General features: G+C 55.3%; 114 protein-coding genes, 2 tRNA genes, 1 other RNA gene and 1 pseudogene (1 of these 118 only partly in view). 63 read left to right on the forward strand and 55 right to left on the reverse strand.

Features of this window, described 5'->3' with window-relative positions:
* Together HII27_RS10040 and HII27_RS10045 are read left to right on the forward strand one after the other, a co-directional pair.
* On the forward strand, window positions 1–93 hold a 93-nt coding region (locus tag HII27_RS10040; RefSeq protein ID WP_185667779.1), incomplete at its 5' end, for a sodium ion-translocating decarboxylase subunit beta.
* A gap of 55 nt (window positions 94–148) precedes the next feature.
* Window positions 149–862, forward strand: a complete 714-nt coding sequence (locus HII27_RS10045) for a hypothetical protein (protein ID WP_185667780.1) — start codon at window positions 149–151, stop codon at window positions 860–862.
* 74 nt (window positions 863–936) lie between these two features.
* Here HII27_RS10045 and degS read toward each other — a convergent pair whose 3' ends face one another.
* The 3 genes from degS to zapG form a co-directional block, all read right to left on the reverse strand.
* Window positions 937–2,004: an outer membrane-stress sensor serine endopeptidase DegS gene (gene degS, locus HII27_RS10050; RefSeq protein WP_185667781.1), complete on the reverse strand. Its 1,068-nt coding sequence runs from the start codon at window positions 2,002–2,004 to the stop codon at window positions 937–939.
* Between the two features lie 91 nt (window positions 2,005–2,095).
* Window positions 2,096–3,472, reverse strand: coding sequence for a serine endoprotease DegQ (gene degQ, locus HII27_RS10055; RefSeq protein WP_185667782.1), 1,377 nt, complete (start codon window positions 3,470–3,472; stop codon window positions 2,096–2,098).
* A gap of 138 nt (window positions 3,473–3,610) precedes the next feature.
* Window positions 3,611–4,009, reverse strand: a complete 399-nt coding sequence (gene zapG, locus HII27_RS10060) for a Z-ring associated protein ZapG (RefSeq protein ID WP_035891191.1) — start codon at window positions 4,007–4,009, stop codon at window positions 3,611–3,613.
* Window positions 4,010–4,207: 198 nt separating this feature from the next.
* Between zapG and zapE the strand changes: the two genes are divergently transcribed.
* The 5 genes from zapE (at window position 4,208) to sspB (ending at window position 7,908) form a co-directional block, all read left to right on the forward strand.
* Entirely contained in the window at window positions 4,208–5,338 is a 1,131-nt protein-coding gene (gene zapE, locus HII27_RS10065; protein WP_185667783.1) for a cell division protein ZapE, read from the forward strand.
* Window positions 5,339–5,628: 290 nt separating this feature from the next.
* Window positions 5,629–6,057, forward strand: a complete 429-nt coding sequence (rplM, locus tag HII27_RS10070) for a 50S ribosomal protein L13 (protein ID WP_185667784.1) — start codon at window positions 5,629–5,631, stop codon at window positions 6,055–6,057.
* A gap of 15 nt (window positions 6,058–6,072) precedes the next feature.
* Window positions 6,073–6,465, forward strand: coding sequence for a 30S ribosomal protein S9 (gene rpsI, locus HII27_RS10075; RefSeq protein WP_000829818.1), 393 nt, complete (start codon window positions 6,073–6,075; stop codon window positions 6,463–6,465).
* Between the two features lie 299 nt (window positions 6,466–6,764).
* On the forward strand, window positions 6,765–7,403 hold the full coding sequence (gene sspA, locus HII27_RS10080) for a stringent starvation protein SspA (RefSeq protein ID WP_185667785.1): 639 nt from the start codon (window positions 6,765–6,767) through the stop codon (window positions 7,401–7,403).
* A 4-nt stretch (window positions 7,404–7,407) separates the two neighbouring features.
* Entirely contained in the window at window positions 7,408–7,908 is a 501-nt protein-coding gene (gene sspB / locus HII27_RS10085; protein ID WP_185667786.1) for a ClpXP protease specificity-enhancing factor, read from the forward strand.
* 266 nt (window positions 7,909–8,174) lie between these two features.
* On the opposite strand, the gene gltD is transcribed toward sspB, so the two are convergent.
* A complete protein-coding gene (gltD, locus tag HII27_RS10090; protein WP_185667787.1) occupies window positions 8,175–9,593 on the reverse strand; it encodes a glutamate synthase subunit GltD in 1,419 nt (472 codons plus the stop codon).
* Between the two features lie 9 nt (window positions 9,594–9,602).
* Window positions 9,603–14,063, reverse strand: coding sequence for a glutamate synthase large subunit (gene gltB / locus HII27_RS10095; RefSeq protein ID WP_185667788.1), 4,461 nt, complete (start codon window positions 14,061–14,063; stop codon window positions 9,603–9,605).
* A gap of 685 nt (window positions 14,064–14,748) precedes the next feature.
* Here gltB and HII27_RS10100 point away from each other — a divergent pair.
* The 3 genes from HII27_RS10100 to mtgA all read left to right on the forward strand — a co-directional run bounded on the left by HII27_RS10100 (window position 14,749) and on the right by mtgA (window position 19,121).
* Window positions 14,749–15,672, forward strand: coding sequence for a TIGR01212 family radical SAM protein (locus tag HII27_RS10100; RefSeq protein ID WP_185667789.1), 924 nt, complete (start codon window positions 14,749–14,751; stop codon window positions 15,670–15,672).
* Window positions 15,673–15,835: 163 nt separating this feature from the next.
* Window positions 15,836–18,175: an aerobic respiration two-component sensor histidine kinase ArcB gene (arcB, locus tag HII27_RS10105; protein ID WP_185667790.1), complete on the forward strand. Its 2,340-nt coding sequence runs from the start codon at window positions 15,836–15,838 to the stop codon at window positions 18,173–18,175.
* A gap of 226 nt (window positions 18,176–18,401) precedes the next feature.
* Window positions 18,402–19,121, forward strand: coding sequence for a monofunctional biosynthetic peptidoglycan transglycosylase (mtgA, locus tag HII27_RS10110; RefSeq protein WP_185667937.1), 720 nt, complete (start codon window positions 18,402–18,404; stop codon window positions 19,119–19,121).
* A gap of 63 nt (window positions 19,122–19,184) precedes the next feature.
* Here mtgA and npr read toward each other — a convergent pair whose 3' ends face one another.
* Genes npr through HII27_RS10165 form a run of 11 tightly spaced genes read right to left on the reverse strand, consistent with a single transcriptional unit; the run spans window position 19,185 to window position 27,059 of the window.
* Window positions 19,185–19,457 (reverse strand): PTS phosphocarrier protein NPr, encoded by a 273-nt coding sequence (gene npr, locus HII27_RS10115; protein ID WP_185667791.1) that lies wholly within the window; start codon window positions 19,455–19,457, stop codon window positions 19,185–19,187.
* Window positions 19,454–20,308: an RNase adapter RapZ gene (rapZ, locus tag HII27_RS10120; RefSeq protein WP_035891172.1), complete on the reverse strand. Its 855-nt coding sequence runs from the start codon at window positions 20,306–20,308 to the stop codon at window positions 19,454–19,456. Before rapZ ends, npr begins: the two co-directional genes overlap by 4 nt.
* A gap of 33 nt (window positions 20,309–20,341) precedes the next feature.
* Complete coding sequence (gene ptsN, locus HII27_RS10125) at window positions 20,342–20,830, reverse strand: PTS IIA-like nitrogen regulatory protein PtsN (RefSeq protein WP_185667792.1); 489 nt, start codon at window positions 20,828–20,830, stop codon at window positions 20,342–20,344.
* Between the two features lie 55 nt (window positions 20,831–20,885).
* Window positions 20,886–21,173 (reverse strand): ribosome hibernation promoting factor, encoded by a 288-nt coding sequence (hpf, locus tag HII27_RS10130; protein WP_185667793.1) that lies wholly within the window; start codon window positions 21,171–21,173, stop codon window positions 20,886–20,888.
* A 22-nt stretch (window positions 21,174–21,195) separates the two neighbouring features.
* Window positions 21,196–22,629: an RNA polymerase factor sigma-54 gene (gene rpoN / locus HII27_RS10135; RefSeq protein ID WP_185667794.1), complete on the reverse strand. Its 1,434-nt coding sequence runs from the start codon at window positions 22,627–22,629 to the stop codon at window positions 21,196–21,198.
* A gap of 45 nt (window positions 22,630–22,674) precedes the next feature.
* Window positions 22,675–23,400: an LPS export ABC transporter ATP-binding protein gene (lptB, locus tag HII27_RS10140; protein WP_035891167.1), complete on the reverse strand. Its 726-nt coding sequence runs from the start codon at window positions 23,398–23,400 to the stop codon at window positions 22,675–22,677.
* A gap of 6 nt (window positions 23,401–23,406) precedes the next feature.
* Window positions 23,407–23,961, reverse strand: a complete 555-nt coding sequence (gene lptA, locus HII27_RS10145) for a lipopolysaccharide ABC transporter substrate-binding protein LptA (RefSeq protein WP_185667795.1) — start codon at window positions 23,959–23,961, stop codon at window positions 23,407–23,409.
* Complete coding sequence (gene lptC, locus HII27_RS10150; RefSeq protein ID WP_185667796.1) at window positions 23,930–24,505, reverse strand: LPS export ABC transporter periplasmic protein LptC; 576 nt, start codon at window positions 24,503–24,505, stop codon at window positions 23,930–23,932. The genes lptA and lptC overlap by 32 nt, the downstream gene beginning before the upstream one ends.
* The gene (kdsC, locus tag HII27_RS10155; RefSeq protein ID WP_185667797.1) at window positions 24,502–25,068 is read right to left on the reverse strand and encodes a 3-deoxy-manno-octulosonate-8-phosphatase KdsC; all 567 of its coding nucleotides are present in this window, start codon (window positions 25,066–25,068) and stop codon (window positions 24,502–24,504) included. Before kdsC ends, lptC begins: the two co-directional genes overlap by 4 nt.
* Before the next feature lie 15 nt (window positions 25,069–25,083).
* Complete coding sequence (gene kdsD / locus HII27_RS10160; protein ID WP_317983845.1) at window positions 25,084–26,070, reverse strand: arabinose-5-phosphate isomerase KdsD; 987 nt, start codon at window positions 26,068–26,070, stop codon at window positions 25,084–25,086.
* Window positions 26,071–26,084: 14 nt separating this feature from the next.
* Window positions 26,085–27,059, reverse strand: a complete 975-nt coding sequence (locus HII27_RS10165) for a calcium/sodium antiporter (protein ID WP_185667798.1) — start codon at window positions 27,057–27,059, stop codon at window positions 26,085–26,087.
* Between the two features lie 188 nt (window positions 27,060–27,247).
* Between HII27_RS10165 and mlaF the strand changes: the two genes are divergently transcribed.
* The 7 genes from mlaF (at window position 27,248) to murA (ending at window position 32,071) form a co-directional block, all read left to right on the forward strand.
* Window positions 27,248–28,060 (forward strand): phospholipid ABC transporter ATP-binding protein MlaF, encoded by an 813-nt coding sequence (gene mlaF / locus HII27_RS10170; RefSeq protein WP_185667799.1) that lies wholly within the window; start codon window positions 27,248–27,250, stop codon window positions 28,058–28,060.
* Window positions 28,061–28,067: 7 nt separating this feature from the next.
* A complete protein-coding gene (mlaE, locus tag HII27_RS10175; protein WP_185667800.1) occupies window positions 28,068–28,850 on the forward strand; it encodes a lipid asymmetry maintenance ABC transporter permease subunit MlaE in 783 nt (260 codons plus the stop codon).
* Between the two features lie 4 nt (window positions 28,851–28,854).
* Window positions 28,855–29,409, forward strand: a complete 555-nt coding sequence (gene mlaD, locus HII27_RS10180) for an outer membrane lipid asymmetry maintenance protein MlaD (RefSeq protein ID WP_185667801.1) — start codon at window positions 28,855–28,857, stop codon at window positions 29,407–29,409.
* A gap of 18 nt (window positions 29,410–29,427) precedes the next feature.
* On the forward strand, window positions 29,428–30,063 hold the full coding sequence (mlaC, locus tag HII27_RS10185; protein WP_185667802.1) for a phospholipid-binding protein MlaC: 636 nt from the start codon (window positions 29,428–29,430) through the stop codon (window positions 30,061–30,063).
* Complete coding sequence (gene mlaB, locus HII27_RS10190) at window positions 30,063–30,353, forward strand: lipid asymmetry maintenance protein MlaB (protein WP_185667803.1); 291 nt, start codon at window positions 30,063–30,065, stop codon at window positions 30,351–30,353. The genes mlaC and mlaB overlap by 1 nt, the downstream gene beginning before the upstream one ends.
* 138 nt (window positions 30,354–30,491) lie before the next feature.
* Window positions 30,492–30,746 (forward strand): BolA family iron metabolism protein IbaG, encoded by a 255-nt coding sequence (ibaG, locus tag HII27_RS10195; protein WP_035891140.1) that lies wholly within the window; start codon window positions 30,492–30,494, stop codon window positions 30,744–30,746.
* Window positions 30,747–30,811: 65 nt separating this feature from the next.
* Window positions 30,812–32,071, forward strand: a complete 1,260-nt coding sequence (murA, locus tag HII27_RS10200) for a UDP-N-acetylglucosamine 1-carboxyvinyltransferase (RefSeq protein WP_185667804.1) — start codon at window positions 30,812–30,814, stop codon at window positions 32,069–32,071.
* A 56-nt stretch (window positions 32,072–32,127) separates the two neighbouring features.
* On the opposite strand, the gene sfsB is transcribed toward murA, so the two are convergent.
* Window positions 32,128–32,403, reverse strand: coding sequence for a DNA-binding transcriptional regulator SfsB (gene sfsB, locus HII27_RS10205; RefSeq protein ID WP_185667805.1), 276 nt, complete (start codon window positions 32,401–32,403; stop codon window positions 32,128–32,130).
* A 192-nt stretch (window positions 32,404–32,595) separates the two neighbouring features.
* Window positions 32,596–33,567 carry an octaprenyl diphosphate synthase gene (ispB, locus tag HII27_RS10210; RefSeq protein WP_185667806.1) on the reverse strand — a complete coding sequence of 324 codons (972 nt, stop codon included), beginning with the start codon at window positions 33,565–33,567 and terminating at the stop codon, window positions 32,596–32,598.
* Between the two features lie 256 nt (window positions 33,568–33,823).
* Between ispB and rplU the strand changes: the two genes are divergently transcribed.
* From rplU to cgtA, 4 genes are all read left to right on the forward strand, one after another.
* Entirely contained in the window at window positions 33,824–34,135 is a 312-nt protein-coding gene (gene rplU / locus HII27_RS10215; protein WP_003025032.1) for a 50S ribosomal protein L21, read from the forward strand.
* Between the two features lie 19 nt (window positions 34,136–34,154).
* Window positions 34,155–34,412 carry a 50S ribosomal protein L27 gene (gene rpmA / locus HII27_RS10220; protein ID WP_035891128.1) on the forward strand — a complete coding sequence of 86 codons (258 nt, stop codon included), beginning with the start codon at window positions 34,155–34,157 and terminating at the stop codon, window positions 34,410–34,412.
* 113 nt (window positions 34,413–34,525) lie between these two features.
* A complete protein-coding gene (locus HII27_RS10225; RefSeq protein ID WP_185667807.1) occupies window positions 34,526–35,491 on the forward strand; it encodes a DMT family transporter in 966 nt (321 codons plus the stop codon).
* 15 nt (window positions 35,492–35,506) lie between these two features.
* A complete protein-coding gene (gene cgtA, locus HII27_RS10230; RefSeq protein WP_185667808.1) occupies window positions 35,507–36,682 on the forward strand; it encodes an Obg family GTPase CgtA in 1,176 nt (391 codons plus the stop codon).
* Window positions 36,683–36,806: 124 nt separating this feature from the next.
* Here cgtA and dacB read toward each other — a convergent pair.
* A pseudogene (dacB, locus tag HII27_RS10235) lies at window positions 36,807–38,239 on the reverse strand (serine-type D-Ala-D-Ala carboxypeptidase).
* A gap of 246 nt (window positions 38,240–38,485) precedes the next feature.
* On the opposite strand from dacB, the gene greA reads away from it, so the two are divergent.
* Window positions 38,486–38,962 carry a transcription elongation factor GreA gene (gene greA / locus HII27_RS10240; protein ID WP_185667809.1) on the forward strand — a complete coding sequence of 159 codons (477 nt, stop codon included), beginning with the start codon at window positions 38,486–38,488 and terminating at the stop codon, window positions 38,960–38,962.
* A gap of 154 nt (window positions 38,963–39,116) precedes the next feature.
* Here the strand turns inward: greA and yhbY are convergent, their stop codons facing one another.
* Window positions 39,117–39,410, reverse strand: coding sequence for a ribosome assembly RNA-binding protein YhbY (gene yhbY, locus HII27_RS10245; protein WP_185667939.1), 294 nt, complete (start codon window positions 39,408–39,410; stop codon window positions 39,117–39,119).
* 126 nt (window positions 39,411–39,536) lie between these two features.
* Between yhbY and rlmE the strand changes: the two genes are divergently transcribed.
* The 6 genes from rlmE to HII27_RS10275 all read left to right on the forward strand — a co-directional run bounded on the left by rlmE (window position 39,537) and on the right by HII27_RS10275 (window position 45,130).
* A complete protein-coding gene (gene rlmE, locus HII27_RS10250) occupies window positions 39,537–40,163 on the forward strand; it encodes a 23S rRNA (uridine(2552)-2'-O)-methyltransferase RlmE (protein WP_035891117.1) in 627 nt (208 codons plus the stop codon).
* Between the two features lie 103 nt (window positions 40,164–40,266).
* Entirely contained in the window at window positions 40,267–42,198 is a 1,932-nt protein-coding gene (gene ftsH / locus HII27_RS10255) for an ATP-dependent zinc metalloprotease FtsH (RefSeq protein WP_185667810.1), read from the forward strand.
* 95 nt (window positions 42,199–42,293) lie between these two features.
* On the forward strand, window positions 42,294–43,142 hold the full coding sequence (gene folP, locus HII27_RS10260; RefSeq protein WP_185667811.1) for a dihydropteroate synthase: 849 nt from the start codon (window positions 42,294–42,296) through the stop codon (window positions 43,140–43,142).
* A complete protein-coding gene (gene glmM / locus HII27_RS10265) occupies window positions 43,135–44,472 on the forward strand; it encodes a phosphoglucosamine mutase (RefSeq protein ID WP_185667812.1) in 1,338 nt (445 codons plus the stop codon). Before folP ends, glmM begins: the two co-directional genes overlap by 8 nt.
* 225 nt (window positions 44,473–44,697) lie before the next feature.
* Window positions 44,698–45,030: a preprotein translocase subunit SecG gene (gene secG / locus HII27_RS10270; RefSeq protein WP_185667813.1), complete on the forward strand. Its 333-nt coding sequence runs from the start codon at window positions 44,698–44,700 to the stop codon at window positions 45,028–45,030.
* A gap of 13 nt (window positions 45,031–45,043) precedes the next feature.
* Window positions 45,044–45,130: transfer RNA gene (locus HII27_RS10275), tRNA-Leu, on the forward strand.
* A gap of 107 nt (window positions 45,131–45,237) precedes the next feature.
* On the opposite strand, the gene HII27_RS10280 is transcribed toward HII27_RS10275, so the two are convergent.
* Complete coding sequence (locus HII27_RS10280) at window positions 45,238–45,774, reverse strand: carboxymuconolactone decarboxylase family protein (RefSeq protein WP_185667814.1); 537 nt, start codon at window positions 45,772–45,774, stop codon at window positions 45,238–45,240.
* A 116-nt stretch (window positions 45,775–45,890) separates the two neighbouring features.
* On the opposite strand from HII27_RS10280, the gene HII27_RS10285 reads away from it, so the two are divergent.
* Window positions 45,891–46,796: an AraC family transcriptional regulator gene (locus HII27_RS10285; RefSeq protein WP_185667815.1), complete on the forward strand. Its 906-nt coding sequence runs from the start codon at window positions 45,891–45,893 to the stop codon at window positions 46,794–46,796.
* Between the two features lie 118 nt (window positions 46,797–46,914).
* Here the strand turns inward: HII27_RS10285 and argG are convergent, their stop codons facing one another.
* Window positions 46,915–48,258: an argininosuccinate synthase gene (gene argG / locus HII27_RS10290; protein ID WP_185667816.1), complete on the reverse strand. Its 1,344-nt coding sequence runs from the start codon at window positions 48,256–48,258 to the stop codon at window positions 46,915–46,917.
* 334 nt (window positions 48,259–48,592) lie between these two features.
* Between argG and HII27_RS10295 the strand changes: the two genes are divergently transcribed.
* From HII27_RS10295 to mtr, 12 genes are all read left to right on the forward strand, one after another.
* A tRNA-Met gene (locus HII27_RS10295) sits at window positions 48,593–48,669 on the forward strand.
* A 208-nt stretch (window positions 48,670–48,877) separates the two neighbouring features.
* Window positions 48,878–49,330: a ribosome maturation factor RimP gene (gene rimP, locus HII27_RS10300; RefSeq protein ID WP_185667817.1), complete on the forward strand. Its 453-nt coding sequence runs from the start codon at window positions 48,878–48,880 to the stop codon at window positions 49,328–49,330.
* A 28-nt stretch (window positions 49,331–49,358) separates the two neighbouring features.
* Complete coding sequence (gene nusA, locus HII27_RS10305) at window positions 49,359–50,846, forward strand: transcription termination factor NusA (protein WP_185667818.1); 1,488 nt, start codon at window positions 49,359–49,361, stop codon at window positions 50,844–50,846.
* A 24-nt stretch (window positions 50,847–50,870) separates the two neighbouring features.
* Window positions 50,871–53,561, forward strand: a complete 2,691-nt coding sequence (gene infB / locus HII27_RS10310; protein WP_185667819.1) for a translation initiation factor IF-2 — start codon at window positions 50,871–50,873, stop codon at window positions 53,559–53,561.
* A gap of 101 nt (window positions 53,562–53,662) precedes the next feature.
* Window positions 53,663–54,067 (forward strand): 30S ribosome-binding factor RbfA, encoded by a 405-nt coding sequence (gene rbfA, locus HII27_RS10315; RefSeq protein WP_185667820.1) that lies wholly within the window; start codon window positions 53,663–53,665, stop codon window positions 54,065–54,067.
* Entirely contained in the window at window positions 54,067–55,011 is a 945-nt protein-coding gene (gene truB / locus HII27_RS10320) for a tRNA pseudouridine(55) synthase TruB (protein ID WP_185667821.1), read from the forward strand. The genes rbfA and truB overlap by 1 nt, the downstream gene beginning before the upstream one ends.
* A 152-nt stretch (window positions 55,012–55,163) precedes the next feature.
* Window positions 55,164–55,433, forward strand: a complete 270-nt coding sequence (gene rpsO, locus HII27_RS10325) for a 30S ribosomal protein S15 (protein WP_035891092.1) — start codon at window positions 55,164–55,166, stop codon at window positions 55,431–55,433.
* A 357-nt stretch (window positions 55,434–55,790) separates the two neighbouring features.
* Window positions 55,791–57,926 (forward strand): polyribonucleotide nucleotidyltransferase, encoded by a 2,136-nt coding sequence (pnp, locus tag HII27_RS10330; protein WP_185667822.1) that lies wholly within the window; start codon window positions 55,791–55,793, stop codon window positions 57,924–57,926.
* 110 nt (window positions 57,927–58,036) lie between these two features.
* Window positions 58,037–58,921 carry a lipoprotein NlpI gene (gene nlpI, locus HII27_RS10335; protein ID WP_185667823.1) on the forward strand — a complete coding sequence of 295 codons (885 nt, stop codon included), beginning with the start codon at window positions 58,037–58,039 and terminating at the stop codon, window positions 58,919–58,921.
* A 105-nt stretch (window positions 58,922–59,026) separates the two neighbouring features.
* Complete coding sequence (gene yrbN / locus HII27_RS10340; RefSeq protein ID WP_100249910.1) at window positions 59,027–59,107, forward strand: protein YrbN; 81 nt, start codon at window positions 59,027–59,029, stop codon at window positions 59,105–59,107.
* Window positions 59,100–61,070: a DEAD/DEAH family ATP-dependent RNA helicase gene (locus tag HII27_RS10345; RefSeq protein ID WP_185667824.1), complete on the forward strand. Its 1,971-nt coding sequence runs from the start codon at window positions 59,100–59,102 to the stop codon at window positions 61,068–61,070. The genes yrbN and HII27_RS10345 overlap by 8 nt, the downstream gene beginning before the upstream one ends.
* A 145-nt stretch (window positions 61,071–61,215) precedes the next feature.
* A complete protein-coding gene (mtr, locus tag HII27_RS10350) occupies window positions 61,216–62,460 on the forward strand; it encodes a tryptophan permease (protein WP_185667825.1) in 1,245 nt (414 codons plus the stop codon).
* A 90-nt stretch (window positions 62,461–62,550) separates the two neighbouring features.
* Here the strand turns inward: mtr and HII27_RS10355 are convergent, their stop codons facing one another.
* The 3 genes from HII27_RS10355 to ubiU all read right to left on the reverse strand — a co-directional run bounded on the left by HII27_RS10355 (window position 62,551) and on the right by ubiU (window position 65,575).
* Window positions 62,551–63,558, reverse strand: coding sequence for a luciferase-like monooxygenase (locus HII27_RS10355; protein ID WP_185667826.1), 1,008 nt, complete (start codon window positions 63,556–63,558; stop codon window positions 62,551–62,553).
* A 134-nt stretch (window positions 63,559–63,692) separates the two neighbouring features.
* Entirely contained in the window at window positions 63,693–64,571 is an 879-nt protein-coding gene (locus HII27_RS10360; RefSeq protein WP_185667827.1) for a U32 family peptidase, read from the reverse strand.
* Window positions 64,572–64,579: 8 nt separating this feature from the next.
* A complete protein-coding gene (ubiU, locus tag HII27_RS10365) occupies window positions 64,580–65,575 on the reverse strand; it encodes a ubiquinone anaerobic biosynthesis protein UbiU (RefSeq protein ID WP_185667828.1) in 996 nt (331 codons plus the stop codon).
* A gap of 219 nt (window positions 65,576–65,794) precedes the next feature.
* Between ubiU and ubiT the strand changes: the two genes are divergently transcribed.
* Both ubiT and HII27_RS10375 read left to right on the forward strand, forming a co-directional pair.
* The gene (ubiT, locus tag HII27_RS10370) at window positions 65,795–66,319 is read left to right on the forward strand and encodes a ubiquinone anaerobic biosynthesis accessory factor UbiT (RefSeq protein WP_185667829.1); all 525 of its coding nucleotides are present in this window, start codon (window positions 65,795–65,797) and stop codon (window positions 66,317–66,319) included.
* On the forward strand, window positions 66,313–66,816 hold the full coding sequence (locus tag HII27_RS10375) for a GNAT family N-acetyltransferase (protein ID WP_185667830.1): 504 nt from the start codon (window positions 66,313–66,315) through the stop codon (window positions 66,814–66,816). Before ubiT ends, HII27_RS10375 begins: the two co-directional genes overlap by 7 nt.
* Here the strand turns inward: HII27_RS10375 and HII27_RS27130 are convergent.
* Window positions 66,803–67,087 (reverse strand): GIY-YIG nuclease family protein, encoded by a 285-nt coding sequence (locus HII27_RS27130; RefSeq protein ID WP_317983846.1) that lies wholly within the window; start codon window positions 67,085–67,087, stop codon window positions 66,803–66,805. The two genes, HII27_RS10375 and HII27_RS27130, sit on opposite strands and share 14 nt — an antisense overlap.
* 54 nt (window positions 67,088–67,141) lie before the next feature.
* Between HII27_RS27130 and HII27_RS10385 the strand changes: the two genes are divergently transcribed.
* Window positions 67,142–67,567, forward strand: a complete 426-nt coding sequence (locus tag HII27_RS10385; protein WP_185667832.1) for a YhbP family protein — start codon at window positions 67,142–67,144, stop codon at window positions 67,565–67,567.
* Here the strand turns inward: HII27_RS10385 and HII27_RS10390 are convergent.
* The gene (locus tag HII27_RS10390) at window positions 67,564–69,009 is read right to left on the reverse strand and encodes a Cu(+)/Ag(+) sensor histidine kinase (protein WP_185667833.1); all 1,446 of its coding nucleotides are present in this window, start codon (window positions 69,007–69,009) and stop codon (window positions 67,564–67,566) included. The genes HII27_RS10385 and HII27_RS10390 overlap by 4 nt on opposite strands.
* Window positions 68,999–69,682, reverse strand: coding sequence for a copper/silver response regulator transcription factor (locus HII27_RS10395; protein WP_185667834.1), 684 nt, complete (start codon window positions 69,680–69,682; stop codon window positions 68,999–69,001). The genes HII27_RS10390 and HII27_RS10395 overlap by 11 nt, the downstream gene beginning before the upstream one ends.
* A 191-nt stretch (window positions 69,683–69,873) precedes the next feature.
* On the opposite strand from HII27_RS10395, the gene HII27_RS10400 reads away from it, so the two are divergent.
* Together HII27_RS10400 and HII27_RS10405 are read left to right on the forward strand one after the other, a co-directional pair.
* Window positions 69,874–70,185, forward strand: a complete 312-nt coding sequence (locus HII27_RS10400) for a type II toxin-antitoxin system HigB family toxin (protein ID WP_185667835.1) — start codon at window positions 69,874–69,876, stop codon at window positions 70,183–70,185.
* Window positions 70,182–70,598 (forward strand): helix-turn-helix domain-containing protein, encoded by a 417-nt coding sequence (locus HII27_RS10405; RefSeq protein WP_185667836.1) that lies wholly within the window; start codon window positions 70,182–70,184, stop codon window positions 70,596–70,598. The genes HII27_RS10400 and HII27_RS10405 overlap by 4 nt, the downstream gene beginning before the upstream one ends.
* A gap of 95 nt (window positions 70,599–70,693) precedes the next feature.
* On the opposite strand, the gene HII27_RS10410 is transcribed toward HII27_RS10405, so the two are convergent.
* Window positions 70,694–71,980 (reverse strand): ABC transporter substrate-binding protein, encoded by a 1,287-nt coding sequence (locus tag HII27_RS10410; RefSeq protein ID WP_185667837.1) that lies wholly within the window; start codon window positions 71,978–71,980, stop codon window positions 70,694–70,696.
* A 510-nt stretch (window positions 71,981–72,490) separates the two neighbouring features.
* Between HII27_RS10410 and HII27_RS10415 the strand changes: the two genes are divergently transcribed.
* Genes HII27_RS10415 through HII27_RS10435 form a run of 5 tightly spaced genes read left to right on the forward strand, consistent with a single transcriptional unit; the run spans window position 72,491 to window position 79,320 of the window.
* The gene (locus HII27_RS10415; RefSeq protein WP_185667838.1) at window positions 72,491–73,876 is read left to right on the forward strand and encodes a Cu(I)/Ag(I) efflux RND transporter outer membrane protein; all 1,386 of its coding nucleotides are present in this window, start codon (window positions 72,491–72,493) and stop codon (window positions 73,874–73,876) included.
* Between the two features lie 24 nt (window positions 73,877–73,900).
* Window positions 73,901–74,245 carry a copper-binding protein gene (locus HII27_RS10420; protein WP_185667839.1) on the forward strand — a complete coding sequence of 115 codons (345 nt, stop codon included), beginning with the start codon at window positions 73,901–73,903 and terminating at the stop codon, window positions 74,243–74,245.
* Complete coding sequence (locus HII27_RS10425; RefSeq protein ID WP_185667840.1) at window positions 74,245–75,480, forward strand: efflux RND transporter periplasmic adaptor subunit; 1,236 nt, start codon at window positions 74,245–74,247, stop codon at window positions 75,478–75,480. Before HII27_RS10420 ends, HII27_RS10425 begins: the two co-directional genes overlap by 1 nt.
* A gap of 10 nt (window positions 75,481–75,490) precedes the next feature.
* On the forward strand, window positions 75,491–78,634 hold the full coding sequence (locus HII27_RS10430; protein WP_185667841.1) for a CusA/CzcA family heavy metal efflux RND transporter: 3,144 nt from the start codon (window positions 75,491–75,493) through the stop codon (window positions 78,632–78,634).
* Window positions 78,635–78,681: 47 nt separating this feature from the next.
* Window positions 78,682–79,320, forward strand: a complete 639-nt coding sequence (locus HII27_RS10435) for an NAD(P)H-binding protein (protein WP_185667842.1) — start codon at window positions 78,682–78,684, stop codon at window positions 79,318–79,320.
* 24 nt (window positions 79,321–79,344) lie between these two features.
* Here HII27_RS10435 and dolP read toward each other — a convergent pair whose 3' ends face one another.
* Genes dolP through HII27_RS10455 form a run of 4 tightly spaced genes read right to left on the reverse strand, consistent with a single transcriptional unit; the run spans window position 79,345 to window position 82,965 of the window.
* A complete protein-coding gene (gene dolP, locus HII27_RS10440; protein ID WP_185667843.1) occupies window positions 79,345–79,920 on the reverse strand; it encodes a division/outer membrane stress-associated lipid-binding lipoprotein in 576 nt (191 codons plus the stop codon).
* A gap of 9 nt (window positions 79,921–79,929) precedes the next feature.
* Entirely contained in the window at window positions 79,930–80,520 is a 591-nt protein-coding gene (gene diaA / locus HII27_RS10445; RefSeq protein WP_035891056.1) for a DnaA initiator-associating protein DiaA, read from the reverse strand.
* Window positions 80,521–80,536: 16 nt separating this feature from the next.
* Window positions 80,537–80,926, reverse strand: a complete 390-nt coding sequence (locus HII27_RS10450) for a YraN family protein (RefSeq protein WP_185667844.1) — start codon at window positions 80,924–80,926, stop codon at window positions 80,537–80,539.
* The gene (locus tag HII27_RS10455) at window positions 80,884–82,965 is read right to left on the reverse strand and encodes a penicillin-binding protein activator (protein ID WP_185667845.1); all 2,082 of its coding nucleotides are present in this window, start codon (window positions 82,963–82,965) and stop codon (window positions 80,884–80,886) included. The genes HII27_RS10450 and HII27_RS10455 overlap by 43 nt, the downstream gene beginning before the upstream one ends.
* Before the next feature lie 62 nt (window positions 82,966–83,027).
* On the opposite strand from HII27_RS10455, the gene rsmI reads away from it, so the two are divergent.
* A complete protein-coding gene (gene rsmI / locus HII27_RS10460) occupies window positions 83,028–83,891 on the forward strand; it encodes a 16S rRNA (cytidine(1402)-2'-O)-methyltransferase (RefSeq protein ID WP_035891050.1) in 864 nt (287 codons plus the stop codon).
* 82 nt (window positions 83,892–83,973) lie between these two features.
* Here the strand turns inward: rsmI and kbaY are convergent, their stop codons facing one another.
* Window positions 83,974–84,852 (reverse strand): tagatose-bisphosphate aldolase subunit KbaY, encoded by an 879-nt coding sequence (kbaY, locus tag HII27_RS10465; protein WP_185667846.1) that lies wholly within the window; start codon window positions 84,850–84,852, stop codon window positions 83,974–83,976.
* Window positions 84,853–84,864: 12 nt separating this feature from the next.
* Window positions 84,865–86,019, reverse strand: a complete 1,155-nt coding sequence (locus HII27_RS10470; RefSeq protein ID WP_185667847.1) for an SIS domain-containing protein — start codon at window positions 86,017–86,019, stop codon at window positions 84,865–84,867.
* An 18-nt stretch (window positions 86,020–86,037) separates the two neighbouring features.
* Between HII27_RS10470 and HII27_RS10475 the strand changes: the two genes are divergently transcribed.
* On the forward strand, window positions 86,038–86,331 hold the full coding sequence (locus tag HII27_RS10475; RefSeq protein ID WP_185667848.1) for a hypothetical protein: 294 nt from the start codon (window positions 86,038–86,040) through the stop codon (window positions 86,329–86,331).
* On the opposite strand, the gene nagA is transcribed toward HII27_RS10475, so the two are convergent.
* From nagA to kbaZ, 6 genes are read right to left on the reverse strand one after another with little or no spacing between them, the layout of a single operon-like run.
* Window positions 86,320–87,453, reverse strand: a complete 1,134-nt coding sequence (gene nagA, locus HII27_RS10480) for an N-acetylglucosamine-6-phosphate deacetylase (RefSeq protein ID WP_185667849.1) — start codon at window positions 87,451–87,453, stop codon at window positions 86,320–86,322. The genes HII27_RS10475 and nagA overlap by 12 nt on opposite strands.
* Window positions 87,450–87,884, reverse strand: a complete 435-nt coding sequence (gene agaF / locus HII27_RS10485; protein WP_185667850.1) for a PTS galactosamine/N-acetylgalactosamine transporter subunit IIA — start codon at window positions 87,882–87,884, stop codon at window positions 87,450–87,452. The genes nagA and agaF overlap by 4 nt, the downstream gene beginning before the upstream one ends.
* A gap of 15 nt (window positions 87,885–87,899) precedes the next feature.
* Complete coding sequence (gene agaE / locus HII27_RS10490; protein WP_185667851.1) at window positions 87,900–88,778, reverse strand: PTS N-acetylgalactosamine transporter subunit IID; 879 nt, start codon at window positions 88,776–88,778, stop codon at window positions 87,900–87,902.
* Window positions 88,768–89,547 (reverse strand): PTS N-acetylgalactosamine transporter subunit IIC, encoded by a 780-nt coding sequence (agaW, locus tag HII27_RS10495; RefSeq protein WP_185667852.1) that lies wholly within the window; start codon window positions 89,545–89,547, stop codon window positions 88,768–88,770. The genes agaE and agaW overlap by 11 nt, the downstream gene beginning before the upstream one ends.
* Before the next feature lie 10 nt (window positions 89,548–89,557).
* Window positions 89,558–90,031, reverse strand: a complete 474-nt coding sequence (gene agaV, locus HII27_RS10500) for a PTS N-acetylgalactosamine transporter subunit IIB (RefSeq protein WP_185667853.1) — start codon at window positions 90,029–90,031, stop codon at window positions 89,558–89,560.
* Window positions 90,032–90,050: 19 nt separating this feature from the next.
* Entirely contained in the window at window positions 90,051–91,346 is a 1,296-nt protein-coding gene (gene kbaZ, locus HII27_RS10505; RefSeq protein ID WP_185667854.1) for a tagatose-bisphosphate aldolase subunit KbaZ, read from the reverse strand.
* Window positions 91,347–91,596: 250 nt separating this feature from the next.
* Here kbaZ and HII27_RS10510 point away from each other — a divergent pair, with 250 nt between their 5' ends.
* Window positions 91,597–92,412, forward strand: a complete 816-nt coding sequence (locus tag HII27_RS10510) for a DeoR family transcriptional regulator (RefSeq protein ID WP_185667855.1) — start codon at window positions 91,597–91,599, stop codon at window positions 92,410–92,412.
* A 61-nt stretch (window positions 92,413–92,473) separates the two neighbouring features.
* Here the strand turns inward: HII27_RS10510 and garD are convergent, their stop codons facing one another.
* Window positions 92,474–94,045, reverse strand: coding sequence for a galactarate dehydratase (garD, locus tag HII27_RS10515; RefSeq protein ID WP_185667856.1), 1,572 nt, complete (start codon window positions 94,043–94,045; stop codon window positions 92,474–92,476).
* Window positions 94,046–94,458: 413 nt separating this feature from the next.
* Here garD and HII27_RS10520 point away from each other — a divergent pair, with 413 nt between their 5' ends.
* The 7 genes from HII27_RS10520 to HII27_RS10550 all read left to right on the forward strand — a co-directional run bounded on the left by HII27_RS10520 (window position 94,459) and on the right by HII27_RS10550 (window position 102,367).
* Window positions 94,459–95,799 (forward strand): MFS transporter, encoded by a 1,341-nt coding sequence (locus tag HII27_RS10520; RefSeq protein ID WP_185667857.1) that lies wholly within the window; start codon window positions 94,459–94,461, stop codon window positions 95,797–95,799.
* 26 nt (window positions 95,800–95,825) lie between these two features.
* Window positions 95,826–96,596, forward strand: coding sequence for a 2-dehydro-3-deoxyglucarate aldolase (gene garL, locus HII27_RS10525; protein ID WP_185667858.1), 771 nt, complete (start codon window positions 95,826–95,828; stop codon window positions 96,594–96,596).
* 30 nt (window positions 96,597–96,626) lie between these two features.
* Window positions 96,627–97,517: a 2-hydroxy-3-oxopropionate reductase gene (gene garR / locus HII27_RS10530; RefSeq protein ID WP_185667859.1), complete on the forward strand. Its 891-nt coding sequence runs from the start codon at window positions 96,627–96,629 to the stop codon at window positions 97,515–97,517.
* A gap of 95 nt (window positions 97,518–97,612) precedes the next feature.
* Complete coding sequence (garK, locus tag HII27_RS10535; RefSeq protein ID WP_185667860.1) at window positions 97,613–98,758, forward strand: glycerate 2-kinase; 1,146 nt, start codon at window positions 97,613–97,615, stop codon at window positions 98,756–98,758.
* Between the two features lie 32 nt (window positions 98,759–98,790).
* Window positions 98,791–99,171, forward strand: an RNA gene (rnpB, locus tag HII27_RS10540) — RNase P RNA component class A.
* Window positions 99,172–99,717: 546 nt separating this feature from the next.
* Window positions 99,718–101,043 (forward strand): SLC5/6 family protein, encoded by a 1,326-nt coding sequence (locus HII27_RS10545; protein ID WP_185667861.1) that lies wholly within the window; start codon window positions 99,718–99,720, stop codon window positions 101,041–101,043.
* A gap of 19 nt (window positions 101,044–101,062) precedes the next feature.
* On the forward strand, window positions 101,063–102,367 hold the full coding sequence (locus tag HII27_RS10550; RefSeq protein ID WP_185667862.1) for an L-cysteine desulfidase family protein: 1,305 nt from the start codon (window positions 101,063–101,065) through the stop codon (window positions 102,365–102,367).
* Window positions 102,368–102,400: 33 nt separating this feature from the next.
* On the opposite strand, the gene HII27_RS10555 is transcribed toward HII27_RS10550, so the two are convergent.
* Together HII27_RS10555 and HII27_RS10560 are read right to left on the reverse strand one after the other, a co-directional pair.
* Window positions 102,401–102,562 carry a hypothetical protein gene (locus HII27_RS10555; RefSeq protein WP_185667863.1) on the reverse strand — a complete coding sequence of 54 codons (162 nt, stop codon included), beginning with the start codon at window positions 102,560–102,562 and terminating at the stop codon, window positions 102,401–102,403.
* A 26-nt stretch (window positions 102,563–102,588) separates the two neighbouring features.
* Window positions 102,589–103,290, reverse strand: coding sequence for a pirin family protein (locus HII27_RS10560; protein WP_185667864.1), 702 nt, complete (start codon window positions 103,288–103,290; stop codon window positions 102,589–102,591).
* Window positions 103,291–103,394: 104 nt separating this feature from the next.
* Between HII27_RS10560 and HII27_RS10565 the strand changes: the two genes are divergently transcribed.
* The gene (locus tag HII27_RS10565) at window positions 103,395–104,291 is read left to right on the forward strand and encodes a LysR family transcriptional regulator (RefSeq protein ID WP_185667865.1); all 897 of its coding nucleotides are present in this window, start codon (window positions 103,395–103,397) and stop codon (window positions 104,289–104,291) included.
* A 75-nt stretch (window positions 104,292–104,366) separates the two neighbouring features.
* Here the strand turns inward: HII27_RS10565 and HII27_RS10570 are convergent, their stop codons facing one another.
* The 11 genes from HII27_RS10570 to HII27_RS10620 all read right to left on the reverse strand — a co-directional run bounded on the left by HII27_RS10570 (window position 104,367) and on the right by HII27_RS10620 (window position 111,602).
* Complete coding sequence (locus HII27_RS10570; protein ID WP_185667866.1) at window positions 104,367–104,732, reverse strand: DUF805 domain-containing protein; 366 nt, start codon at window positions 104,730–104,732, stop codon at window positions 104,367–104,369.
* Between the two features lie 129 nt (window positions 104,733–104,861).
* Complete coding sequence (locus HII27_RS10575; protein WP_185667867.1) at window positions 104,862–105,848, reverse strand: glutathione S-transferase family protein; 987 nt, start codon at window positions 105,846–105,848, stop codon at window positions 104,862–104,864.
* A 70-nt stretch (window positions 105,849–105,918) separates the two neighbouring features.
* Window positions 105,919–106,311 (reverse strand): DoxX family protein, encoded by a 393-nt coding sequence (locus HII27_RS10580; protein ID WP_064542109.1) that lies wholly within the window; start codon window positions 106,309–106,311, stop codon window positions 105,919–105,921.
* A 193-nt stretch (window positions 106,312–106,504) separates the two neighbouring features.
* Window positions 106,505–106,795 (reverse strand): YqjK-like family protein, encoded by a 291-nt coding sequence (locus HII27_RS10585; RefSeq protein WP_185667868.1) that lies wholly within the window; start codon window positions 106,793–106,795, stop codon window positions 106,505–106,507.
* Window positions 106,792–107,190, reverse strand: coding sequence for a phage holin family protein (locus HII27_RS10590; protein ID WP_185667869.1), 399 nt, complete (start codon window positions 107,188–107,190; stop codon window positions 106,792–106,794). The genes HII27_RS10585 and HII27_RS10590 overlap by 4 nt, the downstream gene beginning before the upstream one ends.
* 2 nt (window positions 107,191–107,192) lie before the next feature.
* Entirely contained in the window at window positions 107,193–107,498 is a 306-nt protein-coding gene (locus HII27_RS10595; RefSeq protein ID WP_185667870.1) for a DUF883 family protein, read from the reverse strand.
* Window positions 107,499–107,524: 26 nt separating this feature from the next.
* On the reverse strand, window positions 107,525–107,893 hold the full coding sequence (locus tag HII27_RS10600) for a DUF1090 domain-containing protein (protein ID WP_185667871.1): 369 nt from the start codon (window positions 107,891–107,893) through the stop codon (window positions 107,525–107,527).
* Window positions 107,894–108,040: 147 nt separating this feature from the next.
* Complete coding sequence (gene mzrA, locus HII27_RS10605) at window positions 108,041–108,421, reverse strand: EnvZ/OmpR regulon moderator MzrA (RefSeq protein WP_185667872.1); 381 nt, start codon at window positions 108,419–108,421, stop codon at window positions 108,041–108,043.
* A 2-nt stretch (window positions 108,422–108,423) separates the two neighbouring features.
* Window positions 108,424–109,086, reverse strand: a complete 663-nt coding sequence (gene yqjA, locus HII27_RS10610; RefSeq protein WP_185667873.1) for a DedA family general envelope maintenance protein YqjA — start codon at window positions 109,084–109,086, stop codon at window positions 108,424–108,426.
* A 305-nt stretch (window positions 109,087–109,391) separates the two neighbouring features.
* Window positions 109,392–110,168, reverse strand: a complete 777-nt coding sequence (gene exuR, locus HII27_RS10615) for a transcriptional regulator ExuR (RefSeq protein WP_185667874.1) — start codon at window positions 110,166–110,168, stop codon at window positions 109,392–109,394.
* A 129-nt stretch (window positions 110,169–110,297) separates the two neighbouring features.
* Window positions 110,298–111,602: an MFS transporter gene (locus HII27_RS10620; RefSeq protein ID WP_185667875.1), complete on the reverse strand. Its 1,305-nt coding sequence runs from the start codon at window positions 111,600–111,602 to the stop codon at window positions 110,298–110,300.
* A gap of 475 nt (window positions 111,603–112,077) precedes the next feature.
* On the opposite strand from HII27_RS10620, the gene uxaC reads away from it, so the two are divergent.
* Window positions 112,078–112,419, forward strand: partial view of a glucuronate isomerase gene (uxaC, locus tag HII27_RS10625; RefSeq protein ID WP_185667876.1) — the 5' end (the start) only. 1,071 nt of this gene lie beyond the right edge of the window; the window shows 342 of its 1,413 coding nt (coding positions 1–342); its start codon is at window positions 112,078–112,080; the stop codon falls past the right edge of the window.

Raw genomic sequence — 112,419 nt, forward strand, 5'->3', positions numbered from 1 at the left:
CTGCTGATGCACGCCATGGGGCCGAACGTGGCCGGGGTGATTGGCTCGGCGATAGCCGCAGGCGTGATGCTGAAGTACGTGATGGCGATGTAATTCGTCATTCTCAGGAGCGGGGTTTCTCGCTCCTGCAAACAATGAGGGATCGATAATGAGTGAGATGATTGCCGTTCGTCAGGCTATGTCAGTACCGTCAAAAGAGACCGTCATGCGCTACGTCGCAGAAGCCCTCGGTCATATCACCACGCTGGAACCATCATTACATTTGCTGCCCTGGGCAGGTGACAACCACCCTGACAGCCCGGCGCTGTTCGCGCAATGCTATGACGCCGGGCTTCGCGCGGCAAACCAGCGCACCCCGCTGACCAGGGACGCTATTCCGCAGGCGCTGAGGCAGTCGGAAGTCGTGTGGGTGCAAGGGATTGGACTATTATGCCTGGCCGCGGGTTATATGTGTGCGCACAAGCAGCCGCTGACGCATAACCGCTTGTGCGACCTGGTTAAGACATTCGCAGTGGAATTTCCCCATTGGGATGATGAACCGCTAAGTGGATTTGCCACGGTGCGCGGCATCGCTTTGCCTGTTTTCCGGCGTCTGCAGCGCGATGGTCATACCCCGCACGTCATCCTGCTACAGACGTTGCTGCATCTGGTGGCCTGGCGCAGCGGTTCGCCGTACGCCAGACAGCAAGCTCAGCGGCTGCTTTGGCTGGGCGGTGTGCTGGGGGAGGAAGGCGAGTTGAATCTGATGGTGCTGGATAAGGAATTGCGGGAATATCCGGTAGAAGAGGAACGTCTACCTGCACTGCTGATCTTCACGGATTTTCTGGCGCATTTCCCGGCGGGGCCGATTTTTGTTGATTAAGTGTCGTGGCGCTAGCGCCGAAACCGGGTGTTCCCCGGAGTCGGTGCTTTGCGCCTCGTCCGGGCTACAACCTATTAGTTCGACGCCGGATATTCCTGAATCGTCACCTGCATTGTCAGCTTTTTATCTTCACGCATTACCACTACTGGGATCACTGAACCTGGGCGGATCTCCGCGACCTGGTCCATGGTTTCCAGCGCGGAAACCGCCGGTTTACCGTTCACTGAGATAATCACGTCGTTGTTCTGAATGCCTGCCTGCGCGGCCGGGCCGTCCGGGGCGATTTCGTTAACCACAATCCCCTGAATCTGATCGATAGCGCCGCCCTGCGCGCGCAGCGGCGCAATTTCACGACCGCTAATGCCGATAAAGCCGCGGATCACGCGACCGTCACGGATGAGCTTATCCATAATTTTGGTCGCCAGCTGGAATGGGATCGCGAAGCTCAGCCCTTCTGGTGTCTCGCCGTCGTTGCTCTTATCGAAAGAGAGGGTGTTGATACCCATCAGTTCGCCCAGCGAGTTCACCAGCGCGCCGCCGGAGTTACCGTGGTTGATGGAGGCATCGGTTTGCAGGAAGTTCTGTCGGCCGCTTGGGTTCAGGCCGATACGACCGGTGGCGCTGATAATCCCCTGGGTGATGGTCTGACCGAGGTTATACGGGTTGCCGATAGCCAGCACCACGTCGCCGATGTGCGGTACGCGGGTGGGATTAATCGGAATCACCGGCAGGCCGCCGGTGGCGTTAATTTTGAGTACCGCGAGGTCGGTCAGGCTATCGGAGCCAACGAGCAGCGCTTCAAACACCCGGCCGTCCTGCAGGGCGACGATAATCTGGTCCGCATCGTTGATCACATGCTTGTTGGTAATGATGTACCCGCGCTGATCCATAATCACGCCGGAGCCGAGCGTTTTAATCTCCAGCTGGCTGTGGGTGCTGCTGTTCAGGCTGCGGTTATAGACGTTAACTACCGCAGGCGCGGCGCGGCGCACCGCCTGATTATAGCTGGCAGGGGTTTCGTCCGTGCTGCTAAAGCGCTGAGTGGCTAACGGATTCCACTGGCGCAAAGAGGGAACGGTCACAATCAATATGCCGCCAACCAGTAAACCTAGTGCGACGGAACGTAAGAGCTTTAGAAGCATGATACAAGCATCATCGTTGATGAGAAAACTGGGCGAAGCATACCACGAGTTTACCGGACATACATTGCATGCTATGTCCGGTTTCCGAGGATTAGCGCATAAGCAGGTAGATGCTCTCGTTACCGCGCATAACGTTGAGTGCAATCACCGCGGGTTTGGTTTCCAGCACCTTACGCAGCTCGGCAATCGATTCAGTCTGCTGGCGGTTCATGCCGATAATGACATCATCTTTATGCAAACCTACCTGAGCGGCCGGACTGCCTTTCTCGACGTTGGAAATCACTACCCCTTTGGTGCCGCTTTTCGCCTGACCATCGCTCAGGGTTGCCCCTTCCAGCGCTGGGATAATTAGCTGTGCGCTGGCGGTGGATGAGGTGCTCTTATCCAGCGTGACTTCAACTTCCAGTGGTTTGCCGTCGCGCAACAGGCCCAGCTTCACTTTCGAACCTGGTTCGGTCGTGGCAATGCGGGAACGCAGTTCGGCGAAGCTATTCAGCGGTTTACCGTTCAGGCTGGTGATCACGTCACCGGACTTAATCCCGGCTTTGGCTGAGCCTGAGTTTGGCAGCACTTCGCTGACGAAAGCGCCACGCTGCACGTCAAGATTAAACGCTTTCGCGATGTCGGCGGTCATTTCCATCCCGCGGATGCCGAGCAGGCCGCGTTTGATTTCACCAAACTGAATCAGCTGCTGCGCCAGGGTTTGCGCCATATTGCTCGGGATGGCAAAGCCGATGCCGATGCTGCCGCCGCCGGGAGCCAGAATGGCGGTGTTGATGCCAATCAGCTCGCCGTTGAGGTTGAGCAGCGCACCGCCGGAGTTACCGCGGTTAATGGCGGCATCGGTTTGAATAAAGTTTTCCAGCCCTTCAAGATTCAGGCCGCTGCGGCCCAGCGCCGAGACAATCCCGGAGGTTACGGTCTGACCGAGACCAAACGGGTTACCGACCGCGACGGCGAAATCGCCCACGCGCAGCTTGTCGGAGTCGGCGATGGCGATTTGCGTCAGGTGGCTGGCTTTCTGGATTTGCAGCAGGGCGATGTCGCTTTGATCGTCGCTGCCGATAAGCTTGGCTTCAAATTCGCGGCCATCGTTAAGCTGGACGCTGATCTTCTGGGCGTCGCTCACCACATGGTTGTTGGTCAGCACATAGCCTTTGATGGCATCGATGATGACCCCGGAGCCCAGCCCTTCAAACTGCTGTGTGGGTTCATTTGCCGGGTTACTGCCGTCATCGCCAAAGAATTTCTTCAGCTCATCCGGAACCTGCTGATTCACCGGCGCGGTGCCCTCTACCTTCACGCTCACCACGGCGGGCAGCACTTTCTCCAGCATCGGCGCGAGGCTCGGCAGAGTACCCTGGCCTGGAACCTGCGTCGGCAGCGAGGCCAGTACCGGAGCCGGTACGGCGAGTGATAACCCGATGCTTAACGCCAGTGCACTTAACAGTAAAGTCGATTTCTTCATTGATGCTGGCCCTCATGACCCTGTATGCAAGGACAATACTTCCCGAAAAGACTGATGTTATTGAAGTAAATATAGTCGGCGTGAGCAGAAGAGGACGGGCGCAAATGATGCGCCCGTGAAATATTTATGGAATGCAGATTAATCGCGTTTTGCGCTTCCGCGCAGCAGGCCGGATGCGCCATCAGAATAGTCGCGCGGCATCTGAACCGGCGCCTGGTCGTTACCCGCTTCGGATTCGGCCAGACGGTTACGGAACGGGTTGGCGTCTGGAGACATGCCCGGCAGCAGGTTGCTGGAGCTTTTCGCCATGTGCTGATAAATCTGGCGGTAGTCGTCTGCCATGTTATCAAGCAGTTCCGCGCTGCGGGCAAAATGGCTGACCAGCTCTTCGCGATACTCTTCCAGCTCGGCTTTGTTTTTCTCCAGCTCGTACTGCAGCGCCTGCTGCTGACGTAATTTGCTATTACCAAAACGCATGGCCACGGCACCGATGATGATACCGACAACTAACCCAATTAGCGCGTATTCCCAGGTCATGAACATCTCCCGTTGTTTTATAGTTCCATAGGGTATTGGCAGCTTCGGCAGCTCCATGCCAGCGCCCGATAGTGCCACTATAACCGCTAATCCCGTAGAAGTGGAATCCTGACGCATCATCGCGTAGTGTAGAACGGACTTTTTTTAGTCAATCGTGAAGTAAGACATACCGGTTTTCAAAGGAATAACAATTAGATCATGCAAAGCCAGTCCCCCACATCGCGCTATCTTCAGGCTCTTGAAGAGGGCAGTCATCAACCCGATGACGTTCAGCGTGAGGCGGTTAACCGCCTCGACACTATTTACCAGGAACTGCAAAACAAAACGCCCGCACCTGCGCCTGCCTCCGGCGGTGGCCTGCGCGCGCGCTTTGGCAAGCTGCTGGGTAAGAAAGAAGCCGACACCCCGCCTGCGGTGCGCGGCCTTTATATGTGGGGCGGCGTAGGGCGCGGCAAGACCTGGCTGATGGATATGTTCTATCAGAGCCTGCCGGGCACGCGTAAACAGCGTCTGCACTTCCACCGCTTTATGCTGCGGGTGCACGAAGAGTTGGGCGAATTGCAAGGGCACAGCGACCCGCTGGAAATCGTCGCCGAACGGTTTAAAGCGGAAACTGACGTGCTGTGCTTCGATGAGTTTTTTGTTTCCGATATCACCGATGCCATGCTGCTTGGCGGCCTGATGAAGGCGCTGTTTGCCCGCGGTATTACGCTGGTGGCAACCTCCAACATTCCGCCGGATGAGCTCTACCGCAACGGCCTGCAGCGTGCGCGCTTCCTGCCGGCAATTGAGGCGATTAAAGAACACTGCGACATTATGAACGTTGACGCGGGCATCGACTATCGTCTGCGAACGTTAACGCAGGCGCACCTGTGGCTATCACCGCTGAATGCCGATACGCGCCAGCAGATGAACAAACTGTGGCTGGCGCTGGCGGGTACCGCGCAGCAGAACCAGACGACGCTGGAGATTAACCACCGTCAGTTGCCGACGCTGGGCGTTGAGAACCAGACGCTGGCGGTGTCGTTCACCACGCTGTGCGTCGATGCGCGCAGCCAGCACGACTATATCGCGCTCTCACGCCTGTTCCACACCGTGATGCTCTACGACGTGCCGGTGATGACGCCGCTGCTGGAGAGCGAGGCCCGCCGCTTTATCGCGCTGGTGGATGAGTTCTATGAACGCCACGTGAAACTGGTGGTCAGCGCCGAGGTGGAGCTTTACAACATCTATCAGGGCGAGCGCTTGAAGTTTGAGTTCCAGCGCTGCCTGTCGCGTTTACAGGAGATGCAGAGCGAAGAGTACTTGAAGCGCCCGCACATGCCATAAATGCTACCCTCTCCCCGTGGGAGAGGGGCTGGGGGTGAGGGCATCAGGCCGCATATCCCCAAACCCCGAAAAACCCGCGTCAAATCTCATAAAGGGGTCGATCTTTGACCCCGACTTCTCTATAATCTTGCGACCCCACGTTACAAGAGAGTTTTTTTCCCAAAACTTTCTCTGCGCCGGCATAGGCTATTCGAAGGGGTAGGTTTGCTGGACAATGTCGTGTGAACCTCAACTGACAAAACGTTTGGGTGTTCACCAACGTGTAACTAATTTATTTGGGTAAGCTTTTAATGAAAACTTTTACAGCTAAACCAGAAACCGTAAAACGCGACTGGTATGTTGTTGACGCGACCGGTAAAACTCTGGGCCGTCTGGCTTCCGAACTGGCTCTGCGCCTGCGCGGTAAGCACAAAGCGGAATACACTCCGCACGTAGATACTGGTGATTACATCATCGTTCTGAACGCTGATAAAGTTGCTGTAACCGGCAACAAGCGTACTGACAAAGTGTACTATCGTCACACTGGCTACGTCGGTGGTCTTAAAGAAGCGACCTTTGAAGAGATGATTGCTCGCCATCCTGAGCGTGTGATTGAAATCGCGGTTAAAGGCATGCTGCCAAAAGGCCCGCTGGGTCGTGCAATGTTCCGTAAACTGAAAGTTTACGCGGGTAACGAGCACAACCACGCGGCACAGCAACCGCAAGTTCTTGACATCTAATCGGGATTATAGGCAATGGCTGAAAATCAATACTACGGCACTGGTCGCCGCAAAAGTTCCGCAGCTCGCGTTTTCATCAAACCGGGCAACGGCAAAATCGTTATCAACCAACGTTCTCTGGAACAGTACTTCGGTCGTGAAACTGCCCGCATGGTAGTTCGTCAGCCGCTGGAACTGGTCGACATGGTTGAGAAACTGGATCTGTACATCACTGTTAAAGGTGGTGGTATCTCTGGTCAGGCTGGTGCGATCCGTCACGGTATCACCCGCGCTCTGATGGAGTACGATGAGTCCCTGCGTTCCGAACTGCGTAAAGCTGGCTTCGTTACTCGTGATGCTCGTCAGGTTGAACGTAAGAAAGTCGGCCTGCGTAAAGCACGTCGTCGTCCTCAGTTCTCCAAGCGTTAATTTGTTTCTGCTTCGGCAGACAACAATTGGCGAAAAAAACCCGCTCCGGCGGGTTTTTTTATGCCCGCAATTCGATGGCCGCTGGGCTCTTTTTCCGCTTTTCCGGAATCCCCTCACCACAAGCCGTTCAAAATCTGGTAGACTATCATCCAATTTTCTGCCCAAATGCGCGCGATTGTTCATTTTTTGTTTAATTCGTGAACGAGAATGTTGTTCAGCGTGCAGATAGGGCTAATCATCTGGCTAGCCGCCGTTGTGGCTGGTAGCAGTAAAAATTCTGAATATACCTGGAGGTTTTCATGGCTGTCGCTGCCAACAAACGTTCGGTAATGACGCTGTTTTCTGGTCCTACTGACATCTATAGCCATCAGGTCCGCATCGTGCTGGCTGAGAAAGGCGTCAGCTTCGAGATAGAGCACGTGGAAAAGGACAATCCACCGCAGGATCTGATTGACCTCAACCCGAATCAAAGCGTACCGACACTGGTGGATCGTGAACTGACTCTGTGGGAGTCACGCATCATTATGGAATACCTGGATGAGCGTTTCCCTCATCCGCCGCTGATGCCTGTTTACCCGGTCGCACGTGGTGAAAGCCGCCTGTACATGCACCGTATCGAGAAAGACTGGTACTCACTGATGAACACGGTGATGAACGGCTCCGCTGCTCAGGCAGACGCTGCGCGTAAACAGCTGCGTGAAGAGCTGCTGGCCATTGCGCCGGTCTTTACCCAGAAGCCGTTCTTCCTGAGCGATGAGTTCAGCATCGTCGATTGCTACCTGGCTCCACTGCTGTGGCGTCTGCCGGTGATGGGCATCGAGCTTGTTGGTGCGGGTGCGAAAGAGCTGAAAGGCTATATGACTCGTGTCTTCGAACGTGACTCTTTCCTCGCGTCCTTAACGGAAGCCGAGCGCGAAATGCGCCTTGGCCGGGGTTAATTGAATGGAAGTATCACAGCTTTCCCCACGCCGTCCGTATCTGCTGCGTGCGTTCTACGAGTGGCTGCTGGATAACCAGCTGACGCCACATCTGGTGGTCGATGTCATGATGCCAGGCGTGAACGTACCAATGGAATACGCGCGTGATGGGCAGATCGTGTTGAACATCGCGCCGCGCGCGGTGGGCAACCTTGAGCTGGCCAACGATGAAGTGCGCTTTAACGCGCGCTTTGGCGGCGTACCGCGTCAGGTTAACGTGCCGCTGGCCGCCGTGCTGGCTATCTATGCCCGTGAGAACGGCGCCGGAACCATGTTTGAACCTGAAACTGCATACGATGAAAATGCAGAAAGCTTCAATGATGATGAAGACGTGGATAACGGTGGAAGCGAAACGGTGATGTCAGTGATTGATGGCGATAAGCCCGATATCAGCGATGACAACGACCCGGATGATACGCCGCCACCGCCTCGCGGTGGGCGCCCAGCGCTCCGCGTAGTGAAGTAAGATGAAAACAGGCCCTTTGGGGCCTGTTTTGTTATGTAGGTTTTATTGGGTACTGTTAGCGCATATAGGCTCTCCCGGAAGGGGATATTCCAGCGAGCGTTATAGAGGTATGAATTGTTAAGATTCACCAGACAGCGTCTGCTGAATGTCATGGTGCTGGAAGTTTTGCGAACTGCTTTCAAAGAATGCGTAGACAAGTATTTAGCAGGGAAATACAGGCTCCCCATCCATAAGCGTAACGCTTTGGTAGGGGAGCCGGAACGGTTTTACACTTCCAGGTAGTTCATAATCCCGTCAGCCGCTTTACGACCTTCGGCAATCGCCGTGACCACCAGATCCGAGCCGCGCACGATGTCACCACCGGCGAAGATTTTCGGGTTGCTGGTCTGGAAGGCGTTATCAATACCTTCAGGCGCAATGACGCGGCCCTGCGAGTCCAGCTCAACGCTGTGCTTCGCCAGCCATTCCATGCTGTGCGGACGGAAGCCAAACGCCATCACCACGGCATCGGCTGGCACCACGTGCTCGGAACCGGCGACGATCTCCGCGCGACGGCGGCCTTTCGCATCCGGCTGGCCCATCTCGGTACGCGCCATTTTCACGCCGCAGACCTTGCCGTTGGCATTCACTTCCACGCCCAGCGGCTGGACGTTGAACTGGAATTCCACGCCTTCTTCACGCGCGTTTTTCACTTCGCGTTTGGAGCCAGGCATGTTCTCTTCGTCACGACGGTAGGCACAGGTTACGTGCGTTGCGCCCTGACGAATGGAGGTGCGTACGCAGTCCATCGCGGTGTCACCACCACCGAGTACCACCACGCGCTTGCCTTCCATGCTGACGTACGGCTCTTCGGCGGTTTCGCCGAAGCCCATAATCTGCTTGGTGTTGGCAATCAGGAACGGCAGGGCATCGAATACGCCGGAAGCATCTTCGTTCTCCAGGCCGCCGCGCATGGACTGATAGGTGCCCACGCCGAGGAAGACGGCATCGTAATCCTTCAGCAGGTCATCCAGTTGGACGTCGCGGCCCACTTCAACGTTGAGTTTGAACTCAATCCCCATGCCGGTGAAGATCTCACGGCGGCGGGTCATCACCTCTTTTTCCAGCTTGAAGGCCGGGATACCGAAGGTCAGCAGACCACCGATTTCAGGGTGACGGTCAAAGACCACGGCTTTCACACCGTTACGGGTCAGCACATCAGCACACGCCAGGCCCGCCGGGCCAGCGCCGATGATAGCGACTTTCTTGTCGGTCTGCTTCACACCGGTCATATCCGGACGCCAGCCCATCTCGAACGCTTTATCGTTGATATAGCGTTCGATGTTGCCGATGGTGACCGCGCCAAACTCGTCGTTCAGCGTACAGGAACCTTCGCACAGACGGTCCTGTGGGCAAACGCGCCCGCAGACTTCTGGCAGGGTGTTGGTCTGGTGTGATAGCTCGGCGGCTTCAAAAATACGCCCCTCGTTGGCCAGCTTCAGCCAGTTAGGGATGTAGTTATGTACCGGACATTTCCACTCGCAGTAAGGGTTACCGCAGGACAGGCAGCGGTCTGCCTGTGCTTTGGCCTGGCCTTCGGAAAACGGCTCGTAGATCTCAATAAACTCGATCTTGCGGATCTTCAGCGGTTTCTTTGGCGGATCAACGCGCTGCAGGTCGATAAATTGATAAACGTTCTGACTCATGATGACCTCTTACTGCGCCTGCACACGCAGCTCAGCTGCGCTACGACTACGGTGACCCAACAGGGCTTTCACATCACTGGACTTCGGCTTAACCAGCGCGAACTTCGCGGAGTAAGTCTCCCAGTGCGCCAGGATCTCTTCGCCGCGGGAAGAACCGGTCAGCTGCACGTGCTCGGTAATCAGACCGCGCAGATGCTCTTCGTGAATCGCCAGCGTGTCGACATCCAGCACTTCCACCAGTTCCGGGTTCACGCGCTTGCGGAAATCACCGTCTTCATCCAGTACGTAGGCGAAGCCGCCCGTCATACCGGCACCGAAGTTAACGCCCGTTTTGCCCAGCACGCAGACAATACCGCCGGTCATATATTCACAACCGTTGTCACCGATACCTTCTACGACGGTAATCGCCCCGGAGTTACGCACACCGAAACGTTCACCGGCGCGGCCAGCAGCGTACAGACGACCACCGGTCGCGCCGTACAGACAGGTGTTGCCGATGATGCTCGCTTCATGGCTGCGGAAGGATGAACCGACCGGAGGACGAATCGCCAGCAGACCGCCCGCCATGCCTTTACCGACGTAGTCGTTAGCATCGCCGGTCAGGTACAGCTCAACGCCGCCTGCGTTCCACACGCCGAAGCTCTGGCCCGCGGTACCGCTGAAGTGCGCTTTAATCGGGTCTGCCGCCAGACCCTGGTCGCCGTGGGTCTGGGCAATATAGCCAGACAGCGATGCGCCAACGGAACGGTCGGTGTTGCGGATATCAAACCAGAAGGTTTTGCTCTGGCGCTCATCCACAAACGGTTTTGCCTGCTGCAGCAACTGCGCGTTCAGCACGCCGTTATCAAACGGCGGGTTGTTCTCGGTGCAGTACAGCGCTTTGCCAGGATGTGGCTCAGCGGTTTCCAGCAGACGAGACAGCTCCAGCTTCTGCTGCTTGGCGGTGAAGCCATCCAGCTCTTTAAGCAGGTCGGTGCGGCCAATCAGGTCAACGAGGCGGGTTACGCCCAGTTCAGCCATCAGCTCGCGCACTTCACGGGCGATAAATTCAAAGTAGTTGGTCACTTTGAACGGCAGGCCGTGATAGTGGTTCTTACGCAGTTTCTCATCCTGAGTTGCTACGCCGGTTGCGCAGTTGTTCAGGTGGCAAATACGCAGATATTTACAGCCCAGCGCGACCATTGGCCCGGTACCGAAGCCGAAGCTTTCAGCGCCGAGGATGGCCGCTTTAATGATATCGACGCCCGTTTTCAGGCCGCCGTCCACCTGCAGACGAATCTTGTGACGCAGGCCGTTAGCGACCAACGCCTGCTGCGTTTCGACCAGACCCAGTTCCCACGGGCAGCCTGCGTACTTCACGGAGGAGAGCGGGCTTGCACCGGTACCGCCGTCGTAGCCGGCGATGGTGATAAGGTCGGCATAGGCTTTTGCCACGCCGGTTGCGATGGTGCCCACGCCCGGTTCGGAAACCAGTTTCACGGAGATCATCGCTTTCGGGTTGACCTGTTTCAGGTCGAAAATCAGCTGCGCCAGATCCTCGATAGAGTAAATATCGTGGTGTGGCGGTGGCGAAATCAGCGTCACGCCCGGTACGGAGTAGCGCAGTTTGGCGATGTACGGGGTGACTTTATCACCCGGCAGCTGGCCGCCTTCACCTGGCTTCGCGCCCTGGGCAACTTTAATCTGAATCACGTCAGCGTTAACCAGGTACGCTGGCGTCACGCCAAAGCGACCGGAGGCCACCTGCTTGATGCGTGACACTTTGTTGGTGCCGTAACGCGCCGGGTCTTCGCCGCCTTCGCCGGAGTTCGAGTTGCCGCCGATGCTGTTCATTGCTTCAGCCAGCGCTTCGTGTGCTTCCGGGCTCAGTGCGCCGATAGACATCGCCGCGGTATCGAAACGCTTGAACAGGTCGCTTGCAGGCTCAACGTCGGCCAGGTTGACGGTTTCGCCGTTCGGGCTAATCGCCAGCAGGTCGCGCAGCGTTGCTGCAGGGCGGTTGTTGACCAGCTCTGCATATTCTTTGTAATCGCTATATTCGCCGCTCTGTACCGCCTGTTGCAGGGTGCGTACCACGTCCGGGTTGTAGGCGTGGTATTCGCCACCGTGGACGTACTTCAGCAGACCACCCTGTTCCAGCGGTTTACGCGCCAGCCAGGCACGCTTCGACAGGTTCAGCAAATCTTGCTGGAAGTCATCGAACGACGCGCCGCCAATGCGGCTCACCACGCCCTGGAAGCAGTTATCGACCACATCATCGTGCAGGCCAACTGCTTCAAACAGCTTGGAGCAACGGTAAGACGCGATGGTCGAGATGCCCATTTTGGACATGATCTTGTACAGGCCTTTGTTGATGCCGTTACGGTAGTTCAGCATCACCGTGCGGTAGTCTTTCTCGATAGCATGGGTATCGATGAGACGGCCCAGGGTTTCATACGCCAGGTACGGGTAGATAGCCGTGGCGCCAAAGCCGAGCAGCACCGCAAAGTGGTGCGGGTCACGGGCGCTCGCGGTTTCGACGATGATGTTGGCATCGCAGCGCAGGCTCTTATCAACCAGACGGGTCTGGATAGCGCCCACTGCCATCGGTGCCGGTACCGGCAGACGATTTTTAGCGATATTACGGTCAGAGAGCACCAGCAGTACGGTACCGTTACGGACCATCTGTTCGGCTTTATCGCACAGCGCTTTCACCGTCTCTTCGAGGTTGGTTTCCGTCACATCGAAGGTGATATCCAGCGTGTCGGCGCGGTAGTGCTCCTCTTTCATCGTGGTGAGCTGATTGAAATCGGAGTACAGCAGAATCGGTGATTTGAAGCTCAGGCGGTGCGCCTGGCCTTCCGCTTCGCAGAAGACGTTCATCTCGCGACCGATGCTGGTCGCCAGCGACATCACGTGTGCTTCACGCAGCGGGTCGATTGGCGGGTTAGTCACCTGCGCAAACTGCTGGCGGAAGTAGTCGTAAATGATACGCGGCTGGCTGGAGAGCACGGCGAACGGGGTATCGTCACCCATTGAGCCGACCGCTTCCTGGCCGTTTTCACCGAGTACGCGGATAACGGAATCCAGCTCTTCGGCGCTGTAGTTAAACTGTTTCTGGTAGCTGGCGAGGGTATCGTCGTCCAGCTCGCGGCTGCCAACGCGGTCGTCCGCCAGATCTTCGAACGGCACCAGGCGGCGAACGTTCTTCTCCATCCACTCTTTGTACGGGTGGCGGCTTTTCAGATCGTTGTCGGTTTCGGCCGAGTGCAGAATGCGGCCGCTGCGGGTGTCGATAACCATCAGCTCGCCCGGGCCTACGCGGCCTTTTTCAACCACTTCGTCAGGCTGGTAATCCCAGATACCGACTTCAGAGGCGCAGGTGATGAGCTTGTCTTTGGTGATGACGTAGCGCGCGGGACGCAGACCGTTACGGTCGAGGTTACAGGCGGCGTAGCGACCGTCAGACATGACGATACCTGCCGGGCCGTCCCACGGCTCCATGTGCATGGAGTTAAAGTCGAAGAACGAACGCAGATCCGGGTCCATATCCGGGTTGTTCTGCCAGGCCAGTGGCACCAGCAGACGCATGGCACGGATGATGTCCATCCCGCCCGCCAGCAGCAGCTCAAGCATGTTATCCATGGAGCTGGAGTCGGAGCCAGTTTCGTTAACAAACGGCGCAGCGTCGTGCAGATCCGGGATCAGCGGGGTCTGGAACTTATAGGTACGTGCGCGCGCCCACTGGCGGTTACCGGTGATGGTGTTGATTTCGCCGTTGTGCGCCAGATAGCGGAACGGCTGAGCCAGCGGCCAGCGTGGCACGGTGTTAGTGGAGAAGCGCTGGTGGAACAGGCAGATGGCTGATTCCAGGCGCAGGTCTGCGAGGTCCAGGTAGAAGCGCGGCAAATCCGCCGGCATACACAGACCTTTATAGATGTTGACCAGGTTCGACAGGCTACAAACGTAGAAGTCTTTATCTTCCTGGAGGCGTTTTTCGATACGGCGACGCGCGATAAACAGGCGGCGCTCCATATCGCGTGGACGCCAGCCCGCAGGGGCGTTAACAAAAATTTGTTCGATGCGAGGCAGAGAGGAGAGGGCGATCTCACCCAGCACGCCTTCATTGGTTGGCACATCCCGCCAGCCGACGATAGACAGGGTTTCACGCTGCAGTTCTTCTTCTACAACACGGCGAGATGCCGCAGCCCGTTCAGGATCCTTATTCAGGAACAGCATCCCAACGGCATAGTTTTTCGCTAAACGCCAGCCGCGCTCTTCGGCGACGATGCGAAAGAAACGGTCAGGTTTTTGCAGCAGCAGGCCACAACCGTCACCGGTTTTACCGTCGGCGAGAATTGCGCCACGGTGCTGCATTCGGGCCAGTGCGTGTATCGCGGTACGCACTACCTTGTGGCTAGGTTCGCCTTCTATGTGGGCGATCAGGCCGAAACCACAGTTATCCCTCTCAAGGGATTTATCGTACAACATATCAGTGAACCTCCCCAGGCTCTACGGGACGCCCCCTTAATCGATTGCGCGCAAGGCACAGCAAGAGCATGGCGACGGGGTATGGCATTCATCTGCCTAACCTCGCATTCGCCCTCTTTTATCCTTTTCGCGTAGGTCGCACAAGTTTGAGGACTTGCTTAAGAGGGAATCTCAATTACTGCATAAATATGATGAGCAGACTGCTCATCCAGAAAGCTTCCAGCGGATTCCCAACTTATCGGGAATCGATACATAGGTCAAATGGCAATCTTATTTATACAGAAATGTGCTATAGAGCAATTAACATAATGATATATAAGGAAAATATGTCATTTTTGGCTGACGTTAAGCGTGCTGAATGGGATTAGCTAGTGTGATCTGTCTCACTATCTGAAAGCGCTGTTTTAATCGTCATGCACTGTTTATATCACGATAAGTAGCATTTAATGCTGGCATGGAGTGTGGGGGTATAGGATCACTCTGTTTTTCAACGACAGATAGATTATTGCAAATCAGGCGCTGAACATAAGTAAAAATAATCTATATGGCTGTGAATGAAATTGCAGTTATTTTGATTGGTTATGCAATGAGGTAAAAGGTCTACATGACGATTGATCCAGGTCATCGCCGATCGAGACTAAAAATGGCAGGCTTGGCCCCTTTCTTCAGGCCGGTCTATCAGATTATGCAGTTACAAAAATTAGTCAATATGTTTGGTGGGGATCTTACGCGTCGTTATGGCGAAAAGGTTCATAAACTGACGCTGCATGGTGGATTTAGCTGTCCCAACCGCGATGGCACCATCGGTCGCGGCGGCTGCACGTTCTGCAACGTAGCTTCGTTCGCCGATGAAGAGCAGCAGCATAAGTCGATTGCCGAGCAGTTGGCGCATCAGGCGAATCTGGTGAATCGCGCAAAACGCTATCTGGCCTACTTTCAGGCCTATACCAGCACCTTTGCCGAAGTGCAGGTGCTGCGCTCGATGTACCAGCAGGCTATTAGTCAGGCAAATATCGTCGGGCTGTGCGTCGGTACGCGCCCGGACTGCGTGCCGGAGGCGGTGCTTGACCTGTTGAGTGAATACCACGAGCAGGGTTATGAAGTGTGGCTGGAGCTTGGCCTGCAAACGGCACACGATAAAACGCTGCACCGTATTAACCGCGGTCATGATTTTGCCTGCTATCAGAACACCACCCGTCTGGCGCGCGAACGCGGCCTGAAGGTGTGCAGCCATCTGATTGTCGGCCTGCCGGGCGAAGGGCAGCGCGAATGTCTGGAGACGCTTGAGCAGGTCGTCGAGACGGGCGTTGATGGCATTAAGCTGCATCCGCTACATATTGTCACCGGCAGCATCATGGCGAAAGCCTGGGAAGCCGGGCGTCTGAACGGGATTGAGCTGGATGACTATACGGTCACCGCGGGCGAGATGATTCGCCATACGCCGCCGGAGGTGATTTATCACCGCATTTCCGCCAGCGCACGTCGCCCGACGCTGCTGGCCCCGCTGTGGTGTGAGAACCGCTGGACCGGGATGGTGGAGCTGGATAAATACCTGAACGAGCACGGCGTGCAGGGGTCAGCCTTGGGCCGGCCGTGGGTGCAGCCATAGCGCTGCGGCAGCCTACAACAGCCGTGTCGCCCGGCCAAGCGCAGCGCCGCCGGGAAGGCTCCCTAGCCCAATTAGCAGATAATCCCCGCATTTTTCGCACAACCTACCGCGCTACGCTCAGAATTGGGTATGATTGAACGACGTTGTCGTTAAGGAATCCCTTATGAAGCAAATCCGTATGCTGGCGCAGTATTACGTCGACCTGATGATGAAGCTGGGTCTGGTACGTTTCTCATTACTGTTGGCGCTGGCGCTGGTGGTACTGGCCATTGTGGTGCAGATGGCGGTGACCATGGTGCTGCACGGCCAGGTTGAAAGCATTGATGTTATTCGTTCTATCTTCTTCGGTTTGCTGATTACCCCCTGGGCGGTTTACTTCCTGTCGGTGGTGGTGGAACAGCTGGAAGAGTCACGACAGCGTCTCTCCCGGCTGGTGGAAAAGCTTGAAGAGATGCGCGAACGCGATCTCAAGCTGAACGTCCAGCTCAAAGACAATATTTCTCAACTGAATCAGGAAATTAGCGACCGTGAAAAAGCGGAGGCCGAGCGTCTTGCTACGCTCGAGCAGCTGCGTATTGAGGTGCAGGAACGTGAAGAGACGCAGATTCGCCTTGAACAGCAGTCCTCTTTCCTGCGCTCCTTCCTGGATGCCTCTCCCGATTTGGTCTTCTATCGCAATGAAGATAAAGAGTTTTCTGGCTGTAACCGGGCGATGGAACTGCTGACCGGCAAAAGCGAGAAGCAGCTGATTCACCTGCACCCGGAAGAGGTTTATGCCCCTGAGGCGGCGGCGAAAGTTATTGAAACCGATGAGAAAGTGTTCCGTCACAACGTTTCACTCACCTATGAACAGTGGCTCGACTATCCTGACGGTCGCAAAGCCTGCTTTGAGATTCGTAAAGTGCCGTACTACGACCGCGTCGGTAAACGTCATGGCCTGATGGGCTTTGGTCGCGATATTACCGAGCGTAAGCGCTATCAGGACGCGCTCGAGCGCGCCAGCCGCGACAAGACCACCTTTATCTCCACCATCAGCCACGAGCTGCGTACGCCGCTGAACGGCATCGTCGGCTTAAGCCGCATCCTGCTCGACACCAACCTGACCACCGAGCAGGAAAAATACCTGAAAACCATCCATGTCTCGGCGGTCACGCTGGGCAATATCTTCAACGATATTATCGACATGGACAAAATGGAGCGCCGGAAGGTCCAGCTGGATAACCAGCCGGTCGATTTCACCGGTTTCCTGGCTGACCTGGAAAACCTCTCCGGCCTGCAGGCGCAGCAAAAAGGGCTGCGCTTCGTGATGGAGCCAACGCTGCCGCTGCCGCATAAGGTGATTACCGACGGCACCCGACTGCGCCAGATTCTGTGGAACCTTATCAGCAACGCCGTGAAGTTTACCCAGCAGGGGAGCGTGACGGTGCGCGTGCGCTATGATGCTGGCGACATGCTCCGCTTTGAAGTTGAAGACTCTGGTATCGGCATCCCGCAGGAAGAGCAGGATAAAATCTTCGCCATGTATTATCAGGTGAAAGATAGCCAGGGGGGCAAACCTGCTACTGGCACCGGTATCGGTCTGGCGGTCTCTCGCCGCCTGGCGAAAAGCATGGGCGGTGATATTGAAGTCTCAAGCCTGGCAGGGCATGGCGCCACCTTCACCCTGACGGTACATGCGCCCGCGGTGGCGGAAGAGGTTGAAGACGCGTTTGAGGACGATGAGCTGCCGCTGCCGGCGCTGCATGTCTTGCTGGTGGAAGACATTGAGCTGAATGTCATTGTTGCCCGCTCGGTGCTTGAGAAGTTGGGTAATAGCGTCGACGTGGCGATGACCGGTAAGGATGCGCTGGAAATGTTCACCCCCGGTGAATATGACCTGGTGCTGCTGGATATCCAGCTGCCGGACATGACCGGGCTGGATATTTCCCGCGAGCTGACGCGTAAATACCACGCTGACGATTTACCACCGCTGGTCGCGCTGACGGCGAACGTGCTGAAAGATAAAAAAGAGTATCTGGAAGCCGGGATGGACGATGTGCTGAGTAAACCGCTCTCGGTACCGGCCCTGACGGCGATGATCAAGAAGTTCTGGGACACCGTTGAAGACGAAGAGGAGAGTACCGTGACGCCTGTAGAAAGCAGTAAATCGCAGCAGCTACTGGATATTCCAATGCTGGAGCAGTACATCGATCTGGTTGGGCCGAAGCTGATTACCGACGGTCTGGCGGTCTTCGAGAAGATGATGCCGGGCTATCTGGCGGTGCTGGAGTCGAACCTGACCGCGCGCGACCAGAAAGGCATCGTCGAGGAAGGTCATAAGATCAAAGGTGCAGCTGGCTCCGTTGGTTTACGTCACCTGCAGCAACTGGGGCAGCAGATCCAGTCGCCGGATTTACCTGCCTGGTGGGATAACGTGGGTGAATGGGTTGAAGAGATGAAGTCCGAGTGGCAGCAGGACGTTGCGGTGCTGAAAGCGTGGGTAGCGAGCGCTGATAAAAAATGACCCCGGCTTGACCGGGGTGCGCGAATACTGCGCCAACACCAGGGAACTGGTGGCTGCGTCAGCTGATTAGCTCTATTTTTTTGTTTTTGACACAACCTGAAATACGATTGCACGCTCAATAAGATAGCAAAACTTAAAATGTTTGTTACGTGAATCAGTAAAATGTGTGAAGCATAACGACTTAATCAGAAATATTAATCGGCGTCAGAGAGTTAGCGTGAAGAAGATGGCTTTGAGGAAGGTAGCGGGGCTAAAACAACTGTTCTGGCGACTGTTGCTGCTGCTGGCGCTTTTCTGGGGCGGTGGTATTGCCGCATTCAGTTTTCTGCCGGTTCCATTCTCCGCAGTGATGATTGAGCGTCAAATTGGCGCCTGGATGACGGGCGACTTTGGCTACGTGGCGCACTCTGATTGGGTTAGCATGGACGCTATCTCGCCGTTTATGGGGCTGGCGGTGATCGCCGCTGAGGATCAGAAATTCCCGGATCATTGGGGTTTTGACGTCTCGGCGATTGAGAAAGCGCTAGCGCATAACGAGCGTAATGAAAACCGGATTCGCGGCGCCTCTACGTTGTCGCAGCAGACGGCGAAGAACCTGTTCCTGTGGGATGGGCGCAGTTGGGTACGTAAAGGGCTGGAGGCCGGTCTGACGCTGGGCATGGAGACGGTCTGGAGTAAGAAGCGTATTCTGACCGTCTATCTGAACATTGCCGAATTCGGCGACGGTATTTTTGGTGTGGAGGCCGCATCTCAGCGCTATTTCCATAAGCCCGCGAGCAAGCTGACGATGGCGGAAGCCGCGCTGCTGGCCGCGGTGCTGCCTAACCCGATTCGTTTTAAAGCCAATGCGCCGTCAGGGTATGTACGTAGTCGTCAGGCGTGGATTTTACGCCAGATGCGTCAGCTGGGTGGGGAAGGGTTTATGCGGGAGAATAAGCTGTATTAACCGGGGGCCACGGCGTCGCTGCGCTCGGCCGGGCAACATTAAACCGGTATCCCGGGCGACGGACTAGTCTTCGTCGAATCCGGCGTTAAACAGCGCAATCACCGCGGCCAGCGCCTCTTCTTCCTGCGGCCCGGTGGCCTCGACCTCAATCTGACGGCCTTTGGCCGAGTCAAGCATCAGCAGCGCAATCACGCTATTCGCTTCCGCTTCGGTTCCTTCATCGTTACGCAGCAGAACCTCTGCGTCGAAATTTTGCATCAGCTCAAACAACTTCATCGCCGGGCGGGCGTGCATGCCCAGCTTGTTGGTTATCTCAACGGTCTGCTTTACGGTCATGATTTGCGTTTTTCCAGCGTCCGGTGACGAGACTGCACGTTCTTGCCGCGCGAGCGGAAGTAGTCAGCCAGCTGTTCGGCAACGTAGACCGAACGGTGTTTACCGCCGGTACAACCAATCGCCACGGTCAGATAGCTACGGTTATTGGTTTCCAGCATAGGTAACCATAGCTCAAGATAGCTGCGGGTCTGGTAGATAAAGTTGTGAACTTCCGTGTGCCTGTCAAGGAACGCAGCCACCGGTTTGTCCAGGCCGGTCATCGGACGCAGCTTAGGATCCCAGTGCGGGTTCGGCAGGAAACGGACGTCGAAGACGTAGTCGGCATCAATCGGAATACCGTGCTTGAAGCCGAAAGATTCGAACACCATCGTTAACTCGCGCTCGCGTTTGCCCAGCAGGCGAGTACGCAGCATCTCCGCCAGTTCGTGAACCGACATCTCGGAGGTATCGACGATAAGGTCGGCGCGGGAGCGCAGCGGTTCCAGCAGATTGCTCTCTTCATCAATGGCGCTTTCCAGCGACAGATTCTTACTGGAGAGAGGGTGCAGGCGGCGAGTGTCGCTGTAGCGGCGAATCAGGGTGTTACGATCGGCATCAAGGAACAGCAGCTGCGGAGAGAAGTTATCCGGCAGGTTTTCCATGGCCCGCTCAAAGATTTCCGGTGATTCAGGCATGTTACGCACGTCGATGCTGACGGCGGCCGATATTTCGCGGTCAGCGAGCGTTTTTGCCAGTTCTGGCAGCAGCACGACCGGCAGGTTATCGACGCAATAAAAGCCCATGTCCTCCAGCGCGCGTAAGGCGACCGATTTTCCCGAGCCAGAGCGGCCGCTGACGATCATCAGTACCATGTACCGTTTCTCCTCAGTACGATGTGATGTCCACTATGCATCATCGTGAGTTTCCGTATCGGTGATGATTTGATACAGCTCTTCGTCGCTCTGCGCGGCGCGCAGACGACGGCAAATGGTTTTATCCGCCAGACGTTTTGCCACCAGGGACAGCGTGTGCAGGTGGGTTTTGGTCTGGTCTGCCGGCACCAGGAGCGCAAAGAGTAAATCGACGGGCTGATTGTCGATAGCATCAAAGGCGATCGGGGTTTCCAGCTGCACAAACACGCCAACGGCGCGCAGCGTATCTTCTTCCAGCTTACCGTGAGGAATAGCGATACCGTTACCAATACCGGTACTGCCCATCTTCTCGCGGGTCAAGATGGCTTCAAAGACCACCTGCGGAGGCAGGCCTAGCTGTTTTGCCGCCAGTTCGCTGATGATTTCCAGCGCGCGTTTCTTACTCTGACAGTGCACAGCACTGCGGGTACATTCCTGGTTAAGGACATTGCTCAGTTGAAGAGCCGAATCGTTATTTATCATAATTTCACCTAAGCATCGCCCGGTATGCGGGCATATCGGGCGACTGCTCGGACAATCAATGTTGTTTTAGTTTGTCTTTATGCTTGTTTAACTGTCTCGCCAGTTTGTCTATCAAACCGTCGATGGCGGCGTACATATCCTTGCCTTCCGCGCTAGCATGAAGTTCGCCCCCGTTAACATGCAACGTTGCATCCGAGATGTGCGTCAATTTCTCCACCTTCAACACAATGTAGACCTGATTGATCCTCTCGAAATACTGTTCGAGCTTAACGAATTTCGTATTCACAAATTCGCGCATCGCATCGGTAATTTCGACGTTGTGTCCAGTGATGTTGAGTTGCATAGTGTCTTCCTTATCAGTTGTGTCAAACCAGTTGTTTACGCTGGTTAGACGGCGGAATGGATAAAGACTCTCGGTACTTTGCAACGGTACGCCGTGCCACCATGATACCCTGTTCAGAGAGCATGGTGGTCAGTTTACTGTCGCTCAGTGGTTTTGCGGGGTTCTCCGCGGCAATTAATTTCTTAACCAGCGCGCGAATCGCCGTGGAAGAGGCTTCGCCGCCGCCCTCGGTACTCACGTGACTGGAGAAGAAATACTTAAGCTCGAAAATGCCTCGTGGGCTATGCAAATACTTTTGCGTGGTCACACGCGAAATGGTGGACTCGTGCATCTCGACGGTCTGGGCGATATCCGCCAGCACCATCGGTTTCATATACTCTTCGCCGAGATCGAAAAAGGCCTGCTGCTGTTCAACGATGCAGCGACTGACTCGCAGCAGCGTGTCATTGCGGCTCTCAAGGCTCTTAATCAGCCATTTCGCGTCCTGCAGGTTGCTGCGGATAAACTGGCTGTCGGCGTCGTTACGGGCGTTGTTGCACATTCCCGCGTAGTGTTGGTTGATCTGCAAACGCGGAATGCTGTCGGCGTTCAGCTCAACGACCCAGCGATCGTTCACCTTGCGTACCAGTACATCTGGGATCACATACTCCGGTTCACCGGTCTGGATCGACTGACCCGGTCGCGGATCCAGCGACTGGATAAGATCCACCGCCTCTTTCAACACGTCCTCTTTCAGCCGCGTGACGCGCATCAGTGAACGGAAATCGTGGTTGGCGAGCAGATCGAGATGATCGCTGATAATCAGACGGGCTTCAGTGATTCGCGGCGTAGCGGGGGAGAACTGAGAAAGTTGGATCAGCAGGCAATCGCGGAGATCTTTGGCGGCGACGCCGACTGGATCGAAGCGTTGGATCCGCTTGAGCACGGCTTCCACTTCATCGAGGCCAACCTCTTCGTCGCCAATCCCTTCCAGAATGTCTTCCACCGTGACGGTGAGATAGCCGGTGTCGTCCACCGCGTCGACGATCGAAGTCGCAATAGCCCGGTCGGTCTCGGTAAACGGCGTCAGCTCAACCTGCCACATCAGATAATCCTGAAGCGACTGGGTGGTTTCACCCTGATAAACCGGTAATTCATCGTCCTGATAATCAGCGCCGGTCCCGGAAGGGGTTCCGGCGGTGTAGATTTCATCCCAGCTGGCGTCGAGCGGCAGCTCTTCGGGCATATCAGGTTTTTCCAGCGCATCAACGCTGTCCAGCGTTTCGTTATCGACGGTTTCCTGAGTCTCTACTTCTTCGTGAAGATCGGTTTGCTCAAGCAGGGGATTACTCTCCAGCGCCTGCTGGAGTTCCTGCTGAAGTTCCAGCGTAGACAGCTGCAGCAGACGGATTGCCTGTTGCAGCTGTGGCGTCATGGCAAGCTGTTGGCTGAGCCTTAATTGCAAACCTTGCTTCATGTTCAGAACGAATATCTCCCGCTAACGTCGTAAACCACTACCCTATCAGAGTCTGAAGTCTTCCCCAAGATACACGCGTTTAACATGTTCGTCTTGTAGGATCTCCTGAGGGGTACCGTGGGCAATCAGGTGCCCCTGGCTGACGATATAGGCGCGTTCACACACGGCCAGCGTTTCACGTACGTTGTGGTCGGTGATCAGCACGCCAAGACCGCTGTCGCGGAGGTGTTCAATGATGCGTTTAATATCGATAACGGAGATCGGGTCAACGCCGGCAAACGGTTCATCCAGCAGGATAAATTTCGGATTTGCCGCCAGCGCGCGGGCGATTTCAACACGGCGACGTTCACCGCCGGAAAGCGCCTGGCCAAGGCTGTCGCGCAGATGCTCGATGTGGAACTCTTCCATCAACTCTTTGGCGCGGTCTTCCCGCTGTTCGTTGCTCAGATCGTCACGGATCTGCAGCACCGCCATCAGGTTATCGTAGACGCTCAGACGACGGAAAATGGAGGCTTCCTGCGGCAGATAGCCGATACCGCGACGCGCGCGGGCGTGCAGCGGCAGCAGGCTAATGTCTTCATCATCGATGATGATATTGCCGGCATCACGAGGAACGATCCCGACCACCATGTAGAAGGTGGTAGTTTTGCCCGCGCCGTTTGGCCCAAGCAGGCCCACAATCTCACCGGAATTCACGGTCAGACTGACATCTTCCACCACGCGGCGGCCTTTGTAGGCCTTCGCCAGATTTTTTGCAGTTAATGTCGCCATAACGAATTAGTTACTCTTCTTCTGTGCCGGAGCCTGGTCTTTGGACTTGTCCTGCAGCTGCGATGGAACCAGCACGGTGGTTACGCGTTTACCTTTGTCGCTAAACGCCTGCATTTTCTGCTCTTTGACCAGATAAGTGATCTTGTCGCCTTTGATGTTGCTATCCAGCTGCTCAAGGTAAGCGTTGCCGGTCAGCACCACGAAGTCGTTTGCCAGCTCATAATGCATTTTCGAGGCGCGGCCTTTTACCGGCTTGCCGTTGTCCTGCATCTGGTAGAAGGTTGCCGGGTTACCGTAACCGTCGATGACTTCTTTGCCTTTCTGGTCCGCCGGGCGGGTCACGACGACCTTATCGGCGTTGATTTTGATACTGCCCTGGGTCACCACTACGTTACCGGTGAAGGTTACGACGTTGCCCTGCATATCCAGCGACTGCTGATCGGATTCGATATGAATCGGCTGATTGGTATCGCCGGTAAGCGCCATTGCCGGCAGGCTGGCGGCCAGCAAGGAACCGGCAAGTGCCAGCTTAAGGCTGAGTTTGTTTGTTCTGAATTTCATAAGAGGTTCTAACCTTTTCAATCAGCTCGGCGTTTTTGCTGCGTAAATTGCCGCGCATTTTCAGGCCGCTGGAATTAAATGTTGTTCCGTATAACGTCACCAGATCGTCAGAGGAAACGTCCTGAGTCGTCAGGTTCACCTGGGCATTATCCGTAGTAATCTTACGCAGTTGTGCGTCTTCTGTCAGCGCGTTGATTTCAACGTGCCCATAGAGATACAGCATGCGGTCATTAGTGAGCTTGGCTTTATCTGCTTTAATCGACCAGGTCGGCACCTTGTTGGTGTCATAGGTTGTCAAAAACGGGTGGGTAAACCATGACAACGCCTGGTCGGAAAAATACTCCACATGCTCGGCGATTAACCGGTAGCTGAGCGCGCCCTCGGGGCTGTACACCACGGTATCGGTATGTTCGCTTTGGTAGGTTGGATCGTTTGCGTTAACGACGGCCTGGCTCGTGTCGTCTTTATCGGCCAGGTTCAGGCCGATCAGGACAAGCGCAACCAGCGATAACACAATAATAACCCAACGTCTGGTTTTACTCATATCGATTGCCCTTTGGCTTCTTCCAGCTTCCCTTGCGCCATTAGCAGCAGGTCGCAGACTTCACGAACTGCACCGCGGCCGCCCGCAATACGCGTCACGTAATCGGCTTTCGGTAGCAGCAGAGGGTGTGCATCCGCGACGGCGACGCTAAGACCAATTTCTGCCATCACCGGCCAGTCGATCAGGTCATCGCCAACGTAGGCCACTTCATCCGGCTGGAGATGCAGTTTTGCTATCAGCTCGCGGTAGGCGATCAGTTTATCCGACTGCCCCTGGTAAAGATGGGTGATGCCGAGCGTGGCGCAGCGGTCTTCTAACAGTTTAGCCTTTCGTCCGGTAATAATCGCCACGTCGATATCTGAGGTGAGGGCGCAGCGCACGCCGTAGCCGTCGCGGACGTTAAAGGCTTTCAGCTCTTCACCGCTGTTGCCCATGTAGATAAGCCCGTCAGAAAGCACCCCGTCAACGTCGAGGATCAGCAGGCGGATTTTTTCCGCCTTCGCCATAAATTGTGGACTCACCGGGCCATAACAGGTGGCGACCGATGCGACAGCATTACTCATTCTTTATATCCTTGATTACACTACGCCTGCGCGCAGTAGGTCGTGCATATGTATCACACCTAGCAGATGGTCGCCATCGGCAACCAGCACGCAGGTGATATGACGGGATTGCATCAGGTTCAGCGCATCGACCGCCAGCATGCCTGGGCGAATGCGAATACCGCCCGGCGTCATCACGTCTGCAATGCCGAGACTGCGCACATCGGCGCCGGTATCGAAAATGCGTCGCAGGTCACCGTCGGTGAAAATCCCTTTGATCTGCATGTTGTCATCGCAGATGGCGGTCATGCCCAGATTTTTGCGGGTAATCTCCAGCAGAGCATCGCGCAGCGACGCGTCAACGCTAACGTGCGGAATCTCATCGCCTGTATGCATAATATCGTTAACGCGCAGCAGAAGCTTACGACCCAGTGCGCCGCCGGGGTGCGACAGGGCAAAATCTTCAGCGGTAAAGCCACGTGCTTTCAGTAACGCCACCGCCAGCGCATCGCCCATCACCAGTGCTGCCGTGGTGCTGGAGGTGGGGGCCAGCCCAAGCGGGCAGGCTTCGCGCGGAACCTTGACGCACAAATGAATATCCGCTGCGCGGCCCATGCTGCTGTCTGGACGACTGGTCATGCAGATAAGCGGCACGCGAAGACGTTTTAATACTGGAATGAGCGCCAGAATTTCATTGGATTCGCCGGAGTTGGATAAGGCGATAACGACGTCCTGCGGCGTGACCATGCCTAAATCGCCGTGCGCCGCTTCACCGGGGTGAACGAAGAAGGCGGAGGTGCCGGTGCTGGCGAAGGTGGCCGCCATCTTGCGGCCAATGTGCCCGGACTTGCCCATCCCCATGACCACGACTTTGCCGGTGCAGTAGAAGATCTTCTCGCAGGCGGCGCTGAAATCCTGGTTAATGTATTGATCTAGCTGCTCCAGCCCTTCCCGTTCAATCGCCAGAACGTCCCTTCCGGCCTGCTGGAAGTCGAAATCTGACGGCAAATCTATTTGCGACATAGTGTTATCCCAGTTCATTCGATGAAAAGCGGCGTGCCCCAGTAGAGCAGCGCCAGCCATACCACAAACCCGCCGATTAACAACACGCCCGCGACGCGGCCTACCTGACGGCGGCGCCAGCACAGCAGGGCAAAGACCACGCTGACCAGCATCATCACGCCGTAGTCCCGGGTATACGCGAGAGGGTTAAACGTCCCTGGCGCGATAAGGGCGGGGAGCCCCAGCACGATAGCAATATTAAAGAAATTCGAGCCGATGATATTGCCGACCGCAATATCGTTTTCGCCTTTACGTACGCCCGCAATGGCGGTCGCCAGCTCCGGCAGGCTGGTACCCAGCGCGATAATCGTCAGGCCAATGGTCAGTTCGCTCATCGCGAAGTAGTTAGCCAGCACGGTGGCGTTATCAATCACCATCTGGGTCGCCATCGGCATGATAATCAGCGCCACGCCGAGCCAGAGGCAGGCTACGGGTAGCGACCCATCGCGCGGCAGTTCGGCCAACTGCTCCTGGGTAAATTTGTCGTTACCCTCGCGTTCGGCAAGACGGGCTATTTTAATGATAAACAACAGCCAGAGCCCGGCCAGAATAAATAAAAAGACGCCGTCAAACCATGACAGTTCGCCATCATACAACACATAGCCTGCGACCAGGCTCACTACCAACATTAGCGGTAATTCGCGGCGCAGAATATCAGAATGCACGGTAAATGGGTGGAACAGGGCGGTCAGCCCGAGGATCAGCAAAATGTTGACGATGTTGGATCCGACGGCGGTACCGATGGCCAGATCGACCTGCCCGTGCAGCGAGGCGGCGGCAGAGACGATGATTTCCGGCAGTGAGGTACCGATGCTGACAACGGTTATACCTATAATCAGAGGAGGAACACCTAAAGCACGGCACAGAATCGAGGCGGAGTACACGAGGCGGTCGGCGCTGTAGACCACCAGAAGTAAACCAATTATTAACAGAGCCGTAGCTAAAAGCATCTAAAATCCTTTATTCGGGTATAATCGTCGGTCCGCACGTCTGGACGTAACGAATTCCTAATTTTGACTTTATGCGCTGGAAAAGTAAAACAAATGCCAGATTTCGTTAACCAGAGCGGTTAGGATTCTGTAAGAATGCGGGGGCAAGCAGGAGTTTGCTCTACTTAAGGACCTGGAAAGGTAAGCCTATGAGCCAAAATATCGAGAATCTGGTCGAGGTGCGAGACGTCACGTTTTCACGTGGCAGTCGGGTCATCTTCGACAATATCTCGCTCTCGGTGCCGCGCGGAAAAATCACCGCGATTATGGGCCCGTCGGGGATTGGCAAGACCACGCTGCTGCGCCTGATTGGCGGGCAGATCCCCCCAGATAGCGGAGAGATCCTCTTTGATGGTGAGAACGTGCCGAAGATGTCGCGCTCCCGCCTCTATACCGTACGTAAGCGTATGAGCATGCTGTTTCAGTCCGGTGCGCTGTTTACCGACATGAACGTGTTCGACAATGTGGCGTATCCGATTCGCGAGCATACTCGTCTACCGGCGCCGCTGCTGAAAAGCACGGTGATGATGAAGCTGGAGGCCGTTGGCCTACGCGGTGCTGCAAAGCTGATGCCATCGGAGTTGTCCGGCGGTATGGCCCGTCGTGCCGCGCTGGCGCGCGCTATTGCGCTGGAACCCGATCTCATCATGTTCGATGAGCCTTTCGTCGGCCAGGACCCTATCACCATGGGGGTGCTGGTGAAGCTGATTTCTGAACTCAACAGTGCGCTGGGTGTCACCTGTATTGTGGTTTCTCACGATGTACCGGAAGTGCTGAGCATCGCGGATTACGCTTATATCGTGGCGGACCAGAAAATTGTCGCGCACGGCAGCGCCTCTTCATTGCAGGAAAATAGCGATCCTCGAGTGCGTCAGTTCCTCGACGGTATTGCCGACGGCCCGGTGCCGTTCCGTTATCCTGCGGGCGATTATCGCCGCGATCTCATCGGCACAGGGAGCTAATCTACTCATGCTGTTAAATGCACTGGCAGCGCTTGGACATCGCGGGATTAAGACCGTCGCGACGTTCGGGCGCGCTGGGTTAATGTTATTCAATGCCGTTGTCGGCAAGCCGGAGTTCCGCAAACACGCGCCGCTGCTGGTTCGCCAGCTGTATAACGTCGGCGTGCTCTCTCTGGTCATCATCATCGTGTCGGGCGTGTTTATCGGCATGGTGCTGGGGCTGCAGGGTTACCTGGTGCTGACCACCTACAGCGCGGAGACCAGTCTTGGCATGCTGGTGGCGCTATCGCTGCTGCGTGAACTGGGGCCGGTGGTTGCCGCGCTGCTGTTTGCCGGGCGTGCGGGTTCTGCGCTGACCGCGGAAATTGGCTTGATGCGCGCTACCGAACAGCTCTCCAGCATGGAGATGATGGCGGTGGATCCGCTGCGTCGCGTTATCTCCCCTCGCTTGTGGGCGGGCGTAATCTCGCTGCCGCTGCTGACCATTATCTTCGTGGCGGTCGGCATCTGGGGCGGTTCGCTGGTCGGCGTAAGCTGGAAAGGTATTGATGCCGGGTTCTTCTGGTCGGCAATGCAAAATGCGGTGGACTGGCGTCTGGATCTGGTGAACTGCCTGATCAAGAGCGTTGTTTTCGCCATTACGGTGACATGGATTGCGTTATTTAACGGTTACGATGCGATCCCCACTTCTGCCGGAATTAGCCGGGCGACGACGCGCACCGTGGTGCACTCCTCGCTGGCAGTTCTTGGGCTGGACTTTGTGCTGACGGCACTGATGTTTGGGAATTGAGTGAATGCAAACGAAAAAGAGTGAAATCTGGGTCGGTATTTTTTTGTTGGTTGCCCTGCTGGCGGCGCTGTTTATCTGCCTGAAGGCGGCGGACGTATCGTCAATGAAATCAGAACCAACCTACCGCATTTACGCCACCTTCGATAACATCGGCGGCCTGAAAAACCGTTCACCGGTGCGAATTGGCGGCGTAGTGATTGGTCGCGTTGCGGATATTGAACTGGATCCGAAAACCTACTTACCGCGCGTCGCTATCGATATCGAAGATCGCTATAACCATATCCCTGATACCAGTTCGCTGGCCATTCGTACTTCTGGCCTGCTTGGGGAACAGTATCTGGCGCTGAACGTCGGCTTTGAAGACCCTGAACTGGGAACGTCTATCCTTAAAGATGGCGGTATCATCCAGGACACTAAATCAGCGATGGTACTGGAAGACCTGATTGGCCAATTCCTTTACAACAGCAAAGGCAGCGACAATCAGAATTCAGGCGATGCGCAGGGTTCTGCAGATGGACATACTGGTACGGCGACGCCTGCGACTGGCGCGACGAATTAATCTCAGGAGATACTCGACATGTTTAAACGTTTACTGATGGTTGCCATGCTGGTGATTGCGCCGTTGACGGCGGCCACCGCGGCAGACCAAACCAATCCTTATAAGCTGATGAATGAAGCGGCGCAGAAGACGTTCGATCGCCTGAAGAATGAACAACCGAAGATTCGTTCTAATCCGAACTACCTGCGCGATGTGGTCGATCAGGAACTGCTGCCGTACGTACAGGTGAAATACGCCGGTGCGCTGGTGCTGGGCCGTTACTACAAAGACGCGACCCCTGCGCAGCGTGACGCATACTTCACCGCGTTCCGTGAATACCTGAAGCAGGCATACGGTCAGGCGCTGGCGATGTACCACGGCCAGACCTACCAGATTGCGCCAGAGCAGCCGCTGGGCGATGCGACTATCGTGCCTATCCGCGTAACCATCATTGACCCGAACGGCCGCCCTCCGGTGCGCCTGGACTTCCAGTGGCGTAAAAATACCCAGACGGGTAACTGGCAGGCGTATGACATGATTGCGGAAGGGGTGAGCATGATCACCACCAAGCAGAACGAATGGAGCGACCTGCTGCGCACTAAGGGCATTGACGGCCTGACCGCACAGCTGAAATCCATTTCTGCACAGCCAATCACCCTGGATCAGAAAAAATAATGGCCGAACCGCTAAGCTGGAAGCGCGACGGTGAACGCCTGGCGCTGCACGGTGAACTGGATCAGGACTTTCTGGTGTCCCTGTGGGATGCCAGAAGCGAAGCGACGCAGGGCGTGTCGGTTCTCGACCTCAGCGGCCTGAGCCGTGTCGATACGGCTGGTCTGGCGCTGCTGGTGCATCTGGTTGAGCTTATCCGCGCGCAGGGGCGAACCCCGAGCCTGGAAGGAGTAAGCGAAAAACTGGTAACCCTGAAAAGCTTGTACAACCTGCCGGAAGGCATGATCCCCTAACAGTTTCAGCACGTTACTGTTGTGGTTTCTGACAAAGCCCCATCAATCTCAACGATGGGGCTTTTTGCTTGTTTAAGACCGCGCCACTTTCCTCTAAGATGTGGGGCTTGTTTTCACTCTCAAATGAAATGCGAACCTATGGAAAATAATGAAATTCAGACCGTGCTGATGAACGCACTCTCCCTTCAGGAAGTTCTCGTTTCTGGCGATGGCAGCCACTTCCAGGTTATTGCCGTGGGTGAGATGTTTGATGGCATGAGCCGGGTTAAGAAGCAGCAGACGATCTATGGCCCGCTGATGGAGTATCTTGCGGACAACCGCATTCATGCCCTGTCGATCAAGGCGTACACCCCACAAGAGTGGGCACGCGATCGCAAACTCAACGGTTTTTGAGCCAGGGGAAAAGTGTGCGCACTTTTCCGGTGGCGAACGTGAATACTTAACAGAGATTAGATTTGATGGATAAATTTCGTGTGCAGGGGCCAACCCGCCTTCAGGGCGAGGTCACCATTAGCGGTGCTAAAAACGCTGCCCTGCCGATTCTATTTGCCGCTTTGCTGGCAGAAGACCCGGTAGAAATCCAGAACGTACCGAAGCTGAAAGACGTTGATACGTCCATGAAGCTGCTGACTCAGCTGGGTGCAAAAGTTGAGCGTAACGGCTCGGTGTGGATTGACGCGGGCTCGGTAAACGTCTTCTGCGCGCCATACGACCTGGTGAAAACCATGCGTGCTTCTATCTGGGCGCTGGGGCCGCTGGTGGCGCGTTTTGGCCAGGGTCAGGTTTCTCTGCCGGGTGGTTGCACTATCGGTGCGCGTCCGGTCGACCTGCATATCTCAGGTCTCGAGCAACTGGGCGCAGAAATTAAGCTGGAAGAAGGCTACGTCAAAGCAAGTGTTAACGGCCGTCTGAAAGGCGCGCATATCGTGATGGACATGGTTAGCGTTGGCGCGACCGTTACCATCATGTCCGCCGCGACGCTGGCGGAAGGTACCACCATCATCGAAAACGCCGCACGCGAGCCGGAAATCGTCGATACGGCGAACTTCCTCAACGCCATGGGCGCTAAGGTAACGGGTCAGGGTACCGACCGCATCACCATCGAAGGCGTGAAGCGTCTGGGGGGCGGTGTCTACCGCGTTCTGCCCGATCGTATCGAAACCGGCACCTTCCTGGTGGCCGCGGCGATCTCTGGTGGGAAAATTGTCTGCCGCAACGCGCAGCCGGATACCCTGGACGCCGTTCTGGCCAAGCTGCGTGAAGCCGGTGCCGACGTTGAAGTTGGTGAAGATTGGATCAGCCTGGACATGCACGGCAAGCGCCCGAAAGCGGTGAACGTGCGTACCGCGCCACATCCGGCATTCCCGACTGATATGCAGGCCCAGTTCACCCTGCTGAACATGGTTGCGGAAGGCACTGGTGTGATCACTGAAACGGTCTTCGAAAACCGCTTCATGCACATTCCTGAACTTATCCGTATGGGCGCGCGTGCGGAAATCGAAAGCAACACCGCGATTTGCCACGGCGTTGAGCAGCTCTCCGGGGCTCAGGTGATGGCAACTGACCTGCGCGCCTCTGCAAGCCTCGTGCTGGCGGGCTGTATCGCTCAGGGCACCACAATCGTTGACCGTATCTATCACATCGATCGCGGCTATGAGCGTATTGAAGATAAACTGCGCGCTTTAGGCGCCAATATCGAACGTATCAAAGGCGAGTAATCGCAACCGCTATTTAAGCGCCCACAGATTCTGGTGGGCGCTTCTCTCTTAATATCTCACTCATTTTCCTGCTTACTGCGCCGAATAGACTGCGTTCTGTCGATAAACACATGGGTGACCGGATCGTGGTAGCGCGATGGCCAAATAATCCATGGGTCCGTTTCCAGCACTTTGGCAATGATCATCTCTCCTTTCGGCCACGGACGTGAAAGCACGTTGGCTAAGGTGGATGAACTTAGCCCGTTCTTACGTGATTCTGCTGCCATTGATGTGCCTTTTTTACGTAACCCCGCGATAATGTCGGCGGGATGCCAGTCGCTAAACTTCTCCATACTTCCTCCCTGAAAACGGTCATTAACTCGCTACGTTGAGTGAGGAATACACTGTATCGCTCTTTTCGGTAAGTTCATAAAAAGTTCTAGTAAGTTTAATTAAATTAGGAAAACATCAAATTTCTGACAAAAAAAGCGCCTTTCGGCGCTTTCAGGAACTTTCGGTGTTGTCGCGGGAAAGCGAACCGGGGATTAGCGATCGCGCTGAACGGCGATATGGGCCAGCCCGATAAGCGCATCGCGCCACGGCGTATCCGGTAGGGAGGTCAGGGAAGCAATCGCTTTGTCAGCTTCTTCCTCGGCGCGCTGACGCGTCCACTCCAGTGAACCACTGGCGGCCATTGCCTCCAGTACCGGTTCAAGCAGATGGCGGCCGTTGCCTTGTTCAATGGCGCCGCGAATCAACTGCGCCTGCTCTGGGGTGCCGTTACGCATAGCGTGCAGCAGCGGCAGCGTAGGTTTGCCCTCGTTGAGGTCGTCACCCACGTTTTTACCCAGCGTTTCACCGTCGGCGCTGTAGTCGAGCAGATCGTCAATCAACTGGAAAGCGGTACCGAGATAGCGGCCATAGTCCTGCAGCCCTTTCTCTTGCTCAGGCGTACAGTCGGCAAGCAGGCCTGAACACTGCGCTGCCGCTTCGAACAGGCGCGCGGTTTTGCTGTAGATAACGCGCATGTAGTTCTCTTCGGTGATGTCCGGGTCGTTAACGTTCATCAGCTGAAGGACTTCGCCTTCCGCAATGACGTTAACTGCTTCAGACATCACTTCCAGCACCTTTAGTGAACCGAGGCTGGTCATCATCTGGAAGGCGCGCGTATAGATAAAGTCGCCAACCAGCACGCTGGCTGCGTTGCCAAAGGCCGCGTTTGCCGTCGCTTTGCCGCGACGCATATCGGACTCATCGACAACGTCGTCGTGCAGCAGCGTAGCAGTATGAATAAATTCGATCAGCGCAGCGATAGTGACGTGGGCATTTCCCTGATAGCCAACGGCACGGGCGGCCAGTACGGCGATCATCGGACGAATCCGTTTCCCGCCGCCGCTGACGATGTAATAGCCAAGCTGATTGATCAATTGGACGTCCGAGTTGAGCTGCTCAAGAATCGTCGCATTGACACCCGCCATATCCTGCGCGGTTAACTCGTTGATTTGTTGTAGATTCATCGCAAAAGCCGGGCTTAATGTCCTGTTTACCACTTATCCATATGGGATAACGAAGGTTTTACGTTAGAGTTGTAGATACGATTGTACTGAAAAAACGGCCCAGATAAACGTTGCTGTGCAGGTTGTATTTTTTTTCTGCATGTATTGATGGTAGCACTTGTCAAAGGCTCGCGTTTTGCGTAATATTCGCGCCCTATTGTGAATATTTATAGCGCACTCTGAATCACATAAAGTTGTGCGCGGAAGCGGAGTTTATATGTACGCGGTTTTCCAAAGTGGTGGTAAACAACACCGAGTTAGCGAAGGTCAGACCGTTCGCCTGGAAAAGCTGGACATCGCAACTGGCGAATCTGTTGAATTCGCTGAAGTTCTGATGATCGCAAACGGTGAAGAAGTCAAAATCGGCGTTCCTTTCGTTGATGGCGGCGTTATCAAAGCTGAAGTTGTTGCTCATGGTCGTGGCGAGAAAGTTAAAATCGTTAAGTTTCGTCGTCGTAAACACTACCGTAAGCAGCAGGGCCATCGTCAGTGGTTCACTGATGTGAAAATTACTGGCATCAGCGCTTAAGTTAAGGGGAGCAGATTAAATGGCACATAAAAAGGCTGGTGGCTCGACTCGTAACGGTCGCGACTCAGAAGCTAAACGTCTTGGCGTAAAACGCTTTGGCGGCGAATCCGTTCTGGCTGGTAGCATCATCGTTCGTCAACGTGGTACTCAGTTCCACGCTGGCTCTAACGTAGGCTGCGGCAAAGACCACACTCTGTTTGCTAAAGCAGACGGTAAAGTGAAATTCGAAGTGAAAGGCCCGAAAAACCGTCGTTATATCAGCATCGTTGCTGAATAAGTTTTTCGCGTCCCGGTAACGGATGAAAGCCCCGCAACGTGTTGCGGGGCTTTTTACATTCGACGCCAGAAAAATGATGGGTTGTACCACCGTTTCAGGGCAGGGAATCCGGTATGAAGCAGCAGGCGGGCATTGGCATTCTATTGGCGCTCACTACAGCAGTATGCTGGGGCGCACTTCCGATTGCCATGAAGCAGGTTCTGGAGGTCATGGAGCCACCCACAATCGTCTTCTACCGCTTTCTGATGGCGAGCTGTGGCCTGGGCCTCATTTTGTCCTGGAAACGCAAGCTGCCCTCTTTGCGGCTGTTTCGCGACCCTCGCTGGCTTGTACTGCTGCTTATCGCTACCGGCGGGCTGTTCGGTAACTTCGTGCTGTTTAGCTCATCGCTGCAGTATGTGAGTCCGACGGCATCTCAGGTTATTGGCCAACTCTCGCCCGTCGGGATGATGGTCGCCAGCGTCTTTATTCTTAAAGAGAAGATGCGCGGCACGCAGATAGTCGGCGCAATCATGCTTATCTGCGGGCTGGTGATGTTCTTTAACACCAGCCTGATTGAAATTTTTACCCGCCTGACCGATTACACCTGGGGTGTCATTTTTGGGGTTAGCGCGGCGATGGTTTGGGTGAGCTACGGTGTCGCACAAAAGGTGTTATTGCGACGTCTGGCATCACAGCAGATCCTCTTTTTATTGTACACTTTATGTACGATTGCACTGCTGCCATTAGCAAAGCCTGAAGTTATCGGGCAACTGAGCGACTGGCAGCTAGCCTGTCTGATCTTCTGTGGTCTGAACACACTGGTCGGTTATGGGGCGCTGGCGGAAGCGATGGCGCGCTGGCAGGCGGCACAGGTGAGTGCGTTAATCACGCTGACTCCTCTGTTTACCCTGTTATTTTCAGATTTATTATCAATGGCCTGGCCCGATTTCTTCGCCAGACCGATGTTGAACCTTATTGGTTACCTCGGTGCGTTTGTCGTGGTTGCGGGCGCGATGTATTCCGCCATTGGTCATCGTCTTTGGGGGCGGTGGCGTAAGCGTGAAGCGGTTGTTCCGTTACCCCGCGCAGGCGAATGATTTACGGAGAGTAAAATGAAGTTTGTTGATGAAGCAACGATCCTGGTCGTAGCAGGTGATGGCGGTAATGGTTGCGTAAGCTTCCGCCGTGAAAAATATATTCCACGTGGCGGCCCTGACGGCGGCGACGGTGGCGACGGCGGCGACGTCTGGATGGAAGCCGACGAGAACCTGAACACCCTGATCGACTACCGTTTCGAAAAATCTTTCCGCGCCGAACGTGGTCAGAACGGTGCTAGCCGTGACTGTACCGGTAAACGTGGTAAAGACGTTACTATCAAGGTGCCGGTGGGTACCCGCGTTATCGATCAGGGCACCGGTGAAACCATGGGTGATATGACCAAACACGGTCAGCGCCTGATGGTCGCGAAAGGCGGCTGGCACGGCCTGGGTAACACCCGTTTCAAATCATCCGTTAACCGTACACCGCGTCAAAAAACCATGGGTACGCCGGGTGATAAACGCGACCTGCAGCTCGAACTGATGCTGCTGGCGGACGTGGGTATGCTGGGTATGCCAAACGCCGGTAAATCGACCTTTATCCGCGCGGTTTCCGCAGCGAAGCCTAAAGTGGCTGACTATCCGTTTACTACGCTGGTGCCAAGCCTTGGCGTGGTGCGCGTAGACAACGAGAAGAGCTTTGTGATCGCCGATATTCCAGGTCTGATTGAAGGCGCATCCGAAGGCGCTGGCCTCGGTATCCGCTTCCTGAAGCACCTTGAGCGCTGCCGCGTACTGCTGCACATCATCGATATCGATCCGATCGACGGTTCCGATCCGGCTGAAAACGCAAAAATCATCATTGGTGAGCTTGAGAAATACAGCGAGAACCTGGCGAGTAAGCCACGCTGGCTGCTTTTCAACAAGATCGACACCATGGATAAAGCGGAAGCTGAAGCTAAAGCTAAAGCGATTGCCGAAGCGATGGGTTGGGAAGATAAGTACTACCTGATCTCCGCAGCAAGCCAGGTTGGCGTGAAAGACCTGTGCTGGGACGTGATGAACTTCATCATCGAGAACCCAATTGCTCAGGCCGAAGAAGCGAAACAGCCAGAGAAAGTCGAGTTCATGTGGGATGACTACCATCGTCAGCAGCTGGACGAAGTCGCCGCAGAAGCGGAAGACGAAGAGTGGGATGACGATTGGGATGAAGACGACGAAGAAGGCGTTGAGTTCATCTACAAACGTTAATTCAACGTCCCCTGTAGCCCGGCCGAACGAAGTGACGCCGGGATCCCCCGGAGTCGGTGTTATCACACCTCGTCCGGGCTACAAATATCAAATAAAAAGGGCCGCGTCTGCGGCCCTTTTTTTATCAGTTGTTCTGATAAATATCTTTGTACAGTCTGCTCTCAAAGCGTACCAGCGGAATGCGTCGATTACGCTGATCCGCCGGCGGTACCGCGTACCCCGACAGATACTGCACAAACGCCATGCGCTGCCCGCTAGCGGTAGTGATAAAGCCCGCCAGGTTGTATACGCCCTGCAGTGAACCGGTTTTTGCCGAAACCTTGCCATCTACGCCAGCCTGATGCAGACCTGCGCGGTACTGTAGCGAACCGTCGTGTCCGGCAAGCGGTAGCATTGAGATGAAGTCCAGCTCGTTATCATGCTGGGCGATGTACTGCAGCGCCTGCATCATGGTTGCTGGCGCCAGCAGGTTATGGCGCGACAGGCCTGAGCCGTCAGCGATGATCGTGTTGCCTAAATCCACGCCGGCCTGCTGACGCAGAATCTGGCGAACCGCGTCGGAACCCGCACGCCAGGTGCCCGGTACGCCGAAGCGTGAATGGCCGATCATGCGGAATACGGTATCAGCAATCATGTTGTCTGATTTCTTCAGCATGATTTTCAGCAAGTCGTGCAGCGGCGCTGACTGCTTGCTGGCAATGACCGTCCCCGGCTCGTTGACCAGCGTTTGGCGCAGCAGGGTTCCGGTATAGGTAATCCCGGCTTGCTTGAGCTCGTCTTTGATAATCGCCCCGGCGTAGCTGGCGCCATCCTGAATGGCGAACGCCAGCGGCAGCGGGTCGGCACGCTGTGGCAGGCAGCCGGTGAGCGTATAGCGGTTCAGGTCGCCAGGCACGACGTCCAACTCGCAGTACTGTGCTTCTGGCAGCCTTTGGCCAGCGTACGAACCTGACTGAACATGGTCACCGGGTAGTAAGAGGCAATACGAATAAACGCCAAATCGTTAGCTTTCTGGGCGCTATAAAGTGAAATCGAGAAGCAGTTGCGGTCGATAATAGCGGCCGCTGGCGGTGCACTAAAGCATTGGGTCATATCGTTCCACGGCCAGCCTGGGGCTTTATCGTGGCTGGCGAAAATGGAGGTGTCGATCAGCACGTTACCGTCAATATTCTGTACGCCCGCCTTTTTCAAGGTGGCGACCATATTGCGGATATCCTGGCGTTTTAACGTCGGATCGCCGCCAAATCGCGCAATTAAGTCGCCTTTCAGCGTGCCGTTGTCCACGCTGCCTTTGCTCTCAAGCGTGGTGGTAAAGCGGAAATCCGGGCCAAGCTGGAGCAGGGCGGCCAGCGCGGTGAGCACCTTTTGGGTACTGGCTGGCAGCGCCATCTGCTGGCCGTGATAATCAATCAGCGGCGCGGGTGCGCCCACTTTCTGTACCAGAAGCGCGAGGTTGGCCCCGTCGGGAAGCTGATTGATATATTCATCAACATTCGCGGCCTGAACGCTAAACGCTATACTGGTAGTCAATCCGATGATAAATCTAGGAAATCGCATATTCTCGCGCTAACAACCTGGAAACAAGCCGTCATACTACGGCGCAACGCCCTGTAAAGTAAACGATGACCCGTAGTGAACTTCGGGGTAAAATACGTATCAAATTAAAAATTGCTGCTGACCTGGGACTTCGTACCCGGGTCGGTTTTCTTTTGCTTCTGGCCTGGTGTTGATAGCGACTCAGGCGGGCTTAGCAGCCGGAGCGGGGCGAACCGCTCCCTACAGGAATGTTTAAGAGGTATAACAATGCAAGCTATTCCGATGACCCTTCGTGGTGCAGAAAAACTGCGTGAAGAGCTGGACTTTCTGAAGTCAGTTCGCCGTCCAGAAATCATTGCGTCTATCGCTGAAGCGCGCGAGCACGGCGACCTGAAAGAGAACGCAGAGTACCACGCTGCTCGTGAGCAGCAGGGCTTCTGTGAAGGTCGTATCAAAGATATCGAAGCGAAGCTGTCCAACGCGCAGGTTATCGACATCACCAAGATCCCGAACAATGGCCGTGTGATCTTTGGTGCCACCGTGAAGGTGCTGAATCTGGATAACGACGAAGAGCAGACTTACCGCATCGTGGGTGATGACGAAGCCGACTTTAAACAGAACCTGATTTCCGTCAACTCACCGATTGCACGTGGGCTGATTGGTAAAGAGCAGGACGACGTGGTAACCATCTGTACCCCGGGCGGCGAAGTTGAATTCGAAATCATCAACGTGGATTATCTGTAAAATTTGTTCAACACTGAAATTATTGAGCAAGTGTAAAGATAAGAAAAAGGCCGCATAGCGGCCTTTTATCAAGCATAAGAGCGTGGCATGTTGCTAGCCCTCGTAGAGAAAATCCCTCATTTAACACAATGTTGTGTCAGAAATTAGGATATTCTTAACGTGGCAACGAGATTTTGCGTTCTTTACCAGGGCGATAAAGCACCAGTATCTTACCGATGACCTGTACATTACAGGCGCCGGTTTCGCGAACGATAGCGTCCACAATCAAAGTTTTGGTCTCTCTGTCTTCCGAGGCGACTTTCACCTTGATAAGTTCATGGTGCTCTAACGCTAGTTCAATCTCGGCCAGTACCCCTTCGGTCAAACCATTGTTGCCAAGCATAACTACAGGCTTGAGCGAATGTGCGAGACCTTTCAGGTGCTGTTTTTGTTTAGTACTCAGATTCATCGTATATTTTTGCTTACGTTGGGATTGAAAACGGGTCATTCTACCGCCATCTCCCATATATCGCCAAACGATGCGTAGAAATTTACGCCGAAAGGCTACGATGAACTGCCCCGATGGGAATGTTAAATGACAGGTAAAAAGCGTTCTGCCAGTTCAAGCCGCTGGCTTCAGGAACACTTTAGCGATAAATATGTTCAAGAGGCACAGAAAAAGGGGTTACGTTCCCGTGCCTGGTTTAAACTTGATGAAATACAGCAAAGTGACAAACTTTTTAAACCGGGGATGACGGTTGTCGACCTCGGTGCCGCACCGGGAGGCTGGTCACAGTATGTGGTCACGCAGATTGGTGGCAAAGGCCGCATTATCGCTTGCGATCTTCTACCTATGGATCCAATCGTTGGTGTGGACTTCCTTCAGGGCGATTTTCGTGATGAACTCGTGATGAAGGCATTACTGGAACGCGTTGGTGACAGTAAAGTACAAGTTGTCATGTCAGATATGGCACCAAACATGAGCGGAACGCCGGCGGTTGACATCCCCCGGGCCATGTATCTGGTGGAACTGGCGCTTGAAATGGCTCGTGATGTGTTAGCGCCGGGCGGAAATTTTGTTGTGAAAGTGTTCCAGGGCGAAGGCTTCGATGAGTATCTAAGGGAAATTCGCTCCCTGTTTACGAAGGTTAAAGTTCGTAAGCCGGACTCTTCTCGTGCGCGTTCACGTGAAGTGTACATTGTAGCGACCGGGCGAAAGTGATAGACGGTGGTTTTTCAAACGAAAGTTTGAAAGAAACTGGATATAGAGTATCCTGACGCTGTTTTTAACACAGTTGTAATATGAGGTTAATCCCTTGAGTGACATGGCGAAAAACCTAATACTCTGGCTGGTCATTGCCGTTGTGCTGATGTCAGTATTCCAGAGCTTTGGGCCCAGCGAATCGAACGGCCATAAGGTGGATTATTCTACCTTCCTGCAAGAGGTCAATAACGACCAGGTTCGCGAAGCGCGTATCAACGGACGTGAGATCAACGTTACCAAGAAAGATAGTAACCGTTACACGACTTACATCCCGGTTAACGATCCGAAGCTGCTTGACAACCTGCTGACGAAAAACGTCAAAGTGGTTGGTGAGCCGCCTGAAGAACCAAGCCTGCTGGCTTCTATCTTCATTTCCTGGTTCCCGATGCTGCTGCTGATCGGCGTCTGGATCTTCTTCATGCGCCAAATGCAGGGCGGCGGTGGCAAAGGTGCCATGTCGTTCGGTAAGAGCAAGGCGCGCATGCTGACAGAAGACCAGATTAAAACCACCTTTGCTGACGTTGCAGGTTGCGACGAAGCGAAAGAAGAGGTGGGTGAGCTGGTTGAGTACCTGCGTGAACCGAGCCGTTTCCAGAAGCTGGGCGGTAAAATCCCGAAAGGTGTGCTGATGGTCGGCCCTCCGGGTACCGGTAAAACGTTGCTGGCAAAAGCGATTGCTGGCGAAGCGAAAGTACCGTTCTTCACCATTTCCGGTTCTGACTTCGTAGAAATGTTCGTGGGTGTCGGTGCATCTCGTGTGCGTGACATGTTCGAGCAGGCTAAGAAAGCGGCACCGTGCATCATCTTCATCGATGAAATCGATGCCGTAGGCCGCCAGCGTGGCGCAGGTCTGGGCGGTGGTCACGATGAACGTGAGCAGACGCTGAACCAGATGCTGGTTGAGATGGATGGCTTCGAAGGTAACGAAGGTATCATCGTTATCGCAGCGACTAACCGTCCAGACGTACTTGACCCAGCCCTGCTGCGTCCAGGTCGTTTCGACCGTCAGGTTGTGGTCGGTCTGCCGGACGTTCGCGGTCGCGAACAGATTCTGAAAGTGCATATGCGTCGCGTGCCGCTGGCACCTGATATTGATGCCGCAATCATTGCTCGTGGTACCCCTGGCTTCTCCGGTGCAGATCTGGCGAACCTGGTGAACGAAGCAGCACTGTTTGCAGCGCGCGGCAACAAGCGTGTGGTATCGATGGTTGAGTTCGAAAAAGCGAAAGACAAAATCATGATGGGTGCGGAACGTCGCTCCATGGTGATGACGGAAGCGCAGAAAGAATCTACCGCTTACCACGAAGCAGGCCACGCGATTATTGGTCGCCTGGTACCGGAACACGATCCGGTGCATAAAGTGACAATTATCCCACGCGGTCGTGCGCTGGGTGTGACCTTCTTCCTGCCTGAAGGCGACGCTATTAGCGCCAGCCGTCAGAAACTGGAAAGTCAGATCTCCACCCTGTACGGCGGCCGTCTGGCAGAAGAAATTATTTACGGCGTAGAACATGTTTCTACCGGTGCGTCGAACGACATTAAAGTCGCGACTAACCTGGCACGTAACATGGTGACCCAGTGGGGCTTCTCCGACAAACTCGGTCCGCTGCTGTACGCGGAAGAAGAAGGCGAAGTATTCCTGGGGCGCTCCGTCGCGAAAGCGAAACACATGTCCGATGAAACCGCGCGTATCATCGACCAGGAAGTTAAAGCGCTTATCGAACGTAACTACGCTCGTGCTCGCCAGCTCCTGAACGACAACATGGATATTCTGCATGCAATGAAAGATGCGCTCATGAAATATGAGACCATCGATGCACCGCAGATTGACGACCTGATGGCTCGTCGCGATGTGCGTCCGCCAGCAGGCTGGGAAGAACCAGGTTCATCCAACAACTCTGGCAACACGGGTAAACCAAGTGCGCCACGTCCGGCTGATGAACCGCGTGCTCCGGACTCTGGCACCATGTCAGAGCAGCTGGGCGACAAATAAGTTATCCCATCGTTGATGACTGTGCTTCACCTGAAACCCTGGGGCTTGCTCCAGGGTTTTTTTATGCCACCAATAAGAACTCAGAAGGATTCGCTATGAAACTCACCGCACAGGGCTCCATCCTGGATCTTTCCCATCCACACGTGATGGGGATCCTCAACGTTACGCCGGACTCGTTCTCCGACGGCGGCACGCACAATACGCTGGTTGAGGCGGTGAAACATGCGAACCTGATGATTAACGCCGGTGCAACGATTATCGATGTCGGCGGCGAGTCGACGCGCCCTGACGCGCTGGACGTCAGCGTTGAAGAAGAGCTGGAACGCGTGATCCCGGTGGTTGAAGCGATTGCCCAGCGCTTCGAAGTGTGGATTTCGGTAGATACCTCAAAACCTGAGGTCATTCGTGAGTCCGCTCGCGTCGGAGCCCATATCATCAACGATATCCGCTCACTGAGCGAACCGGGTGCCCTGGAAGCGGCGGCGGAAACCGGGCTGCCGGTGTCGCTGATGCACATGCAGGGCAATCCAAAAACCATGCAGGAAGCACCGAAATACGACGATGTCTTTGCTGAGGTGAATCAGTACTTTGTGGAGCAGATCGCACGTTGTGAAAAGGCGGGTATCGGAAAAGATAAATTGTTGCTCGACCCGGGGTTCGGTTTCGGTAAAAATCTCTCCCACAATTACGCATTACTCGCTCGCCTGTCAGAATTCCATCATTTCGGTCTGCCGCTGTTCGTCGGCATGTCGCGGAAATCGATGATTGGCCAACTGCTGAACGTGGGGCCATCAGAACGCCTTAGCGGTAGCCTGGCGTGTGCGGTGATTGCAGCTATGCAGGGCGCGCATATCGTTCGCGTCCACGATGTCAAAGAAACTGTTGAGGCGATGCGTGTGGTCGAAGCCACGCTGTCTGCGAAGGGAAAAAAACGTTATGAGTAATCGCAAGTATTTTGGTACCGATGGGATCCGTGGCCGCGTAGGCGATGCGCCAATCACGCCTGATTTTGTCCTGAAACTCGGTTGGGCAGCGGGTAAAGTGCTGGCAAGCCACGGTTCGCGTAAAATCATTATCGGTAAAGATACCCGCATCTCTGGCTATATGCTGGAGTCTGCGCTGGAAGCAGGTCTGGCGGCGGCGGGCTTATCTGCCTCCTTCACCGGCCCAATGCCGACGCCTGCGGTTGCTTATCTGACCCGCACCTTCCGCGCGGAAGCCGGCATCGTTATCTCTGCATCGCATAACCCGTTCTATGACAACGGCATCAAGTTCTTCTCCATCGACGGCACCAAACTGCCGGACGAAGTGGAAGAAGCGATTGAAGCCGAAATGGAAAAAGAGATCACCTGTGTGGACTCAGCCGAGCTGGGTAAAGCCAGCCGCATCGTCGATGCTGCGGGCCGCTACATCGAGTTCTGTAAAGGGACCTTCCCGAACGAACTGAGCCTCAACCACCTGAAAATCGTTGTTGATTGCGCGAACGGCGCCACCTACCACATTGCGCCGAATGTACTGCGCGAGCTGGGGGCGAACGTGATTGCTATTGGCTGTGAGCCAAACGGTGTGAACATCAACGAAGAAGTGGGCGCCACCGACGTGCGTGCGCTGCAGGCGCGCGTGCTGGCGGAAAAAGCCGATCTGGGGATCGCGCTGGACGGCGACGGCGACCGCGTCATCATGGTTGACCACGAAGGTAACAAAGTCGATGGCGATCAGATCATGTATATCATCGCACGCGAAGCGCTGCGTCAGGGCCAGCTGCGCGGTGGCGCGGTAGGTACGCTGATGAGTAACATGGGTCTGGAAGTGGCGCTGAAGCAGTTGGGTATTCCATTCACCCGCGCGAAAGTGGGTGACCGCTACGTGCTGGAAAAAATGCAGGAGAAAGGTTGGCGCATCGGGGCGGAAAACTCCGGTCACGTTATCCTGCTGGATAAAACCACTACCGGTGACGGCATCGTGGCTGGCCTGCAGGTCGTCGCGGCGATGGTTCGCAACCACATGAGCCTGCACGATCTGTGCAGTGGCATGAAGATGTTCCCGCAGGTGCTGGTCAACGTCCGCTACACCGACGGTAAATCTAACCCGCTGGAAAATGAGGTCGTGAAAGCGACGGCAGCAGAAGTGGAAGCGGCGCTGGGTAACCGTGGTCGCGTGCTGCTGCGCAAATCCGGAACCGAACCGCTGATTCGCGTCATGGTAGAAGGTGAAGAAGAAGCGCAGGTCACTGCGTTCGCTCACCGCATTGCCGATGCGGTAAAAGCGGTATAACCGTGATGTAAGTGATTAAAAAGGTGGCGCTTGCCGCCTTTTTATTGCTGATTATGCGTTGTTTTGCTGTTTTTTTCCGCAGTTGATACAATGTGTCGAAATTGCCCTTGCGAAGGTCATTCGCTTTGGTTAGTATTCACACCCGCTTCAGTGGGAAACATAAACATCCCGCTTTATTGGTAGAAGCACTTGGTACGCGGTGTCCCCGCAAGGAACAGGTTGATTATGTACGAAGCTCTTTTAGTTGTTTTCCTTATTGTAGCGATTGGCCTTGTGGTCCTCGTTATGCTGCAGCAAGGTAAAGGCGCTGATATGGGAGCCTCCTTTGGAGCAGGCGCTTCCGGCACGTTGTTTGGTTCAAGCGGTTCTGGTAACTTCATGACCCGTATGACCGCTGTGTTTGCGACGCTGTTCTTCATTATCAGTCTGGTACTGGGCAACATCAACAGTAACAAGACCAATAAAGGAAGCGAGTGGGAGAATCTGACTGCGCCTAAGACTGAGCAAACGACTCAGCCAGCGGCACCGGCACAGCCGACCAGCGATATCCCGCATTAATAGTAGTATCCGTGCTGAGGTGGTGGAATTGGTAGACACGCTACCTTGAGGTGGTAGTGCCCTAACGGGCTTGTGGGTTCGAGTCCCATCCTCAGTACCAATATTCCGAAAGAAAGACGCTGAAAAGCGTCTTTTTTTTCGTCTGTAGAAAACCACCGTGATTTTATCGGCCGGATAAGGCAACTCCGTTATCCGGCACGCTTCGGCTTAGTCAGCCTTTGGGAAGTCAACCACGGTGTCGTTCACTCGGTTCACCATATTGGTAAACAGAATAGCGCTGATGGCGCTGATGGCTTCGATCACCTGACGGTCGCTGAACCCGGCGTCGCGCAGAGCGGCAACATCGGCTTCCGGCAGCGTACCCGCGGTGGTCACCAGCGTTTGTGAGAATTTTGCCAGCGCGTTGAGATGGGCATCTTCGGCATACTCTGCACGGCGCAGTTCGCGAATCTGTTCACTGCTGAAGCCGGCTTTTTTCGCCATCATGCTGTGGGCTGCCAGGCAGTAATCGCAGCCGGTAGCTTCGCTCACCGCCAGGTTGATGGTTTCCAGTTCCTTCGCGTTCAGGCTCCCCTTATGCAGCATGGCGTTGTGCGCCAATGCCTGTTGCAGCGACTCCGGTGAATGCCCACCGATGGTCAGGTAGGCATTTGGCACTTTCCCCATCGCTTTTTTAATCCCGCCAAAGATCTCTGCGGCTTTACCTGTTGCATCTTGTTCACGAATTTCAGCTAAACGGCTCATGACATACTCCTGTTACTAGAGGGTTTGTAGTGGCAATGACGTCATCTTAGAGGCGTTGGTCGTGCTAGACTGGCACTCTTCGTCTCATCTTTTTGTCTTATCGTCTCAGGAGTGTTATGGATAGCCTTAGCCATCTTTTGACGCTGTTGGCCCCACGCTGCGAAGTGAATCTTCACTGTCGCTTCGGTGGGCGCTGGCAGGCGGGGCATGATCAGATGCGTGCTGGCATCGTGCCCTGGCATTTTGTGCTGCGGGGGGAAGGGCGTCTTACCGTGGGGAATCAAACCCGGCATATGCGCGCGGGAGATGTCATTCTGTTGCCCCACGGCTCGCCGCATCTAATGGAGAGCCTGATGGAGTGGGGGCAGGTTCTGCCGGTGGCTCACCGCTTTAACGGCACGCTAACCGAAATGCGTACCGGTAGCGAGAGCGATGCGCTGGAGATGCTGTGCGGCGAGTTCTATTTTGGCCCGCACGTTAGCTGGCTGTTTGCCGAAGAGTCGGAGCTTATTCATCTGCATACCCACGAGCGTGACGATTGCCCGGAACTGGAGATTCTGCTCAACGTTCTGGTGCGCGAAAGCCTGGCCGAGCATCCTGGCGGCAGCGCAATTGTGCGAAGCCTCGGCGATACGCTGCTGGTTTTGCTGCTAAGAACGCTGTTGGGAGCAGAGGAGCCGCCGGGCGGTTTACTGCGCCTGATGCGTGATGAACGATTGATGCCCGCAGTGCTGGCCGTTCTGGCCGCGCCGGAACAGCCCTGGACGATGGAAAGTATGGCCGCCCGCGCCTTTTTATCACGCGCGACCTTTGCTCGTCACTTTGCCCGCGCTTACCACCTGACGCCGCAGGCCTGGCTTACCCAGTTACGTATGGCGATGGCCGCCCGATTGCTGCACCAGGACCGACAGGCCCGGCTCGATGTCATTGCTGAACGCTGCGGATTCCAGTCGCTGGCATCGTTCTCAAAAACCTTCAAAAAGCACTATGGCCAGACTCCCGGAGAATGGCGACGCCGATAGGGCACTCCCTTGATTTTTTAGTAGCCCGGCCGAACGCAGTGACGCCGGGAGTGAACTTAAGCAATCCCCAGACGCAAAAAAGGCCGCATTAGCGGCCTTTTACCTTCTCAACGCGGGCTTATTTGCCTTTGTTTTCCAGGTTCTCAACCTGCGGCAGGCCGGTAGCGGAAGAGGCGGTCAGCAGACCGGTCTTCGCATAGCCGAACAACTTCTCGCGGGTATCGGTGATGTCCAGGTTACGCATGGTCAGTTGGCCGATACGATCGTCTGGAGAGAACACGGACTCGCCTTTTTCCATGGTCAGACGTTCTGCTTTGTAGGTCAGGTTGTCAGACACGGTGTTCAGGATGGTGTAGTCGTTACCGCGACGCAGTTCCAGGGTCACTTCACCGGTAATCTGGCTAGCAACCCAACGTTGCAGGGAGTCACGCAGCATCAGTGCCTGAGAATCGAACCAGCGACCCTGATACAGCAGACGACCCAGCTGGCGGCCGTGAGCGTGATACTGCTCGATGGTATCTTCGTTGTGGATACCGGTCAGCAGGCGCTCGTAGGCAATGTGCAGCAGCGCCATCCCCGGAGCTTCGTAGATGCCACGGCTCTTCGCTTCGATGATACGGTTTTCAATCTGGTCGCTCATGCCCAGACCGTGACGGCCGCCGATGCGGTTTGCTTCCAGCATCATCTCAACGTCGTCACTGAAGGTTTTGCCGTTCAGCGCTACCGGGTGGCCCTGCTCAAAGCGTACGGTCACTTCTTCCGCTGGGATCTTCACGTTCTCGTCCCAGAACTTCACGCCCATGATCGGGTTAACGATTTTCACGCTGGAGTTCAGGAACTCAAGATCTTTCGCTTCGTGGGTGGCGCCCAGCATGTTGGAGTCGGTGGAGTAGGCTTTCTCAACGGACATCTTGTAGTCGAAGCCGCAGGCAATCATGAATTCAGACATTTCATGACGGCCGCCAAGCTCGTCGATAAAGTCGGTATCGAGCCACGGCTTGTAGATTTGCAGCTCGGCGTTGGTCAGCAGGCCGTAACGATAGAAACGTTCGATATCGTTACCTTTATAAGTACTGCCGTCACCCCAGATATTAACGCCATCTTCTTTCATCGCGGCAACCAGCATAGTACCGGTCACGGCACGGCCCAGCGGGGTGGTGTTGAAATAGGTCAGACCGCCGGTGGTGTTATGGAAGGCACCACACTGAATCGCGGCGATACCTTCAGCAACCAGCTGCTTACGGCAGTCGATCAGGCGAGCGTTCTCTGCGCCATATTCCATAGCACGACGAGGGATCGCATCATAATCGTCTTCGTCAGGCTGGCCCAGGTTTGCAGTATATGCATAAGGGACAGCTCCTTTTTGTCGCATCCACAGCAGCGCTGCGCTGGTGTCGAGACCGCCAGAGAAGGCGATACCAATACGTTGACCTGCTGGAAGATGCTTGAGAATCGTCGTCATAAAGTAAAACCCTGCTTGATTGACTGAAGGAGAAATCGCTTTCGCTGTCAGTGAATTTTTATGCAAAATAAATGAGTTTTCATTTAATCATGTTTTAGCTAACACCGGAAGGGATTCATGCATTTTTATTCAAAAATTCCGCGCCGTCAGCGCCGGTTGCCACGGTTACCATACCGCGATGGCGTACGCATTTCTTCTGCATAGAATGTGAGGTTGACAAGCTGTGATCGAGGTCACTATACTGTAGGCCGATTTTACGTCCCGTCCTCGGTACCAAATCCCAGCATTATTTGCACTTTTTGCTCAAAACGAGTAAAATTTGCCACGTTTCAGGCGCGGGGTGGAGCAGCCTGGTAGCTCGTCGGGCTCATAACCCGAAGGTCGTCGGTTCAAATCCGGCCCCCGCAACCACTTTCCCTTAGAGTTCATTTTCAAATATACTGTGAAGACTTAGGCCTTCGTAGCTGGATTTGAAAAAAAATTCTTTCGGAAGGTTCTCCAGGCCGCAGTTGCGGCTATAGGGTTCAGTTATCTAAAGCCCCGATTTATCGGGGTTTTTTGTTATCTGACTACAGAATAACTGGGCTTTAGGCCCTTTTTTTATGTCTTGGGGGTGGGTTTGTCCACATTAGAGCAAAAATTAACAGAGATGATTACAGCGCCGGTTGAAGCCTTGGGCTACGAACTGGTCGGCATCGAATTTGTTCGCGGTCGCACATCCACACTGCGCATCTATATTGATAGTGAAGATGGCATCAATGTTGATGATTGTGCTGATGTGAGCCACCAGGTAAGCGCGGTGATGGACGTTGAAGATCCTATTACTGTGGCTTACAACCTGGAAGTTTCCTCTCCGGGCCTCGACCGTCCTATGTTCACTGCTGAACACTATGTGCGTTTCATGGGTGAAGAGGTTGCGCTGGTCCTGCGTATGGCGGTTCAGAACCGTCGTAAGTGGCAGGGCGTTATTAAAGCGGTAGACGGTGAGATGATCACCGTGACAGTCGACGGTAAAGATGAAGTGTTCGCGCTGAGTAACATCCAGAAGGCGAACCTGGTTCCCCACTTTTAACAGTCTGGATTGAGGTGAAAAGCCCGCGATGAACAAAGAAATTTTGGCCGTTGTTGAAGCCGTTTCCAACGAAAAATCACTGCCACGCGAGAAAATTTTTGAAGCGCTGGAAAGTGCGCTGGCTACAGCAACGAAGAAAAAATACGAACAAGAGATTGACGTTCGCGTTGAAATTGACCGTCGTAGCGGTGATTTCGACACCTTCCGTCGTTGGGTTATTGTCGAAGAAGTGACCCAGCCGACTAAAGAAATTACCCTCGAAGCGGCACGCTTCGAAGACGAAAGCCTGAACGTGGGCGAATACGTTGAAGATCAGATCGAATCTGTCACCTTCGACCGTATCACGACCCAGACTGCAAAACAGGTAATCGTACAGAAAGTACGTGAAGCCGAACGCGCAATGGTTGTTGACCAGTTCCGTGAGCATGAAGGTGAGATCATCACCGGCGTGGTGAAGAAAGTTAACCGCGACAACATCTCCCTGGACCTCGGTAGCAACGCTGAAGCGGTTATCCTGCGTGAAGACATGCTGCCGCGTGAAAACTTCCGTCCAGGCGACCGTATTCGCGGCGTTCTGTACTCCGTACGTCCGGAAGCGCGCGGTGCGCAGCTCTTCGTCACCCGTTCTAAGCCAGAAATGCTGATCGAACTGTTCCGCATTGAAGTGCCAGAAATCGGCGAAGAAGTTATCGAAATCAAAGCCGCTGCTCGCGATCCGGGCTCTCGTGCCAAAATCGCTGTGAAGACCAACGACAAACGTATCGACCCAGTCGGTGCTTGCGTTGGTATGCGCGGCGCGCGTGTTCAGGCGGTTTCTACCGAGCTGGGCGGCGAACGTATCGATATCGTGCTGTGGGACGACAACCCGGCGCAGTTCGTGATCAACGCGATGGCTCCGGCTGACGTGGCATCTATTGTGGTTGACGAAGACAAGCACACCATGGATATCGCGGTTGAAGCGGGTAACCTGGCGCAGGCGATTGGCCGTAACGGTCAGAACGTCCGTCTGGCGTCTCAGCTGAGCGGCTGGGAACTCAACGTCATGACCGTTGATGACCTGCAGGCGAAGCACCAGGCTGAAGCACACGCGGCTATCGATACCTTCACTAAATATCTCGATATTGATGAAGATTTCTCTACCGTGCTGGTTGAAGAAGGCTTCTCCACGCTGGAAGAACTGGCCTACGTGCCAATGAAAGAACTGCTGGCTATTGATGGCCTGGATGAAGACACCGTTGAAGCACTGCGCGAGCGTGCTAAAAACGCACTGACCACTCTGGCACTGGCCCAGGAAGAGAGCCTCGGTGATAATAAACCGGCTGACGATCTGCTGAATCTGGAAGGATTGGATCGTGAGATGGCCTTCAAACTGGCTGCCCGTGGTGTTTGTACGCTGGAAGATCTCGCCGAACAGGGTATTGATGATCTGGTGGATATCGAAGGCTTAACCGACGAGAAAGCCGGTGAGCTGATTATGGCTGCCCGTAATATCTGCTGGTTCGGTGACGAAGCGTAATAAACTGTAGCAGGAAGGAACAGTATGACAGATGTAACCGTAAAAACGCTGGCTGCAGAAATACAGACCTCCGTGGATCGCCTGGTACAGCAATTTGCTGATGCGGGCATCCCGAAGGGCGCTGATGACTCTGTGTCCGCACAAGAGAAGCAAACCTTACTGGCGCATCTGAACCGTGAAAATGGTTCTGCTCCAGATAAGTTGACTTTGCAGCGCAAAACGCGCAGTACTCTCAACATTCCAGGTACCGGTGGAAAAAGCAAATCGGTACAAATCGAAGTCCGCAAGACACGCACCTTTGTGAAACGCGATCCGCAAGAGGCTGAACGCCTGGCCGCGGAAGAGCAGGCGCAGCGTGAAGCGGAAGAGCAAGCCCGTCGTGAAGCTGAAGAAGCAGCTAAACGCGAGGCGCAACAAAAAGCTGAACGTGAGGCCGCAGAAAAAGCTAATCGTGAAGCCGCTGATAAAGCGAAACGTGAAGCTGCGGAAAAAGACAAAGTGAGCAATCAACAGACCGACGATATGACCAAAACTGCCCAGGCCGAAAAAGCCCGCCGTGAAAGTGAAGCTGCCGAGCTGAAGCGCAAAGCGGAAGAAGAAGCACGTCGCAAGCTTGAAGAAGAAGCGCGCCGCGTAGCGGAAGAAGCTCGCCGTATGGCAGAAGAAAACGAGAAGAATGGTGTGAATACCGCTGAACCGATTGAAGATGCTAGCGATTATCACGTCACCACCTCTCAGCACGCTCGACAGGCTGAAGACGAAAATGACCGCGAAGTTGAAGGTGGTCGTGGCCGTACCCGCACTGCGGCGAAAGCAGCTCGTCCTCAGAAGAAAGGCAACAAACACGCTGAATCTAAAGCCGATCGCGAAGAAGCACGTGCTGCTGGTCGCGGTGGTAAAGGTGGCAAGCGTAAAGGTTCCGCACTGCAACAGGGCTTCCAGAAGCCGGTTCAGGCCGTTAACCGTGACGTTGTGATTGGCGAAACCATCACCGTTGGCGATCTGGCTAACAAGATGGCGGTGAAAGGCTCTCAGGTCATCAAAGCGATGATGAAACTGGGCGCCATGGCCACCATCAACCAGGTCATCGACCAGGAAACCGCACAGCTGGTTGCCGAAGAGATGGGCCACAAAGTTATCCTGCGTCGTGAAAACGAGCTGGAAGAAGCGGTAATGAGCGACCGTGACACCGGTGCTGCGGCTGAACCGCGCGCACCAGTTGTGACCATCATGGGTCACGTTGACCACGGTAAAACCTCTCTGCTGGACTACATTCGTTCTACGAAAGTGGCCTCTGGCGAAGCGGGCGGCATTACCCAGCACATCGGTGCATATCACGTTGAAACTGAAAACGGGATGATCACCTTCCTGGATACCCCGGGTCACGCCGCGTTTACCTCCATGCGTGCTCGTGGTGCTCAGGCAACGGATATCGTTGTTCTGGTTGTTGCAGCAGACGACGGCGTGATGCCGCAGACCATCGAAGCAATCCAGCACGCGAAAGCGGCGCAGGTGCCTCTGGTTGTTGCTGTGAACAAAATCGATAAGCCAGAAGCCGATATGGACCGCGTGAAGAACGAACTGTCTCAGTACGGCGTTATGCCGGAAGAGTGGGGCGGCGAATCGCAGTTCATTCCAGTATCTGCAAAAGCGGGTACCGGTATCGACGACCTGCTGAACGCTATCCTGCTGCAGGCTGAAGTTCTGGAGCTGAAAGCGGTTCGTAAAGGTATGGCGAGCGGTGCGGTTATCGAATCCTTCCTGGATAAAGGTCGTGGCCCAGTTGCTACCGTCCTGGTTCGCGAAGGTACCCTGAACAAGGGCGATATCGTGCTGTGTGGCTTCGAATACGGCCGCGTTCGTGCGATGCGTAACGAACTGGGTCAGGAAGTGCTGGAAGCGGGTCCATCCATTCCAGTGGAAATCCTCGGTCTGTCCGGTGTTCCGGCTGCCGGTGACGAAGTGACCGTCGTTCGTGACGAGAAGAAAGCGCGTGAAGTTGCTCTGTACCGTCAGGGTAAATTCCGTGAAGTTAAACTGGCTCGTCAGCAGAAATCTAAACTCGAGAACATGTTCGCCAACATGACCGAAGGCGAAGTTCACGAAGTGAACATCGTACTGAAGGCTGACGTACAGGGTTCTGTGGAAGCGATCTCCGACTCCTTGCTGAAACTGTCTACCGACGAAGTGAAAGTGAAGATCATCGGTTCTGGCGTAGGTGGTATCACCGAAACCGACGCAACCCTGGCTGCAGCATCCAATGCTATCCTGGTTGGCTTCAACGTACGTGCTGATGCCTCTGCACGTAAAGTTATCGAGTCAGAAAGCCTGGATCTGCGCTACTACTCCGTCATCTATAACCTGATCGACGAAGTGAAAGCGGCAATGAGCGGCATGCTGTCCCCAGAACTGAAACAGCAGATCATTGGTCTGGCTGAAGTACGTGACGTGTTCAAATCACCGAAATTTGGTGCGATCGCGGGCTGTATGGTTACCGAAGGTACCATCAAGCGTCACAACCCAATCCGCGTTCTGCGCGACAACGTGGTTATCTATGAAGGCGAGCTGGAATCCCTGCGCCGCTTCAAAGATGACGTTAACGAAGTCCGTAACGGCATGGAATGTGGTATCGGCGTTAAGAACTACAACGACGTTCGCGTTGGCGATATGATCGAAGTGTTCGAAATCATCGAAATCCAACGTACCATCGCTTAATCTTCGTTAAGATTGTCGATTGTAGGCCGGGATCGCCTCGCGCAACCCGGCAATTATTTCAAAAGGGGCTGATAGCCCCTTTTTTGTCTGGAGAATTTATTATGGCGAAAGAATTTGGTCGCCCGCAGCGCGTGGCCCAGGAGATGCAAAAAGAGATCGCAATCATCCTGCAGCGCGAAATTAAAGATCCTCGTCTGGGTATGATGACCACCGTTTCCGGTGTCGAAATGTCCCGTGACCTGGCCTATGCCAAAGTGTTTGTCACCTTCCTGAACGATAAAGATGAAGCGGCGATTAAATCCGGCATCAAAGCACTGCAGGAAGCCTCTGGTTTTATCCGCTCCCTGCTCGGGAAAGCGATGCGCCTGCGTATCGTGCCGGAACTGACCTTCTTCTACGACAACTCGCTGGTTGAAGGTATGCGCATGTCTAACCTGGTGACCAGCGTGGTGAAGCATGACGACGAACGTCGTGTGAACCCAGCGGACGACAGCAAGGAGGACTGATGAGTCGTCCTCGTCGTCGCGGCCGTGATATTCACGGCGTATTGTTGCTGGATAAACCGCAAGGCGCATCCAGCAATGATGTGCTGCAGAAGGTAAAGCGTATTTATAACGCCAACCGTGCCGGTCATACCGGCGCGTTGGATCCGCTGGCGACCGGCATGCTGCCGATTTGCCTCGGTGAAGCCACCAAGTTCTCCCAGTACCTGCTGGACTCCGATAAGCGTTATCGTGTGATTGCCCGCCTGGGCCAGCGCACTGATACCTCGGACGCCGACGGACAAATCGTGGAAGAACGCCCGGTGACCTTTAGCGATGCGGAACTGGCCGAAGCGCTGGAGAGCTTCCGTGGAGACACCCAACAGGTGCCGTCCATGTATTCGGCGCTGAAGTATCAGGGTAAGAAGCTGTACGAATATGCGCGTCAGGGCATTGACGTACCGCGTGAAGCGCGTCCGATTACCGTCTATGAGCTGCTGTTTATTCGCCACGAAGGCAACGAGCTGGAGCTGGAGATTCACTGCTCAAAAGGCACCTATATTCGAACCATTATCGACGATCTGGGTGAGAAACTCGGCTGCGGTGCGCACGTGATTTTCCTGCGTCGTCTGGCGGTCAGCAAATACCCGGTTGATCGTATGGTTACGCTGGAACAGCTGCAGGCATTGGTCGAACAAGCCGAGCAGCAAGGCGTTCCAGCAGCGGAACTGCTCGACCCGCTATTAATGCCGATGGACAGTCCGGCTTCAGACTACCCGATAGTCAATATCCCTTTAACCTCATCGGTTTACTTTAAAAATGGTAACCCGGTGCGGACGTCAGGCGCACCGCTGGAAGGTCTGGTTCGTGTGACGGAAGGCGAAGAGGGCAAATTCCTCGGCATGGGTGAAATCGACGATGAAGGCCGCGTGGCACCACGCCGTCTGGTGGTTGAATACGCTGAGTAAGCCAGATTGTGTGGCTTGCGATAACAGAGCGCTGCGAGTAGAATGTCGCGGCTTAACGCCTGCTTAATTGTTTAACAATTGGCAAGCGTTATATCAGGGGCTGCTGAATTAGAGATCGGCACCCTTTCTTTCTTTTAAATTTGGAGTTCAAAATGTCTCTAAGCGTTGAAGCTAAAGCACAAATCGTTTCTGAGTTCGGTCGTGGCGCAAACGACAGCGGTTCTACCGAAGTTCAGGTTGCACTGCTGACTGCACAGATCAACCACCTGCAGGGTCACTTTGCAGAGCACAAAAAAGATCACCACAGCCGTCGTGGTCTGCTGCGCATGGTTTCTCAGCGTCGTAAACTGCTCGACTACCTGAAACGTAAAGATGTTGCACGCTACACCGCGCTGATCGAGCGTCTGGGTCTGCGTCGCTAATTCTAGCGAGTTTCAGAAAGAGGGGCCTTTATGGCCCCTTTTTTCCACCAGACGACGGCAATTTAAAAGAATTGAGTGCCCGTAGAAACGCTGTCTGCGCCCCGGTAATCCTCCCTGTCTACGTTTCGTTTAGACAAAATTGAGCTGAAATTACCGACACAGCAGTATTTTGAAAGATAACGGGTATAATGTATTGTTGTTGTGCATATTCTTCGTTGCAGAGGTTCGCGCGGCTAATGAGAGGCTTTACCCGCATCGGGTTAGGGTTGTCATTAGTCGCGAGGATGCAAAGAAGATCGGTTTCATCGGTCGGTACGCCAGAGGGTGTGCCACCATTTAATAAGAAAGGATAGAATTTTGCTTAATCCGATCGTTCGTAAGTTCCAGTACGGCCAACACACCGTCACGCTGGAAACCGGCATGATGGCGCGTCAGGCAACTGCCGCTGTTATGGTTAGCATGGATGACACCGCGGTATTCGTTACCGTTGTAGGTCAGAAAAAAGCGAAACCAGGCCAGGACTTCTTCCCGCTGACCGTTAACTATCAGGAGCGTACCTACGCTGCTGGTCGTATCCCAGGTAGCTTCTTCCGTCGTGAAGGCCGCCCAAGCGAAGGCGAAACCCTGATTGCGCGTCTGATTGACCGCCCGGTTCGTCCGCTGTTCCCAGAAGGCTTCGTTAACGAAGTTCAGGTTATTGCTACCGTTGTTTCCGTTAACCCTCAGGTTAACCCAGACATCGTTGCTATGATTGGCGCATCTGCTGCCCTGTCCCTGTCCGGTATTCCATTCAATGGTCCAATCGGTTCTGCTCGTGTTGGTTACATCAACGACCAGTACGTACTGAACCCGACTCAGGACGAGCTGAAAGAGAGCAAGCTGGATCTGGTTGTTGCCGGTACCGAAGCTGCCGTACTGATGGTTGAATCCGAAGCAGAACTGCTGAGCGAAGACCAGATGCTGGGTGCCGTGGTATTCGGTCACGAACAGCAGCAGGTTGTTATCAAAGAGATCAACGAGCTGGTTAAAGAAGCGGGCAAACCACGTTGGGATTGGCAGCCAGAAGCCGTCAACGAAGCGCTGAACGCGCGCGTTGCTGCGCTGGCAGAATCTCGCCTGAGCGACGCTTACCGCATCACCGACAAACAAGAGCGTTATGCTCAGGTTGACGTGATTAAATCTGAAACCATCGCTCAGCTGGTTGCAGAAGACGAAACCCTGGACGCTAACGAACTGGGTGAAATCCTGCACGCTATCGAGAAAAACGTTGTTCGTAGCCGCGTACTGGCAGGCGAGCCGCGTATCGATGGTCGCGAAAAAGACATGATCCGTGGTCTGGACGTACGTACTGGCGTTCTGCCACGTACTCACGGTTCCGCGCTGTTCACCCGTGGCGAAACTCAGGCGCTGGTGACTGCGACCCTGGGCACCACCCGTGATGCACAGAACCTCGACGAGCTGATGGGCGAGCGTACTGACAACTTCCTGTTCCACTATAACTTCCCTCCGTACTGCGTAGGTGAAACCGGTATGGTCGGTTCTCCTAAGCGTCGTGAGATTGGTCACGGTCGCCTGGCGAAACGCGGCGTGCTGGCAGTCATGCCAGAGCTGGACAAATTCCCGTACACCGTTCGTGTGGTTTCTGAAATCACCGAATCTAACGGTTCTTCTTCCATGGCTTCCGTATGTGGTGCTTCCCTGGCGCTGATGGACGCAGGCGTGCCTATCAAAGCTGCCGTTGCGGGTATCGCGATGGGTCTGGTGAAAGAAGGCGACAACTTTGTTGTTCTGTCTGACATCCTGGGCGACGAAGACCACCTGGGCGATATGGACTTCAAAGTGGCGGGTTCCCGCGACGGTATCTCTGCGCTGCAGATGGATATCAAAATTGAAGGTATCACCAAAGAGATCATGCAGGTTGCTCTGAACCAGGCTAAAGGTGCGCGTATGCACATCCTGGGCGTGATGGAACAGGCGATTAACGCGCCACGTGGCGACATTTCTCAGTTCGCTCCGCGTATCCACACCATCAAGATCAATCCAGACAAGATCAAAGACGTTATCGGTAAAGGCGGTTCTGTTATCCGTGCCCTGACCGAAGAAACCGGCACCACCATCGAAATCGAAGATGACGGTACCGTGAAGATCGCGGCGACCGACGGTGAAAAAGCGAAATTCGCTATCCGTCGTATCGAAGAGATCACTGCAGAAATCGAAGTAGGTCGTATCTACAACGGTAAAGTGACCCGTATCGTTGACTTTGGCGCGTTCGTTGCCATCGGTGGCGGTAAAGAAGGTCTGGTACACATCTCTCAGATCGCTGACAAGCGCGTTGAGAAAGTGACCGACTATCTGCAGATGAACCAGGAAGTACCGGTTAAGGTTCTGGAAGTTGACCGTCAGGGCCGTATCCGTCTGAGCATTAAAGAAGCAACCGAGCAGTCTCAGCCAGCCGCCGCAGCACCAGCTCCGGCAGCAGAGCAGGGCGAGTAAGGTTTGCCTTTGCCCTCCGCGTTTGCGGAGGGCACATTTAGCTGGCCGGATGCCTTGTTTGCAGGCGGGGGACAGGACGTTCATCCAATTGTTGTCTTCGGGAGTGGGAAATGAAGCCTTTTTTGCGCTGGTGTTTCGTTGCGACAGCACTCACGCTGGCAGGATGCAGCAACTCTGCCTGGCGTAAGAGTGAAGTCCTCGCAGTGCCATTGCAACCGACTTTACAGCAGGAAGTGATCCTGGCACGCATGGAACAAATTCTTGCCAGTCGGGCTTTAACCGATGACGAACGCGCACAGCTTTTATATGAGCGCGGAGTGTTGTATGATAGTCTCGGTCTGAGGGCATTAGCGCGTAACGATTTCTCGCAAGCGCTGGCAATCCGACCTGATATGCCTGAAGTATTCAACTACTTAGGCATTTATTTAACGCAGGCAGGCAATTTTGATGCTGCCTATGAAGCGTTTGATTCTGTACTTGAGCTTGATCCAACTTACAATTATGCGCACTTGAATCGCGGCATCGCGCTTTATTACGGTGGCCGTGCGAAGTTAGCGCAAGATGATCTGCTGGCGTTTTATCAAGACGATCCCAATGATCCTTTCCGCAGTCTGTGGCTTTATCTCGCTGAGCAGAAGCTCGATGAGAAGCAGGCGAAAGATGCGTTGAAGCAACGCTTCGACAAATCGGACAAAGAACAGTGGGGATGGAACATTGTCGAGTTCTACTTAGGCAACATTGACGAAAAAACGTTAATGGAACGCCTGAAGGCGGACGCAACGGATAACACCTCGCTCGCTGAGCATCTCAGTGAAACCAACTTCTATTTAGGTAAGTATTACCTAAGTCTTGGGGACAAGGACAGCGCTACGGCACTGTTCAAACTGGCGGTTGCCAACAACGTACACAACTACGTTGAGCACCGATACGCATTGTTGGAATTATCGCTCCTGGGCCAGGACCAAGATGACCTGGCAGAATCGGACCAGCAATAGCTGACGACTACATCAGCCCGTAATCTTTTTGATTGCCATCACCTTCGCGGGTGAGGGCGTTGTTGTTCGTTAATACACCTACTTTGAGCCGGTTCACACTTTTCAATGAAAATTGCAGATCAATTTCATGATGAGTTATGTAGACTGGCCGCCATTAATATTGAGGCACTTGTACTACATGGCTGAATTCGAAACCACTTTTGCAGATCTGGGCCTGAAGGCTCCTATCCTTGAAGCCCTTACCGATCTGGGTTACGAAAAACCATCTCCGATCCAGGCTGAGTGCATTCCGCACCTGCTGGGCGGTCGTGACGTTCTGGGTATGGCCCAGACAGGTAGTGGTAAAACCGCAGCGTTTTCCCTGCCACTGCTGAACAATCTCGATCCTGAGCTGAAAGCACCACAGATTCTGGTGCTGGCCCCGACCCGCGAACTGGCGGTTCAGGTGGCTGAAGCAATGACTGAGTTCTCTAAACATATGCGCGGCGTAAACGTGGTTGCCCTGTACGGCGGCCAGCGTTACGACGTGCAGTTACGCGCCCTGCGTCAAGGGCCACAGATTGTCGTCGGTACTCCAGGTCGTCTGCTTGACCACCTGAAGCGCGGTACCCTGGATCTCTCTAAACTGAGCGGTCTGGTACTGGACGAAGCTGATGAAATGCTGCGTATGGGCTTTATCGAAGACGTTGAAACCATCATGGCTCAGATTCCAGAAGGTCATCAGACCGCGCTGTTCTCTGCAACCATGCCGGAAGCTATCCGTCGTATTACCCGTCGCTTTATGAAAGATCCGCAGGAAGTACGCATTCAGTCCAGCGTAACGACCCGCCCGGACATCAGCCAGAGCTACTGGTCTGTGTACGGCATGCGCAAAAACGAAGCGCTGGTACGTTTCCTGGAAGCGGAAGATTTTGATGCGGCGATTATCTTCGTTCGTACCAAAAACGCGACCCTGGAAGTGGCTGAAGCCCTGGAACGTAGCGGCTACAACAGCGCCGCGCTGAACGGTGACATGAACCAGTCCCTGCGTGAGCAGACTCTGGATCGTCTGAAAGACGGTCGTCTGGACATCCTGATCGCAACCGACGTTGCGGCACGTGGTCTGGACGTTGAGCGTATCAGCCTGGTTGTTAACTACGATATCCCAATGGACTCCGAGTCTTACGTTCACCGTATCGGTCGTACCGGTCGTGCGGGTCGTGCTGGCCGTGCGCTGCTGTTCGTTGAGAACCGCGAGCGTCGTCTGCTGCGCAACATCGAACGTACTATGAAGCTGACCATTCCAGAAGTTGAACTGCCAAACGCAGATCTGCTGGGCAAACGCCGTCTGGAAAAATTCGCCGCGAAAGTACAGCAGCAGCTGGAAAGCAGCGATCTGGATCAGTACCGTGCACTGCTGGCGCAAATCCAGCCGACGGCTGAAGGCGAAGAGCTGGACGTTGAAACGCTGGCCGCTGCGCTGCTGAAAATGGCACAGGGCGAACGTTCTCTGATCGTTCCACCAGATGCGCCAATGCGTCCTAAGCGTGAGTTCCGTGACCGTGACGATCGTTTCGAACGTCGTGACCGTAACGACCGCAATGACCGTGGCCCTCGTGGCGACCGTGCAGAACGTGGTGGTGAAGATCGTCCTAAGCGCGAACGTCGTGACGTTGGCGATATGGAACTGTACCGCATTGAAGTGGGTCGTGATGACGGCGTTGAAGTTCGTCACATCGTTGGCGCTATCGCGAACGAAGGCGACATCAGCAGCCGTTACATCGGTAACATCAAGCTGTTCGGTACCCACTCTACCATCGAACTGCCAAAAGGCATGCCGGGCGAAGTACTGCAGCACTTTACTCGTACCCGCATCCTGAACAAGCCGATGAACATGCAGCTGATCGGCGACGCGCAGCCTCGTCCAGAGCGTAGCGGTCGTAGCTTCGGCGGTGAACGTCGTGAAGGTGGTCGTAGCTTCGGTGGCGAACGTCGTGAAGGCGGTCGCGGTTTCGGCGGTGAGCGTCGTGAAGGCGGTCGTGGTGATGGTCGTCGTTTCAGCGGTGAGCGTCGTGACGGTGGTAACCGTGCGCCGCGCCGTGATGATGCAGGCGCTGCTCCACGTCGTGATGACTCTACCGGTCGTCGTCGTTTCGGCGGTGACGCATAAGCCTCACGGTTTAAAAGCGTAAAGTAATATATACAGCCCCGATCGTCATGATTGGGGCTTTTTTTATTCCATTTGTACTCGTGTACTGGTACAGTGCGACACATTAAAATGCAGTAGCAAAATAATACACTGGAGAAAAGGCTGTATGGCGACACTAACCACCACCCAAACGTCACCTTCGCTGCTTGGCGGCGTGGTGATCATCGGCGGCACAATCATTGGTGCGGGAATGTTCTCTCTGCCGGTGGTCATGTCTGGGGCGTGGTTCTTCTGGTCGATGGCGGCGCTGGTGTTTACCTGGTTCTGCATGCTGCATTCGGGGTTGATGATCCTTGAAGCAAACCTCAACTACCGTATTGGTTCGAGCTTCGACACCATTACCAAAGATCTGCTGGGCAGGTGCTGGAACGTGGTGAACGGCATCTCTATTGCCTTCGTGCTCTACATTCTGACCTACGCCTATATCTCGGCGAGCGGCTCGATTCTGCATCACACCTTCGCTGAGATGTCGCTGAACGTCCCGCCTCGGGCCGCAGGCTTTGGCTTTGCGCTGCTGGTGGCGTTTGTGGTGTGGTTGAGCACCAAAGCGGTGAGCCGCATGACCGCTATCGTGCTGGGCGCCAAGGTGATTACCTTCTTCCTGACCTTTGGTAGCCTGATGGGGCACGTCACGCCTGCCACGCTGTTTAACGTGGCTGAGACTCACGCCAGCTATACGCCTTACCTGTTGATGACGCTGCCGTTCTGTCTCGCCTCGTTTGGCTATCACGGTAACGTACCGAGCCTGATGAAGTACTACGGCAAAGATCCTAAGACCATCGTGAAGTGCCTGGTGTACGGCACGCTGCTGGCGCTGGTGCTCTATACCGTGTGGTTGCTGGGGACGATGGGCAACATCCCGCGTCCGGAGTTTATCGGCATTGCGCAGAAGGGCGGTAATATTGATGTGCTGGTACAGGCGCTGAGCGGCGTGCTCAATAGCCGTAGCCTGGATCTGCTGCTGGTGGTGTTCTCAAACTTTGCGGTGGCGAGTTCATTTCTTGGGGTGACGTTGGGTCTGTTTGACTATCTGGCGGATCTGTTCAAATTTGATGACTCTGCGCTGGGTCGTTTCAAAACCGCGCTGCTGACCTTCCTGCCGCCGATTATCGGTGGCCTGCTGTGGCCGAACGGTTTCCTGTATGCCATTGGCTATGCTGGGCTGGCGGCGACCATCTGGGCTGCGATTGTCCCGGCTCTGCTGGCGCGTAAATCCCGTAAGCGCTTCGGTAGCCCGAAATTCCGTGTCTGGGGTGGTAAGCCGATGATTGCGTTGATTCTGGTCTTTGGTGTGGGTAACGCGCTGGTGCACGTGCTGTCGAGCTTTAATCTGCTGCCGGTTTATCAGTAAGGTATTCGCCCCCTCACCCTAACCCTCTCCCCACGGGGGAGAGGGAATCTTGCCCCCTCGCCCCTTTGGGGAGAGGAGGATCGCACCGCACTATCCCAACAATTCTTTCTTCACATCCATCGCCAACCCAAACGAATGCAGCCGCGCCTGATGATCGAAAATCTGGCCATTAACCATAATCTCATCCGCCTGCGTTTCCCGCAGAATTGACTCCAGCCCGTGGCGTACTTTGGCCTTATCACCCACCAGCGACATCCGTAGCGCCTGGTCAACGCCGTATTTCTCCGATGGCGTCCAGAAGTGCTCCATCTGCTGAATCGGCGGCGGCAGCTGCCCGGTCTCTCCACGACGCAGTTTCGTGAACGCTTGCTGCATAGAGGTAAAGAGGAATTCGGCATCGCGGTTGCTGTCGGCGGCGATGATATTGATGCATACCATCGCATACGGTTTTTCCAGCCGTGCCGACGGTTTGAAGTTGGTGCGATAGAGATGCAGCGCCTGGAACAACATGTCCGGGGCGAAGTGTGAGGCGAAAGCAAACGGCAGGCCGAGCTGTGCGGCAAGCTGCGCGCCGTACAGGCTGGAACCGAGCAGCCACACCGGGATCTTCTCGCCATAGCCCGGTACCGGGCGCACCTGCGGGTCAGGGTCGACCGCATCAAACCAGTCCACCAGCTCCGCGACGTCGCGCGGGAAGTTATCGATATCGCCGCTCATATGACGGCGCAGCGCGCGCATCGTTGGCTGATCGCTGCCCGGCGCACGGCCAAGACCCAAATCTATACGTCCTGGATAGAGCGTGTTGAGCGTACCGAACTGCTCGGCAATCACCAGCGGCGAGTGGTTAGGCAGCATCACGCCGCCGGAACCCAGATGCAGCGTGGTGGTGTGGGCGGCGAGGTAGCCAATCAGCACCGAGGTGGCCGCACTGGCGATACCCACCATATTGTGGTGTTCTGCCAGCCAATAGCGGTGGTAGCCGCGCTTTTCAGCGAGCTGTGCCAGAGAGAGCGAATGGGAGAAGGCTTCTCGTGCGGAGGAACCTTGAGGGATCGGCGCGAGATCGAGCACCGAGAATGCAACGGTTTTGTCAGTCATAAAGGCTCACTTTGCTACAGCATAGTCATCAGATTGAAGGTCTTGTTCCCGCCGGGCATCCCCGGCCAGAAAAGCTGCATCTTTAATAATGCATTAAAATCTGACCATTGTTGTTAACAAAGTGAGCGGTTTTATCAGGCCTGCAACTCCAGTCCGGCCAGACGCTTCCAGTAACCGTTGCAGTCGCTATTAGCGGTCAGCGGCAGTGGGGCAGCGCCGTTTTCGTTGGCGCGGAAGGCGTCGAGCATGGCGAAGGTCTCATTGCCCATCGGCGACAGGCGTACCATATCGACCAATCCGTGCATCGACGTCAGTTCGTTGCCGAGGTTATAAACGTAGCCGCTCATGGTCTGAATGCCATTCAGCACGAAGACCTGCTGATTCTCCTGCGACAGCATGCTGCGCCCGTTCGGGTACTTGATGCAGCAGGTCTCACACTCATCCTTTGGCTTATCTTCCGAACGCGCGGTAAAGCAGCGGGCGGAGTAGGCCAGCGGCAGATGGCCGTAGCTCAGCACTTCCACTTCAAACTTATCGCGGATGCCCAGCTCTTCACACTGATTGAGCAGGTTCACCAGCCAGTCGCGAGACAGCTCAACCGGCATGCACCAGCGCACCATGCCCTGCTTTTGCAGCAGGCGTAGGGTAACGGCGTTGTAGCAGTTCAGCGCGTGACCGGCGACAAACGGCAGCTTGCGCTCGGCGCACAGGTTCACCACCCCAAGGTCGCTGGCTTCAACCAGAAAATCACCGTTTTCCACGTAACGCTTAAGCTCGCCCAGTTCGGATGATGCCTGGACCAGCGCCAGCGTAGAGAGCACGACCTGTTTGCCGCTGCCGGCGAGGGATTTCGCCATATCCAGCCAGTCGCCGACTTTGGTCGCGCGGCGTTTGCTGCACACTGCTTCACCGAGGTAGATGGTATCGGCGCTGCTGTTAGCGGCCTGCTGGTAAAAATCTTCCAGCGTCTCTTTTGACCAGTAGTAAAGCACCGGTCCTAATGAATATTTCATTGCTGTTCCTACTGCCATTTACGGTGATAAGCGCCGAGGGTGGTCTGGGTGCCTTCTGACATCGAACCGAGCGTCTCCATCCACGCGGCCTGCGGGACGAAGTTTTGCGGGTCGGCCATGCAGCGGTCAATTGCCTGACGCCACACCTTCGCCACCTGGCTGACGTACGCTGGGCTACGCTGGCGGCCTTCGATTTTCACCGAGGCGATATTGGCGGCCAGCAACTCCGGCAGCAGCTCCAGGGTGTTGAGGCTGGTAGGCTCTTCCAGCGCGTGATAGCGCTCGCCATCGACCAGATAGCGCCCTTTGCACAGCGTCGGGTAGCCAGCGTTCTCGCCATCCTGATAGCGGTCGATCAGCACTTCGTTAAGGCGAGACTCCAGCCCCTGCGGGGTTTGCTGCCAGCGCACGTAGCGTGCAGGTGAGCAGGCGCCAACGGTGTTCGGCGACTCACCGGTCAGGTAAGATGAGAGATAGCAGCGGCCTTCGGCCATGATGCACAGGCTACCGAAGGCGAATACCTCCAGCGGCACCGGCGTAACGCGAGCGAGCTGCTTCACCTGGTGAATCGACAGTACGCGCGGCAGCACTACGCGGGCCAAGTCAAAGTTACGGTGGTAGAAATTAATCGCCTCTTCGTTGGTCGCTGATGCCTGAACGGAGACATGGCGCTCAATATGTGGGTAGCGCTCTGCGGCATACTCAAGCATGGCGAGGTCGGCGAGGATCAGCGCATCGGCGCCCAGTTGCGCAGCCATATCCACGGCGCGCTGCCAGCGGACGTAGCCGTCCGGGTGGGCAAAGGTGTTAATCGCGATGTGCAGCTTACGGCGATGCTGATGCACGAAGTTAACGGCTTCCTGCAGTTTCTTTTCGGTAAAATTAAGACCGGCGAAATGGCGGGCGTTGGTATCGTCCTTCAGCCCGATATACACCGCATCGGCTCCGTTTTCGATAGCCGCCTTTAGCGCCGGGAGGTTTCCGGCAGGGCAGAGCAACTCCATAATTCTTCCTGAGTTAGCGGCCCAGCAGGGCGCATTATTGTTAATGAATGAGGATTTTAGTTAACCTATCGCTAATCATTTTTGATTTGAGGCAGACAAAAGCGTATTGATGACGCCAATAATCCGCCTACCTCACGACATAATTGTTGATTTACGCCGCTATGTCGTTTAACTGATATGGCAAAATAACGGAACTATTGCATTCAGGGAGTAAAGCTTGTGTTGGATAAACTGCGTTCACGTCTGGTCCATGTTGCACCGACTCTGATGAGCGTTCCGGTGAAATTCACGCCGTTCGCGCTTAAACGGCAGGTCCTTCAGCAGGTGCTAAGCTGGCAGTTCCGCCAGGCGCTGGATGACGGAGAACTGGATTTTCTTGACGGCCGCTGGCTGAGTATTGAGGTGCGAGATATTGGCCTCACCTGGTTTACCTCCGTTGAGAACGGGCGCTTAATCGTTAGCGACACCGCTCAGGCGGACGTGAGCTTCAGCGCGGATGCCAGCGATCTGTTAATGATCGCCGCGCGCAAACAGGACCCGGATACGCTCTTCTTCCAGCGTCGGCTGGTGATTGAAGGGGATACGGAGCTGGGTCTTTATGTCAAAAACCTGATGGATGCCATTGAGCTTGAGCAGATGCCGAAAGCGCTGCGCATGATGCTGATGCAGCTGGCTGATTTCGTAGAGGCTGGCCTAAAATCACCATCAGAAACTAAACATACATCGGTAGGTGAGCCATGCTGATTCGAGTAGAAATAGGAATAGATGCGCCGGGCATCGACGCGCTGCTGCGTCGAACCTTCAAGCGTGACGGTGAAGCCAACCTGGTGCGCGAGCTGCGCGAAGATGGCTTGATCACGCTCGGGCTGGTAGCAACGGACGATGAAGGCCATGTTGTGGGTTACGTCGCGTTTAGCCCGGTCAGCATTGAAGGCGAAGAGTTACAGTGGGTGGGGCTGGCTCCGCTGGCGATTGACGAAGCCTACCGCGGTCAGGGGCTGGCGCGTCAACTGGTCTATGAAGGGCTGGATTCGCTCAATGAATTTGGCTACGCGGCGGTGGTGACGCTGGGTGAACCTGAACTCTACGGTCGATTTGGCTTTGAGCGTGCGGCACAGTACGATCTGCGCTGTCGTTGGCCGGGCACCGAAGAGGCGTTTATGGTACATCGTCTGGCGGACGATGCGCTGAACGGCGTTCACGGGCTGGTGGAGTATTCTGACCACTTCAATCGTGTTTAAGGCCGCTCAGTAACGTTTCGAATGAACCGTCACCGGCAACGAGGCGCTCTTTCTGGCGCTTCGTTAGCTGCTTAATGCGGTACTCCAGGCGCAGTGCCAGCGAGTGCTCGCCAACCTCACCGGAAAACGCCAGCCGCAGCTCGCCTTTGCCGCGCAACGCTTTCGCCCCTTTACCGCTTTGATGCTGGTGGAACCGTCGTTCAACATCGGTGGTGATACCGGTGTACAATTTGTCGTCCTCAGTACGGACGAGATAAAGAAACCAACGCACGTGTGGCAACCTGTCTATGTGGGTGAACGCACCATAGCATAACGGAGAGAACGGATGGAAACCCTCACTGCCATTAGCAAGTGGCTGGCAAAACAGCATGTCGTCAGCTGGTGCGTCGCAAAGGAAGGCGAGCTATGGTGCGCTAACGCGTTCTACGTTTACGACGCGCAGCGTGTCGCCTTTTACCTGCTCAGCGAAGAGACCACCCGCCATGGCCAGATGACGGGACAGCAGGCACCCGTCGCCGGGACGATCAATGGCCAGCCAAAGACCGTAGCGTTGATTCGCGGCGTGCAGTTTAAGGGCGAAATTCGCCTGCTGAGCGGTGACGAAGCCGATGAAAAACGCGCGCTCTACGTTAAACGTTTCCCCGTTGCCCGGATGCTCTCTGCGCCGGTGTGGGAACTGCGCCTTGATGAACTGAAGTTCACCGACAACACCCTCGGCTTCGGTAAGAAGCTGCATTGGCTGCGCGACTAAGCGTTAAGCGTCGGCAGTTCAATGATAAAGCGCGTGGCGACGGTATCTGACGTCACGCTAATCTTTCCATGATGCGCCCGGACGATCGACTTCACGATTGCCAGCCCAATTCCGCTGTTTTCCCCTTTCCGCTGCCGTGAAGGATCAACCCGGTAGAAGCGATCGAACAGGCGCGGCAAATGCTCCTCGGCAATCGGCGTGCCGGGATTTTCCACGCTGTAGATGACCCTTTCGTCATGCGCGCTCACCTGGACGGTCACCGACATCCCGCGCGGGGTGTAGCGGATGGCGTTGGAGAGCAGGTTGTTGATGACCCGGCGGATCATCAACGGATCGCCCATCACCAGCGACGGTTGCCCGACAAAGCGCAGCGCCACGTCGCGCTCTTCCGCCCAGGCTTCAAAAAACTCAAACACCTTCATGGTTTCCGTCTGCAGATCCAGTGGTACGCTCTCCGGCACCAGCAGGTTCTCATCCGCCTGCGCAAGAAACAGCATATCGCTGACCATTTTTGCCATCCGGTTGTACTCCTCAAGGCTGGAGTAAAGCACATCTTCCAGCTCTTTGACCGTCCGGGGATGGCTGAGCGCTATCTCGGTCTGGGTGACCAGATTGGTGATTGGCGTGCGCATCTCGTGGGCGATATCGGCGGAGAAGTTGGCCTGACGTCGGAACACATCCTCGATCCGGCCGATCATCTGGTTAAACGAGATAACCAGCTGTTCCAGCTCGATCGGCACGCGGGTGGGATCCAGCCGCACGTCGAGATTTTCCGAGGTGATATTTTTGATCTCCAGGCTGACGTCACGCAGCGGCTGGTGGCCTTTACGCACCGCGATCAGCACGATCACCACGATAAACAGGCTGATGACGGCGGCGATCATCATCAGGTTGCGTTTGAGCTCTTTGAGATAGTGCAGATGGAAGTCTATCGACAGCGCGGTCAGCAGCGTGTAGCGCTGGCTATCGCTCTGGATCGTGGAGGCGATAACCCGGTAGGTCGCCGTCGGCATGGCGCTGGCGTCGTGGCCTGCCATCGGCGGCATACTGCTGCCGACCCAGCGGAACATGCGCTGGGATTTCAACGCCTGGGAAAACTGGGGAGAGGCAAAGATCGGCGACAGATCCGGTCCGGTAGGGGAGCGATACAGCAGCGGATTGTTCTGGCTGCGCAGCAGCACGACGATATTGCGATAGCCCGCCAGTGCGCTCTGGATATTGGCAAGCTTCTCGGCCTCTGAGACATCTGGCGCCGTGAGCTGCGCATTAAGCGTCGCGTTCACCTGCTTAAGGTCATTCACATCCTGCTCGGCGAAGTGTTTTTCCACCGAATGCAGCATCATTCCGGTAAAGGCGGCAAACGCGAGAATGGTCGCCAGGCTGATAAAAAAGGTCAGACGGGTGGCAAGCGAGAACGGGCGGCGGTGCGCGTTAACCTTCATCGCGAACCTCAAGCACATAGCCGACGCCGCGTACGGTCTGAATCAGCTTCGGGGTAAAGTCGTTATCGATTTTGGCGCGCAGGCGCTTGATGGCGACGTCGATAGCGTTGGTGTCGCTGTCGAAATTCATGTCCCAGACCTGGGAGGCAATCAGCGAACGCGGTAACACCTCGCCCTGATGACGCAGGAAGAACTCCAGCAGCGTAAACTCTTTGCTGGTCAAGGTGATGCGCGTATCGCCGCGGGTCACCTTGCGGGAGACTCTGTCGAGCGTGAGGTCGGCAACCTGCAGTTGGCTCTCAACGATCACTGCCGCCCCACGGCGCAATAACGTTCTGACGCGCGCCAGCAGTTCGGCAAAAGCGAAGGGCTTCACCAGATAATCATCGGCGCCCAGTTCCAGCCCTTTCACCCGATGCTCAATGGTGCCGAGCGCGGTGAGCAGCAGGATTGGCATCCCTTTGTTGGCTGCGCGCAGCATGCGCACAATATCCCAGCCGTTGACGTCAGGCAGCATAATATCCAGCACAATCAGGTCGTAATCGGCGGTCATCGCCAGGTGATAACCGTTGAGGCCGTTGTCGGTGTGATCCACCACAAAGCCCGCTTCCGTCAACCCCTTTGCCAGGTATTCGCCCGTTTTGACCTCGTCTTCCACCACCAGAATTTTCATCTGCCCTCCATCGCCGCTGTGTGATGGAGCCATTCTAATGAGGAGTCGGCGAGGACGGAATACCTGATGGGGAGTTTCCTTAAACGGAAGAGAAGGCGAGCGCGCTGTCCGGATGTGGATATTGTTTCCATATTGTCAACAAAATGGCGGCTTGCTAAAATGTTCCAATATGGAAACATGGAGGTTATGTCGTGCATGTCATATCAAGGGCGCCATTTGATGAGGCGGTGAGGAAATACCCAAATGAGACCACCGCACTGGATGATACATATCGGGTTTTAAAACGAGCGAACGCCGCCACTCCGGATGAACTCAGGCAGTATTTTAGCAGCCTGGATCGTATGAAGTACCGGGATAAATGGTGGGTTATTGATATTAGCGGTAACACATTGAGAATGATGTTTTTTGCCGATTTCGAACGGGGAAAGGTGTTTATTAAACATATCACCACACATCCGGAGTATGACCGATTAACAAAATATTATCGGGAGCATAGAGAATGATTTTCAGAGAAGCGATCAAAGCGGCCAACGATCTCGCCAGCATTGTGCCACTGTTGGGTGGGAGTACATCTCGTAAAGATTATGAAGAGGCGCTGGAGCTGATTGAGTATCTGTTGGAGAACGAGCCCGATAGCCCTCTTGTTGATATGCTGGCCAGCAAAATAGCGGCCTATGAAGATAGTGCTGTAGAGTTTGCTGCATTTAATACACGTATTGCAACCGGATGTAACGGCGTAGCGCTACTGCGTGTGTTGATGGACCAGCATGGACTAAAGCAGTCAGATTTTGAGCATGAAATAGGTCAAAGATCGTTAGTCAGCCGAATACTGAATGGAGAGCGGGCCCTGACGCTCGATCATATGCGCGCGCTGGCAAAACGCTTTAACCTCCCCGTATCAGCATTTGTAGATTAAGCACATATTCGTGTAGCCCGGCCGAGCGCATGCGACGCCGGGTTTGGCACCGAGTTACCCCGGAGTCGGCGCTGACGGCCTCGTCCGGGCTACATTTATTCCGCCCACGCGTTCTGGCGCTTCAGCTCCTCGTTCACCTTGCCGTTGATCTCCTTCAGCACGGCAGGAATATCGCCATCGCAGCTGGCGTAGATTTTATTAAAACCGTCGGCGGTGATTTGCCGCACCGGGATCCAATTTGGGATCTGCGGCATGTAGCGCCCCTCTTTGGCGTAGGTTTCCGCGAACACTTCCCAGCGCGGATCGTCATGATAATCTTTGATATTCAGCGTCTTGTTAATGGGCAGACGGACGATCGGCATTGAGGTGCTGTCGGTCGCCATACCGATCTTCTGCCCCTCAGGCGAGATCAAAAACTCAAGGAACCGCTTCGCCGCCGCTTTATGCTGGCTGGTCTTCATCAGGAATGCCGTGGTGCCTTCCGCCATGGAGATGGCGCCGCCGGGGCCTGCCGGTGGTGGCACGACGGTGTAGGTTTCTTTGCCCGGATCTTTATCGAACAGCGCGATGTGGTACGGACCGGAGGAGTACATCCCGGTCTGCCCGGAACGGAACGAGGTGTTGGCATCGGCGGTGGTGTGGTTAATCGCCCCCGGCTGCGCCAGCCCTTCGCACACCATCCCGCGCATAAACGTCATTGCGGTGACCATCTCTTTGCTGTCCAGCGCCGCTTTAAATTTCCCCGGCTGCGTTGCCACCAGGTAGTTCGCTCCCGCCTGCCACAGATAGGACGATGAGAACGAGCTGGCATAGCCGCGGGTGGTCGCTAATGGCATGGTAAAGCCATAGGTGTCGTTTTTACCGTTGCCGTCCGGGTCGTCATGGGTAAACGCCTTCGCCACGTTTTTAAGCTCCTCCCAGGTGGTCGGGGCTTTCAGGTTGAGCTTATTCAGCCAGTCCTGACGGATAAACAGCGCGTAGGTATGCGCGGAGGTTGGGACGCCGTAATATTTCCCGTCCGGCAGCTGGGTGGATTTCCACGCCGCCTCATAGACATCGCCGCCGCCCTTTAGCTCGCCTGGCTTAATTTCATCGACGATGCCGAGCTGCACCATCTGGCCGACGATAATCGCATCGTTGAATACCACGTCCGGCAGCGCGTTGCCGGTAGCCGCCCGTGCCAGACGCTGGTCGAAGTCGGTTACCGCGTTGAAGTATTTAATCGATATCCCGGTCTCTTTTTTAAACTGGTCCGCAAGCTGTTGGTAAATCACTTTTGAATCGTTGCTGGCGCGGATCCAGACATCCAGTTCTTCGCTGAAAGCATTATGTGAAAGGCTAATTAACAGGGCCAAACCCAGCGCTTTGGTTTTGAATTGCATATATTGACTCCGATTTTTTACGGTAGATATTTGCCATCCCTGAACAGAGGTAAGGATTGGTGAAAAAAGGAACGAAAATGATGATAGGAGCGTGACGATGATGAAACAATGTTTCGAAAATGTAATTGCAGGAATATCAGATAATTATGTGGATGAGTTCACAAGGAAAATTAAGCGATATTTATTCTCGAGATTTTAACTGTATGAAAAGATTACCGTTGTCGTTTTGCACGAAATAAACACGGGGGATAGCAAAAGAATAAATTCGTGAGCGCGCTAGCCTTTTCCCGTGAAAGCGTGATCGCCAATGAATATTGCAGCAAAAAAGAGCGATTTTTTGGCCCATTATTATTTCCCGCCGCGATTGCGGCTTATTTTTCGCCATACCGATCACGTTCCACCGCGCGTAAATGACAGCTTTGTCATTAACCTGTCACCGAGCAAACAGAGTCACCTCCGTAAAGTAGCCACATAGCCAGCCCCTTTTGATTCGGCTGAACAGGACGTGACATGTTTAAAGTAAAACAACTGACGCTGATGATGGCGTTAATTCTGGCCGGTTGCACCTCGCTGGCGCCGGATTACCGACAGCCGGAAAACGTAGTGCCTCAGCAGTTTTCGCTGTCTCAGGGGGCGCTGGTGCCGAGCGGCGGCCAGTGGCAGGAGACCGGCTGGCAGACCTTTTTCGTCGATCCACAGGCGAAACGCCTGATTGATGTCGCCCTGCACAACAACCGTGATTTACGCATGGCGGTGCTGAACGTTGAAGCCGCGCGCGCGCAGTACAACGTGACCGACGCTGGCCGCTACCCGCAGCTTGATGGCTCGACGGGCGGCAGCTATGAAGGCGACCTGCAGGGAAAAAACGCCACCACTAAAAGCTATAGCGCGGGCCTGAACCTGAGCTTTGAGCTCGACTTTTTCGGCAAGCTGAAAAACATGAGCGAAGCAGACCGGCAGAGCTTCTTCGCCAGCCAGGCCGCCCAGCGCGCGGCGCAGATTGTCGTGGTGACGAACGTCTCGCAGGCATACTTCAACCAGCGGCGGCTAGCAGCCCAGTTGGCGATCGCCAAAGAGACGCTGCGTAACTACCAGCAATCCTACGCGTTTGTGGAACAGCAGCTGGTTACCGGTAGCACCAACGTGCTGGCGCTGGAGCAGGCGCGTGGGGTGATTGAAAGCACCCGTGCCGATATCGCCCAGCGGGAAGGTGAGCTGGCGCAGGCCAATCACGCGTTGCAGCAGCTGTTGGGCACCTACAACACCCCGCTAAGCGATGACGCGCAGAACGTCACCGCGGTAAAGCCACTGCCGCTACCGGCTAACCTGCCATCGACCATTCTGCTTCAGCGTCCGGACATCATGGAGGCCGAGCACCAGCTGCGCGCGGCGGATGCCAATATCGGCGTGGCCCGCGCGGCCTTCTTTCCGTCGATAACGTTAACCAGCGGCATTTCGAGCAGCAGTTCGTCGCTCTCCAGCCTGTTCAATGCGGCAAGCGGCATGTGGAACTTCGTGCCGAAAGTGGATCTGCCCATCTTCAATGCCGGGCGTAACGAAGCCAACCTGGCACTGGCTAACGTGAAGCAGCGTCAGGCGGTGGTGAACTACGAACAGAAAATTCAGGCAGCCTTTAAAGCGGTGGCCGATGCGCTGTCGCTTCGCGAAAGCATCGAAGGCCAACTGGTGGCGCAGCAGCGTTATTTAGCGTCGCTGCAAATTACCCTGCAGCGCGCCCGCGGATTATATGCCAGCGGTGCGGTGAGCTATATCGAAGTGCTCGATGCCGAGCGCACTATCTTCACCACGCAGCAGGCGATCCTCGATTTACTTTATTCCCAACAGGTTAACGAAATTAATTTATTCACCGCACTCGGTGGCGGCTGGAAAGCGTAACCCTTTATTCAGGAGATTCTCGATATGCGTAACGTAACGATGCTGGTTGGCGGAATGTTGATGGCGATGACGCTGAACGTTCAGGCCGCCGAAATGCAGCATGACGGACATGGCCAGATGATGGAAATGAATACCCAGCAGGCGGTTATTCAGGGTACCGGCGTGGTGCAGTCCGTGGATAAAGCGGCGAAAAAAATCACTATTGCCCACGAAGCCATTCCCGCCATTGGCTGGCCGGCGATGACCATGCGCTTTACCTATACCGCGCCCACCGAAGCGATTAATCAGCTGAAAGAGGGCAGTCACGTGAACTTCTCCTTCGTTCAGCAGGGAAACATCTCGCTGCTTCAGGATATTAAGTCAATCTGATGGCTAAATTAAAATATACGGCCGCCATTGTCTGTAGCCTGATTATTGGCGGCCTGGCGACGGCGGTGATAAGCCGCTTTATGGCACCGAACGCCCAGGCTGAATCTCAGCCTGCCGAGCGTAAGGTGCTGTACTGGTACGATCCGATGAAGCCCGACGTGCGCTTCGATAAGCCGGGTAAATCGCCGTTTATGGACATGGACCTGGTGGCGAAATACGCCGATGAGGGCGGGGATGCGCAGTCGAGCGGCGTCCGTATCGACCCCACTCAGGTGCACAACCTGGGGCTGCGTACGGAGAAAGTCAGCAAGGGCCGCCTCAACTATGGCCAGACCCTTCCGGCGAACGTCAGCTACAACGAATACCAGTTTGTGATTGTCCAGGCGCGCGCCGAAGGGTTTATCGAAAAGGTCTCCCCGCTGACGGTGGGCGACAAAGTGCGTAAGGGCACGCCTCTGGTGGAGGTCACCATTCCTTCGTGGGTGGAAGCGCAGAGCGAATACCTGCTGCTGGCAAGCTCAGGCGGCACGGCAAGCCAGCTTGATGGCGTGCTGGAACGTCTGCGGCTGGCGGGCATGCCGGAAGCGGATATCCAGCGGATGCGCAGCACACGCCGCGTACAGACGCGCTTTACCCTTACCGCGCCTATCGATGGCGTACTGACGGCGTTTAGCCTGAAAAGCGGTATGAACATCGCCAAAGACAGCGTGGTGGCGCAGATTCAGGGCATGGACCCGGTGTGGATCACCGCCGCCGTGCCGGAATCGATCGCTTATCTGCTTAAAGACTCCACCCAGTTTACGGTGGCTATCCCGGCCTATCCGGACAAAACCTTCCCGATCCAGAAATGGTCTATCTTGCCGAGCGTCGACCAAACCACGCGTACGCTGCAGGTGCGTTTGCAGGTCAATAACCCAGATGAGCTCTTGAAGCCGGGGATGAACGCCTACCTGAAGCTGAACGCGCAAAGCGACGAGATGCTGCTGATCCCGTCTCAGGCGGTGATTGATACCGGCGATGAGCAGCGGGTGATTACGGTGGCGAGCAACGGTGAGTTTGTGCCGAAAAAGATCCAGGTGCTGCATGAATCTCAGCATCAGGCCGGCATTGGCGCGGGGCTATCGGAAGGGGAATCGGTGGTGCTGAACGGCCTGTTCCTGATCGACTCGGAAGCGAATATCAGCGGCGCGCTGGACAGAATGCGGCATACCGCTGACGCCCACGCCGGGCATTAAGGAGACGGTGATGATTGAATGGATTATCCGGCGCTCGGTCGCCAACCGTTTTCTGGTGATGATGGGCGTGCTGTTTTTGAGCCTCTGGGGCGGCTGGACCATCGTCAACACGCCGGTGGATGCGCTGCCGGATCTCTCTGACGTACAGGTGATCGTCAAAACCAGCTATCCGGGGCAGGCGCCGCAGATTGTCGAGAATCAGGTAACTTATCCGCTCACCACCACCATGCTGTCGGTGCCGGGGGCGAAAACGGTGCGCGGCTTCTCGCAGTTTGGCGACTCCTACGTGTACGTGATTTTTGAGGACGGCACCGACCTCTACTGGGCGCGTTCGCGCGTGCTGGAGTACCTCAACCAGGTGCAGGGTAAGCTGCCGCAGGGCGTAAGCTCAGAGATTGGCCCAGACGCCACCGGTGTAGGCTGGATCTTTGAATACGCGCTGGTGGACAAAAGCGGTAAGCACGACCTTGCCGAACTGCGTTCGCTGCAGGACTGGTTCCTCAAATATGAGCTGAAAACCATTCCGAACGTAGCGGAAGTGGCCTCCGTTGGCGGGGTGGTGAAGCAGTATCAGGTGCAGGTCGACCCAATGAAGCTTGCCCAATACGGTATCAGTCTTAGCGATGTGAAGCAGGCGCTGACTACCTCCAATCAGGAGGCGGGCGGTTCATCGGTGGAGATGGCCGAAGCGGAATATATGGTACGCGCCACCGGCTATCTCAAAAGCCTGGAGGACTTTAACCATATCGTTCTGAAGGCCGAAGCGAACGGCGTACCGGTCTACCTGAAAGACGTGGCGCGGGTGCAGGTCGGCCCGGAAATGCGCCGCGGCATCGCTGAAATGAACGGCGAGGGTGAAGTGGCGGGCGGCGTGGTGCTGCTGCGTTCGGGTAAGAACGCCCGTGAAGTGATTTCGGCGGTGAAAGAGAAGCTCGCCTCACTGCAAAAAAGCCTGCCGGAAGGGGTTGAGGTAGTCACCACCTACGACCGTAGCCAATTGATTGACCGGGCCATCGACAACCTGCGCTCGAAGCTGATTGAAGAGTTTATCGTGGTGGCGGTGGTCTGCGCGCTGTTCCTCTGGCATGTGCGCTCGGCGCTGGTGGCGATCGTCTCGCTGCCGCTGGGCTTGTGCATCGCCTTTATCGTGATGCATTTCCAGGGGCTGAACGCCAACATCATGTCGCTGGGCGGGATCGCCATTGCCGTCGGCGCGATGGTGGATGCGGCGATCGTGATGATCGAAAACGCCCACAAGCGGCTCGAACACTGGCAGGAGGCGCATCCCGATGAACCGATGGATAACGTTACCCGCTGGAAAGAGATCACCGATGCAGCGGTGGAAGTGGGGCCTGCGCTGTTTATCAGCCTGCTGATTATCACGCTGTCGTTTATCCCGATCTTCACCCTCGAAGGGCAGGAAGGGCGCCTGTTTGGCCCGCTGGCGTTTACCAAAACCTACGCCATGGCGGGGGCGGCGGCGCTAGCGATCGTGGTGATCCCTATCCTGATGGGCTTTTGGATCAAAGGTAAGATCCCGGCGGAATCGCGCAACCCGTTGAACCGCTTCCTGATTGCGATCTACCACCCGCTGCTGCTGAAGGTACTGAAATGGCCGAAGTTCACCTTGCTGGTGGCACTGCTGTCAATCTTCACCGTGCTGTGGCCGCTCAGCAAAGTGGGCGGTGAGTTTCTGCCGAAAATTAACGAAGGCGACCTGCTGTATATGCCTTCGACGCTACCGGGAATTTCACCGGGGCAGGCGGCGGTGCTGCTCCAGCAGACTGATAAGCTGATTAAGACGGTGCCGGAAGTGGCATCGGTGTTTGGTAAATCGGGGAAAGCGGAAACCGCGACCGACTCCGCGCCGCTGGAGATGATTGAAACCACCATTCAGCTCAAGCCGCAGGATCAGTGGCGGCCGGGGATGACGCTCGACAAGATTATCGACGAGCTGGATGCCACCGTGCGGTTGCCGGGGCTGGCGAACCTGTGGGTGCCGCCGATTCGTAACCGCATTGATATGCTCTCCACCGGGATTAAGAGCCCGATTGGGATCAAGGTTTCCGGGACGTCACTGGCGGATATTGATGAAGCTGCCCAGCGTATTGAAACGGTGGCCAAAACCGTGCCGGGTGTGGTCTCCGCACTGGCTGAACGGCTGGAGGGCGGGCGCTATATTGACGTTGATATCAACCGGGAGAAAGCCGCGCGTTACGGTATGACGGTGGGTGATGTGCAGCTGTTTGTCTCGTCGGCAATCGGCGGGGCGACGGTGGGGGAAACGGTGGAAGGCGTAGCGCGCTATCCGATCAATATCCGCTATCCACAAGGTTTCCGCGATGGCCCGACGGCACTGCGCCAGTTGCCGATTCTCACGCCGACGAAGCAGCAAATCACGCTCGGCGATGTGGCTGACGTGAAGGTGGTTTCCGGCCCGACGATGCTGAAAACCGAAAACGCGCGTCCGGCGAGCTGGATTTACATTGATGCCCGTGACCGCGACATGGTCTCCGTCGTGCATGACCTGCAAACGGCGATTAGCCGCAGCGTGACCCTGAAACCGGGCACCAGCGTGGCGTTTTCCGGGCAGTTTGAGCTGCTGGAGCATGCCAATAAGAAGCTCAAGCTGATGGTGCCGATGACGGTGATGATTATCTTCATCCTGCTCTATCTGGCTTTCCGCCGGGTGGATGAAGCGCTGCTGATTCTGATGAGCCTGCCGTTTGCGCTGGTGGGCGGCATCTGGTTCCTCTACTGGCAAGGGTTCCATATGTCGGTGGCAACGGGAACCGGGTTTATCGCCCTGGCGGGGGTGGCGGCGGAGTTTGGCGTGGTGATGCTGATGTATCTGCGTCATGCGATTGAAGCCGAGCCGCGGCTGCAAAAGGCCGACACCTTTAGCCCGCAGGCGCTGGACGAGGCGTTGTATCATGGGGCCGTGCTGCGCGTGCGGCCAAAAGCGATGACGGTGGCCGTGATTATTGCCGGGCTATTGCCCATACTATGGGGAACCGGGGCCGGTTCTGAAGTGATGAGCCGCATTGCTGCGCCGATGATTGGTGGCATGATCACCGCGCCGCTGCTGTCGCTGTTTATCATTCCGGCGGCCTATAAATTGATATGGTTGCATCGCAACAGACGCAGCCGATAAGGTAGCCCGGCCGAGCTTGGCGACGCCGGGAATACACGGAGAGCCCCATGCACCACGTCCTCATTACCGGTGCCACCGGCCTTGTTGGTGGGCACTTACTTAATCTGCTTCGCCGGGAGTCACAGGTGGAATCCATCGTCGCGCCTACGCGCCATCCGCTGGAGCACGCCTTTGGGATCGTCAACCCGCATGACCCGGATCTCAGCGCGGCGCTGGCGAAGGTTACCTCGCCCGTCGATACCGTTTTCTGCTGCCTTGGCACCACAATCCGCGACGCGGGCTCGAAGGCCGCTTTCAGCCACGTCGATTACGATCTGGTGCTGGAAACCGCCCGCTCCGGCCTGCGGCTGGGCGCACAGCAACTGCTGGTGGTCAGCGCGATGGGAGCAAACGCGAACTCCCCCTTTTTCTACAATCGGGTGAAGGGGGAAATGGAAGCCGCGTTGATAGACCAGGGCTGGCCGCAGTTGGTTATCGCGCGACCTTCAATGCTGCTCGGTCAACGCGGTAAACCGCGCCTGAACGAGCGCCTGTTGGCGCCGCTGTTTAGCCTGCTGCCGGGGAACTGGAAGGCGATTGAAGCACATGATGTGGCAAAGGCGATGCTGAGTGCGGCAAGGCACCCGGGAAATGCGCAGGTAGAGATTCTATCGTCGCGTAAGCTGAGGGAAATCGCCCGGCAGTGAACCTGCCGGGCAAGGTGTGAGACGTTATTGAATTGGGGTGAACGCGGTGGTGACGCGCTTCACGCCGCTCACGCGGCTGGCGATATCGGCCGCGGCTTTACCTTCGCGGTCGGTGACCAGACCCATCAGGAACACTTCACCATTTTCGGTCGTCGCCTTCACGTTAGAGGATTTCACCTGATCGCTCGCCAGCAGCTGGGAGCGGACTTTGGTGGTAATCCAGGTATCGGAAGACGAGGTACCGAGGCTAATCGGCTGGCCCTGGCGAATTTCGTTATACACTTCGGTTGCGCCATCAACGCCAACGGCGATCTGCTTCGCACGGGTGGCGAGGCTCAGATCCGGCGTCTGACCGGTCAGCAGCACTTTGCCCTGGTAGGCGGTCACGTTAATGCGCGTCTCTTTCTTAATTTGCGCATCTTTAGACAGGGCGCTGTTCACACGAACCTCCAGCGTGCTGTCATCCACCTGAGTTCCCACCGTGCGGGGGTCAGTTGCGGCCTTGGTACCGACTGCAGCCGTGCCGACAACGGCAGCTGCAATACATCCCTGGAGCAGCATTGCGGAAATAAGGACCGCGAGGGTCGAAATCACCTTCATTTGTTCTCCTTAGTCGTCCTGGTGTGGGAAAAGGGTGTTATCAATCAAATCACACAGACAGTTTACCGTGAGCATGTGCATCTCCTGGATACGGGCGCTGCGGTGCGACGGAATGCGGATTTCCACATCCTGTTGACCAAGCAGGCCCGCCAGTTCACCGCCGTCATAGCCGGTCAGGGCGACGATGGTCATGTCACGCGTGACAGCCGCTTCTACCGCTTTGACGATATCGCGACTGTTACCACGGGTTGAAATAGCCAGCAGAACATCACCAGCGTGACCCAGCGCGCGCACCTGCTTGGCATAGATTTCATCATGCAGGCGATCGTTCGCTATTGCCGTTAAGACCACATTATCGGAATTAAGTGCAATCGCGGGTAAACCGGGACGCTCTGTTTCATAACGGTTAATCATGCAGGCAGCAAAATGCTGTGCGTTGGCGGCGGATGAACCGTTACCACAACAGAGAATTTTGTTGCCGTTCAGCAGCGACTGTACCAGGGTCATCGCAGCTCGGGAGATAGCGTCCGGGAGCGCTTCCGCCGCGGCGATTTGGGTTTGAATGCTTTCGGTGAAGCACACTTTGATTCTTTCGAGCACGATATCCCTTTACATTCTATGAGCTAAAAGCGTTTGAAAACCATTCGATTTCATTGCCGGTGAAGGCTATCACATCGAAACGGCAATCCACAGTGTCAAAACTCCCATTGTGGCGGGCAAGCCACAAGCGGGCAGTCTGTAACAGTTTGTTTTGTTTGCTCCGGGTCACACTGGCGGCGGCACCGCCGTAAAACCCCGAGCTGCGATAGCGAACTTCCACGAAAACCGTGACCGTCCCTTCCCGCATAATTAAATCAATTTCGCCGCTGCGCTCGCGCACGTTGGCGGCGATAAACGCCAGTCCTTGGCCTTCAAGCCAGCGACGCGCGCGCTGTTCCGCGGCGTCGCCAACCTGTTTTGTCGTTAACTGGCGGGAACGATCTGCCCCTGCTGGTATTTGAGCCATGATAACTTCCTGTTAATCACGCAGTCCTGGGTGGCGCTGAGATCGCCGGTATTGCCGTTCAGCTCAAAGCCCGGCACGCCGCGCATCTGCGCGAAGTGGTTAGCCAGCGCCCAGGCATCCGCGCCCATGGCGTACAGACGCGCCAGTGAATAGTCATTGTTCACCGCACGCAGCGCCTGCTGCATCAGCGCCGGGTTACTGCCAGCAAGCATGGGGATTTCGCTGTACTGCAGGCCTTCCATCTCCAGACGGAAATCCGGGCCAGCGGTGCCCTGTGCGCTGCGGGAGCTGGCGTACAGCATTGCGCCGCTCTGGCTGCCGTTACGCATCGCAATCATCGGTTTGATAAAGGCGATCTCTTCCGGAGTTGCCAGAATATAGGCCGCGTCTACCTTGTTGCTGCCGGTGATTTGCGCGTCGGTCGGTGCGGCTGGAATGGTCAGGTTACCGATGGTGACGCCCTGCGGCTGAGACTGCGCGGAGATAACCGGGGTGCCGGACAGCGAGATACCGGAACCGCCGTTCACGCCGCCTTTCAGCTCGGACAGGGAGCCAAACTTCTGCTGTAAGACCGTACCGCCACCGATTTTGTGCCACTCGTCGGCGAAGGCCTGGGTGACGCGATCGCCGAGGGCGTTACGTGGCACCAGCAGCAGCGGAGACTGTTTGCCCTGGTCATGAATATGACGCGCCGCATCGCGGGCTTCATCTTCAGGCGACAGCGCGAAGTAGCAGATGTTAGCACGGTTGCTTACCGCTTCCGGCTGGTTCAGCGCCAGCACGTTCAGCGTGGTGTTGCTTTTCATCAGCTCTTCAACGTTGTTTTTCAGCAGCGGGCCAACCACCAGGCTGACGCCGTCCTGCTGCGCCTGTGCCAGAATCTGGTTCAGCGGCTGGGAAGAGGTGTCGTAGATTTTCAGCTCTGCCGATGGGTTTGCCGCTACGCTCGCGACGGGTTGCACTGCCGGTGTTTGAGCAGGAGCCGCCTCGGCCGCCGGTGCCTGAGCCGCAGGCGAGGCGGCGTTGTTGGCCTGCGCGGCCTGAACTGGAGCCGCTACTGGCGCCTGGCTTTGCGGCGTAGTCAGGTCGGTCACTTCAGCCTGAGATGGGCTAACCACGGCGGTGGTTGCTGCCTGCGCGACCTGTTCCGGTACCGCGCTGCCGCTCACTGGCATGGTGCCGTTCTTCGCGGCTTCAAAGCCTTGCTGGATGGTTCGGCCAAACACCGCTGCCTGGCCGTTTAACGGCAGCAGCAGGGCGATTTTGTTGACCGACGCCGGCTTAAAGTTCTGTACGTTCGCCAGCTGCGACGGCAGCACTTTCGCGCCTGGGTTCTGCGGATAACGAGTCTGCCAGTCTTTAATACCGGCTTTCAGCATATCGGGATCGTTGCGGTTATCGAACCAGACACGCTGCAGATCGAGCCAGCCTTGCAGCACGTTTTCATCCGCATTGATCACCAGCGCGTTGGCCTGCTCCTGGGTCATGGAGGAAAGCGCCTGCCAGGTGGCGTCGCTGTTTTGCTGTCTTTCCGGCTGAGTGGTCAGCAGCGGTGCCTGGGCAATCAGGGCACGCAGCAGCGTCAGGGATGGTTTACCCTGCTCGGCGCTGATGGTGTCCTGCCAGAAACGCGCCTGCAGCGCACTGTCGAAATCACCGGCTTTCAGCTTTTGCAGCAGCGCCTGTGCGCCAGCGTAATCTTTCTGCGCTAGCTTCAGTTCAACCGCTAACAGCGCCTGTTCCTGACGCTGGGCTGCGTTCAGTTGCTGCGGCAGCTGATTGAACAGCTCCAGCGCCTGCTGGCTCTTGCCTTCCTTCAGCAATGAACGAATGGCGAGTAATTGCCAGTTGGTCTTGCTATCATTCGAGCTTTGCTGCATCTGCTGCAGATAAAAGCCGGAGTCAGCCTGCGTCGCGCCCTGAAGTTGGGCTGCACTCTGATCGGGGGCCTGGGTGCCACAGCCTGCAAACAGCAGCGCTGCCAGGACGACCGGCAGACAGCGCGCGGCTTTCATACGAGAAAATGTTGAGGGTACCATTCTGTATCCAGTAATATTTTTTACGCAATGCTCAATATTAAATCGGCAATACGGACGAAACAATGAAACAACACGAATCGGCGGATAATTCTCAAGGCCAACTCTTTATTGTACCTACTCCTATCGGAAATTTGGCTGATATTACCCAACGAGCGCTCGAAGTATTGCAAGCTGTTGATTTAATTGCGGCTGAAGACACCCGTCATACAGGTTTATTGCTGCAACACTTCGCCATTAACGCCCGTTTGTTTGCCTTACACGATCACAATGAGCAACAAAAAGCGGAAACGCTGGTGGCGAAACTGAAGGAAGGGCAGAACATCGCGCTGGTTTCTGACGCCGGAACGCCGCTTATCAACGACCCTGGCTACCATCTGGTGCGTACCTGTCGCGAAGCGGGTATCCGCGTGGTGCCGCTGCCGGGCCCATGTGCGGCGATTGCTGCCCTGAGCGCTGCCGGTCTGCCGTCGGACCGTTTCTGCTACGAAGGCTTCCTGCCCGCTAAATCTAAAGGTCGTCGCGACACGCTGAAAGCCATCGAAGCCGAGCCGCGTACGCTGATTTATTATGAATCCACCCACCGTCTGCTCGACAGCCTGGAAGATATGGTCGCCGTCTGGGGTGAATCCCGCTACGTGGTGCTGGCGCGCGAACTGACCAAAACCTGGGAAACCATTCACGGCGCGCCGGTAGGCGAACTGCTGGCGTGGGTGAAAGAAGATGAAAACCGCCGTAAAGGCGAGATGGTGCTGATTGTAGAAGGGCACAAAGCGCAGGAAGACGAACTGCCTGCCGACGCGCTGCGCACCCTGGCGTTGTTACAGGCTGAACTGCCACTGAAGAAGGCGGCGGCGCTGGCGGCGGAAATCCACGGCGTGAAGAAGAATGCGTTGTATAAGTATGCGCTGGAGCAGCAGGGGGAGTAGGTAAAAAGCCTGAAAACCTGCGCAATATAGAATCTGAAACACAAAAGGGGCTCGGTATTTCCGGGCCCCTTTGTATCAGCGCTTAGGCCGTAGCCGCTACGCCCGTCTGAATTCTCTGCGCCGAGCCGCAGACGTTGATTTTGTTTCTGACCACTTCCTTCATGGCATCCATCCCCACTCGCATGTAGTAGCGCGGATCGTTACCTTCCGGGTTCTCAGCAAACCACTGCTTCACCGCATCAGCAAAGGCGATTTTGAGTTCGGTCGCGACGTTAACTTTGCAGATGCCTAGCTCAATTGCCTGGCGAACAAACTCGTCGGGAACGTCGCTGGCGCCGTGTAGAACTAGCGGAACATCGACCACCTTGCGGATCTCTTCCAGGCGCTTGAAATCGATTTTCGGGCGCTTGGTGTAAAGGCCGTGGGCGGTGCCGATGGCGACGGCCAGGCTGTCTACGCCGGTCATCTCAACGAAGCGGCGCGCTTCTTGTGGGTCAGTAAAGAAGGCGCTCTCTTCATCGACATTCATATCATCTTCTACACCGCCAAGCCGCCCCAGCTCTGCTTCAACGCTGCAGTCGTTGTGGTGGCAAAAATCGACCACGGATTTCACCAACTGTACGTTTTCATCAAACGGGTAGTGGCTACCGTCAATCATTGCACTGCGTACCCCCGCGTGCACTTTGCGGCGGATATCGGCCAGCGATTCGTGGTGATCGAGGTGCAGAGCCAGGGGAAAATCGTAGCTGGCGGAGTAGGCTTCGCACAGCGCGTAGATCTCTTCAAAGGCAATGTGCTTAAAGGTCCCTGGCGTACCGGCGAGGATCACCGGGGATTGCATTTCGTTGCACACCTCAAGGATCGCCTGGATCGTTTCGGCGTTGTGGATGTTAAACGCGGGAACCGCATAGCCCTTTGCCTGGGCGTCCTGGAGCAGGTATTTCGTAGAAATAATAGCCATGATTCAATCCTCTTAGCCGCGCCATGGGTGAATGTTGACGCCCTGTACTACGCGGTTAACCGTGCCGCTAGCGGAAGGCGTGTCCGGCGTGATGCCGGCGTTGATGGACTCCGACAGCGCAAAAATCTGGGCGTACATCAGGAAACAGAAAGCCTGCTCGACGTCGCTAAATGGACGCGACGGCGGCAGAAGAATGTGAGGGCCCGCGCCGATTGCCTCGTCGGCATCGGAGGCAATGGCCACTACACGCATCGCGAGCTGGTCACGGCGCAGTTCTGCCAGCAGATCCAGATCGTACTGGCGCGTGTAAGGATGGCTGGAGACAAACATTACGATCAGCGTTTCGCTATCGACCAGCGATTTAGGGCCATGACGGAAGCCGGTAGAGGAGTCATAGAATGCGGCAATTTTACCGGCGGTTAACTCCAGCACTTTCAGCGCGGATTCACGCGCGGTACCCTGCAGGCCGCCGCTGCCCAGATAGACAATGCGTTTCCACGACTGCTGACCGAACACGCCCTGCGCGCCGTCTCCCAGTTCGTTCAGGATGGTCCGGCAGCGTCTGGCGACATCTTTGAAGGTATGGCTGTTAATCACGTCAGCGGCGAAGACTGATAGGCAGCTTGCCATCATGGTGGTGATGCTGCTGGTCATGGCAAAGCCACGGTCGTGGGTTTCGGCAGGCATCAGCAGCACCAGCGCGTTAGCGCTCTGGCGAGCATTCAGATACAGGCTGCCCGCTTCGTTGCAGGTGATCACCAGGTGGTAGCACTCAGGAACCAGCTGATTGACCAGATCGACTGCCGCGACGCTCTCAGGGCTGTTGCCCGAGCGGGCGAATGACACCAGCAGAAGCGGGCCTTCGGTTCTCAGGTAATCCAGCGGGTTTGACACCAGATCGGTGGTGGGGATCGAACGAAAATCTTTACCGCTATGATGGCTGAGCCACGGGGCGATCATATCGCCAATAAAGGCTGAGGTGCCTGCGCCAGTGAGGACGATCTGCAGATCGCGGCGATTTAACAGCGGAGCAAGAAAGTTGTCGATCGACTGACGGGTGCTATCGATCTGCGCCAGAGAACGTAGCCAGCTATCAGGCTGCTGATGGATTTCTTCTTCAGTCCAGGAACGGGTTCTGGTGCGAGACGGGGTGTAGGTTTCTGACATAACGCAATCCTTAATCGTATGAACTCAGCATCAGAAGGTGGTGCTGCTCATGTTTATCTTTCGTTTCGTTTCATTTTAATGCTTTCTTGGTTGATTAAAATCTACAGAAAAGAAATCGAAAGTTCAATCTGGAAAATAAAAATAAAACGAAAAATTAGAGATGGGAGCAATTTTGTTTTATTTATTTTTATTATTCAATGCGTTACATTTGTATTGGTAGAGGGTTTTGATTCTGACAAGAAAGGAAAAGAAAGATCCCCGCGGGGCGGTGCAGGGACCTTTACGTTAGACAATGAAAGGTTAAAGGTTTAGCGGTGTGCCTTTGAGCCAGATTTGTCGTACCTGAAGCTGGGCGTTAAGCGCAATCACATTCGCCTGCTTTCCGACGGCAATCGACCCAAGGTGGTCATCCACGCCGAGGAGCTGCGCGGGATGCAAAGAGGCCATACGAATCGCCTCTTCTGTGCTGATGCCAGCCATCTCCACCATATTTCTGACCGCGGCATCGACCGAGAGCGTACTGCCAGCCAGGCCACCGGAGGGTGTTCGCACAATGCCATTGCGCATCTCGACGTCGTAACCGCAGATGTCGTATCGCCCGTCGGGCATTCCGGCTGCCCGCATTGCATCGGTGATTAGCACCGTGCGCTCCGGGGCGCAGTGAGCGCATAGCCGTATGGTCGCCGGGTGCACGTGGTGCCCGTCGGCAATCAGTTCAAGCCAGGCGCGAGAATCGGTCAGGCCCGCGCCGACCATACCGGGCTCCCGGTGATGCAGACCGGTCATGCCGTTAAAGCAATGCACCAGCCCATCCGCACCGGCATCAAAGGCAGCAACGGTCTGCGCGTGGGTAGCGGCGCTATGGCCGAGCATCACGCGAACGCCGCGCCGCTTCAGATGTGCGATGGCCTCCAGCGCTCCGGCTTTTTCCGGCGCCAGCGCGACCACTCGAAGTGTGTTTTGCGAGTGGGCAATCAACCTATCCAGCTCGTGGGTGTCCAGCTCGCGAAACAGTTCGGGTGGGTGTGCGCCCTTGTTCTGGGGTGTAAAGTACGGCCCCTCCAGGTAGCTTCCCAGCACTATCGCTCCCTTGCCCCCCGTTTGCATGCGCAGGGCGATTCGCCCCAGCGCACTTTCGATAGCAGGAAGCGGGGCCGTGACGGTAGTGGGTAGCCAGGCACCGACCCCCTCGCAGGCTTTGTGTATCGCCAGCGTCTCCAACGTGCGTGGATCGTCATCCATCACATCTAAGCCTGCACCGCCGTGAACGTGGAGGTCGAGATAGGCCGGACACAACAGGTCAGCGTCACGGGTGGTTATACCGGCTGGAATCGGCGTAATTTGCGCTATCTGACCCTCAACGAGATGGATCTGATGGTCGTCCAGCCAGCCGCTTTCGCTCAGTACCCTGCGTGCGCGCAGCACCTGAGTCATATGCCTTCCTCTACCGCAACTTCTTCGCGGCAGTTTTTTAGCTCATCGACCAGACTGGTCAGCCCGCGATGCCCGCACTCTAGCGCCTGAAGCCTAAACGCCGTGCTGCTTAACCCTTCACGTTCCAGCACCATTTCCAGTAGCAGTTGGAGATTGGTCCCGGTGATCACTTCGCTGCCCGGTTTCTGCATGGCGAGCGTCGATGCCACGCGGAAAGGCGTTCCGCCTAATAAATCGGTCAGAAAAACGATATCCTGCTGAGAGTCTAGCTGAGCCATCGCGGCTTCCAGTTGCGACGTGAGCAACGCGGTCGTTGAGGCTTCGGGAAAATCGATAGCGATAAACTGCGGCTGCTCGCCCAGGATCTGTTTCATCGCTTGTTCCAGACCGGTCGCGAAACCACCGTGCCCACAAAGAATAATGCCTAACATTGTGACCTCTTTTACTTACAGGAAATGGGCAAACTTGCCGACAACGCCTAACAGCACGGTGATCCCAATCAGACGCAGCGGGCTCCAGCCACGACGTACCAGCCAGAACATGGTCATGGTGTAAACCAGCGGCAGGAACGCGGGCATCAGTTTATCAATCACGTCGGTCTGCAGTTTGACGACGGCATCCCCGGCGGTAATCTCAAGCGTCGTGGCTAAGCGAACGTAGGTGGCAACCAGTGCGCCAATCACCGTCATCCCAACGATAGATGCCGCATGGCCGACCTTCTGGGTGTTCGCCTTAATTAACGGGATCGCGGCGACCCCCATGCGATAAGCATAGTGGGCAAGGCCAAAGCGCAGGCCCAGGTGCACGATGTTGAACATCACAATAAAGACCACGGCCCCCAGAATGGATCCCTGAAGCGCCAGGCTTGCGCCAATACCGCCGCAGATAGGCAGCAACGTGAGCCAGAACATCGCATCACCGATGCCGCCTAACGGTGCGCCGACCGCGATTTTGGTGCTTTGAATACTGTTAACGTCCTGCTTGGAACGCTCCATCGCCAGAATAATGCCGATAACAAAGGTGACCAGGAAAGGGTGGGTGTTGAAGAATCCCATATGTCCTTTCATGGCGCGCGCCAGGTCGCGTTTATTGGTGTGGATCTTTTTCAGGGCCGGCAGTAGGCCATACAGCCAGCCGGATGCCTGCATACGTTCATAGTTAAAAGAGGCCTGCAGCAGCATGGAACGCCAGGCCACACGGTTGATGTCTTTGCGCGTTAGCTCAGCGCCAATGGACTGATCTTCATAGACGTTTTCGTTTACGCCGCTCAGCAGCGTCTCTTCGCTTTCGGCAACATTCGGCAGGGTGGTTTGATTAGATGCCATCTTCAAATTCCTCTTTCTGTGCCTGAGACACTTTAGGTTCCGGGTTCTTGCGCAGCAGATCGATCATCGCCATCGCCAGCGCGGCAGCGGCAATTGCCAGTACCGGCAGCTTGAGCCAGGCAGCGGCGACAAAACCGATGATGAAGTAAGGGATGTAGACGTTTTTCATCATGATTTTCAGCAGCACGGCAAAGCCGATCGCCGGCATGATGCCGCCCGCCACGCCGAGGCCATCGATCAAACGCTCAGGCAGAACGCTCATCGCGGTTTTGGCATGCTCCGCGCCGAAGTAAATCGGTAAAAAGGCGCATAAGAAGTAGAAGGTGCCTAACGCTAACAGCGCCAGGTAGTTAACGCGTTCAATGCCCTGAGTATCCGCGTTTGAGGCCATGCGGTCACAGCGTGACATGACGCCCGACATGACTGAAAACAGGAAAGTAATCCCCATCTGTACCGCGACGGCAAACGGCACGGCAACGCCAACGGCGACGTCGGGCTTCACTCCGGTGGTAATGGCGAACGTGGTGCCAACGATGGTACCGATAATAACGTTAGGCGGTTGTGCGCCGGCAAGCGGTGCCAGGCCCATCCAGACCAGCTCCAGCGTCCCGCCGGTCAGAATACCGGTATGCAGATCGCCGAGAATCAGGCCGACCAGCGGCCCCAACACCACAGGGCGATGCAGGTGCGTCAAACCGTTAAACATATCCAGGCCTGCGATAAAGGCGAGGATGCCTAGCGCAAATGCCTGTAGTAAGTTGATTTCCATCGCAATTACCTCAGATAAGTTTATAGAGATCTAACGCGGGTTCGGTGGGAACGCCCTGGACGAAGCATTCAACGCCTTCGGTTTTCAGCCCGTTGAAAGCTTGGGTATCGTTAGCATCAATAGAGACCGTTTTGGCGATTTGCTTTTTGCCTTCGGCATAGTGCATGTTGCCAACGTTGATGCGTTTAACCGGTACGCCGCCTTCAACCAGCGTGAGGAAATCAGCTGGATTTTTGCAGACCAGTAAGATTTTCTGACGATCTGCGGCGCGGTGAATGTTGTCGATCACCTTCTGCAGCGTCCAGAAACGGACGGCGATCCCTTCGGCCAGCACCATCTCCATCAGGTTTTGCTGTACGGAGTCTTCTGCGACCTCATCGTTGGCAACGAGCACCAGGTTTGCCCCCGCAAACCCTACCCACTGCACCCCGACCTGACCGTGAATCAAACGTTCATCAATACGGCTTAACACAATATTCGGCATAGCATTTTCCTCTTAATCGTTATTCGCTATCGGATTTGTCGCCCTGACAGGCGGCGTGGTACTGGCGTAAAACGTCCTGAATATGGTCGATAATGAGCGCGTGCGGCGTGGCGCTCAGGCTCCCTTCACGGACTCTGGCGTACTGCAAAGGGAGATACTGGCTTATCAGCGGCAGTGGAATCGGGGTATCCGCCAGATTGCGTACCAGCCGTTCGTAGGCGCTGTCGACCTGAGTATCAGGCCAGTAGTAGCGCATGCGGTCTGAGTAGCTATAGCTCCGTGCCAGCCGACGTGTATTGCTGTCGCCGTGGTAGTGGCTCTGCCAGTATTCGGGACGGTCCTGCATGACGTTTTCCAGCTCGCGTCGCAGACCGGAAATAGCCTTAGCAGGCAGCAACTCTTCTTCAATTCCTGCCAGTGAGAACAGCGCTTCGCGCAGAGCGAAGGTGAGTGCCGGGCCGACTTTCAGAATGGCAAAATGGTCAATCACCAACTGGCGAAGGGCGTGCGGCGTTTGATAGTCGGTGGAGTGTGCTTCAAAGACCATCGCGGGGTGAGATTCCACCATTTTGCTCAGCGCCACGGCTTTTTGCGGCTGATAGTCAATGACGTTGGTGTGATCGAACTCAACGCCGGGCTGAACCACTAAGGCGACGATACGCGGCCAGAGGTCGGCAAGCCCTTGCGCTTCAAAAGCATGATGATGGGCTTGCAGCGTGGCCTGAGCCGCTTCCGGCGTGGTGACGGCAAGTTCAGTGAGCGCTTCATGCGCGCCGCCCGGTACCGGAACCTCGGTGCCAATGACGTACACGAGGTCAGCGTGACCAAAATGCATTTTGCAGGTAGCTTCGGCAATGGCGGCGAGTCGCGCGGCGCGTTCTGCGACGATGGCATCGGTCAGCGGGACGGGGTCGTCAGCGCAGGACATGCTGCAATCAAGGTGGATTTTTTTGAATCCGGCGGCCACATAGCTTTTGATAAGCTCATCGGCATTGGCCATTGCCGTGGCGGCAGGCAGCGTTTGCCAGCGGTTTGGGCCGAGGTGATCGCCGCCGAGAATCAGCTGTTCGCGCGGCAACTGTAATGTATCAGCGAGTTGATGAACGAAACGGTGAAAATCAGCGGGCGTCATACCGGTATAGCCGCCAAACTGATCGACCTGGTTAGAGGTGGCTTCAATCAGTAATGGGCTGTGGTTTTGCAACGCCAGGCGCATTGCGGATTCCAGCACCAGCGGATGCGCTGAACAAACGGCATAAATGCCCTTTGCGTTCCCCCGTTTGTGTTGTTCCACCATTTCTATGAGATGTTTCACTTTCCTCTCCGTATTCGATGGTTTTAATTTTGATCTTTCGTTTCATTTCACTTTATAGTGCATTACGTCATTTAAAAAATAAAACGAAAGGTTTTCATTTTCCGATCTGTTTCACAAAAGAAACGTAATGAAAGATTTGTATGGCCGATGATACGGGGCAAGTGCCATTTCTTGCGCTTGCAATCTGCTAAAAGAAAGGCGTTAATAGAACAATCGAAATGAAACGAAAGATTGGATTAAGGGATTCATTATGAGCAGCACGGATTCGTCCGCAGAAAAGCGCATCACAGGCACCAGTGAAAGGCGTGAACTCATTATTCAGCGCTTGCGCCAGCAAGGAAGCGTACAGGTTAACGATCTTTCCACTCACTTTGGCGTATCTACCGTCACTATCCGTAACGACCTGGCGTTCCTTGAAAAGCAGGGGATTGCGGTGCGTGCCTACGGCGGAGCGTTGATCTGTGACGGCAGCCAGCCTGGAAATGAGCCTTCGGTTGAGGATAAAAGTTCGCTGAATACCGCGATTAAACGACGTATTGCTGAAGCGGCGGTTCAACTGATAAAACCGGGGCATCGTATTATCCTCGACTCGGGGACCACCACGTATGAGATCGCGCGTCGCCTGCGTCAGCATACGGACGTCATTGCCATGACGAACGGTATGAACGTAGCTAATGCGCTGCTGGATGCCGAGGGCGTTGAGCTGCTGATGACCGGCGGACATCTGCGTCGTCAGTCACAATCGTTCTATGGCGATCAGGCGGAGCAGTCGCTGCAGAATTACCATTTCGACATGCTGTTCCTTGGCGTGGACGCTATCGACCTTGAGCGTGGGATCAGTACCCATAATGAAGATGAGGCGCGGCTGAATCGCCGGATGAGCGAAGTCGCAGAGAAGATCATTATCGTCACCGATTCCAGCAAATTTAACCGCTCCAGTCTGCATAAGATTATTGATATGCAGCGCGTGGATATGATCATCGTCGACGAAGGTATTCCGGCGGAAAGTCTGGAAGGGCTGCGCAAAAGCGGTATCGACGTCACGCTGGTGGCGGCATCGGAATAAAAAAACCGGGATAGCGGTGGTGCTATCCCGGTTGTTATCAGGCAGGAGCGCGATTAGTGCATCAGGTCACCGGTGCCGGGTTAAACACCGCCAGCTGGTTATGCAGCCCCCACTGATCCGAGAAGGTTTTCTTCCGCCCGCTCGCCACGTCGAGAATAAACTCAAACAGCTTGGTGCCCACATCCTCAATGGTCTCTTCGCCCGTCGCAATGGTTCCGGCGTTGATATCCATTAAGTCATACCAGCGGTTCGCCAGCTCCGTGCGGGTAGCCATCTTAATGACCGGCACCGCCATCAGGCCGTACGGCGTACCGCGACCGGTGGTGAAGACCTGAACGGTAATGCCAGAGGCCACCTGTTGGGTGCCGCAGACGAAATCGCTTGCCGGGGTGGCGGCATAAATCAGGCCGCGTTTGGTCGGGCGCTGGCCCGGTGATAGCACTTCCACAATGGCGCTCTTGCCTGATTTGGCGATAGAGCCCAGTGCTTTTTCTACCACGTTTGCCAGACCGCCTTTCTTGTTGCCCGGAGACGGGTTGGCGCTGCGGTCGGTTTGGCCCATATCGAGGTAGTTATCGTACCAGGCCATCTCTTCCAGTAGGCGTTTACCGACCTCTTCGTTGATGGCGCGCGGGGTGAGCAGGTGGATGGCGTCACGCACTTCGGTGACTTCTGAGAACATGACGGTTGCGCCGCAGCGGACCAGCAGGTCAGACGCGTAGCCCACCGCTGGGTTGGCGGTGACGCCGGAAAAGGCATCGCTGCCGCCGCACTGCATCCCAACGACCAGTTCAGATGCCGGGCAGGTTTCACGCTGGCGCTTGTTCAGTTTTTCCAGGTGGCGTTGAGCTACCTGCAGAATGTCGTCGACCATCGATCTAAAGCCGACATGCTGTTCGTCCTGCAGGCGCACAATGCTGGCACTGTCGACCGGGATGCTCTGCACATCTTCGGTCCCTTGCAGCAGGCGTTCTGGCTGCAGTTTTTCGCAGCCGAGGCCGACCACCATCACTTCGCCGCCAAAGTTCGGGTTCAGGGCGATGTTATGAATGGTACGAATGGGCACGATGGCCGCCGGGGCGTTAATCGCCACGCCGCAGCCGTACAGGTGGTTAAGGCCTACCACGCCGTCGACGTTCGGGTATTTTGGCAGCAGATCGCGCTCAATAATCTTGACCACGTAATCCACCACGCCTGCCACGCAGTGCACGCTGGTGGAGATGCCCAGCAGGTTTTTGGTGCCGACGCTGCCGTCGGCGTTGCGGTAGCCTTCGAAGGTGTAGCCTTCCAGCGGCGGCAGCGCTTCCGGCACTTTGGTGGCCAGCGGGAGCGTGTTCAACGGCGGTGCTTCCGGCAGAATAACCGTGGACTCATCAATCCAACTGCCCTTCACGATATCGCGAACGGCATAGCCGATGACCTCGCCGTAGCGGATAATTTCGCCGCGTTCGGGAATATCTACCAGAGCTACTTTATGCCCCTGGGGAATATGCTCAATTAATTCCAGACCATCAGGAAAACGTGTTCCTGCTTTTAATCCGTTATCGTTAACAATAATCGCCACATTATCAGTGTCGTGCACTTTAATATAAAAGGCAGTCGGCGATTCTTGTCTGATTTCAATGTTAGCCATTGTCCAGTATTCTCCAGCCAGCGGGGCAAAAAATAAAAGATAGAAGTGTCAGGGTTTTCATTATTGAAAATAAGAACACTTTGATTATGGAATAAAGCATGTCAGGTGTTGAAGTTTAAAAATGTGATTGAGATCACTTATTATTGTGATGCCCCGTGGCGCAAGGGTATCAAAGCGTGAAATTGTGCATCAGCGCCCAGTGTTATGTGCATATGTATAATTAAAAGATTTTTAAAAGCGTTGAGATTGTGTGTTTGCACAATGTATGGCGCTGGTTTCCTGATTATACTGAATCCCGATTTCATAGTGTCTTATTGGTTTATTTAGTCGCTTGTTATCAATTAATAATCAGCGAAATATGCCTTAATAATAAAAATACAATTAAGGTGCTCTGTACCCCCGAGGATAATAAAATGATACATGATACTGCTGATGTTTCTGGATCAACGAAAGGAATGCCGACTCGTTATTTAATTTTGTTAGTTATTTTTATTGTTACGGCCGTTAACTATGCTGACCGCGCCACGCTCTCCATTGCCGGTACATCGGTGGCGAAAGAGCTGGGGCTGAGCGCGGTAGAAATGGGGTATATCTTCTCTGCGTTCGGTTGGGCTTATTTGCTCATGCAGATCCCCGGTGGTTGGTTACTGGATAAATTTGGTTCGAAGAAAGTGTACACCTACAGCCTGTTCTTCTGGTCGCTGTTCACTTTCCTGCAGGGCTTTGTTGGCTTCTTCCCATTAGCGTGGGCAGGCGTCTCCATGTTCTTTATGCGCTTTATGCTGGGCTTCTCCGAAGCGCCATCTTTCCCAGCGAACGCCCGTATCGTGGCGGCCTGGTTCCCGACTAAAGAGCGTGGCACCGCGTCCGCTATCTTTAACTCTGCGCAGTATTTTTCGTTAGCGTTGTTCTCTCCACTGCTGGGCTGGCTGACCTTTGCCTGGGGCTGGGAACACGTCTTTACCGTGATGGGGGCGATTGGCTTCGTGCTGACCGGGATGTGGGTGAAGTTTGTTCATAACCCGACTGACCATCCGCGTATGTCTAAAGATGAGCTGAAGTTTATTGCGGATAACGGTGCTGTGGTCGATATGGACCATAAAAAGCCGGGCAGCGATGCGGCGAAAGGTCCGAAGCTGGAGTACATCAAGCAGTTACTCAGCAGCCGTATGATGTTAGGTATCTTCTTTGGTCAGTACTTCCTGAACACCATTACCTGGTTCTTCCTCACCTGGTTCCCGATTTACCTGGTGCAGGATAAAGGGATGTCGATTCTGAAAGTAGGGCTGGTGGCATCTATCCCGGCGCTGTGTGGCTTTGCCGGTGGCGTGCTGGGCGGTCTGTTCTCTGACTACTTGATCCGCCGTGGCTGTACGCTGACCTTTGCTCGTAAGCTGCCTATCGTGCTGGGCATGCTGTTGGCATCGACGATTATTCTGTGTAACTACACCGATAACACCGCGCTGGTGGTAACCCTGATGGCGCTGGCATTCTTCGGTAAAGGCTTTGGCGCACTCGGCTGGCCGGTTATCTCCGATGTGGCACCGAAAGAGATTGTTGGGCTGTGCGGCGGGCTGTTTAACGTCTTCGGCAACGTGGCGTCTATCGTCACTCCGCTGGTGATTGGCTATATCGTGAGTGAGCTGCACTCCTTTAATGGCGCACTGATTTTTGTAGGCTGCTCTGCGCTGATGATGATGGTTTGCTACCTGTTCGTGGTGGGCGACATCAAACGTCTGGAACTGCGTAAGTAAGCCACGACTAACTTAAGGTAATGAAAATGGATAACGCGATTTTCCCTAACAAATTCAAAGCGGCACTGGCTGCCAAACAGGTTCAGATTGGCTGCTGGTCCGCACTCTCCAGCCCAATCAGCACCGAAGTGTTAGGACTGGCCGGTTTCGACTGGCTGGTACTGGACGGTGAACATGCGCCGAACGACGTGACGACGCTCATCCCGCAGCTGATGGCCTTAAAAGGCAGCGCGAGCGCACCGGTGGTGCGTATCCCGACTAACGAGCCGGTGATTATCAAGCGCATGCTGGATATCGGTTTCTACAACTTCCTGATCCCGTTCGTAGAAACCGAAGAAGAAGCCGCGCTGGCGGTCTCCTCTACCCGCTATCCGCCAGAAGGCATTCGCGGTGTGTCCGTTTCGCATCGCGGCAACATGTTTGGCACCGTGCCGGATTACTTCGCGCAGTCCAATAAGAACATCACCATCCTGGTGCAGATCGAGAGCCAGCTTGGCGTCGATAACGTTGATGCCATTGCCGCTACCGACGGCGTTGACGGTATCTTCGTCGGCCCAAGCGATTTGGCCGCGGCGTTAGGCCATCTGGGCAACGCTTCTCACCCGGAAGTGCAGCAGGCGATTCAACACATTTTCGCCCGTGCCAAAGCGCACGGTAAGCCGAGCGGCATTCTGGCACCGGTAGAAGCCGATGCGCGTCGCTATCTGGAGTGGGGCGCAACCTTTGTGGCGGTCGGCAGCGATCTGGGCGTGTTCCGCGCCGGTACGCAGAAGCTGGCTGACGCCTTCAAGAAGTAACCACCACCGAATACATACACATTTGAGGAAATGACGATGAAAGTTGGTTTTATTGGCCTGGGTATCATGGGTAAACCGATGAGTAAAAATCTGCTGAAAGCAGGTTACTCGCTGGTGGTTTCTGACCGTAATCCTGAAACGATCGCTGAAGTGATCGCCGCTGGTGCCGAAACGGCAACCACGGCAAAAGCGATTGCCGAGCAGTGTGATGTGATCATCACCATGCTGCCAAACTCCCCGCACGTGAAAGACGTGGCGCTGGGCGAAAACGGCATTATCGAAGGCGCGAAGCCGGGCACCGTGCTTATCGACATGAGTTCGATTGCTCCGCTGGCCAGCCGTGAAATTAGTGATGCGCTGAAGGCGAAGGGCGTTGAGATGCTTGATGCGCCGGTCAGCGGCGGCGAGCCAAAAGCCATCGACGGTACGCTGTCGGTGATGGTGGGCGGTGATAAAGCTATCTTCGATAAATACTACGACCTGATGAAAGCGATGGCGGGTTCGGTGGTACATACCGGCGACATCGGTGCGGGTAACGTGACCAAGCTGGCAAACCAGGTGATCGTGGCGCTGAACATTGCGGCGATGTCTGAAGCGCTGACCCTAGCAACCAAAGCGGGCGTTAACCCGGATCTGGTGTATCAGGCTATTCGCGGCGGCCTGGCAGGCAGCACCGTGCTGGATGCGAAAGCACCGATGGTGATGGACCGTAACTTCAAGCCGGGTTTCCGTATCGACCTGCATATTAAAGATCTGGCGAATGCCCTGGATACCTCGCACGGCGTTGGCGCACAGCTGCCGCTGACCGCGGCGGTGATGGAGATGATGCAGGCGCTGCGTGCCGATGGTCTGGGAACCGCTGACCATAGCGCTCTGGCATGCTATTACGAAAAGCTGGCGAAAGTGGAAGTCACTCGCTAAGGACGTTGTGCCCGGTGGCGCATTGCGTGCCGGGCTTACAGGGTAGGCCGGAGCAGTAAAACGCCCTCCGGCGTCGTGCGCTAATAGGCTCAGATATGAAAATCGTAATCGCCCCAGACTCTTATAAAGAAAGCCTTTCTGCCACCGAGGTAGCTCAGGCAATAGAAAAAGGATTTCGGGAAATCTTTCCGGAAGCGCAATTCGTGTCAGTGCCGGTCGCCGACGGTGGAGAAGGAACGGTTGAGGCGATGATTGCGGCCACGCAGGGGCGTTCGGTGACATCAACGGTCACTGGCCCGCTCGGCGAAGCCGTGGAAGCACAGTGGGGGATCTCCGGCGACGGGAATACCGCCTTTATTGAAATGGCGGCCGCAAGCGGCCTGGCCTTAGTGCCACCAGAACAGCGTAACCCGCTGATTACCACCTCTTACGGCACCGGGGAACTGATCCTCCAGGCGCTGGAGAGTGGGGTGAAGAACATTATTATCGGTATTGGCGGCAGCGCGACCAACGACGGCGGTGCCGGTATGGTGCAGGCGCTGGGCGCGAAGCTGTGCGATGCCGAGGGCAAGGAGATTGGCTTTGGCGGCGGCAGCCTGATGAGCCTTAATCACATTGATATTTCCGGCCTGGACGCCCGCCTGCAACACTGCGCGATTCGCGTGGCTTGCGATGTGACGAACCCGCTGACCGGGCCGCAGGGCGCTTCCTGCATCTTTGGCCCGCAGAAAGGGGCGACCGAGGCGATGATCGTCGAACTGGATCGCAACCTGGCCCACTATGCGGAGGCGATCAAAGCCTCGCTGCGTATCGACGTGAAAACCGTGCCGGGATCTGGCGCCGCGGGCGGAATGGGGGCGGCGCTGATGGCGTTCCTGGGCGCAGAGTTGCGCAGCGGCATTGAGATTGTGACCCAGGCGCTGAATCTGGAAGAGCATATTCACGATTGCACGCTGGTGGTCACCGGTGAAGGCCGTCTCGATAGCCAGAGCATTCACGGCAAGGTGCCGGTAGGCGTAGCCAGCGTGGCGAAGAAATACCATAAACCGGTTATCGGCATTGCCGGTAGCCTGACGCGCGATGTTGGCGTGGTGCACCAGTACGGCATTGATTCGGTATTCAGCGTGCTGAACCGTATTGGCTCGCTGGAAGAGGCGTTCCGCGATGCGGCGGAGAACATTTATCAGACCTCCCGGAACATTGCCGCCGCCATTCAGGTGGGGATGCGGATCGAAGGGTGACATCGGCGCGCAAACCCTCTATACTGCGCGCCGAAGCTGACCAGACAGTCGCCGCTTCGTCGTCGTCCTCTTCGGGGGAGACGGGCGGAGGGGAGGAAAGTCCGGGCTCCATAGGGCAAGGTGCCAGGTAACGCCTGGGGGGTGTAACAGCCCACGACCAGTGCAACAGAGAGCAAACCGCCGATGGCCCGCGCAAGCGGGATCAGGTAAGGGTGAAAGGGTGCGGTAAGAGCGCACCGCGCGGCTGGTAACAGTCCGTGGCACGGTAAACTCCACCCGGAGCAAGGCCAAATAGGGGTTCATAAGGTACGGCCCGTACTGAACCCGGGTAGGCTGCTTGAGCCAGTGAGCGATTGCTGGCCTAGATGAATGACTGTCCACGACAGAACCCGGCTTATCGGTCAGTTTCACCTCTTAAAAAACCCCGCCTCGGCGGGGTTTTTGCTTTTCGGCGCTGATTGAAGGACACGCCTTTTCAGTAGCGTTATATTCTATTTGTTTACCATATCCATACAAAAAATAGAGTTATTCACTAAATTGATGTAATGGTGTGATAACCGTCATTTTTTACCTTTCTTTAACTTCACATGTTGTTAACACGACTCATTGCGCTATCTCACAAAACCTGCGTAGCGTTCATCATCGAAGAAATCGCTATCCGGTTAAAATTCCTTATAAAACAACTTATTACGCTTATGGTGTTGGAAGCGAAAACAACCGAAATCTCTCTTTTTTTAGTTCAAGAGAAATACATTGGTTTATTTTGCGCTAATCGTAGCAATATTTTCTACTTTCGACGTTTCTCAGCGCATGGAGTTGCAAGTTTTTTCTCCATAACCCGCGCTATCATTTTCTCACTCTAAAAAAGGCAGTGAATAAGCCTGTAATATTAAAAATATCTGGAACATCAAACTGCATTAAAACAATAAACCCCTACATACTAAGAGTGAGAATTTGTTATGGAAACAATCTCAATAGCAACCGCGCCGACGTCGTCAGCGGCCGCGCGAGCGGGCATGTCAGAAAGTGAATGGCAGGCGGCAATAAAATTCGACAGTACCGACGTTGGCTGGGTCATTATGAGTATCGGGATGGCGATCGGGGCCGGGATCGTGTTCCTGCCGGTTCAGGTTGGCCTGATGGGGCTGTGGGTCTTCCTGCTCTCCTCCATCGTTGGCTACCCGGCGATGTACCTATTCCAGCGCCTGTTTATTAATACGCTTGCCGAATCGCCGGAGTGTAAAGACTACCCGAGCGTTATCAGCGGCTACCTCGGCAAAAACTGGGGGATCTTACTCGGTGCGCTCTACTTCATCATGTTGGTTATCTGGATGTTTGTGTACTCCACGGCGATCACCAACGACAGCGCCTCCTATCTGCATACCTTCGGCGTGACCGACGGATTGCTCTCCGAAAACCCGTTTTATGGCCTGGTGCTGATCTGCGTACTGGTAGCGATATCGTCGCGCGGGGAGAAGCTGCTGTTTAAAGTCTCCAGCTTTATGGTGCTGACCAAACTGCTGGTGGTGGCGGCACTTGGGGTGTCGATGGTCGGTATGTGGCATCTGTACAACGCCGGTACGTTGCCGCCGATGGGGCTGCTGATTAAGAACGCCATCATCACGCTGCCGTTTACCCTGACCTCTATCCTGTTTATTCAAACCCTGAGCCCGATGGTTATCTCCTATCGCTCAAAAGAAAAATCCCGCGAAGTGGCGCGTCACAAGGCGCTGCGGGCGATGAACATCGCCTTTGGCATTTTGTTCGTGGTGGTCTTCTTCTACGCCGTCTCCTTTACGCTGGCGATGGGTCACGATGAAGCGGTGAAAGCTTACGAGCAGAACATCTCGGCGCTGGCGATTGCCGCCCAGTTTATTAACGGCAGCGCGGGTGCCTGGGTGACCGTGGTGAGCGTGATCCTCAATATCTTTGCTGTGATGACCGCCTTCTTCGGCGTTTATCTGGGCTTCCGCGAAGCGACGCAGGGGATCGTTATCAACCTGCTGCGCCGCAAAATGCCGGAAGAACAAATCAATCAGAAGCTGGTGCAGCGCGGGATCATGATCTTCGCCATCCTGCTGGCCTGGAGCGCCATTGTTCTCAATGCGCCAGTGTTGAGCTTCACCTCTATCTGTAGCCCGATTTTCGGCATGGTGGGTTGTCTGATTCCGGCCTGGTTGGTCTACAAAGTCCCGGCGCTACACAAATACAAAGGCGTCTCGCTGGTGATTATCATCATTACCGGCCTGCTGCTCTGCGTCTCGCCGTTCCTGGCCTTCTCCTGATTTACGTGTGGTAATGAATATGGTTGATGTATCAATGAATCCGCTCTGGGACAACATGATTCAGGCGGTAAAACAGAACGTGAAGCCCGCAATGGGCTGCACCGAGCCGGTTTCACTGGCGTTGGCGAGCGCGATTGCGGCATCGCATCTGGCGGGCAGGGTTAGTCATATCGTGGCTAAAGTGTCGCCGAACCTGATGAAAAACGGCATGGGCGTTACCGTGCCGGGTACGGGGATGGTGGGGCTGCCGATTGCCGCCGCGCTGGGTGCGCTGGGTGGCGACGCGCAGGCCGGGCTGGAAGTGCTGAAGGGCGCGTCGGTGGAGGACATTACGGCGGCCAAGGTTCTGCTGGCCAGCGGTAAAGTGTCGGTGACGATGGAAGAGCCGTGCGATGACGTGCTCTATGCCAGCGCCACGGTCTATACCCTCGATGAATCGGCGACGGTGACCATTGCCGGTGGCCATACGCGAGTGATTCGCGTAGTGAAAAATGGCGTGACGCTGCTGAATGTCAGCAATGGCGAAGGCGCAGAAGAAGAGCAGACAACATCCCTTGAAAATGTCACCCTGGAGCAGGTCGTTGAGTTTGCCGAGCAGGTGCCGTTTGAAAAGATAAGCTTTATCCTCGATGCCGCCCTGCTGAACAGCGCGCTCTCTCATGAAGGGCTGCGTGCGCCGTATGGCCTGCATATTGGGGCGACCCTGCAACGTCAGCGCGAGCGCGGGCTGCTGGCAAAAGATCTACTGACCGACATCATGATCCGCACTTCGGCGGCCTCTGATGCACGCATGGGCGGCGCTTGCCTGCCAGCAATGAGCAACTCCGGCTCGGGCAACCAGGGCATTGCTGCGACTATGCCGGTGGTGGTGGTCGCGGAGCATCTGGGCTGCTCGCAGGAAAAAATGGCCCGCGGGCTGATTCTTTCGCACCTGACGGCTATCTATATCCATCACCAGTTGCCGATGCTGTCGGCGCTTTGTGCCGCGACCACCGCCTCGATGGGAGCGGCAGCCGGTATCTGCTGGCTTATCGACGGCAGCTACCGCAGCATCTCAATGGCCATCAGCAGCATGATCGGCGACGTCAGCGGCATTATCTGCGATGGCGCGTCTAACAGTTGCGCGATGAAGGTCTCAACCAGCGTGTCGTCGGCGTGGAAAGCGGTGCTGATGGCGCTGGATGAAACGGCGGTAACTGGAAATGAGGGGATTGTGGCGAACGATGTGGAGCAGTCGATTAGCAACCTCTGCTCGCTGGCCTGCCACTCCATGCAGCAGACGGACAAGCAGGTGATTCAGATTATGGCGAGCAAGCTCGCGTAAAAAATAGCCCCGGTCTCTGGCCGGGGCATCTTCTCAGGCGGCGTGTTCTGCTGCCTGATGACGTTCTGCTTCACAAACAATCGCTTCCAGCTCGTTCAGCATCTCTTCAAAGCCAAAGCTTTTTGGCGCGCTGACCGGCTGTGGTGCTTTAACGACGACGGCCTTGTGCTGCTTTTTGTTGTTTCGCTTACTCATTTTGTCTTCGGTGTCCCTGAAAATCGTTACACCGGTAAATCTATCAGCAAAGCGCGCAGCGGGGTATCAGCCACCAGTGTGATATTGCTCTCATCGCGGATAAACGCCCCATCGCCGCAGGTCAGAGATTGTTTTTCCGCCTCGTGAGCCAGTGCGTGAACCGTGCCATGAATCGACTGCAGATAGGCACGCGGCCCGTGCAGCTGCAGGCTGACCTGCTCGCCTTTGGCAAGCTCGATATGGTGCAGCCATACCTGCTGGCGCAGCTGCAGACTGTGCTGGCTGCCGTCCGGCGAGGCTAACAGTTGGTGATCGATCTCTTTCAGTTTGATCTTCTGCACGCGCGAGTTCTCGCGCTCAGGGCAGGCGTCGAGCCAGATTTGAATCCGGGTTAACGACTTGTCTTTACTCAGATTATGCTCGCTATAGCTGACGCCTGGCTGAGTGGCAATCAGCAGCGCTTCACCGGCTTTGGCATGAATATGGTGACCTTCACTATCGCGATACTCCGCTTCACCTTCCAGAATCAGATTCAGAATATCGACTTTTGGATAGGTGCGTGGCTGGAATGAGGCGCCCGGTGCGAGCACTTCCTGATTCAACACGCGCAGTGAGGCGTAGCCCAGCAGCTTCGGATCAAAGTAGTGCCCAAAAGAGAAGGTGTAGCGAGCCTGCAGCCAACCGAAGTCTGCCTGTCCGCACTGTTTCGCTGTTCTTGTGGTAATCATCTTCTTGACCCTCCTTTACACTAAAACAATGGTAAAGGTATGGACGCTGCATTGTTAGCCAGATATTCTGCCCGGTATGTTCAAATTTACTGAATGAGCACGCCATGGCTAAAGAGAGAGCACTGACGCTGGAAGCACTACGAGTAATGGACGCCATCGATAGACGCGGAAGCTTTGCCGCCGCGGCTGATGAGCTCGGACGCGTGCCTTCGGCATTAAGCTACACCATGCAAAAGCTGGAAGAAGAGCTGGACGTGGTGCTGTTTGACCGCTCGGGTCATCGAACAAAATTCACTAACGTGGGGCGCATGCTGCTGGAACGCGGGCGCGTGCTGCTGGAAGCCGCCGATAAGCTGACGACCGATGCCGAAGCGCTGGCTCGCGGCTGGGAAACCCATCTTACCATCGTAGCAGAAGCGCTGATCCCAACCTCTGCGCTGTTCCCGCTGGTGGAAAAGCTGGCGACCAAATCCAATACCCAACTGTCGATTATTACCGAAGTGCTGGCGGGCGCCTGGGAGCGCCTGGAGCAGGGTAGGGCGGATATCGTGATTGCGCCGGATATGCATTTTCGCTCATCGACGGAGATTAACTCCCGCAAACTCTATTCGGTGATGAACGTTTATGTTGCCGCGCCGGATCACCCTATCCATCAGGAAGCCGAACCGCTGTCGGAAGTGACGCGCGTGAAGTATCGCGGCGTGGCGATTGCCGACACCGCCCGCGAGCGTCCGGTACTGACGGTACAGCTGCTGGATAAGCAACCGCGTTTGACGGTCACGTCGATGGAAGAGAAGCGCCAGGCGCTGTTAGCCGGCCTGGGCGTAGCGACTATGCCGTATCCAATGGTCGAAGAGGATATCGCGCAGGGGCGCTTACGCGTGGTGAGCCCCGAATACACCAGCGAAATTGATATCATCATGGCCTGGCGTCGCGACAGCATGGGCGAAGCGAAGTCCTGGTGTCTGCGTGAGATTCAAAAGCTGTTAACCGCGAAATAAACCCCAGAGTCGGTGCTTCGCACCTCGTCCGGGCTACCTGCAACATGTAGCCCGGCCGAGCGAAGCGACCCGGGATCAGGAAAGACGCTTCGGATCCGGTCCGAAACGGTTGTCGCCAGGCGTTCCGTTCTGGCAGTTAAAGATGATGATCACAATCCAGCCAATCACCGGAATGATCAGTAGCAACAGCCACCACGCCGAGCGATCGGTGTCGTGCAGTCGGCGGAACTGCACTGCCCACCACGGAATAAAGACCAGAATGCCGTAAATAGTGGTGAGGATCCCTTCGCCGCCAGCGCGCTGCCAGCCTAGCATCTTGTCTATCACCCCCAGCACGAACGTCAAAATGACGTTCACCAGAATGAACATCCAGTACTCTTTGCGACGGGCGCGGCCGCCAAACCCAATGTAATTACGTAGAACGTTGAGATACCAATCCATTTTTATGCCTCAGTTGATCATTAATCACTTGTTTTTAAAGCGATCAAGCTAAGGATAGTCGTGAATGAAAAGGTGGTAAATATTGATAGGGTGAATTAATTGGGCATCGAGGACCGATGCCCGGTGTGCTTAGCGGAAACGCTCGTCGCGGCCGTGCGGCTCGTCCAGATCCTGCCATGGCCCGATGGAGATAATCCCGGTCGGGTTGATGGTTTTGTGGCTACGGAAGTAGTGGTTGCGGATATGGTCGAAATCGACGGTCTCAGCAATACCCGGCATCTGGTAGATATCACGCAGGAAGCCGTGCAGATTCAGATAGTCGCTGATGCGATGCTTATCGCACTTAAAGTGGGTCACGTAGACCGGATCGAAGCGGATAAGCGTCGTCCACAGGCGAATATCGGCTTCGGTGAGCTGATTACCGGTCAGGTAGCGGTGCTGGCCGAGGATCTTCTCCAGGCGATCCAGCGAGCTAAAGACTTTCTCGACGGCATCATCATAGGCTGCCTGGCTGGTGGCGAAACCGGCTTTGTAGACCCCGTTGTTCACGGTGTCATAGATCCAGCTATTCAGCTCGTCAATCTGCCCGCGCAGCGCTGGCGGATAGTAATCGCCCGCTTTGGCGCCCAGGGCATCAAATGCAGTATTGAACATGCGAATGATCTCCGCAGATTCGTTACTGACGATGGTCTGGTTCTTTTTATCCCACAGCACCGGTACGGTTACGCGCCCGGAGTAGCTGGAATCGGCATGCTGATAGAGTTGATAAAGGAACTGATGCTGATAAAGCGTATCGCCAGTGGCGGCCGGGAAATCGGCGTCGAAGGTCCAGCCGTTTTCCAGCATGAGCGGGTTCACGACGGAAACCGAGATAAACGGCTCCAGCCCTTTGAGTTTACGCAGGATCAGCGTGCGGTGCGCCCACGGACAGGCAAGAGAGACGTACAGGTGATAGCGATCTTTCTCGGCGGCAAAACCACCGTTACCGGTCGGGCCTGGCTCGCCGTCGGCGGTCAGCCAGTTGCGAAATGCGGATACCGAACGCTGGAAACGTCCACCGGTGGATTTGGTGTCATACCAGACGTCCTGCCAGACGCCATCGATCAATTGTCCCATGAGGTTCTCCTCCAGATAGCAAAAGCGAGGAGATATCTCCTCGCTTTTTTATTCATTCAGTATAGTGCGCTTACCACTTTTTATTCAGCACGCGGTCGATGCTGAATGCGCCTGGACCGGTAATACCCAGCAGCAGGTAGCCGCCAGCGATGGTCAGGTTTTTCATAAACATCAGCGAGTTCATGCCTTCAGCAAAGTTGCTGTGGAAGATGAAGGCGGTCAGCAGGGTGAAGCCTGCGGTGAACAGCGCGGTGGTACGAGTCAGGAAACCGAACAGAATCGCCAGACCGCCGCCAAACTCAAGCAGAATGGTCAGTGGCAGCAGGAAACCAGGGACACCCATTGCTTCCATATACTGCTGCGTACCCGCATACCCGGTGATTTTGCCCCAGCCTGCGGTGATAAACAGAATCGGCATCAGAATACGTGCGACCAGGAAACCAATATCTTCTAATTTTTTCATCTTTCTCTCCAGAGAACCTTGCGGGCAGTTAAACCGTTTTATTGAGCGTTTACACGTTGATAGCGCGTAGCTGCTGTCGATGGAGAGAAATATAACTGTGACGTATAACAATTGTTAGCAAGGAAAACTGTTGAAGTTCTTCAAAGAATCTGAGCAATGATGTATGGCAGCGAGAAAAGCAGAGTAGGGAAGGTTAAACGGAGCGGCGCAGGATATTTCTGACCATGCGCCAGGTGCTCCAGACGCCCAGACCGCGGCGGGCCCAGCGCACCAGAAAACGCGGATGGCGCAAAGAGACCACCGCCATCACGCTGCTGCCGACCATCACCCATGAACGCAGGCTTACCAGGCGAGCCCAACCGCGATCGTAGGGCTGCGTGGCCTCCAGCCAGTCGCGACGGCTGGCGCTCATATCCAGCCGTTGCTGTTGAATCTGCCGCAGCAGATACGCTTTGCGTTCCTCTCGCTCCTGACGTGGACTCATGGTTCGTCATCCTCCAGCAGGGCGCGATCGTTAGCCAGTTCGTGGCGAGTATGGCGCAGCAGGGTGGAGCGGCGGGCTTTGCGCAGGGTCCATATCCCACCAGCGATCGCGAGCAGCAGCAGGGTTGCCGTAGTGGCGACCATTACGATAAGGCGATACTGCGGGTCAACGGCCCACATGATCAGCACCAGCAGGCTCATCAGGCCGAAAGCGGTGAACAGCAGGGTAAGCCCGGCCATTAACAGGATCTGGATGAGGTTGGCTTTCTCCTCTTCCAGTTCGACGACCGCTAAGCGCAGCCGCGTTTCGACCATCTGAACCACGAGGGTAACTATGCGCTGGCCAATGCCGAGAATGTTCTTTCCCGGCCCCGGCGCGTGTTGAGATTGACTCATGCTTAGCGACGCGTCAGCAGAACGCCCAGCACCAGCCCGACAGCTGCACCAATACCGACGCCGGTCCACGGATTTTCACGCACGTAGCCATCGGCTTTCGCCGCTGCTTCACGCGTTTGCTTCGTTAGCACTTCACCTGCTTCACCCAGACGATCACGGCTCTCTTTGAGCGCGCTCTCTGCTTTACTGCGCAGTTTGCTCATCTCCTCTTTGGATTTGTCGGTGGAAGCATTCAGGACTTCTTCCAGGGTATCGGACAGGGCCTTCAGCTCTGCGCGTAACTGATCTGATGTCGAATCTTTAGCCATCGTATCTCTCCTTTAAGGATTTCCACTCAATATGCGCGGGATTCCAGCGCGTTAAGTTCTTTTTTGGCTTCCTGCAGCTTATGCTCGCGTTTTGCCACTTTATCCGCATCGCCTTTCTGCTCTGCTTCCTTCAGATCCTGCTCGCGCTCGCGAACTTCATCCTTCTGTTCCGCAATTTTTTCCTGATGATCGGCGCGAAGCTTGCTGTCAGTACAGTGTGCCTGGACTTCGCTCAGCGCCTTTTTCAGGCCGTCGATACGGTGCTGATTGTTATGCTTCTCGGCATAGCCAATCTCGCGCTGAATGTCCTGCTCTTTTTCCTGACACAGTGATGTTGCTGCTGCGCTCGCACTAAGAGACGCGAGGGCAAGAGCAAGAACGATGCGGTATTTCATGTATGAACCTTCCATTGTGCGTAGTACATCGGCATGTACTTTTTCCGGTATGTAGGCAGCGCCGCTGCGTCACCCACAATACTAAGCATAGTAAGTAAAATACAAAATCACCAAAGCGGGTGAAAGTATTCGGATTCCTGGAAGTGGCTAACCAAATCGATGCGAGGTGTCACGAAGAAGGGACAGCCAGCTTGCCGGGTTGTTATCTTCATCCTGCAGCGCTATCACGTAGACGTGCGGCAGGGTGTTATCCAGCACGCGCTTCGCCGCGGCGCTCTGCTCGCTGGATTCAAAGGTAATCAATAAGGCATCATCCTTCGGCGTGATGCTCTTAAAGCGAATGCCGTTAGCATCCAGATGATGAGAAATGGAGAAGCCGTCGGGCATGCTGGCCTGATTCATCGGGCGAATGGCCAGCGTAGACTCTTCGCGCTGCAGTGCGGCCCATAGCCAAAGCATGATGCATAGCATCAGCATCATGCCCAGACTAACGGCAAATCGACGTAGCAGAATGCGGTTTGCCACCATCGTTAGCCTCGATTACCGTATTTCTTCTTCCACACCACGGCCAGTGAACCAATCAGGCCGACGACCAGCAGTACCACCGGCAGCAGCATCAGGCACGACATCAGCGCGTCTTCGTATTTCTGGAATACCGGGGTTTTACCCAGCAGATAGCCAAGGGTGGTCAGAATCAGTACCCACAGCAGGCCGCTCATCCAGTTGAAGAACTGGAAGCGCGCGTTGTTCAGGCCTGAAATTCCGGCAATGGTCGGCAGCAGGGTACGCACGAACGCGATAAAGCGACCAATCAGCAGCGCTGAGAGGCCGTGCTTATGGAACAGATGGTGCGCGCGCTGGTGGTAATGGGCGGGAAGATGAGAAAGCCAGTTCTGGACGATACGCGTATTGCCCAGCCACTTGCCCTGAATATAGCTAAGCCAGCAGCCAAGGCTTGCGGCAACGGTGAGTAGAATGACCGTTTGTGGGAAGCCCATCGCACCTTTGGCTATCAGTACGCCGACCAGCACCAGCAGGCTATCGCCCGGTAAAAACGCAGCCGGCAGCAAACCGTTCTCAAGGAACAGGATCATAAATAAGACAAAATAGAGCATACCGATCATGGACGGATTAGCGAGGGTTTCGAAATCCTGGCTCCACAAGGCATTTAAGAGTTGGGTTAGTAGTTCCATTCACGATTCCTGGTACATCGATTAACGTAATGCCTGAACGCGCTGCGACGGTCTTTGCTTGTTTCTATTTTAATAGCATCGCGGTAAATACGCGCTGAACAGTCCCTGTTTTGGCAAAATAATCTACTGCTGAACAACAAAAAGGCAAAATGCATGCAATTGTAACAAATGGCGCGGTTTTCCGTCATAGAAATTGCAATTTGTTGCAGAACGATTTTGCGGTTTCGGGCGGGGAGTGGCTAGGGGATTTACAAAGGCTTACCCACGTGAAAAGTCAGGTAAGCCTTGATAAGTGACAAGGGCGCTTATTTGCCGCCGATAGCGACCGTATCGAGGTGAACTACCGGGTTTTCCGCAAACAGGTAGCGGTCGGCGTTGAACTCAAAATCATCGCTGGTTTCGTTGAACAGCATCAGCTTGGTGTTCTCCAGATGCTGCCACATGGCAATTTTTGCCGCATGCGGATCTTTGCGAATCAGCGCTTTCAGGATCTGGTCGTGATCGTCACACCAGTTATCTACGGTGCGAGCGTCGATATGGTCGTGGAGTTTTTTCCAGTACGGGTTGTGCACGCGCTGGGTCCACATTTTTTCAACGATGGCCGCAAGCGCGGTGTTTTGCGTCGCCAGAGCAACCTGCACGTGGAACTGGAGATCCCACTGGGAGTCGCGGAAGCACTGCTCTTTGCGTGCGTTTTCCTGGATCTCCATCAGCTTCATGATGTCCTGCTTGGTGACCTGGGTGGCGGCGAACTCCGCGATGTTGCTCTCAATCAGCTGACGTGCCTGCAGTAGCTCAAACGGGCCGTAGTTGGCAAACTCCAGCGTTTCGTCCGGCATCTGATGGTATTTCGGCTGATTGGAAATGACGTGAATGCCGGAGCCTTTACGGACTTCAACATACCCTTCGACTTCCAGCATGATAATCGCTTCGCGAACCACGGTGCGGCTGACGCTCTTTTCATCGGCAATAAAGCGCTCCGCAGGCAGTTTATCGCCCACTAGGTATACGCCTTGCTCAATGCGTTCTTTTAGCTCAGCGGCCAGTTGCTGATACAAGCGACGTGCGTCGGCGATTTCCATATGCTCTCCAGGCAGGGTACGGCAGATTAAATTTGTTATACCACTTTTACGAGCAGCTAACCACATTATGACATGAAAAAAGCCGCCTGTAACAAGGCGGCTTTTGGGAAAACGGACATCCGTTACAGATTAGTTTTGCGTGGCCTGCTGCGTCGGGCTATTTGCGCCGGATTCACCGTCGTCTGCCTGCTTGTTCTGCAGCACGGTCCAGATAACCACTGCACCTAACAGGTCGAAGATAGCCAGTACGGCGAACAGTGGGCTGAAGCCGATGGTATCAGCCAGTGCGCCAACAACCAGTGCAAACATGGTGCTCGCCATCCACGCCGCCATCCCGGTCAGACCGTTCGCGGTAGCCACTTCGTTACGACCAAAGACGTCGGAAGAGAGCGTAATCAGCGCGCCGGACAGAGACTGGTGAGCAAAGCCACCGAGGCACAGCAGGGCGATAGCAACGTATGGGCTGGTGAACAGACCGATCATCCCTGGGCCAATCATCAGCAGGGCGCCCATGGTGACAACCATTTTACGGGAAACAATCAGGTTCACGCCGAACCAGCGCTGGAACAGCGGCGGCAGGTAGCCACCCAGCACGCAGCCTACGTCAGCGAACAGCATTGGCATCCACGCAAACATGGCGATTTCTTTCAGGTCAAAGCCGTAGACTTTGAACATGAACAGTGGGATCCAGGCGTTGAAGGTACCCCATGCTGGTTCAGCCAGGAAGCGCGGCAGGGCGATACCCCAGAAGCGACGGGTTTGAATGATCTGCCATGGCGACATTTTCTTCGCGTTGTTGGTCTGGTGCTGTGCTTCCTGACCACCAATGATGTACTCACGTTCTTCGTCAGTTAATTTTTTCTGATCGCGTGGGTGTTTGTAGAAGATAAGCCAGGACATTGCCCAGATGAAGCTCAGCGCGCCGGAGATAATGAACGCCATCTGCCAGCTGTGCATCACGATAGCCCAGACCACCAGAGGTGGCGCAATCATGCCGCCGATAGACGAACCAACGTTAAAGTAACCTACCGCGATAGAACGCTCTTTCGCCGGGAACCACTCGGAGCTGGCTTTCAGACCCGCAGGGATCATTGCTGCTTCAGCCGCACCGACCGCACCACGTGCGATGGCCAGACCACCCCAGCTGCCTGCCAGCGCAGTCGCGCCACAGAAAACAGCCCAGGCAATGGCGAAGAAGGCGTAACCGATTTTGGTACCCAGAATGTCCAGAACGTAGCCGGCAACCGGCTGCATCACGGTATAAGCTGCAGAGTAAGCAGCGATGATGTAAGAGTATTGTTGTGTGGAAATGTGCAGCTCAGCCATCAGAGTCGGCGCAGCTGCCGCCACGGTATTACGTGTCAGGTAGCCCAGCACGGTGCCCATTGTCACCAGTGCGATCATGTACCAACGTAACCCTTTAATTTTACGCATGTAAACCTCATCGTGTTGTTATAACTGCGAGTCCTGCAGCCATCCTCCCGTATTGCCGGAAGATGTCATTCTCGAAGGGGCTTACCGGAGTAAACTTCCCGGTACGGCCCGAACTTGCCAGTAAGTACGCGTGCTGAATTCGGTATCCGTACCGCTCAATCAGGTGTCTGTATCGACCACGTCGACTGCATTCCGTCGTTCAATGTGTTTCGACGGGGTGCAAGATAACTTGTCATACAACTTTAAAAGGTGAATACCGTCACAAAAGAGGTATTTTCCGTACGGTTTAAGGGGTAGATAGGCCAGGCCAGGCGCGGCGCGGCTTGCAGGGGTGTTTCTTCATTTTTTCTGTCATTTTTTGTCAAGGTTTATTGATCTAACTCACGAAAAAATCTTCGGTTGAACGAAATTGGTGTGATAACTTTGACAGCATTACAGATAAACATCTGACCCACTCGTTGAGAGGAAGACGATAATGACCCCGTTCATGACTGAAGATTTTCTGTTAGACACCGAATTTGCCCGCCGTCTGTACCACGACTACGCAAAAGATCAGCCGATTTTCGACTATCACTGCCACCTGCCGCCACAGCAGGTTGCGGAAGACTATCGTTTTAAAAACCTGTATGACATCTGGCTGAAAGGCGATCACTACAAGTGGCGCGCAATGCGTACCAACGGCGTAGCGGAACGCCTGTGCACCGGCGATGCGTCTGACCGCGAGAAGTTTGACGCGTGGGCTGCCACCGTGCCGCACACCATCGGCAACCCGTTATACCACTGGACTCACCTCGAACTGCGTCGCCCATTCGGCATC

It is taken from the genome of Kluyvera sichuanensis, assembly GCF_014218705.1.
Taxonomy (GTDB): domain Bacteria; phylum Pseudomonadota; class Gammaproteobacteria; order Enterobacterales; family Enterobacteriaceae; genus Kluyvera; species Kluyvera sichuanensis.

Excerpts from the sequence above, each read along its gene's own strand:
- HII27_RS10580 (WP_064542109.1), bottom strand. The coding sequence starts at position 106,311 with ATGAAAAAATTAGAAGATATTGGTTTCCTGGTCGCACGTATTCTGATG.
- HII27_RS10575 (WP_185667867.1), bottom strand. The coding sequence starts at position 105,848 with ATGGGACAATTGATCGATGGCGTCTGGCAGGACGTCTGGTATGACACC.
- yhbY (WP_185667939.1), bottom strand. The coding sequence starts at position 39,410 with ATGAATCTGAGTACTAAACAAAAACAGCACCTGAAAGGTCTCGCACAT.
- ptsN (WP_185667792.1), bottom strand. The coding sequence starts at position 20,830 with ATGATAAATAACGATTCGGCTCTTCAACTGAGCAATGTCCTTAACCAG.
- glmM (WP_185667812.1), top strand. The coding sequence starts at position 43,135 with ATGAGTAATCGCAAGTATTTTGGTACCGATGGGATCCGTGGCCGCGTA.
- HII27_RS10390 (WP_185667833.1), bottom strand. The coding sequence starts at position 69,009 with ATGAAGGTTAACGCGCACCGCCGCCCGTTCTCGCTTGCCACCCGTCTG.
- HII27_RS10165 (WP_185667798.1), bottom strand. The coding sequence starts at position 27,059 with ATGCTTTTAGCTACGGCTCTGTTAATAATTGGTTTACTTCTGGTGGTC.
- HII27_RS10565 (WP_185667865.1), top strand. The coding sequence starts at position 103,395 with ATGGCTAAAGAGAGAGCACTGACGCTGGAAGCACTACGAGTAATGGAC.
- HII27_RS10345 (WP_185667824.1), top strand. The coding sequence starts at position 59,100 with ATGGCTGAATTCGAAACCACTTTTGCAGATCTGGGCCTGAAGGCTCCT.
- hpf (WP_185667793.1), bottom strand. The coding sequence starts at position 21,173 with ATGCAACTCAACATCACTGGACACAACGTCGAAATTACCGATGCGATG.
- HII27_RS10360 (WP_185667827.1), bottom strand. The coding sequence starts at position 64,571 with ATGAAATATTCATTAGGACCGGTGCTTTACTACTGGTCAAAAGAGACG.
- rplU (WP_003025032.1), top strand. The coding sequence starts at position 33,824 with ATGTACGCGGTTTTCCAAAGTGGTGGTAAACAACACCGAGTTAGCGAA.
- HII27_RS10420 (WP_185667839.1), top strand. The coding sequence starts at position 73,901 with ATGCGTAACGTAACGATGCTGGTTGGCGGAATGTTGATGGCGATGACG.
- HII27_RS10570 (WP_185667866.1), bottom strand. The coding sequence starts at position 104,732 with ATGGATTGGTATCTCAACGTTCTACGTAATTACATTGGGTTTGGCGGC.
- HII27_RS10595 (WP_185667870.1), bottom strand. The coding sequence starts at position 107,498 with ATGGCTAAAGATTCGACATCAGATCAGTTACGCGCAGAGCTGAAGGCC.
- HII27_RS10395 (WP_185667834.1), bottom strand. The coding sequence starts at position 69,682 with ATGAAAATTCTGGTGGTGGAAGACGAGGTCAAAACGGGCGAATACCTG.
- HII27_RS10100 (WP_185667789.1), top strand. The coding sequence starts at position 14,749 with ATGCAGTTACAAAAATTAGTCAATATGTTTGGTGGGGATCTTACGCGT.
- argG (WP_185667816.1), bottom strand. The coding sequence starts at position 48,258 with ATGACGACGATTCTCAAGCATCTTCCAGCAGGTCAACGTATTGGTATC.
- HII27_RS10425 (WP_185667840.1), top strand. The coding sequence starts at position 74,245 with ATGGCTAAATTAAAATATACGGCCGCCATTGTCTGTAGCCTGATTATT.
- rsmI (WP_035891050.1), top strand. The coding sequence starts at position 83,028 with ATGAAACAACACGAATCGGCGGATAATTCTCAAGGCCAACTCTTTATT.
- HII27_RS10435 (WP_185667842.1), top strand. The coding sequence starts at position 78,682 with ATGCACCACGTCCTCATTACCGGTGCCACCGGCCTTGTTGGTGGGCAC.
- HII27_RS10475 (WP_185667848.1), top strand. The coding sequence starts at position 86,038 with ATGAACTCAGCATCAGAAGGTGGTGCTGCTCATGTTTATCTTTCGTTT.
- kdsD (WP_317983845.1), bottom strand. The coding sequence starts at position 26,070 with ATGTCGCAAATAGATTTGCCGTCAGATTTCGACTTCCAGCAGGCCGGA.
- lptB (WP_035891167.1), bottom strand. The coding sequence starts at position 23,400 with ATGGCGACATTAACTGCAAAAAATCTGGCGAAGGCCTACAAAGGCCGC.
- HII27_RS10520 (WP_185667857.1), top strand. The coding sequence starts at position 94,459 with ATGATACATGATACTGCTGATGTTTCTGGATCAACGAAAGGAATGCCG.
- HII27_RS10280 (WP_185667814.1), bottom strand. The coding sequence starts at position 45,774 with ATGAGCCGTTTAGCTGAAATTCGTGAACAAGATGCAACAGGTAAAGCC.
- agaV (WP_185667853.1), bottom strand. The coding sequence starts at position 90,031 with ATGCCGAATATTGTGTTAAGCCGTATTGATGAACGTTTGATTCACGGT.
- HII27_RS10550 (WP_185667862.1), top strand. The coding sequence starts at position 101,063 with ATGGTTGATGTATCAATGAATCCGCTCTGGGACAACATGATTCAGGCG.
- HII27_RS10405 (WP_185667836.1), top strand. The coding sequence starts at position 70,182 with ATGATTTTCAGAGAAGCGATCAAAGCGGCCAACGATCTCGCCAGCATT.
- HII27_RS10620 (WP_185667875.1), bottom strand. The coding sequence starts at position 111,602 with ATGCGTAAAATTAAAGGGTTACGTTGGTACATGATCGCACTGGTGACA.
- HII27_RS10415 (WP_185667838.1), top strand. The coding sequence starts at position 72,491 with ATGTTTAAAGTAAAACAACTGACGCTGATGATGGCGTTAATTCTGGCC.
- rlmE (WP_035891117.1), top strand. The coding sequence starts at position 39,537 with ATGACAGGTAAAAAGCGTTCTGCCAGTTCAAGCCGCTGGCTTCAGGAA.
- arcB (WP_185667790.1), top strand. The coding sequence starts at position 15,836 with ATGAAGCAAATCCGTATGCTGGCGCAGTATTACGTCGACCTGATGATG.
- ftsH (WP_185667810.1), top strand. The coding sequence starts at position 40,267 with ATGGCGAAAAACCTAATACTCTGGCTGGTCATTGCCGTTGTGCTGATG.
- HII27_RS10385 (WP_185667832.1), top strand. The coding sequence starts at position 67,142 with ATGGAAACCCTCACTGCCATTAGCAAGTGGCTGGCAAAACAGCATGTC.
- mlaD (WP_185667801.1), top strand. The coding sequence starts at position 28,855 with ATGCAAACGAAAAAGAGTGAAATCTGGGTCGGTATTTTTTTGTTGGTT.
- mlaE (WP_185667800.1), top strand. The coding sequence starts at position 28,068 with ATGCTGTTAAATGCACTGGCAGCGCTTGGACATCGCGGGATTAAGACC.
- rplM (WP_185667784.1), top strand. The coding sequence starts at position 5,629 with ATGAAAACTTTTACAGCTAAACCAGAAACCGTAAAACGCGACTGGTAT.
- rpsO (WP_035891092.1), top strand. The coding sequence starts at position 55,164 with ATGTCTCTAAGCGTTGAAGCTAAAGCACAAATCGTTTCTGAGTTCGGT.
- HII27_RS10470 (WP_185667847.1), bottom strand. The coding sequence starts at position 86,019 with ATGTCAGAAACCTACACCCCGTCTCGCACCAGAACCCGTTCCTGGACT.
- mtr (WP_185667825.1), top strand. The coding sequence starts at position 61,216 with ATGGCGACACTAACCACCACCCAAACGTCACCTTCGCTGCTTGGCGGC.
- HII27_RS10560 (WP_185667864.1), bottom strand. The coding sequence starts at position 103,290 with ATGATTACCACAAGAACAGCGAAACAGTGCGGACAGGCAGACTTCGGT.
- mlaB (WP_185667803.1), top strand. The coding sequence starts at position 30,063 with ATGGCCGAACCGCTAAGCTGGAAGCGCGACGGTGAACGCCTGGCGCTG.
- HII27_RS10545 (WP_185667861.1), top strand. The coding sequence starts at position 99,718 with ATGGAAACAATCTCAATAGCAACCGCGCCGACGTCGTCAGCGGCCGCG.
- dolP (WP_185667843.1), bottom strand. The coding sequence starts at position 79,920 with ATGAAGGTGATTTCGACCCTCGCGGTCCTTATTTCCGCAATGCTGCTC.
- rapZ (WP_035891172.1), bottom strand. The coding sequence starts at position 20,308 with ATGGTACTGATGATCGTCAGCGGCCGCTCTGGCTCGGGAAAATCGGTC.
- rpsI (WP_000829818.1), top strand. The coding sequence starts at position 6,073 with ATGGCTGAAAATCAATACTACGGCACTGGTCGCCGCAAAAGTTCCGCA.
- gltD (WP_185667787.1), bottom strand. The coding sequence starts at position 9,593 with ATGAGTCAGAACGTTTATCAATTTATCGACCTGCAGCGCGTTGATCCG.
- HII27_RS10600 (WP_185667871.1), bottom strand. The coding sequence starts at position 107,893 with ATGAAATACCGCATCGTTCTTGCTCTTGCCCTCGCGTCTCTTAGTGCG.
- zapE (WP_185667783.1), top strand. The coding sequence starts at position 4,208 with ATGCAAAGCCAGTCCCCCACATCGCGCTATCTTCAGGCTCTTGAAGAG.
- greA (WP_185667809.1), top strand. The coding sequence starts at position 38,486 with ATGCAAGCTATTCCGATGACCCTTCGTGGTGCAGAAAAACTGCGTGAA.
- garD (WP_185667856.1), bottom strand. The coding sequence starts at position 94,045 with ATGGCTAACATTGAAATCAGACAAGAATCGCCGACTGCCTTTTATATT.
- npr (WP_185667791.1), bottom strand. The coding sequence starts at position 19,457 with ATGACCGTAAAGCAGACCGTTGAGATAACCAACAAGCTGGGCATGCAC.
- degQ (WP_185667782.1), bottom strand. The coding sequence starts at position 3,472 with ATGAAGAAATCGACTTTACTGTTAAGTGCACTGGCGTTAAGCATCGGG.
- rpmA (WP_035891128.1), top strand. The coding sequence starts at position 34,155 with ATGGCACATAAAAAGGCTGGTGGCTCGACTCGTAACGGTCGCGACTCA.
- ibaG (WP_035891140.1), top strand. The coding sequence starts at position 30,492 with ATGGAAAATAATGAAATTCAGACCGTGCTGATGAACGCACTCTCCCTT.
- mlaC (WP_185667802.1), top strand. The coding sequence starts at position 29,428 with ATGTTTAAACGTTTACTGATGGTTGCCATGCTGGTGATTGCGCCGTTG.
- mzrA (WP_185667872.1), bottom strand. The coding sequence starts at position 108,421 with ATGGTGGCAAACCGCATTCTGCTACGTCGATTTGCCGTTAGTCTGGGC.
- folP (WP_185667811.1), top strand. The coding sequence starts at position 42,294 with ATGAAACTCACCGCACAGGGCTCCATCCTGGATCTTTCCCATCCACAC.
- HII27_RS10285 (WP_185667815.1), top strand. The coding sequence starts at position 45,891 with ATGGATAGCCTTAGCCATCTTTTGACGCTGTTGGCCCCACGCTGCGAA.
- sspA (WP_185667785.1), top strand. The coding sequence starts at position 6,765 with ATGGCTGTCGCTGCCAACAAACGTTCGGTAATGACGCTGTTTTCTGGT.
- kdsC (WP_185667797.1), bottom strand. The coding sequence starts at position 25,068 with ATGAGTAATGCTGTCGCATCGGTCGCCACCTGTTATGGCCCGGTGAGT.
- zapG (WP_035891191.1), bottom strand. The coding sequence starts at position 4,009 with ATGACCTGGGAATACGCGCTAATTGGGTTAGTTGTCGGTATCATCATC.
- degS (WP_185667781.1), bottom strand. The coding sequence starts at position 2,004 with ATGCTTCTAAAGCTCTTACGTTCCGTCGCACTAGGTTTACTGGTTGGC.
- truB (WP_185667821.1), top strand. The coding sequence starts at position 54,067 with ATGAGTCGTCCTCGTCGTCGCGGCCGTGATATTCACGGCGTATTGTTG.
- HII27_RS10510 (WP_185667855.1), top strand. The coding sequence starts at position 91,597 with ATGAGCAGCACGGATTCGTCCGCAGAAAAGCGCATCACAGGCACCAGT.
- HII27_RS10590 (WP_185667869.1), bottom strand. The coding sequence starts at position 107,190 with ATGAGTCAATCTCAACACGCGCCGGGGCCGGGAAAGAACATTCTCGGC.
- secG (WP_185667813.1), top strand. The coding sequence starts at position 44,698 with ATGTACGAAGCTCTTTTAGTTGTTTTCCTTATTGTAGCGATTGGCCTT.
- HII27_RS10585 (WP_185667868.1), bottom strand. The coding sequence starts at position 106,795 with ATGAGTCCACGTCAGGAGCGAGAGGAACGCAAAGCGTATCTGCTGCGG.
- lptA (WP_185667795.1), bottom strand. The coding sequence starts at position 23,961 with ATGAAATTCAGAACAAACAAACTCAGCCTTAAGCTGGCACTTGCCGGT.
- infB (WP_185667819.1), top strand. The coding sequence starts at position 50,871 with ATGACAGATGTAACCGTAAAAACGCTGGCTGCAGAAATACAGACCTCC.
- garR (WP_185667859.1), top strand. The coding sequence starts at position 96,627 with ATGACGATGAAAGTTGGTTTTATTGGCCTGGGTATCATGGGTAAACCG.
- HII27_RS10355 (WP_185667826.1), bottom strand. The coding sequence starts at position 63,558 with ATGACTGACAAAACCGTTGCATTCTCGGTGCTCGATCTCGCGCCGATC.
- agaW (WP_185667852.1), bottom strand. The coding sequence starts at position 89,547 with ATGGAAATCAACTTACTACAGGCATTTGCGCTAGGCATCCTCGCCTTT.
- HII27_RS10455 (WP_185667845.1), bottom strand. The coding sequence starts at position 82,965 with ATGGTACCCTCAACATTTTCTCGTATGAAAGCCGCGCGCTGTCTGCCG.
- ubiU (WP_185667828.1), bottom strand. The coding sequence starts at position 65,575 with ATGGAGTTGCTCTGCCCTGCCGGAAACCTCCCGGCGCTAAAGGCGGCT.
- rpoN (WP_185667794.1), bottom strand. The coding sequence starts at position 22,629 with ATGAAGCAAGGTTTGCAATTAAGGCTCAGCCAACAGCTTGCCATGACG.
- sspB (WP_185667786.1), top strand. The coding sequence starts at position 7,408 with ATGGAAGTATCACAGCTTTCCCCACGCCGTCCGTATCTGCTGCGTGCG.
- HII27_RS10555 (WP_185667863.1), bottom strand. The coding sequence starts at position 102,562 with ATGAGTAAGCGAAACAACAAAAAGCAGCACAAGGCCGTCGTCGTTAAA.
- nagA (WP_185667849.1), bottom strand. The coding sequence starts at position 87,453 with ATGACTCAGGTGCTGCGCGCACGCAGGGTACTGAGCGAAAGCGGCTGG.
- mtgA (WP_185667937.1), top strand. The coding sequence starts at position 18,402 with ATGGCTTTGAGGAAGGTAGCGGGGCTAAAACAACTGTTCTGGCGACTG.
- HII27_RS10225 (WP_185667807.1), top strand. The coding sequence starts at position 34,526 with ATGAAGCAGCAGGCGGGCATTGGCATTCTATTGGCGCTCACTACAGCA.
- HII27_RS10045 (WP_185667780.1), top strand. The coding sequence starts at position 149 with ATGAGTGAGATGATTGCCGTTCGTCAGGCTATGTCAGTACCGTCAAAA.
- nusA (WP_185667818.1), top strand. The coding sequence starts at position 49,359 with ATGAACAAAGAAATTTTGGCCGTTGTTGAAGCCGTTTCCAACGAAAAA.
- murA (WP_185667804.1), top strand. The coding sequence starts at position 30,812 with ATGGATAAATTTCGTGTGCAGGGGCCAACCCGCCTTCAGGGCGAGGTC.
- agaF (WP_185667850.1), bottom strand. The coding sequence starts at position 87,884 with ATGTTAGGCATTATTCTTTGTGGGCACGGTGGTTTCGCGACCGGTCTG.
- HII27_RS10430 (WP_185667841.1), top strand. The coding sequence starts at position 75,491 with ATGATTGAATGGATTATCCGGCGCTCGGTCGCCAACCGTTTTCTGGTG.
- HII27_RS10450 (WP_185667844.1), bottom strand. The coding sequence starts at position 80,926 with ATGGCTCAAATACCAGCAGGGGCAGATCGTTCCCGCCAGTTAACGACA.
- mlaF (WP_185667799.1), top strand. The coding sequence starts at position 27,248 with ATGAGCCAAAATATCGAGAATCTGGTCGAGGTGCGAGACGTCACGTTT.
- kbaY (WP_185667846.1), bottom strand. The coding sequence starts at position 84,852 with ATGGCTATTATTTCTACGAAATACCTGCTCCAGGACGCCCAGGCAAAG.
- ispB (WP_185667806.1), bottom strand. The coding sequence starts at position 33,567 with ATGAATCTACAACAAATCAACGAGTTAACCGCGCAGGATATGGCGGGT.
- gltB (WP_185667788.1), bottom strand. The coding sequence starts at position 14,063 with ATGTTGTACGATAAATCCCTTGAGAGGGATAACTGTGGTTTCGGCCTG.
- yrbN (WP_100249910.1), top strand. The coding sequence starts at position 59,027 with ATGAAAATTGCAGATCAATTTCATGATGAGTTATGTAGACTGGCCGCC.
- agaE (WP_185667851.1), bottom strand. The coding sequence starts at position 88,778 with ATGGCATCTAATCAAACCACCCTGCCGAATGTTGCCGAAAGCGAAGAG.
- garL (WP_185667858.1), top strand. The coding sequence starts at position 95,826 with ATGGATAACGCGATTTTCCCTAACAAATTCAAAGCGGCACTGGCTGCC.
- garK (WP_185667860.1), top strand. The coding sequence starts at position 97,613 with ATGAAAATCGTAATCGCCCCAGACTCTTATAAAGAAAGCCTTTCTGCC.
- exuR (WP_185667874.1), bottom strand. The coding sequence starts at position 110,168 with ATGGAAATCGCCGACGCACGTCGCTTGTATCAGCAACTGGCCGCTGAG.
- nlpI (WP_185667823.1), top strand. The coding sequence starts at position 58,037 with ATGAAGCCTTTTTTGCGCTGGTGTTTCGTTGCGACAGCACTCACGCTG.
- cgtA (WP_185667808.1), top strand. The coding sequence starts at position 35,507 with ATGAAGTTTGTTGATGAAGCAACGATCCTGGTCGTAGCAGGTGATGGC.
- rbfA (WP_185667820.1), top strand. The coding sequence starts at position 53,663 with ATGGCGAAAGAATTTGGTCGCCCGCAGCGCGTGGCCCAGGAGATGCAA.
- yqjA (WP_185667873.1), bottom strand. The coding sequence starts at position 109,086 with ATGGAACTACTAACCCAACTCTTAAATGCCTTGTGGAGCCAGGATTTC.
- HII27_RS10410 (WP_185667837.1), bottom strand. The coding sequence starts at position 71,980 with ATGCAATTCAAAACCAAAGCGCTGGGTTTGGCCCTGTTAATTAGCCTT.
- sfsB (WP_185667805.1), bottom strand. The coding sequence starts at position 32,403 with ATGGAGAAGTTTAGCGACTGGCATCCCGCCGACATTATCGCGGGGTTA.
- HII27_RS10375 (WP_185667830.1), top strand. The coding sequence starts at position 66,313 with ATGCTGATTCGAGTAGAAATAGGAATAGATGCGCCGGGCATCGACGCG.
- lptC (WP_185667796.1), bottom strand. The coding sequence starts at position 24,505 with ATGAGTAAAACCAGACGTTGGGTTATTATTGTGTTATCGCTGGTTGCG.